Raw genomic sequence first — 111257 nt, 5'->3', positions numbered from 1 at the left:
CGAGCGAGTCCTTCGCCGCGTTGGCGGCTTCGAGCACCGAGGCGTCGGTCTTGCGGCCGCGCACCTCCTTCTCGATGCGCACGATCGCCTTCTCGAGCGTCTGCAGGTCGGCGAGCATGAGCTCGGCGTTGATCGTCTCGAGGTCGTTCTTCGGGTCGATCGCGCCCTCTACGTGCACGACGTCGTCGTCGGCGAAGCCGCGCACGACCTGCGCGATCGCGTCGGCCTCGCGGATGTTCGCGAGGAACTGGTTGCCCAGCCCCTCCCCCTCGCTCGCGCCGCGCACGATGCCCGCGATGTCGACGAATGACACCGTCGCCGGCAGGATCCGCTCGCTGCCGAAGATCTCGGCGAGCGCGTTCAGCCGCGTGTCGGGCAGGTTCACCACGCCGACGTTCGGCTCGATCGTCGCGAACGGGTAGTTCGCCGCGAGCACGTCGTTCTTGGTGAGGGCGTTGAAGAGGGTGGACTTGCCGACGTTGGGCAGTCCTACGATTCCGATGGTGAGAGCCACGGGGTACGAGTCTACCGGGGTGCGCCTCGGCTCAGGATCCGCGGACCGCGCGATAGGCCGCCGTGACGTACGGCATCGACAGCGTCGCGCCCTCGGCGAGGCCGAGCTCGTCGAACAGCTCGTCCATGGCGGCGGCGATCCGCGCCTTCTCCTCGTCGGATGATGTGATGATGAGGCTGCGCGAGCTCGCCATCGCGTGCAACTCGGCGCGCGTCATATCCCGCGTCCACTCCCAGCGCCGCTCCTCCAGCTCCCCGAACGGAGCCGCGACCCGCACGGCGTTCTCGCCGATCATCTCCTCGGCCGCACTGCCGCCCATGATCTCGGTCAGCCGACGCACCCACTCGGTGCGGTCGTCCCGCACGTTCCAGATGAGCCCGAGCACGCCGCCGGGGCGAACGACGCGGCCGATCTCGGCGGAGGCGGCGACGGGATCCACCCAGTGCCAGGCCTGACCGAGGGTGGCGGCGTCGGCGACGGCGTCTGCCAGTGGCAGCGCTTCCGCGGTTCCCGTGACCGCCTCGACCCCTGGCGTCTTCTCGCGCAGGGCGTCGAGCATCTGCGGATCCGGGTCCACGGCCACAACACTCGCGCCGAGGGCGAGCACGGCACGAGTGAGCTTGCCGGTCCCCGCGCCGATGTCCACGACCGTCTTATCGCTGTCCGTCAGCGGTTCCAACAACCAGGCGACCGCATCAGACCGATACTCCGGCCGTCCCTTCTCATAGCTGCCCGTCTCGGATCCGAAGCTCGTCGCACGTTCCACCATGGCCCGAGCCTACGCCCGGATTCGCACAGTCTCGGCGCGCCTGAACGGCTCCGGCGGCTCTGCATCGGAGGGTGGATTCGTGGCCCTGGACTTCACCGCGATCGACTTCGAAACGGCGAACTCCTCCCCCGCCTCCGCATGCGCGGTAGGCCTGGTCCGAGTCAGGGACGGTCTCGTCGTCGCCCAGACCGGCTGGCTGATCCGCCCTCCTGCAGGCCACGATGCGTTCCAGGAGTGGAACGTGCGGATCCACGGCATCCAGCCGCACGAAGTCGCCGACGCCGATGGCTGGAGCGAGCAACTGGACCGGCTCTGCGCCTTCGCCGGTGCCGATGTGCTCGTCGCGCACAACGCCGGCTTCGACCTGAACGTGATCCGTCGCGCCTGCGAGGCCACCGGAGACGAGTGCCCGCCGTACCAGTCGCTCTGCAGCCTGAGCGTCGCGCGAAAGGTCTACGACCTCGACTCCTACAAGCTCCCGGTCGCCGCAGCCGCCGCCGGCTTCGGCTCGTTCCCGCACCATGACGCGCTGGCCGACGCACGCGCCTGCGCGCAGATCGTGATCGACGCGGCCCGGCGTACGGCATCAGCCACCGTGCACCAGCTCGCCGAGGCGATCGGCGTGCGCCTCGGCGACCCCCTGGCCCCTGCAGCGCCCGCGAAGGTGCGCGCCGCCGCCTGACGCGATTGCGGCCGCCCACGGCCCCGCTCTCCTGCGATGTCGGTGGCCCCGCCCATGATGGACGCATGGACGCGCTCGCACTGCTCATCGCCGCACTCACCGCCGTGGCGGGCCTCGCCGTGGGCTGGTTCCTCGGCCGCAGCCGCGGCGCCGCCGACCTTGCCCGCGCCGACGCGGAGCTCGCCGTCGTGCGCGAAGACAGGGACAGGCAGAACGACCTGTACCGCGATGCCGTCGAGCATGCGCGCCGCGAGCAGCACGACGCCGCGGAGCGCGTCCGTCAGGAGAACGCCGTGCTCACCGCTCTCGCCCCGGTGCGAGAGAGCCTGCACCGCATGCAGCAGACCGTGACCGTGCTGGAGCGCGAGCGGCATGCGCAGTTCGGCCAGCTCAGCGAGCAGCTGCGGCGCACCGAGGAGAACGGAGAGGCGCTGCGCTCCACGACCGAGTCGCTGGCCGGCGCCCTGCGCTCCACCTCTGCGCGCGGCGTGTGGGGCGAGACCCAGCTCCGCCGTGTGGTGGAGGCGGCGGGCCTCACCCGACACGTCGACTTCGACCTGCAGACCACGATCCACTCGGATGCGGGCCACGGCCGCCCCGACATGGTGATCCGACTCGCCGGCGGGGCTTCGATCGCGGTGGATGCGAAGGCCCCGCTCGATGCGTTCCTGGCCGCGGGCGCGCTCGGATCCGATGATCCGCAGCGGCGACCTCTCCTGCAGCAGCACGTCAAGGCCGTGCGCGCGCACATCGACGCGCTGGCGAAGAAGGCCTACTGGTCGGGGCTCGAGGTGAGCCCCGAGTTCGTGATCTGCTTCCTGCCCACCGAATCGCTGCTGTCGGCCGCGCTCGACGAGGATCCGGCCCTGCTCGACTACGCCTTCAACAAGCGGGTGGCGCTGGCCACCCCGGTGAATCTGTGGGCCGTACTGAAGACGGTCGCCTACACCTGGAAGCAGCAGGAGCTGTCCACCGAGGCGGCCGTACTTCTCGATCTCGGCACGCAGCTGTACGACCGGCTCGGCGTGCTCGCCGGCCACGCCGACGACCTGCGCCGCGCACTCGAGCGCACCGTCGACAGCTACAACCGCTTCGCCGGATCTCTGGAGAGCCGCGTGCTGGTGACGGCACGTCGCTTCCCCGGTGTGGATGCCGACGCGCTCATTCCGCCCGCGACACTGACCAGCTCGACACGGCGGTTCACCGCAGAAGAACTGACGTCATCTCCGGATGAGGATCACGCGGAGGCGATGCGTGCAGACCTCGGCGAGCTGCGCTCTCGTGTGAGCGATCAGGACGACGCCGCTGCGCGGATCGACCGGGACACCGATCGCACCGAGCACGACGGCCGGGCCGAGCAGGAGGAGGTCACGCGCTCCCGGGAACCGCGCTGAGCAGGAAGACCACGGTGGCGGAGAAGAGCACGAAGGCGCCGATCATCCACCAGGCGCTGATCTCGTGGCCCTCTTCGCGGCGCACACGGAACAGCACATCGGTGCGGCGAGCGGCATCCATCTCGACGATCTTGACGGATCCGGTGTCGGTGACCGTCTCCTGGCGGTAGATGTTCTCCGCAGCCATCGTCCACGCTCCCCTGCTCCGCATTCCGAACTGCGCTGAATGCGCCGTGCACGCCGGTCGGCGCCCCCTCTATTGTGCCAGGTGACACCGAGAAGACGCGGAATGCGATCAGGTCGTTATCGACGGGCCTCTTCAAGACCCGTGCGGCCCGGCCCCTCAGGACGCCGGTGCCGCGAACGCCCCGCTCAGAGCCACTTCGAGACGAGGTGCTCCGAGGCGATACGGCGCAGGGTTCCGGAGGCGCTGCGCAGCACGACGCTCTCCGTGTAGAGGTAGTCGCCGTCGCGGCGGACGCCGGCGACGAGCTGCCCGTCCGTCACTCCGGTGGCGACGAAGATCGTGTTGTTGCCGCTCACCAGATCATCGGCCTCATAGACCTTGTCCATGTCGAGTCCGGCGTCGATGCCGCGCTGACGCTCGTCGTCGTCGCGCGGCCACAGCCGGCCCTGGATGTGTCCGCCGAGCGCCTTGATCGCGCACGCCGTGACGATGCCCTCTGGGCTTCCGCCGACACCGATGCACATATCGGTGCGTGCGCCGTGCCGCGCTGCGTTGATGCCACCGGCGACATCGCCGTCGCTCATCAGACGCGTGCCTGCGCCAGCATCGCGGATCTCCTGGATGAGCTGCTCGTGGCGCGGACGGTTCAGCACCGAGACGACGATCTCGTCGACGGGCTTGCCGAGGGCGCCGGCCAGACGCTTGATGTTCTCCGCGACAGGGAGGCGGATGTCGACCACGCCGACACCGGCGGGGCCCGTGACGAGCTTGTCCATGTAGAAGACGCTGGAGGCGTCGAGCATCGTCCCGCGATCGGACACCGCGATCACCGAAAGCGCGTTCTGGCGACCGGCAGCGGTCAGCGATGTGCCGTCGATCGGGTCCACGGCGATGTCGCACTGCGGGCCCGTGCCGGATCCGCTGCCGACGTGCTCTCCGTTGAAGAGCATCGGGGCGTTGTCCTTCTCGCCCTCGCCGATCACGACGCGACCGTCGAAGTCGACGGTGCCGAGGAAGGCGCGCATCGCATCCACGGCGGCGCCGTCGGCCGCCTCCTTCGCGCCGCGTCCGATGAACGGAACGGCACGGATCGCCGCGGCCTCCGTCGCACGGACGAGCTCCAATGCGAGGTTGCGGTCGGGGCTGAGGGGGCTGAGATTGGCTGAGAGGCTCACCATGCCCCCAGCGTAGGGGCGGGCCGGTTACGGATCCCCAGATTTCCGCGCCGCGAAACCGAAAGATCAGCTCTTCTTTACCAGGCCGAAGATCCGCCATCCCAGGCCCGCCGTCACGCGCTCTGAATCGCCGATCCTGCGGCGCTAGAGTGGCACAGACCCCCGTCGTCCAGCACAGGAGAAGCCATGCCCGTTGCCACCCCGGATCAGTACGCCGAGATGCTCGACCGCGCGAAGGCGGGCGGCTTCGCCTACCCGGCGTTCAACGTCTCCAGCTCGCAGACCATCCACGCCGTGCTGCAGGGTCTGACCGAGGCCGGCTCCGACGGCATCATCCAGGTCACCACCGGCGGCGCCGACTACTTCGCCGGACAGACCGTCAAGGCCCGCGCCACGGGTGCACTCGCCTTCGCGAAGTTCGTCACCGAGGTTGCGAAGTCCTACCCGGTCACCGTCGCACTGCACACCGACCACTGCCCGAAGGACGCCCTCGCCGGCTTCGTCGAGCCGCTCATCGCCGCTTCCGAGGAAGAGGTCAAGGCGGGCCGCAACCCCATCTTCCAGTCGCACATGTGGGACGGCTCGGCCGTGCCGCTCGCGGAGAACATCGAGATCGCCCGCGAACTCCTCCCCCGTATGAAGGCGATCAACGCGATCCTCGAGGTCGAGATCGGCGTCGTCGGCGGCGAGGAGGACGGCGTCGCTCACGAGGGCTCGAACGAGGCGCTCTACACGACCTTCGCCGACGTCGACCAGGCCGTTCAGGCGCTGGGCCTCGGCGAGCAGGGCCGCTACATCGCGGCGCTCACCTTCGGCAACGTGCACGGCGTGTACAAGCCGGGCGGCGTCAAGCTCCGCCCGGAGCTGCTCGGTGAGATCCAGCAGCAGGTCGCCGCGAAGTACGGCACCGGCGCCAAGCCGCTCGACCTCGTCTTCCACGGCGGATCGGGATCCACCGACGCGGAGATCGCCCTCGCGGTCGCGAACGGCGTGGTGAAGATGAACATCGACACCGACACGCAGTACGCGTTCACGCGCTCGATCGCCGGATACATGTTCAGCAACTACGACGGCGTCCTGAAGGTCGACGGCGAGGTCGGCAACAAGAAGGTCTACGACCCGCGCGCCTGGGGCAAGGTCGCCGAGACCGCCATGGCGCAGCGCGTCGTGGAGTCGACCCGTCAGCTCGGCTCGTACGGCCAGTCCAAGAGCTGACGACCGGCACAGCCGCACCGGTTTCCAAGAGCGCCGCGGGGATTCGTCCCCTCGGCGCTCTTGTCGTCCGCGGGGTCAGCCACCGGACTTCACCCCGACGACGAACCGTGGCCGATGTCCTGGCGGAGGAGAACCGTGCCGGCGGCGTTGCGGATCTCCACGGTGCGGATGTCTGACAACGGCTGCGCGGTTCCCGCAGAGAGGGTGGCCGTGCGGCCGGGATCCGCCTTCCACGTTGAGAGATCGGTGCTCCTGCCGTCGTCGCCGACGACCGTGAGCACGTAGGTCCAGTCGGCATCGGGGGCGTCCGCGGAATAGAGGCAGGCCATGTCGATCTTCGTCCCCCAAGCCACCGGGGTCAGCGAGATCGTGGCGCTCAAGGGCACCGCGTCGGCGCCCTTGAGCGCCACCGAGACCGCCGGGCGCGGAGCGAGTGCGACGACGGTGACGGGCACGGCGATGGCGAGCGCGGCCGCGATGCCGACACCGGCCCACAGCGCGCGGCGCCGTCCGCGCCGGCGCGCACGGGCGATCGAGAGCAGCTTCGGCCCCGCGGGGTCGACGTCCTCGGCGCCGATCCGCGCCGCGTCGTCCGCGTGCACACGCGACAACAGACCCACGGCGGGGACGAGGTCTGCGAGCGCCGCGCGGCATTCCGCGCAGACCGCGAGGTGCGCCTCGTACCGCGCGCGGTCGGCGGCGGACAGCGCGCCCATCGCATAGGCGGCATCCCAGGTCGCGTACGGATCCGGATCCACGTTCACCGGATCACCCCTCTCTCCTGCAGCGCGAGCCTCAGGGCCCGCAGTCCGTAGTGCATCCTGGATTTCACCGTGCCGCCCGGGATCCCCAGCTCGGTCGCGATCTCATCGACGCTGCGACCTCCGTAGTAGCCCGCGACGATCACGGCGCGATGCTCGGGACTGAGGTCTGCCAGCRCATCCTCGATGAGGATCGCGTCGAACAGCCGGTCCGTGTGGTCGCCCGAGACCCGCTCTGGGACCTCCGGCACCGGATGCTCATGGCGTCGCCGGGCGCTGCGCGCCTCATCGATGACGAGGTGCCGCGCGACCGTGAACATCCACGCGCGGGTCGTGCTCGCCTCCTGCTCCAGGATGCGCGGCGTGCGCCAGGCGCGCAGCAGCGTCTCCTGCACCACGTCATCCGCGGAGGCGTTGCTCCCGGTGAGATGCACGACGTAGCGGCGGATCGGTCCCGCGTGCACGTCGTAGAGCGCGGTGAGCCGTTCATCGTCGTCATCCACAGTCGCCTCCTCACTGGGAAACGAGGCCCGTGCCCCGAAAGTTCACCGGTGCGGGGTCTTCACCGTGCAACGAACTACTTCTGCAGCATCCCGTTCAGGTACGAGACGACCGCCGGATCCGTGAAGAAGGCCACCATCATGCAGACCATCGAAAGGGTGACGAACACGACGCCGCCCGCCACCGGCAGCCACCAGGTGAGCTTGCCGCGCCGCAACCGGAGCACCGACCATGCGGCGGTCGCGATCCAGCCGACGATGAGGACAACGCCGGCGACCATGCCCCAGGTCCGCGCCTGTCCGTAGCTCGAGAACGTGCCGGAGATCCCCGCCGCCTGCATCATCGTCGCCATGAGCGAGGACGGGTTCAGGAACGTGAAGATCGAAGTGATCACATTCCACAGCCCGTAGGCGAGCAACGCGATCGACGCCATCCGGTCGACCGGGTGCGCCGGGCGTTCCGCGGCGGCTTCGGCGGGAGCCGTGGGCTGGGCGGGAGCCGTGGGCTGGGCGACGGGAAGCGCCGTCGGCGGAGCCTGCACGACGGGCGGCGTCAGCGGCCGTCCCGCCCGTCTGCTCTGCTCCTCGGGGGTCGCGTACTCGCCGAAGGCCGGCCGAAGCGGCCGCTCCACGGAACCGGAGTCGGTCATCGGCTGCGCCCGCCCAGCGCCCGCTCGTCACGCTGGCCGGAGACGTCCTGGCGCAGCTCCTTCGGCAGCGAGAACATGAGGTCCTCCTCCGCCGTGCGCACCTCCGCGACGTCGCCGTAGCCGGCCTCGGCGAGCGCCTGCAGGACCTCCTCGACGAGCACCTCCGGCACGGAGGCGCCGCTCGTCACACCGACCGTCGTGACGCCGTCGAGCCACTCCTGTCGCACCTCGTCGGCGTAGTCCACGCGATACGCGGCCTTCGCCCCGTACTCGAGCGCCACCTCGACCAGGCGCACGCTGTTGGAGGAGTTGGCGGATCCGACCACGATCACCAGCTCCGCATCGGCGGCGACCTTCTTGATCGCGACCTGGCGGTTCTGGGTGGCGTAGCAGATGTCGTCGGACGGCGGATCCTGCAGTTCCGGGAAGCGCGTGCGCAGCCGGTTCACGGTCTCCATGGTCTCGTCGACCGAGAGCGTGGTCTGCGAGAGCCACACGACCTTGGACGGGTCGCGCACCTCGACGGTGTCGGCCTCGGCCGGCGAGTTCACCACAGTCACGTGGTCGGGGGCCTCGCCCGCGGTGCCCTCGACCTCTTCGTGGCCGTCGTGACCGATGAGCAGGATCTCGAAGTCGTCACGGGCGAAGCGCACCGCCTCGCGGTGCACCTTGGTCACGAGCGGGCAGGTCGCGTCGATCGCGTGCAGATGACGATCCTCGGCTGCGGAGACGACCATCGGCGAGACGCCGTGAGCGCTGAAGACCACATGCGAGCCCTCGGGGATCTCGTCCACCTCATCGACGAAGATCGCGCCCTGCTCCTCGAGCTCGGTGACCACGTGGATGTTGTGCACGATCTGCTTACGCACATACACGGGAGCGCCGTAGCGCTGCAGGGCCTTCTCGACCGCGACCACGGCGCGGTCGACGCCGGCGCAGTAGCCTCGCGGAGCAGCGAGCAGCACCCGCTTGGGTCCGTCGACGGGGCGGTCCTGGAGCGGCTCGCGCACGGCCGTGGGGCGGCGACGAGGGATCTGCGGCACGGGCAGCGCGACGGGTGAACTCACGCCCCGATTCTACCGGCGGCGTCCTGACAGCCGGCCGGGATCCGCCAGATACCCATTGCTACGCTGGGGAGGCGATGACCGTCTTCGAAGCAGCCTCCGTCCCCGGTGAGGCCCCGCCCGCCGACTCCGTCGCGCCACGCGAGTCCTCCGCGGACGCCCCGACCTCGATCGCGAGGCTGAACGCCACGATCCGCGACTTCGTGGCGCAGTGGGGCACGGTGTGGGTCGAGGGCGAGATCACGAGCTGGAACGTGCGCGCGGGCAACGTATTCGCGCGGCTCAAGGACACGCGCTCCGACGCGCAGATCTCGATCCGGGTGTGGTCGAGCGTGCGGGCCCGGATCCCCGCCGATCTCGCGGTCGGCGATCACGTGGTCGCCGCGGTCAAGGCCGACTATTTCGTCAAGGCCGGTGACTTCAGCTTCACGGTGTCCGCGATGAAGCACGTCGGCCTCGGTGACCAGCTCGAACGCCTCGAGCGGCTGCGCGCGCAGCTGCGCCAGGAGGGGCTCTTCGACTCGTCCCGCAAGAAGCCCCTCCCCTTCCTCCCCCACGTGATCGGGCTGATCACGGGTGAGAACTCCGACGCCGAGAAGGACGTGCACCGCAACGCCGAGCTGCGCTGGCCGCAGGTGCGCTTCCGCACCGTGCACGCCGCGGTGCAGGGCGATCGCTGCGTGCCGGAGACCCTCGCAGCGCTCAAAGTGCTCGACGCGGATCCCGACGTCGATGTCATCGTCATCGCGCGAGGCGGCGGGGATCCGCAGACCCTTCTCGGCTTCAGCGACGAGCGCCTGGTGCGCGCGGTCGCCGCGGCGGGGACGCCCGTGGTCAGCGCGATCGGCCACGAGAACGACCATCCCCTGGTGGACGACGTGGCCGACCTGCGCGCCTCGACCCCGACCGACGCCGCCAAGCGGGTGGTGCCGGACGTCGGTGAGCAGCGCGCGCTCGTCGCCCAGCTGCGGGCTCGCGCGACGACCAGGGTGTCGCAGCGCATCGCGCACGACATCGCGCAGCTCGAGCAGCTGCGGTCGAGACCCGTGCTGCGGGATCCGGAGCCGCTCATCGAGCGCCGTGCACAGGAGGTGTGGCTGCTCGCCGCCCGCACCCGCGACACGTTGGGACGCGCGATCGACGCCGCGGGGAGACGCACGGCAGAGCTGCGTGCCTCGCTGCGCGCACTGTCGCCCGCCGCCACTCTCGCCCGCGGATACGCGATCGCGCACCGCGACGACGGCGTGATCGTGCGCGACGCCGCCGACGCCCCCGCCGGCACCGCGCTCACCCTCACCGTCGACCGCGGCTCGCTGCGAGCCGTGTCGGAGGGCGAGATCGCCGAATCCCGCGACCCCGAAGCCCCTGAGGCGGGCTCCGCCGCACCGGCCGAGCGCTCCGACGTGCGCCGGTAGGATGGAGGGGTGACTGTGTCGAACGAGCCGTCCGCCTCCGCAGGGAGCTCTGCGCCGACCGTCGCCGATCCCGCCGCCCTCAGCTTCGAGCAGGCGAGGGACGAGCTGGTCCGCGTGGTCGCCGAACTCGAACAGGGGGCCCCGACGCTCGAGCAGTCGCTCACCCTGTGGGAGCGCGGCGAAGCGCTCGCCGCGCGTTGTGAGGAATGGCTGCTCGGCGCGAAGCGCCGCCTGGACGCGACCCGTCCCTCCGAGGGAGACGCGCGATGAGCCGCACCCCGAAACACGCACCCGTCGTCGCCGAGCTCGGCCGGCCGGAGACCGCGCAGGAGACCGCCGACCGCAAGGCTGCTTCCTCCGCCGCCTATCGCTCCAGCCAGACGTTCCGCGGCCTCATCGCCGCGCTCATCGCGACCGTCGGCGTCGTCCTGCTGATCGTGCTCATCGTGCCGCGCGGCAACTTCACGGGATCCAACGCCGTCGACCTCCCCGCCGCCGCCAAGAACGCCCAGAGCACCCTGAACCGCCCGGTCCTGCTGCCGACCCCGCCCAACAACTGGCGGGTCAACAAGGCCGTCTTGATCGACGGCAAGCCGGTCGTCTGGGACATCACGGTCGCGCCCCAGGCCGACGACGCCCGTGGCTACGCGCACGTCGCGCAGGCGTTCGACGCCGACGCCGACTGGGCCGCCACACCGCTTCGCGGCACGTCCTCGAAGGGCACCGTGAAGATCGGCGGGCGCGCGTGGGACGAGTACGTGATCCCGAACCCCGACTCTGCGGCGAACATCAACTACGCGCTCGGCACCCAGGTGGGCAAGGACTACGTCCTCGTCTACGGCGCTCTGGGCAAGGCGGGCACGGCGGAGCTGGTCGCCAAGATCAGCCCGCAGATCGATCAACTCGAAAGCGGACGATGACCGACATCACCACGCTGACCCCTGACGAGGCCTGGCAGCTCATGAGCGAGGGCAACCGGCGCTTCGTCGCCGGCGATCCCGAGCACCCCAATCAGGACGTCGGGAAGCGCCACGAGCTCGTGGACGGGCAGGCGCCGCTCGCGACCCTGTTCGGCTGCTCCGACTCGCGCCTCGCCGCCGAGATCATCTTCGACAAGGGCCTCGGCGACCTGTTCGTGGTGCGCAACGCAGGGCAGGTCCTCGGCGAGTCGATCGTCGCGAGCCTGGAGTACGCCGTGGCGATCCTCGGCGTACCGCTCATCGTGGTGCTCGCCCACGACAGCTGTGGCGCCGTGCGCGCCGCGATCGACGGCACCGCGATCGACGCCGCCCCGCTCCCCCCGCACATCTGGCGGCTGGTCGCGCCGATCGTGCCGGCCGCGCGCAAGGTGCTCGCCGAGCACGGCGGATCCACCGTGGCCGAGATCGACGCCGAGCTCGTGGGGCAGGAGCACCTGCGCAACACCGTGCGCGACCTCCTGCAGTCCTCGGAGCTGATCTCCCAGGCCGTCGCCGACGGGACGCTGGGCATCGTCGGCGCCAACTACCGACTGAACGAGGGCACGGCCGTGCCCGTCGTCACCGTGGGCCTCAGCGACGCCCACGCCTGAACATCCCCCTCATCACCCTGTCACATCTGGAGGAACAGCAGTGACCGATATCGAGTACCGCGTCGAACACGACACCATGGGCGAAGTGCGCGTGCCCGTGAACGCTCTGTACGGGGCGCAGACGCAGCGCGCCGTGGAGAACTTCCCGATCTCCGGCAAGGGCCTCGAGTCGACGCAGATCGCGTCCCTCGCCCGGATCAAGAAGGCCGCCGCGCTCGCCAACAAGGAGCTCGGCACCCTCGACGGCGCCATCGCCGACGCGATCGCCCAGGCGGCGGACGAGGTCGCGGCGGGCAAGCACGACGGCGAGTTCCCGGTCGACACGTACCAGACCGGATCCGGCACGTCCTCGAACATGAACATGAACGAGGTGCTCGCCACTCTCGCGACGCGGATCCTGGGTGCGACCGTGCACCCGAACGACCACGTGAACGCGTCGCAGTCGTCGAACGACGTCTTCCCGACCTCGGTGCACATCGCCGTCACCCAGGCGCTCATCGATACCCTCATCCCCTCGCTCGACCACCTCGCGGTCGCCCTCGAGGCGAAGGCGGAGCTGTGGAAGGGTGCGGTCAAGTCCGGCCGCACTCACCTCATGGACGCCACGCCGGTCACCCTCGGGCAGGAGTTCGGCGGCTACGCCCGCCAGGTCCGCCTCGGCATCGAGCGCGTGCAGGCTGCTCTCCCCCGCGTCGCCGAGGTCCCCCTGGGCGGCACCGCGGTGGGCACGGGCATCAACACCCCGCTCGGCTTCCCGCAGAAGGTCATCGCGCTGCTCGCGGCCGAGACCGAGCTGCCGATCACCGAGGCCAAGGACCACTTCGAAGCCCAGGCCAACCGCGACGGCCTGGTCGAGGCGTCGGGTGCGCTGCGCACGATCGCGGTCTCGCTGACCAAGATCAACAACGACCTGCGCTGGATGGGCTCGGGCCCGAACACCGGTCTCGGCGAACTGCACATCCCCGACCTGCAGCCGGGTTCCTCGATCATGCCGGGCAAGGTCAACCCCGTCATCCCCGAGGCCGTGCTGATGGTGTGCGCCCGCGTGATCGGCAACGACGCGACCGTCGCCTGGGCCGGCGCCTCCGGTTCGTTCGAGCTGAACGTCGCGATCCCCGTCATGGGCACCGCGCTGCTCGAGTCGATCCGCCTTCTCGCCAATGCCGTGCGCGTGCTCGCCGACAAGACAGTCGACGGCCTGCAGGCCAACGTCGAGCGCGCGGCCGCATTCGCCGGCATGAGCCCGTCCATCGTGACGCCCCTGAACAAGCTCATCGGCTACGAGGCCGCGGCCAAGATCGCCAAGCACGCCGTCGCCAAGGGCATCACGGTCCGCGACGCCGTGCTCGACCTCGGCTACGTCGAGCGCGGCGAGCTCACGCTCGAGCAGCTCGACGCCAAGCTCGACCTGCTGTCGATGACGCACGCCGGCTGAACCGGATCCGTCGAGACGCACAGAAGCCGCGGTCCCCACGGGGGCCGCGGCTTCTGTCGTTCCTGGGGCCGTTGGCTTGTGCCTGCCTGTCTGCTGCTTGCCTGCCTGCCGTGCGACGCGTGCACGAGGTTGCGACGCCTGCACGATCCGAAAGCCGGATCCATCGTGCAGGCGTCGCGCGGTCGTACAGGCGTCGCCGACACGGTCGTCCTCCACAAGCGACCGGCCCTGCCGTTACAGCACGGATTCCGTGAACGGCCAGCACACGCGGCGCGGTTCAGGACAGAGTGAGCGGCATGCTGGATCCCGCCACCACCCTCACCCGCCTCGGCGGCATCGCCCGCGGCGAGCAGCTGCACCGCTTCGGCTTGACCCGCAGTGCGCTGGCCCGCGCCGTGTCGAGCCGGACGATCCTCAGGGTCCGGCCAGGAGTGTTCGCCGCGCCGGGAGCGAGGAGACAGCTCGTGGATGCCGCCGCGCACGGAGGCGCACTGACCTGCGGCTCCGCACTGCGACTGCACAGGGTGTGGGTGCTCGACAAGGATGCTCCCCCGCACGTGTGGGTGGGACGGAACGGCCGGGTGCATCCGCATCCGGCGTGCGCATGCGTCAGCCACTACTTCAACGGTGAGGCGACCTTCGGCGTCGTTGGTGCGGAAACCGCTCTGGTCCACCTGTACCGGTGCGGCGGCGACGAGGCGTTCTTCGCCTCCTTCGAGTCCGCGTGGAGGAAGGGGCTGCTCTCCCGAGCCGCGCGCATCAGGATCCGCRACGCCCTCCCGAGCACGGCGCGCTGGCTCGTCGATTTCGCCCGCCGTGATGCGGACAGCGGTCTCGAGTCCTTGCTGAGGCTGCGAATGCACGTCCTCGGCGTTCAACTCGAGTGCCAAGTCCGTATCGCCGGAGTCGGGAAGGTCGATTTCGTGGTCGCCGGCAGGCTCATCATCGAAGTGGACGGCAAGGAGAACCACGACGGATCCCCCCAGCGCCACAAGGATCTGCGTCGGGATGCGATCGCCTCAGGTCTGGGGTTCGAGACCCTGCGCTTCGACTACGCCCAGGTGCTGCACAACTGGCCGACCGTTCAGGCAGCGATCCTCGCCGCGCTCGCCCGGGTTCTCGTCTGAGGGCTTGCGCCCGGTCGCCTGCGATGCCCGGCGCGCCCGGTCGCCTGTGACGCATGCGACGCCTGCGACGCCTGCGACGCCTGCGACGCCTGCACGACGTTGCGACGCCTGCACGATCCGAACGCCGGATCCGTCGTGCAGGCGTCGCGTGGTCGTGCATTCGTCGCGAAGATGGGCACGGCCGGAACCGGAACCGGCACCGGCACCGGAACCGGAACCGGCGGATCAGAGCGGTTCGAAGCGGAACCGCACCAGCACGGCGAGCGTGTCGCCTTCCACCTGGAAGGACGGATCCCCCGCCCATTCCCGGAAGTCTGCACCGTGCCAGAAGCGCTCGTGTCCCGCCCGCCACTCCGTGACCGTCGTGAAACCCTCTCCTTCGGCGATCGCATGCGCGAGATCGGCGTCATCCAGGCGAAGGATCCGCACGTCGATGATCTCCTCGATCCCGACCGGATCTCCTGCGGAGTCGATCACGACCGCCCTGTCGCCGACGACGGGCACGGGCTCGCCCTCACGCTCGTATTCGAAGAGAAGGCTGGTCGTGGAGGTCTTGACCCCGGCTCGGATCGCCGCGACGAGGCGATTCCGCAATGGCCCGGGGAACGCATACTCCGAGACCGGCAGGCCTTCGATCGAGCTCATCAGCTCAGCCTAGGCCGCACGCATGCGCGCGCAGCACGACCGACGCACCCGCACCAACTCGCCTGCGATGCCCCGGTGCGCCCGGTTCCCTGCGACGCTCGCACGACAGTGCGACGCCTGCACGATCCGAACCGCGGATCCGTCGTGCATCCGTCGTCCGGTCGTGCAGGCGTCGCGAAGAACCGTGCCGCCGAGGTCAGCTGAGCTCGCCGCCCTCCAGGAGCTCCGTGACGAGCGCCGCGATCGCCGAGCGCTCGGAACGCTGCAGGGTGACGTGGCCGAAGAGGCTGTGGCCCTTCAGGGTCTCGATCACGCTCGCGACGCCGTCGTKACGTCCCACCCGCAGGTTGTCGCGCTGGCCCACGTCATGGGTGAGTACGACGCGGGAGTTCTGACCCATGCGGCTCAGCACGGTGAGCAGCACGTTGCGCTCGAGCGACTGCGCCTCGTCGACGATCACGAAGGCGTCGTGCAGCGAGCGCCCGCGGATGTGAGTGAGCGGGAGCACCTCGAGCATGCCGCGCTCGACGACCTCATCCACGACGTTGCCCGAGACGACGGAGCCGAGTGTGTCGAAGACCGCCTGACCCCAGGGGCTCATCTTCTCGTCCTTGTCGCCCGGCAGATAGCCGAGCTCCTGGCCGCCGACCGCGAACAGCGGACGGAACACGATGATCTTCTTCTGCTGCTGCCGCTCGAGCACTGCTTCAAGGCCCGCGCACAGCGCGAGGGCCGACTTGCCGGTGCCGGCGCGGCCGCCGAGCGAGACGATGCCGACGTCGGGGTCGGACAGCAGGTCGATCGCGATGCGCTGCTCGGCCGAGCGCCCGTGCAGGCCGAACACCTCGCGGTCGCCGCGGACCAGCGCGTACTCGCCGTCTCCCGTGACCCGCCCGAGGGCGGAGCCGCGCTCCGAGTGGATGATGAGGCCGGTGTTCACCGGGAGACCGATCGCCTCCTCGCTCGTGCCGACCTCGCTCTCGTAGAGGTCGCTCATCTCGTCGCCCGAGAGCGAGATCGAGCTGATACCGGTCCAGCCCGAGTCCACCGCCTGTTCGGCGAGGTACTCTTCGGCGTTGATGCCGAGCGAGGCCGCCTTGACGCGCATCGGCAGATCCTTCGAGACGACCGTGACATCCTGCCCGTCCTGGGAGAGATGCATCGCGACGGCGAGGATCCGGCTGTCGTTGTCGCCGAGGCGGATGCCGCTGGGCAGCACGGTCTGGTCGGAGTTGTTCAGCTCGACACGCAGCGTGCCGCCCTCGCCGATCGGGATCGGGAAGTCGAGCCTGCCGTGCTCGACGCGCAGCTCGTCGAGGTGGCGGAGCGCGCGTCGGGCGAAGTACCCGAGCTCGGGGTCGTGGCGCTTGCCCTCCAGCTCGCCGATCACGGCGACCGGCAGGACGATGGAGTGCTCGGCGAAGCGGAAGAACGCCTGCGGATCCGACAGCAGCACGGACGTGTCGAGCACGTAGGTCTTCAGATCCTGATCGAGCGTTGCACCCCCTTCGCTCACGGCGGTGGTGCGGGTGGTGCTCTTCAGTGCGGTACGTGCGGCCACAACGCTCTCCCGACCCGGGGATTCCCGGTACTAGGCGAGTCGACCAGGGCCACGAGTCGCGATCCTTGAGGCCAACTCGATCGGACGCCGTGTCCGATGCCATGAACGTACGACTCCCCACCGACATCGCGCAGGAGGACACGCCTTCTGACCGGTTAAGGGCGGATGAACTCTCGGGCGTCGGCGAGAGCGGCGTCGAACCGGCCCAGCGTGTCCTCGCTCGTGCCTGCATGCGGCGCCACCCGCACGGCCCGCGCGTGCAGGGTGACGTGGATGCCCGCGGCGGAAAGCACCTCGCCGACGCTCTGCGGATCCGAGGTGGCGAGCACCACGATGCCGGCGCGCTCCGACGGCTCGCGCGACGAAACCACCTCGACCCCGTGCCGATCGGCGATGTCGAGCAGCGCGTCGACGTTGCGGGACAGGCGCTCCGCGACGGCGCCGACCCCTGCGGCCTGGATCTCGGAGACGCCGGCGGCGAGACGTCCCGCCGCGAGCGGATCCGGTGCGCTGACGGCGTAGGCCTGTGCGGACGGGGCCGGATCCGGCAGCGCGTCGGTGGGAAGGCCCGCCGCGGCGGTCGCGATCCGGCCGCTGAGCACCGGGCGGATCCGCTCGCGGGCGCGATCCGTGAACCGCGCGAATCCCGTGCCGCGTCCTGCTCGCAGCCACTTGTAGCCATGGCCGACCACGACGTCGGCGACCGCCCAGTCCTCGTCCACGACGCCGAAGGACTGCACCGCGTCGACGATGAGCAGCCGGTCCTCGCCGAGCGCCTCGCGGAGGGCGGCGAGATCCGCGCGATACCCCGAGCGGAAGTCGACATGGCTCACGACGAGCGCCGTCACAGCGGGGTCCAGCGCGTCGGCCAGGGCCGCGGCCGTCACACGGGTGCCGGCCGGCGTGATCCAGCGCGGTGCGAGCCGTCCGCCTGAGGCGGCCGCCGCGCGGTCGAGGGTGATCGTGACGCTCGGGAACTCTGCGGAGGAGGCGATCACTGCCCCCTCGAGCCCGGCGAGCGCCTGCTGCAGGGCGTGCGTCGAGGAGGGATGCACCGTGACCTCGTCGGCGGCGGATCCGAGCAGCCCCGCCACCGCCGCCTGCGCCTCAGCCGTCCGCCCCGCCGTCGTGGCGATGCCCTCGGCGCGCCCCGTCGAGAGCAGGTCGGCGTCGGAGACCAGTGCCGCCCGTGCGGCCGGGGACAGCGGCCCGAACGCGGCCCAGTTCAGGTATCCCGGATCCTCGTCGAACGTCGCGGTGTAGTCGTCGATCGCGCGCATCCCGCCAGTCTGGCATGCGGCACAGGCGCTCCCGACGCCGCCCGCCGCTCAGCGGCCGAAGCGGCGGTCGCGGTCGGCGTAGTCGCGGATGGCGCGGAGGAAATCGACCTGACGGAGGTCCGGGCCGAGTGCTTCGACGAAGTAGAACTCGCTGTGCGCGCTCTGCCAGAGCAGGAAGTCGCTGAGCCTCTGCTCGCCGCTCGTGCGGATGACGAGATCCGGATCCGGCTGACCGCCGGTGTACAGGTGCTCCCCGATCATCTCCGGGGTGAGGTTGGCCGCGAGGTCCTCCAGCGTGCCGCCGGACGCGTCGTGCTGCGCGAGGATCGACCGCACGGCGTCGACGATCTCGTTGCGCCCGCCGTAGCCCACCGCGAGGTTCACGTGCAGTCCCGTGTGATCGCGCGTGCGCTCCTCGGCCTCGGCCAGAACCCGCGCGAGCTCTGCGGGCAGGATGTCCGCACGCCCCACATGCTTGACCCGCCAGTTGCCCTCGCGGGAGAGGCTGTCGGCGAGTTCGCCGATGATCTCGATGAGGTCGGCGAGTTCCGCCGAATCGCGCTTGCCCAGATTGTCCGCGGAGAGCAGGTAGAGGGACACCACCCGGATGCCGAGTTCGTCGCACCAGCCCAGGAACTCGCGCATCTTCGCGGCTCCCGCCCTGTGCCCGTGCGCGGGGGTCGCGTAACCGAGCTGCCGGGCCCAGCGGCGGTTGCCGTCGATCATCATCGCGATGTGGTGCGGCATCGTCGCCGGATCCAGCCGTCGCCGCAGGCGTCGGGAGTACAGCCGATAGAGGGGGCCATTCCCTGGCTGCTCGGACCGTGCGCTCACTCCCCTACGCTACCGCGCAGACGAGATCGGGCCGTCATGTCATCCAGTGCATATGTACGGGTTTCGGCATGGCAGGACCTTTAGAGTTCAACCATGCGCAGAGCGACCCGATCCGCTGCACCCGATGTACCCCAGCTGCCCCTCCTGGAGGAGKCGGAGCTCGACGCGCAGGTCGAGATCAAACCCACCTGGYGCGGCTGGATCCACGCCGGCACCTTCCCGGTGGCGATCGCGGCAGGCATCGTGCTCATCGTGCTCGCCCAGGGCTCGGTCGCGATGTGGGCCGCCACCGTGTTCATGATCACCTCGATGCTGCTGTTCGGCAACTCTGCGCTGTATCACCGCTTCGACTGGAAGCCGAAGACCAAGTCGATCCTGAAACGCATCGATCACGCCAACATCCTGCTGCTGATCGCCGGGACTTACACGCCGCTCGCGACGCTCGCGCTCACGCCGGACAAGGGCGCGCTGCTGCTGATCTTGGTGTGGTCGGGGGCGATCCTCGGGATCCTGTTCCGGGTCTTCTGGATCAACGCCCCGCGCTGGCTGTACGTCGCGCTGTACCTGCTGCTCGGCTGGGCGGCGATGATGTACATCGTCGACCTGCTGCACGCCAACGTCGCGATGATGGTGCTGGTCTGCGTGGGCGGGCTGCTCTACACCGGCGGCGCCATCGTGTACGCGCTGAAGAAGCCCAACCCGTGGCCCGGGAAGTTCGGCTTCCACGAGATCTTCCACGTGTGCACCGTGCTGGCGTTCCTCTGCCACTGGACGGCGTGCCTGCTCATCTCGCTGGCGCCGCTGCGCCCGTCACTGGGACTGCCGGGCTGAGCCGCCCGACTCCTCGCGCTCGTCAGGCCTTCGGCGCGCCCGCGTCGCCCTCGCCGTCGGCGGCATCGCTCTGGGCCGCCTCTTCGGCATCGAGTTCGGCCCGCACCTCTTCGCGGTAGCGCACGCGACGGATCCGCCGCTGCATGTCCCAGATCAGAAGAGCCGCGAAGACGACGACCACCGCGACGATCACGAAGCCCACAGGGCCCGGGGTGACCAGGTTCGGGTCGACCGTCGGGGTCGGAGTGGGGGTCGCCGCGGCAGCGGTAAGGATCGCCTCGATCATCTCTCAGCCTTTCTGGGGACGGCCCGTTCGGGCCCCGGGCCTCCCGCGGGATAACCTGGAACCTCAAGCCTAACGATCGGAAGCACCCCGCCGTGACGACCCCCGCCCAGCTCGACGAGCGCTACGGCCGCGGACCCCGCCGCCGTCTGCCGATGATCCTCGCGATCGCGGCGGCCGCGATCGTCGTCGGCGTCTTCGGCTGGTGGACCTGGCAGGGCTCCGCCGACACCGTCGACGTCACCGGAACCGGTTTCACGCTCGTGGATGACCACACCGTCACGGTGAAGTTCCAGATCACTGCCCCGACGAACCGGCCCGTGCACTGCATCGTCGAGGCGCAGGACGAGGAGTTCGGAATCGTCGGCTGGCGCCTCGTCTCCTACCCCGCCTCGCAGGAGCATTCCAGGGCGTTCTCGGAGCATGTCCCGATCGTCTCGGCCGCGACCACGGGTTTGGTGAACTCCTGCTGGGTGTCCTAGGCTCGTCGTGTTGATCGACGCCCCGGCAGGAGCCGGGGCGTCTTGGCATATCCGGGACGTTCCGTTCTCGGATCCGATTCGCAAGGAGTTCGCCGTGTCGAACGACGCACAGGTCCCCTTCCTCACGCAGGAGGCGTACGACCGGCTGGTCGCGGAGCTTGAGAACCTCTCCACGGTCGGCCGCGAGGAGATCGCCAAGCGCATCGAGCTGGCGCGCGAAGAAGGCGACCTCAAGGAGAACGGCGGCTATCACGCCGCCAAGGACGAGCAGGGCAAGATGGAGGCGCGCATCCGCACGCTCGAGCTCCTGCTGAAGTCGGCAAAGGTCGGCGAAGCCCCGGCCAGCCGCGGCATCGTCGAGCCCGGCACGGTCGTGACCGCGACCGTCGCAGGCGGCGAGGAGGTCTTCCTTCTCGGCAGCCGCGAGATCGCCGGCGGCACGGACCTCGACGTGTACAGCGAGGCGAGCCCTCTCGGATCCGCGATCCAGGGCCTCAAGGTCGGCGAGAAGACCTCCTACGAGGCGCCCAACGGTCGCTCGATCGAGGTCGAGATCCTGAAGGTCGAGACCTTCGCGGGCTGACCGCACACCGCAGACGACGAACCCGCCGCGCCATCGAGGGCCGGCGGGTTCGTCGTATCCGGATCGTGCTGATCGACCGTCAGTCCTGCACGACGATCGGCTCGAAGCCGGCCGCACGCAGCGTGTCGAGGGTGAGCTCGGAGTGCTCGGGGCCGCGCGTCTCGACGCTGAGCTCGAGGATGACGTCGTTGATCTGCAGTCCATGGCCGTGGCGGGTGTGCATGGCCTCGATCACGTTGGCACCGGCGTGCGCGATGAGCTCCGACACCCGGGCGAGTTGGCCCGGGCGGTCGGGCAGCGGGATGCGCAGCGTGAGGTAGCGGCCCGAGGCCGCGAGACCGTGCGACACGACACGCTGCAGCAGCAGCGGGTCGATGTTGCCGCCGGAGAGGACGGCCAGCGTGGTGCCGCTCGCGTGCACCTTGCCCGCCAGGATCGCCGCGACCCCGACCGCGCCCGCGGGCTCCACCACGACCTTGGCCTGCTCCAGGAGCAGCAGCAGGGCGCGGGCGATGTCATCGTCGCTGACGGTCACGACCTCGTCGACGAGCTCCGCGATCATCTCGAACGGCACATCGCCGGGGCGCGCCACGAGGATGCCGTCTGCGATCGTCGGCAGCGTGACGATCTCGACGGGGTGGCCTGCGGCGAGCGACGGGCCCATCGCGGCGGCGTTCTCCGCCTGCACGCCGATCACCCGCACCGTGCGTCCCTGCTCGGCCGCACGTGCCTTCACGGCCGCGGCGACGCCCGCGATCAGGCCGCCGCCGCCGATCCCGACGAGGATCGTGTCGACGTCCGGCACGTCCTCGACGAGCTCGAGGCCGAGCGTGGCCTGCCCCGTCACGATGTCGCGGTGGTCGAACGGCGGGATCAGTACCGCTCCGGTGCGCTCGGCGAACTCGGCCGCGAGACGCAGCGACGTGGCCACGGTCTCGCCTTCGAGCACGACCTCCGCGCCGTACCCGCGAGTGGCGAGAAGCTTGGGCACCGGCACGCCCATGGGCATGAAGATCGTGGCCGGGATCCCCAGCGCCTGGGCCGCCAGGGCGACGCCCTGGGCGTGGTTGCCGGCGGAGGCCGCCACGACGCCGCGGCTGCGCTCCTCGGCGGTGAGACGGGAGAGCCGGTGCACCGCGCCGCGGATCTTGAACGATCCCGTGCGCTGCAGGTTCTCCATCTTCAGCAGCACGGGCGAGCCCAGCACCTTCGTGAGCGCGACCGAGGGCAGCGTCGGGGTGCGCACGATCACGCCGTCCAGGCCGTCCGCAGCCTGCTGGATCTCGGCGAGGGTGGGGATCGTGTCGTTCGTCATCGCTTGCTCCTTCTCCGCACCCGGGGCACGGTCTGCCAGATGTAGTCGCCATCCGGGGCGGCGCCGGTGCGCCACGCACCGGAGTTGATGGTCACGGCGGCCACGTTCACGAACGCGGCGAGCGGCACCGCGAACAGGGCACCGGGGATTCCGGCGATCAGGGCGCCGCCGGCCACCACGAGCACCACGGCGAGCGGGTGCACCTTGACCGCGGAACCCATCAGGATCGGCTGCAGGAGGTGGCCCTCGATCTGCTGCACCGCGAGCACCACGATCAGCATCCAGAGCGCGATCCAGGGCCCGTTGTAGACGAGGGCCAAGAACACCGCGAGCACCCCGGTGACGACCGCGCCGACGATCGGGATGAAGGAGCCCAGGAACACCAGCACCGCGACCGGGACGGCCAGCGGCACGCCCAGCAGGAACGCGCCGAGGCCGATTCCGACGGCGTCGATGAAGGCGACCAGCATCTGCGTGCGTGCGTAGTTGATCACGGTGGCCCAGCCGTTGCGGGCCGCCGCGTCGACGGCGGTGCGCGACGCCCGGGGGAACAGCTTCAGGGTCCATCTCCAGATGCCGCCGCCGTCCGCGAGCAGGCAGAGCAGGATGAAAAGCGTCAGCACGGCGCCGGTCGCGACGTGGCCGAAGGTGGTGCCGACCGCGATCGCTCCGCTCTTCAGCAGCTCGCCCTGCTCGCTGAGGAAGGTCACGGCCTGGTCGAGCAGATCCTGGATCTGCTTCGCCGTCAGGTGCAGCGGACCATCGAGGAGGAACTGCTGGAGCTGTGCCCAGGCGGCGACCGTGCGCGTCTGCACCCCGTGCCACTGCTGGGTGATCTGCCAGATCGCGAGCCACAGCAGGCCACCCACGATCGCCAGAGTGCCGATGAGCGCCACCACGATCGCGACCCAGCGCGGCCAGCGCGCCCGCAGCATGGTGCTGAACGCGGGCCAGAGCAGGGCCATCAGTAGGATCGCGACCATCAGCGGGATGACCAGGATCTTGAACAGCATCACCAGCCAGATCACGACGCCGAGCGCGGCGGCGATGACCAGCAGGCGCCAGGCGTAGGAGGTGGCGATGCGGAGACCTGCCGGAAGAGATCGCTGCACGTCGTCGCGCACATCGACATGGCCGGTGACGGTGCGCTGGCGGATGAGATCGCGCAGCCGGGGCGTGCTGTCCTCGCTCATCGGCCCAGTCTACGGGCGCGGCGCAGGACCCCTCGTCCGTGCGACGGCGCCTCCGTCCGACACCGCCGATGTCGATGGCTGTCGATACGCTGACCGACGTGACCGACTCCCCCGCCACCACCCGCCGAAACCCCGCGCAGCCCGCGGTCGACACGCTGAGCGCCGGCGAGGCCCGGCGGATCGCGCTGGCTGCGCAGGGGTTCTCCCGACGACGACCCGCGGATCCCGGCGTGCGCCACCTGCACACGGCGATGGCGCGCATGGGCGTGCTGCAGATCGACTCGGTGAACGTGTTCGCGCGCTCGCACTACCTGCCGCTGTTCTCGCGTCTGGGGGCGTACGACCCCGCGCTGCTGGAGCGCGCCTTCCTGTCCCGCCCCACCGCCGCACGGTCCGGCCGGTACACCGAGTACCTCGCGCATGAGGCGACCTTCCTGCCCGTCGAGGACTGGCCGCTCTGGGGGTTCCGCCGCGAGGCGTTCCGCGCCAAGCGCGGCGAGTTCTGGGGACGGACCTCGTCCGCGCGCACGCTGGACTGGGTCCGGTCCGAGCTGCACGAGCGTGGCCCCTCACGCCCCGCCGAGATCCGCGGCGACGCCCCGGGCGGCAAGGGCGGCTGGTGGGAGTGGGACGACGTCAAGCACGCGCTGGAATACCTCTGGCGCGTCGGCGAGGTCGCGATCGCGGGGCGCGACGGCTTCGAGCGCCGCTATGCCCTGGCGGAGCACGTGGTTCCGGCCGATCTGCTCGGACGCGACCTGGATCGCGCCACCGCGATCGGCGAGCTCGTGCGACGGGCGGCCAGGGCGCACGGGGTAGCGACCGCGGCGGACATCGCCGACTACTACCGGATCAAGGACCGCGCGCTGGTGCTCGGCGCGATCGACGACCTCGTGGAACAGGGCGAGCTGGAGCCCGTCCGCGTGCGGGGGTGGGAGCGCGGCGGCCGGCCCCTTCCGGCCTGGCGGCACCTCGATGCCGTCCTGCCGCGCCGGATCGACACGACGGCGATCCTCACCCCGTTCGACCCGGTCGTCTGGTTCCGTGATCGCGCACTGCGGGCGTTCGCCCTGGACTACCGGATCGAGATCTACACGCCCGCCGCCAAACGCCGCTACGGCTATTACTCGCTGCCGGTGCTGGTCGGCGACCGAATCGCCGCCAGGGTGGATCTCAAAGCGGACCGCGCCGCGAGCACGCTACGGGTGCAGTCCGCATGGTGGGAGCCGCAGGCGCGCCCGGCGGAAGACATCGAACCCATCGCCGCCGAGCTGCGGGCGGCCGCCGCCTGGCAGGGGCTCGAACATGTCTCGGTGTCGGGCTGGGGCGACGCCTCGGCCGCCCTCGTCGATGTGCTCGACGGGCACCCGGCGCGGGTGCTCCGGCACGATGTGGGGCGGACGGATCAGGTGCCGCTCGCTCAGCCGTGACATGGAAAAGGGCCCAACGCCGCTGTGCGGCATTGAGCCCTTCGGGTCAGAACTGCACGCGCGGGGGCTCCGCGATGGCGGCGCCGTCGGCCACCTCGAAGAACTCGCGCTCGGTGAATCCGAGGTTGCGGGCGAACAGGTTGTTCGGGAACACCTTGATCTTGGTGTTCAGCTCGCGCACACCACCGTTGTAGAACCGGCGGGAGGCCTGGATCTTGTCCTCCGTGTCGACCAGCGCCGCCTGCAGCTGAAGGAAGTTCTGGCTGGCCTGCAGCTGCGGATACGCCTCGGCGACCGCGAAGAGGCTCTTCAGCGCCTGCTGCAGATGGCCCTCGGCGGCTCCGGCCTCACCGGGGCTGGAAGCCGACAGCGTCTCGGCGCGAGCGCGCGTGACGTTCTCGAACACCGCCTTCTCATGCGCCGCATAGCCCTTCACCGTGTCGATGAGGTTGGGGATCAGGTCGGCGCGACGTTTGAGCTGCACGGTGATGTCGCTCCACGCCTCGTCGACGCGGACCCCGAGTTGCACGAGCGAGTTGTACGTGGCCCACAGATAGATGCCGACGGCGACGATCAGAACAACGATCACACCGATGACGACGAGCACTGGCACGAGAACATCCACGGACGACAACCCCCTAGCAGACGCGGTTTCGGCTCATCCTATCCCGGCATCCTCCGTGTTCGCCGGGCTGCCAGCGAACGGTCAGGCACCGAGCACGCGCTCCAGATAGCGGTTGCCGAACCGGCGCTCCGGATCCAGCCGGTCGCGCAGGGCCAGGAAGTCGTCGAAGCGCGGGTAGCGCTCCCGCAGCTGATCGGCGCCCAGCATGTGCAGCTTGCCCCAGTGCGGCCGTCCGCCGTGGGCGAGGCAGATCTGCTCGACCGCGTCGAAGTACTCGCGAGGATCATGGCGCCAGTACCGGTGCACCGCGAGGTAGGCCGAGGCGCGGTCGTGCGCTGTGGACAGCCAGCGATCGTCGGCCGCGGCGAAGCGCACCTCGATCGGGAACTCGATGCGCCAGCCGCGCTTCGCGATGAGCGCCTGGACGGCGCGGAACACCGGCACGATCTGGTCCTGCGGGAGCGCGTACTCCATTTCGCGGAAGCGCACTGTACGGCTCTGCGTGAGCACGCGATGGGAGAGATCGGTGTACTCGCGGTCCCCCGTGAGCTTCACCGCGAGCCTGCTGAACGGCGGTGTGATCGCCGGCACAACGACGCCGCCCGCGCAGACGGCCCGGTACACGCCGTTCGAGAGCAGCGTCTCGTCGATCCACCTGCCGACCGTCGGCAGCGGACGACGCACCGTCGACTCCGGAAGCCGCTCCGTGGTCTTCGTGAGCGCCACGTCGGTGTGCGGGAACCAGTAGAACTCGTAGTGGTCCGCCGCGGCCACGCGTTCGTGCACGCCCTCCAGCACCTCGTCCAGCGGAGCCGGCGCATCGATCGCGTGCATCACGAACGCGGGCACGCACTGCAGCGTGACGTCGACGAGGATCCCGAGCGCCCCGAGCCCCAGGGCGACGGCGGGCAGCAGCTCGGCGTTCAGGCTCTCGTCGACACGGAGGAACTCGCCCGTCCCGGTGATCAGCGTGGCGCCGACCACCTGTGCGGCGATCCCGCGGAAGCCCGCACCGGTGCCGTGGGTTCCCGTGGAGATGGCCCCTGAGATCGACTGCCGATCGATGTCGCCGAGGTTCTCCATGGCGAGCCCATAGGGCGCCAGCAGCGCAGGGATGCGGTGCAGACGGGTCCCCGCGAGCAGCGTCACGCGTCCTCGGGCCTCATCCGCCGAGACCAGTCCCTGCAGATCGTCGAGTTCCAGCAGCACGTCGGGCGCGACCGCCACCCCCGTGAAGCTGTGGCCGGCGCCGACCGCCTTCACGCGCAGGTTCTGGGTCGCGGCGGCGATCACCGCGCGCTGCACGCCCTCCGGAGTGCGCGGACGCTCCACCCGGATCGGTCGGACCGACGCCGAACGACCCCAGTTCTGCCAGGTTCCCCCGGGTCGTGTCATAGGAACGCCTTCCCCTCACCGCGATAGGTGGGCAGCTCTGCGACGACACGATCGCCGTCCACGAGGTGGTAGCTCAGGATCCGCTCGGCCGGCTCGCCGCTCTTCGCATRCCGCAGCCAGACACGATCCCCGATCCGGAGCGTGCGGGCGGCCTCGCCGCGCAGCGGCGTCTGCACCTCGCCCGCGGCTTCCCGCGGCGCCGTCCGCAGCCCCTGCGGCCACACGGGCGCAGGCTGGCGCGAGGCGACCGGCGGCCCGGAGGCGATCCATCCGCCGCCGAGGATCGTCGCGATGTCGGGAGCGGGCCGGCGTACGACATCGAAGGCGATCGCGCTGGCGGGCGCCGGTGCGAAGGCGCGGTAGCCGTCGAACAGGTGCCCGGCGAGCAGCCCGCTTCCCGCCGTGATCTCGGTGAGGGCGGGATCGGATCCGGTGTACTCGAGGGACCCGGTCCCTCCTCCGGTAACGAATTCGAGGGGCACGAGCGCCCGCACGACCTCCACGATGCGTGCGCGCCGCTCGCGCAGCTCCTGGCGCGACTGCGCCTGCACCGTTCTGATCAGCGTGTCCCCGCTGCCCGTGTCGTCGCCCTGGCCGGCGATCTGCGCCTCGTACATCTGCAGCCCGACCAGACGGAACCCGTCTCGCTCGGCGGCCCGGCGGGCGAACCGCGCGACCTCGTCCGGGGTGTGCAGCGGCGAGCGGAAGACGCCGATGTGCCCGAGGGCGGGGGCGCGCCACGAGGCGTCGGYGTCGATCGCGATGCGCACCGGGGGGCGCGCGGCTGGTGCGACGACCGCGTCGATGAAGTCGAGCTGGGACTCGTCGTCGACCATGAGGGTGATCCGCGCGGCGGCCCGCTCATCGGCGAGCAGTCGTTCGAGGCTCGGGCGGTCGGCGGTCGGGTAGGCGAGCACGATGTCGTCGTGGTCCTCGGCGAGCCAGAGCGCCTCGGCCAGTGTGAACGCGAGCAGTCCGCGGTACCCCGGCACCCTGAGCGCGGCGTCGATGACCTCGCGCACACGCACCGACTTCGTGGCGATCCGGATCGGCAGCCCGCCGGTGCGCACCACCATGTCCATCGTGTTGTAGCGCAGCGCCTCGAGATCGATGACGGCGACGGGCGCAGGCAGGTGGGCTGTGGCCGCGGTCAGCCGCGGCCACCATCGGGCCGGATCCTCCCAGGCGTGCGCAGCGGGGCGGGGGGTCGCGTGGCCCTGATCGGCGATGAGCTCGAGCACTCCCCCACCCTATTGGCTCCGAGTCAACATCGCTCACGGTGCTGCGCTCGCTAGGCTCAATGGGCGGCCCCCGTAGCCCAACGGCAGAGGCAGGCGACTTAAAATCGCTTCAGTGTCGGTTCGAGTCCGACCGGGGGTACTGCTAAATACCTGCTGATCAGGTATTCTCCTGGGACAATGGGACGATTCCAGTCGAACCAAATCGGAAATCCGTCGATTACTCGTCGTTTTCAATCCAAGACGACAGAGCGGAGGTCGCATCCGGGCCAACATGGAGAGGCTGAATGTAGTGCTTGCGGGTGACCACCGACGAGGAGTGTCCGAGCTGATCCTTCGCGACCTCGACCCCCATCGAGTCCCGCAGTAGCGTGGCGACGGCCTTCCGYAGAGACCGAGGCGAGAGTCCGGCATAGGGGGTGCCTTCGAGGGCCTCACGCCAGTTGCGGCCGAGGTTGTGTGGCCACCTCAGTGTGCCCACCGCTGACGGAAAAACCCACTCGCAGTACGAGTCGACACGACGCCTCGTGAGCATGTCAGCTGCGAACGCTGGCAGCTTGAGCCGCCGACGCGACGATTCGGACTTCGGGTGCTCCTGAACCATCACCCTGCCATCCGCGCCGATGATGACCGTCCCATGAATGCTCACCGTTGCTGGCGTGGCGTCGAGGTTCACATCCGACCATCGCAGTGCGAGGATCTCAGCGGTTCGCGCCCCGGTCGCGATGAACAGCTCGAACAGGTCGCCGAGCTCGGACGCTCGGGACGCGCCACGCTTGTCTGGGGTGACATCGTAGGACCACATGATCCACCGCATCGCCCGCACATCTGCGACAGATGGGGCAGTTACAGGCGTGCGTGGCTGGACGATGCGGCCGGCATCCCGAACCGGGTTCGACTTGATGGCCCCGTGGCGCACAGCAAGCCCGAAGATGTGCTGCAGAAGCGTACGAGTGGTCTTGGCCGAGCCTGGGCCGTTCTCCTGGGTGACGCGCTTCAGGAACCGGTCTACGCGCGGAACGGTGGCCTCGACAAGCCTCACGTCACCGAACCCCTTTCCGATGATGGTGTCGAGCACGCGCCGGTATCGGATGCGCGTTGCGGTCGCCAAGTCGTCGCGTTCGGGCTCAGCGAACCACTTCGTTGCGGCGCTGTTCACGGTGCTGTTTGCGGTGAGGTCTTCGCCCGATGGGGCGAGGCGCGTCTTCAGAGACTTGATCAGGTTCCGCTCCGCCTCAGCGTGCGTCTTCCCCTGCCGTTGCATCTTCCGTGTCACGCCGTCGGTGTCCCGGTAGCGGCACACGGCGGTCGCCTGTCCATCGATCGTCGTGCGCCGGATGCGGCCCCACGTTTCAAGCTCGAGCGGTGGCCTTGCCATCAACTCATCTCCTCACGCTGCGCCTTGCCTTCTGGGTTGCGTCAGCTGCGCGGGCTGCGCGCAGCCTTCTCAAGCGCGATTCGGCTGTTGTTGTCGAGCCACGTTGCGGCGTTGGGGATGTACTTCTCGACTCGCTCTTCATGGCGAGCCTGTCTGAGGGCGCTGGTGACTGCTGCGCGGATGATGAAGTAGGTGATCATCAGCGATACCACGAGCGCGATAATGACGACGATCAGTCCAGTGGTGTCCATGAGGTTACTTTCATTGTCGGGGGTGGGTGGTTACGGGAGCATTGGGGCAAGCACGATCTTGTCGTCCCACTGGCCCGTGCCCATTCGGGGCGTCAGGTAGACCAGGCCGCCCGCACGAAAGAGGACCCTTTGGAACGCGTCGATTACATCAACGATGACTTCGAGGTGCTGAGCCATGAGGATTCGGTTGCTGTCGAAGATCGCCTCCGCCTCGCGATATGCGTCGTGCGAGATCAATCGGAGTGCGGCCCATTCATCGGCACGCCGTTCCTGCTTCGCGTGAACGGGGCCGAAAGGGGACTTGGCGTCCCCGAAAACCGCGTGAGCCAGCTCGTGAGCCAGCGTGGAACGCAGTAGCCGGTACGACATGTTCTCTTGCAGTCGGATTGTGTTCGTCTTCAGGTCGTAGTCGCCGTCCCGCTCAAGGTGCGACAGGTCCTCGTACTTGATCGTGCAGCCCAAGGCGTCGGCCATGTCGAACAGTTCTTGGGTCACTCCAAGTCCTCCCCCCGGTCCTTGGAGCGCTTCTTCGCAACCAAGTCGTAGTCATCTTGAGTATCCGCGGAGTCGGGGACATTGCCGCTGATGTTGTTGAAGTCTTCGGCGACCTGTTGGATCAGCGTCAAGCGCATCGGGTCGTTCTCAAGTGATCGGGTAGCCCAGTCGGACGGGTAGACGTTGCGTTGACGTGCGCGATTGGTGAGCTCGTGAAGCAGGTCGATGTCCGTGAACATGCTGAGCAGCCGCCGCTTCCTCTGCTCCMCTCCGTACCCTCGCTCGCTTAGCGACTGCGTCCTGAGCGCATCTCTCTCGGCGGCGTCGATCGTGCTCGCATGCCCATCACGTGCAGCCTTTGCCTCAGCCATCTGAGTAAGGACTTCAGCCGGAATGTCAAGGCCCTGGGCCTCGTGCACGCCCAGCCTCATGCGGGTGATCGTTCCCCCGAGTGCGCTCATGATCTTCTGCTCGGCGCGATCCGCAAGGGGCCCTGATCCTCCTTCCCAGTTCGTCACGGTGCGGAGGGAGACGCCCAGCCGCGTGGCAAGTTCCGCCTGGGTGAGATCGGCTCGGTGGCGCGCATCACGAAGCTCCTGAGAGGTGATCATGCCGCAAGCATAGGCAACTGTAGGCAACGAATGCAAGCAGATAGGCGCAGAACTCCGGGAGTCTCGAAAGTTTCTGTTGCCTATTCTTGCGTAGTGCGCGAAAGTGCGCGTACCGTTGCCTACATGCCCGAAACCCCCTACATCAAGCGCCGCGTCAACGGAGCCGCAGTCCGCGCCCTACGTGAGGCCCTTGGAATCCGCCACATGGACCTCGCAGCCCGCGCGGAGATCACCAAGGGAACTCTCACCCACATTGAGAGTGGAACCCGGCAGGTCTCACCTACCACGCTGCGCAAACTTGCGTGCGGCCTTGGCGTCAGCCTGGAGGCAATCAGCTATCCGGTGGCGGTGGCAGCATGAACGCGCTTGGACAGTCGAGCTCCGACGCGGTCGTTCCCTTCGCGTACGGAAGGTATGAGGTGCGCACTGTGCTGGTCGACGGCGAGCCATGGTTCGTAGCCGGCGACCTCGCAGTGATCCTCGGGTACTCATCCACCGCCGCGATGACGCGCACTCTCGACGAAGACGAGAAGGGGGTGCACAGTCTGCATACCCTTGGCGGCGAGCAGCGGGTAACGATCATCAACGAGCCAGGCATGTACAGCGCCGTCCTCCGAAGTCGCGTCGAAGGAGCCAAGCAGTTCCGTTGGTGGCTCACCCACGACGTGCTCCCCACGCTACGCAAGACCGGTCGCTACGGATCGGACGTCGACATGCTCGCCGCGCTGCCGTCAGCGAAGCTCCTGCGCCTTGCCGCCGACGCGGCCGAGCGCGCTGAAGCGCTTGAGGCGAAGATCAAGGTCGACGCCCCAAAGGTGCTGTTCGCGGACGCAGTGGCATCCTCATCCGACTCGATCCTGGTTCGACAGATGGCGAACATCCTGAAGCAGAACGGACTGGACATCGGTCAGAACCGACTGTATGAGCGGATGCGGGACGACGGCTACCTATGCCGCACTGGCGAGTCGTGGAACCGTCCAACTCAGCGCGCTATGGACCTCGGGCTTTTCGAGGTGATCGAGCGGACCGTACAGGGTGCAGACGGTACGCCCACAGTGACCCTCACCACCAAGGTGACTGGGAGGGGCCAGGCGTACTTCATCAATCGCTACGCACCGGAGGTCGGGCGATGAGTGCCGTGATGGGGAAGGCTCAACACCTTCTGGTCGGCCCGTTCCTGACCACGAAGCAAGCCGCCGACTATTGCGGCATGCCCGTCGAGTCGCTCTACAACCGCCTGTCGAAGGGCACCGGACCGAAGGTGTACAAGCACGGATCCCGGAACAAGTTCCTCTTCAACGACCTCGACGAATGGATGACCACCGAACTCGAGGTGACGTCATGATCCCTGAACAGATCTTCTGGTGGGCCCTCGCCCTCATCGCTGTCGTGGCGGCCGTGTGGATCGTGACGGTCACCGTGTTCGCCGCGGTGGCCCTGTTCAAGCCGCGCGGCAAGGTCGCGAAGGCACTCGAGGTCAAGTCATGACCATCGATGCCGCCCTCGCCTACACGGCGGTCTGGCCCTGCCTCATCGGAGGCGTGCTCGCGTTCATCGGATTCGGTATCAGTTTCATCAACGACAGCCCCCGCATTGGTTTGCCGATGGGTCTCGTCGGGGCCGGACTCGTGCTGGTGGCTGTCGTGATGTGGATCGTCTCGCTGTGGATGCAGGTGACGACATGAGCACCGTGTTCCAGGTCATCCAGTTCGCGATGGTCCTCACCCTTCTAGCCGGTTGTGTCCGTCTGGCGTATTTCGTCCATGACCTTCCGGAGCGCCGCTCGGGGCGCTGATACCGAGCCGCCGTGTAGGGCCGTCGTGACCTACCGGTACTTGTCGATCCTTCGGGACGACCCAACTGCATAGAACTCGCAGGAGTAACAGCCAGGAACCCCGGTCTCGGGAAGCCTGGACAGCCCTGGGTACGCGCCCCGGCTATGAGGACTGCGAGCGGTAGCACCACCGGATACCTGCCCTTGTGGCTGACCACGGTGATGCTTCCACCCCGTAAGCGCCCCGTTGGGTTTGCTGGCTGGGCGTCGTTGCAGGAGCGGGCGGCGCAGGGCTTGGGCGTGGAGTTCAAGAAACAAATGCTGGCGGTACGACTAGCGCGGATGATCCCAAGGCACTTCGGTGTCCGCCGCGCGGTCAGGTGCACGTCTCGATGATGACGCGATGGGAAGTCGAGTCGAGATAGGTGAGACCAGCAGCCCCCGCGTCCGTGAGGTCAGGGAGCGCGCGCTTGCAAGTAGCGCCGGGGGCACGTCGGTTACCTGGGGGTGACCGTACAAGGGGTGTCTGGGGACGCCCTATCTGAGGGGTCGGGTTGTTGTGGGGAGCACCCCGACCCCTCCCTATTTGTCGAACCCAACGAAGGGGAGAAAGCCATGAGCAATCCAATCATCACGCGCCGCGCTGGCGGGGAGTACAGCACCGTTGTTCTGCCGGACGGGTGGATCGAAACGTGCTGGTTCCCGGATGACCCTGCAGAGCCGTCGCGCGTCATCGGCCGGACGGCACCTCAGTCTGTTCGGGATATCGCCGCCGCACACATTGTCGAACATGAGGCCACGCGATGACGTGGGGGGATGACGGCAGAGAGTGGCCGATCGAGGATGACGTGTTCGCTCCGGGTAAGCGTGCCCGTGAGGATGCGATGACACCAACCGGGTTCGAGGGGATGACCGCGGCGGACCTGCTCACGGCGGTTCCGAACGTGTGGCCTGACCGTCCGAACGTGAGACCCACCGACCCCGCGACAAGCCACCTCGCCGGAGATCGGGCGGTGAAGAAGATCCCGACAGCCCTCGCCGTCGAACGAGCCCTGGAAGTCGCCGGCCACCCTGTCACCTCCGATGAGGTGTACCGGATCGCCCGACACTCCCTCGGATTCGCGTGCACCCCACAGAGGGTGCGAACGGTCCTGTCGGAAGAAGAAGGCGGCCCGTGGGTGCGCCTTGACGAATGCGGGGTCTCCGAGTTCGGGAACCCCGCTCACCTCTGGACATTGAAGGAAGCAGCATGACCATGTTCAGCAGCCGCCCACAGTTCAAGAAGGTTGGAGAAACCACGGTCCTCTACTCAGCAGGTGACCGTGACTACCGAGGCTCATTCGCCCAGACCAACCCGACGAACCCGATCCTGGTGTCACAGCGAGAGAAGCCAAGCAGCCCCGCTGCGACGCTCTGGTTCATCGACACGATCCTGGATGGCGCTAAGCCCGACGCGGAGACCGACCACGCCCGCCGCGTCCTCAACCGCCTCGCCAACTTCACAAAGGAGGAATCAGCATGACCGTCCTGAACCTGACGAAGACAGCGGAGCGCCTGCGGGCCGCTGAGGACGCCTACGACGCCGCATTGCAGGGCGGCAACCCGGACAAGATCGCGGCCGCTCAGGGCCGTGTCATGCGCGCTGAACGTGCCCACACGATCGCGTTCCACGCCGACGAGTACGGTAACTGCCGGTGCGGCACATGCACGGGGAGATCGTCATGGGACGACTGAACGTAGAACGTGACCACGGCACCCACCGTTGGGTGGTCCGTAAGGGCGGTGATTGGGTGCATGACTGGCCCGAGTTCTGCTGGCCCCTCGCATTCGCTGAAGCCTGGCGAATCGCCGCTTTGGACGGACTCAGCATCGAGGAGGTGCACCTGTGACTTACGAACTCGTTCTGGTGACGCCGGACACTCCCGAATGGGAGCAGGAGCGCCGCAACAGCATCGGGGCATCCGAGATGCCCGGAGTCCTCAACATGTCGCCCTACTCGACACCACTGGACGTGTGGAAGCACAAGAACGGCATCGACAGGGAGTTCGACCCGCTGCTGTCGTTCATCGGCCACGAATCGGAAGCGATCATCGAGAAATGGGTGCACCGGTTCTCCGCTGCCCGCGCGCGCCTCGCGCCGGGGTTCATGGCCCGATCGGATGAGCACCCGTTCATCCACGCATCGTTCGACCGCGTGTCGTACGAGCCGTTCATCACCTGGCAGTTCAAGACAGCCCACCACTACACGGGGCATCACTGGGATGAAGGGATCCCCACAGACATCCGTGTGCAGGTGCAGACGGAGATGCTCGTCGCGGGCACCCAACGTGCGGTTGTCGTCGTGTGGATCGGTGGACGTGAGTTCCGCCTGTTCTGGGAAGACCGTGACGAACGATTCATCCGCGAACACCTCATCCCGGCCGCGGCCGACCTGTGGGATCGCGTGGAACGGCATGACCCGCCCCCCGTTTCGACGATCGCGGAGGTCAACGCGATCACCACCGAAGACCGGCCCACGGAGTTGAGCGAGGCAGCGTTCGAGACGTTGGAGCGCATCACCGTCCTCAACAGCGACATCAAGGCACAGGAGCAGGAACGCGACGCGTTGAAGGTGGTCCTCGCACAGTACGTCGGTGCCGCGGACACTCTCACCCGTGACGGCCGGAAGGTCGCCACGTGGAAGCAGCAGAAGGGCCGTGTCGGGTTCGACAAAGAAGGATTCGGGCTCGACTACCCGCACCTGCTCGCCAAGTACACCCGCATGGGGCAGCCGTTCAGGGTTCTCCGCGCAACCAAGACGAAGGAGACGAAGTGATGGCCGAATACAAGGTGGCTGTGATTGAGAGATACCCGGATGGAACTAAGTGGGTCCACTACTTCCAGACCGATCRCACCGCCCGTGAGGCAATGAAGCTGGGCCAGGAAGCGCACCCAGCGCGGACATACGAGATCCGGGAAGTGGCATGAACGGGAGCGATCTGTCTACCGTCGCTGCGGCGGCGAAGACCAACCCGACGATGAAGGATCTCGTCGAAGCCCAGTTGCCGGCAATCGAACGGCAACTGGGTGGGGCGATGAACTCGGGCGCGTTCGTCCGGGCCGTGCTCTCCGAGATCACGAAATCCCCCGGCCTGATGAACGCTGACCCGAAGACCCTCCTCGGCGGGGTTATGCTCGCCGCCCAATTGAAGTTGGAGATCGGGTCTGGGCTGGGGGAGTTCTACCTCACCCCACGCAAGGACCACGGGCGGGACATCTGCCTACCGATCATCGGCTACCAGGGGATGGTGAAGCTCGCCCTCCGGTCAGAGTTCGTCACGAACGTGCAAGCGTTCCTCGTCCGCCAGGGTGACGACTTCACCTACGGCGGCAACTCGGAACGGGGCATGTTCTACGACTGGACACCCGCCGACTTCGAAGAGACCCGCGACTGGATCGGTGTCGTCGCTTCCGCCCGGATGAAAACGGGCGGCACCACATGGGTGTACCTCACCCAAACCCAGGTCATGGACCGTCGCCCCACCTACTGGGATCGGGGTCCGTGGAAGTCGCATGAGGAGGAGATGGTCAAGAAGACCGCCGTCCGCGCCCTCGCGAAATTCCTGCCGAAGTCCACCGACCTGGGCCGCGCACTCGAAGCCGACGAGCAGAAGGTGCAGCACCTCAAGGGCATCGACGAAGTGCAAGTGACGCGCCTCGATGATGAACCCGAAAACATCATCATCACCGAGACCGGAAGTGAGCAGCAATGAGCGAAGACAGGCGGACGAAAGCGCAGCTGATCGCGGCGCTTGAACAGCAAGCTAACGAGTTCAACCGGCTCATAGAGCGGAACTCGGAACTTCACTCGCAGGTGGCCGCGCAGGCTGTGCCTGACGTTGCCGAGGCATCCGCGCTTGCCGGATGCATCCGGGCACTCGACCCGATCGCAAAGACTCGACGCGACGGCTACGGGTTCTCCCAGCAGCAGAGCTCTCGTGAGGTTGAGCATGTCGTCCGACACCTCGTCGGCCGCTACGGGCTCGATCTCGTCGAACGGACGATGATCCCGTGCGACCGGAGGCATCTCGACGAGGCTAACGACGCCGAACTCATCGAGCGGCTGCGCGGCTACAAGACATTCGTCGCCTAGCCACCCCAGCCATTCGCTGAAGGGCATGTCCTCCGGGACGTGCCCTTCCTGCATACCCAGGAGGACCGATGACGGTCATTCGAGTAGACGGGATCCCGGCACCGCAGGGATCGAAGATCAGAACCCGGTACGGGATGTTCGAGGCCAGCAAACGGGTGAAGCCGTGGCGTGAAGCCGTCGCCGCAGCTGTGGGGAACCGTGAACCGATCCCAGCCCCGTACAGCGTGACCGTGCATTTCTTCATCCCCCGGCCCGCATCCACGAAAGCAGCGCACCCGGTCGCACCGACCGTGGGCGATATCGACAAGCTCCTCCGCTCCACCTACGACGGTCTCAAACAGGGCGGCCTCATCATTGACGACCGGTTCATCATCGCCGGTTTACAAACGAAAGCCTGGGCTGGATCTGACGGGCCTGGGGCAGTCATCGAAGTGCGGCAGGCGTCGGAATGAAGTCTGGCGAGTTGTTCGCCGGCGTGGGCGGTCTCGGCATGGCAGTGACGGATGTGTTCGGTGCTGAGCCTGCGTGGTTCGCGGAGTTCGATCCAGCCCCGTCCAAGGTGCTCGCCCACCACTACCCGGGCATCCCGAACCACGGTGATGTGACCAAGCTCACCGCACCTGAACCTGTTCAGGTGCTCGCGGGTGGCTTCCCCTGCCAAGACGTGAGCCTGGCGGGAAGACGCCGCGGCCTGAAAGACGGCACCCGCTCGGGCCTCTGGTCTGAGTACGCGCGCATCATCGACCAGATTCGACCCGACTGGGTCGTGATCGAGAACGTAAGGGGACTTCTCAGTGCCGATGCCAACAGTGATATGGAACCCTGCCCGCTCTGTGTGGGAGACAACCCAGGGCATGTTCTGCGGGCACTTGGAGCCGTTCTTGGAGACCTGGCCGATCTCGGGTTCGATGCGGAATGGACAGGTATCCGAGCCGCTGATGTCGGGGCCCCTCATGGGCGGTTCCGGGTCTTCACCCTCGCCTGGCCCCGAGAGCGTACTGCTCCCTACCCCGAGGGCGTCGGATGGTCCCGACGCCTCGTCGCACGGAAGGACGTGGAGCAAGACGGACAGGTCGCTACACACCCTGGTCCATCTGGGGGAACTCCGCTGACCTTGCTGCTGCCGACGCCGCGAACCACGGATATGAACGGTCCTGGCGCTCACGGCGACGGCGGGATGGATCTCCGCACAGCCGCCACGCTGTTGCCAACTCCAACGTCCGGTGATCACGATCGCGGCAAGAGCGCGACGCGTGCTGGCGGCCCGATGCTGACTGATGTCACCGACTGGGGCCCATACGCGCACGCGATCCGTCGATGGGAGCAGATCATCGGCCGCCCCGCACCAGCACCGGTTCGGTTCGACGGGAAGGGCGGGAAGCCTCGCCTGAACCCGGAACTGACCGAGTGGATGATGGGCTGGCCCGCCGGATGGGTCACGGATCCCAGCATCGGACTATCGAGAGCCGAGCAGCTCAAAGCCTGCGGAAACGGCGTCGTCACATTGCAGGCAGTCGCCGCACTCAACGAACTTCTGGCGCGCCCAGGCGTGCCCCCTATCCACGAAGGACACGCATGAACGTTCTCACGGCTTTGGGTATTGGTGGCCTCGCCACCCCAACCACCCACCCACACGACTACCCGCTGACATGTAAGAGAGGTTGCTGCTGGACACCCTACAGGTCCGTGTGCGCCCGCAACTGGGCCTGCACCTGCCACCAGGGGATCCAATGAGCAACCCCGATCTGTTCTGGGACAAGGTTCAGCCGACCGGTTTCTGTTGGGAGTGGACTGCATACAGGGACCGAAAGGGGTACGGGCGCTCTCATCTTGACGGCAAGAGCATGGCAGCGCACCGGGTGGCCTACACGCTGCTCGTTGGGCCGATCCCGGCTGGCTTGACTCTCGACCACCTGTGCAGGAACAAGGGCTGTGTCAACCCCGATCATCTCGAACCGGTCACGGTCGGCGAGAACTCGATCCGGTCGCATGAGCTCACTTCATCCGAAGTCTGCCGCAATGGACATGTCTATGCAGACGAGGGCAACGAGCTGTTCGTCAAGATGGGCGCGAAGTTGGCGCATCGACGATGCCGTCAGTGCATTCTCGTCCGAAGTCATGAGGCGCGTGGGCTCTCATGCGCGTATGACGCATTCTGCGATCACCCTTCTCACGGGAGCAGGCGAAAGGCACGAACACGCGATGGGGTGTGCCGGTATGGGCACAGCATGCATGACGCGTATGCGCGTGGCAACGGACTTGGCCTGATGTGCAAGACCTGCCGCACCGAGGCTTACCAGCGAAAGAAGGTGTCGGCATGAACCCGATGGCTTCCCTGCTCGACATGGTCATCATCCCCGAAGCCTGGGTCAAGGATGCCCTGTGTGCGCAGGTCGGTGGCAACGACCACTTCCCCGAGAGGGCAGATGTTGACGCGGTCCGACGTGCACTGAAGGTGTGCGCCCGGTGTGATGTCGCCGCCCAGTGCCTCGAGTACGCGCTCCGGAACAACGAAACCCGAGGCGTGTGGGGCGGCAAGACCGTGCTCATGCGCCGGCGGATGAGGAGAGAGACATGATCACTCCGAAGATCCCGAAGCTGACACCAGCACAGGAGAAACGCGCGTACGCCGACGTGACGGAACGCGACAAGGGTCGGTGTGTGCGGTGCGGTCATCCTGGCCCCACGGAACGTGACCACCGGCAGAACCGTGACCCGTTCAACACGACCCCCGCGAACCTGCAACTCCTCGGAGGGGCGTTCGGATGCGGGTGCCATAGGTGGAAGACCGAGAGCCCGCGCCTCGCGATTCTCGAAGGCTTCGCAGTGCCGCGGTATGCACGCCCCGAGCTCTGGCCCGGATGGCGGATCGACGACGGGTGGGTGCTCTACTACGACACCCCTGTCGACGGCGAGTGGTGGCAACCGATCAGTGAGTCGATGGCGGAGTTCGTCATGAGCAACGGAGGGAGACCCTAGTGGCTACCGGATTGAACTGGTTTCGCCTCGATTCGGACATCGCCCAGAACCCGAAAATCGTCGACCTGATCACCGAAAACGGGCAGCGCGGGACCGCCGCGGCGTTTGTTTTCGTCGCGTCGATCGGATATTGCGCAGCCCACAACACGGATGGGGAGATCCGAAAGTCGGTTCTCCCGTTCATTCACGGCACCACAGCGACCGCGAGATTGCTCGTCGATGTCGGTCTGTGGGAGGCCGATGGGACGGGCTGGTGGGTGTCCAAGTATGCGGAGCACCAACCAACAAAGGCCACGCGGGACGCCATTTCTGCCGCGAAGTCCGAGGCAGGCAAGAGGGGCGCAGAAGCGAGGTGGGGCAAATGACCGAAGATGGCACTCTGCCATATGGCGCGAATGGCACCAGCCATCATGGCAGGCATGCGATGGCTGAATGCAACGCAACGCAACGCAACGAGACGGAACGCAAGAGCCACCAAGACCGGGCAGAAAATCCTTCTGTTCCTGATCTCCCGCAGCCTGTGGATAACGGGCATTCGCATCGGTCAATGAGGTTCGACGAGGACGTGTTCCTGTGGTGCGAACGGGCCGGGATGTCGGCACGGGAGATCGCGGAACGGTTTGGGGTTGCGGAACGGTCGGTTGTTCGGTGGCGGAAGCAGATGAACCTCAGCCACACGCCAGCCGCCGAACCTCACAGCAGCGAGGATCGGGCACTTGCACGCCGGCTCCTCGAAGACGGCTGCTCATTCCACGAAACGGCACAAACGGTCGGGGCCAGCGACACCACCGTCCGTCGCTGGTTCCCCGACATTCCCGCATGGACCAAACAACATGCCAGTGAGCATGCGGTGTTCGTTCGCCGCATGAACCGAACCCTTGAAAGGAAAGCAGCATGACCGCTACGACAACCGTGATCGGCAACACGACCTCAGACATCGAGATCCGTTACACGCAGGCTGGGAAGGCGGTCGGGAACGTAACGGTGGCCGTGTCGGACCGGAAGTTCGACCGACAGACCAACCAGTGGGTAGACGGCGATGTCTGGTTCGCCCGCTGCACGATGTGGGGTGAGCTCGCAGAGCACGCAGCAGGGTCCATCCCGAAGGGGACGCGGGTGATCGGGTCCGGCCGGATCGTTCAGCGCGACTGGGAGGACAAGGACGGGCAGAAGCGATCGAGTGTTGAGGTCACCCTCGACGAGATCGGGGCTTCGCTCCGCTATGCCACGGCCCAGGTTGCCCGCGCTGCGTCCACAAGCCCGTCTGCGGGCCGAACGGACGCCCCGGCGGGTGATGAGCCGTGGAGCACTCCCGGAGGCGCACAGGCGGACGTGTGGGCTCCTTCCGAAGTTCCGTTCTGATGTCCTGGCGTATCAAACCAGACGACGCCGACCCGACCGCGGTCGACGAGGTGGTCATGCATGACGCGTACGTGCATCTCGAAGACCTCGGAGATGACTACATGCTGATCGTCGAGAACGCGGATCAGCACATTCGCGTGACCATCCCGCACCCGCGGAACAAACTCGCGCGGGTGATCGAGCAGTACGAACCGGAGGCTTCATGACTCTCTCAAGTGAGCAGATCACCGACCTGATCGCAGACCTTCGGGCCCGAGCCCGATCAGCGATTTCCGAGAGTGCGACGGATGCTCTCAATGCCGCCGCCGACGCACTTGAAGCGGAGCACCAGCGGGCCGAGGAAGCCGAGAAGAACCGAGACGAGTTTCGTAACGCCTGGAACGGATACGGGTTCGAGATCATCCGCCTTGAGGCCGAGCGTGACGCCCTCCGCGCCGCTTGCCATGAAGCCGAGTTCCGGCGCGATGAGCTTCGCGAGGCGATCGACCAGGTTCGGGCGCTGCACTACGAGACGGACAACACTTTGCACACGATCCCGGCGAAAGTGTGCACGCACCGATATTGCGTGGACGCCGCAGGGGATCAGGTCGCGTGGCCGTGCCCTACGGGTCGCATCCTGTCCCGCGCCATCGACACGAAGGAGAAGCCATGACCGAAGAGAAGCGCTGTGAGTTCGTCTCACCCCGGGCGCACATCCGATGCCAACTCGACGCAGGTCACGAGGGCCGCCACCGCGCATGGAGCGACGAGGGTATTCCGACGCTAGCGATGGGGAGTGAGGAGTCATGAACCGCAAGCAGTTGATCGAGAATGCCGCGAAGGCGATCTTCGAGGTTGGCATCCAGCCATGGATGACGCCATGGGGGGGATGCCGGAAGCCTGTATGTAGCCATGTACCGCAAGCGCGCCGAAGCAGCCCTCGCCGTGTTCGAGGGGGCGCACACCCTGGCAAATGTCAACGAACCGGGTGTTTCTGACATTTCGTCCGAGCAAATGTCAGTTTTGGGTGCACACCGACGACGAGCGGGAAGCGCTGACGTACGCCATCCGGAAGGGGTCAGGGGCGAGTCGGTATCAGGCCGAGCTACTTGCCGACCAGATGATTCCGCATCTCCGCCGCACCGTGCAGGGCGAGCCGGGTTCAAGTGAATCACCCAATTACTTGAAGTCTGGCGGTGAAGTTCAAGGGAACTTGCAGGGCGAGCCGTCCGACGCGCAGGTGGACGCCGCACGCGGCGCACTCCCGCAGTTCACACCCATCACGCGGGACCACATGCGCGCCGCTCTGYGTGCTGCTGCCGAGGCGGGAGGAGAACGATGAACGATCCTATGCCCTGGCGGCATGTCGACGGTGAGCGCGTTGCAGACATCTATGCGAGCGCTTCTCCAGAGGGCGGATACACCTTCGATCCTCGACCTGGCTTTGAGGACTATCCCGATCGGTACATAAGCACAGATAAAGCACCTGGGGGAGGAGAGTAATGAACGACTACACCCCGACGCCGGTCGATGCACTTGGGAGCGAGATCGCGCGAGTGCGTCACGGCCAGGACATCACGGCGAGTGATCTCGCCCAGCGCCTCGCGCCGTGGCTTGCCGCTCATGATGCTGAGGTGCGCGCATCCGTCCTGGCCGAGCAGGGCGAACCCGGATGGGAGGGGAAACCATGAAGTATGGATCCGAGATCCCGACGCTGAGTGAAACCGACATCGAACGCTTCTGGGCATCCGTCGAGAAGGGCGAGTGTTGGATTTGGACCGGGCAGACCCGCCGCGGTTACGGGCGCTTCACCATCGATGGGAAGCAGTTCGCCGCGCACCGCGTCGCGTGGGTCCTAGCTAGTGGTGCTGAGCCTAAGAGCGAGGTACTCGACCACCTCTGCCGGGAACCAAGTTGCGTCAATCCGAGCCACCTCGACGATGTGACCCAATCGACGAACTCGCAGCGCGGGGCAAATGGATATGGCAGTCGTGAGATCTGTCGAGCTGGACTGCACGACATCAGCGATACCGCGAACGTCGTCGTCGGGAAGAACGGGCGACAGTGTCGTGAGTGTGTTCGCGAGGCTCAGCGACAGTATGACGCGAAGAAGCGCGAAGACCCTGCGTACCGAGCGGCAGAGGCGAAACGCCTGCGGGAGTGGCGACAACGGCGTTCTGGCCGGCTCTCTGTTGAGGAGTCCAAGCCCGACACGATGACCGCCTGCTGCACGACAGCCGAGCCGTGCGAGAAGCATCGAGACGCCCGGCATCAGGAAGCGCCCTCGGTTGAGGAGAACGGGACCGGATCATGAGCGACGACGACTACACGCCGACGACCGAGGAAGTACGCACGGCCGCGCACAACGGCGCGTTCTTCCCGCTGTTCCGCACCCGAGAGGAGTTGGACCGCTGGCTGGAGGCGCGTCTAGCCGAGGAACGCGAACGCTGCGCCAAGGTCGCGGACAGATACGCCACAGCGCCCGCACGACCCGTGATGGATGCAATCACTGCGAAGGACATCGCCGCCCGGATCCGGGCACTGGGGAACACGGAAGGGAGTGAACGATGAGCGCCGTAACCCTGCCCGGATGGGCGTATCCGACACGCGAGGCGAAGCTGCTGCACTACTTCCCCGCCGAGGGTCAGCCGTCGCTGTGCCGGCGCTACTTCGCGGGCATGGTGTCGCTCATGGAGCCGCTGTCGAGTCAGCACGATCTGACCGAGAGCCGGTGCTGCGCCGCCTGTTGGCGAAAGGCACCAGATCGCACGACCTGTACCTGCGCATCGGCCTACGGCGAGTTCATCGGGTGCCAGCTTCACGGCATCGAGGCCGACGACACGAACCGGAGTGAGGAGACACGATGAAGCACCCGCACATTGCCACCGGGAAACACATGACCGGGCGCGACGCTCGCTTCCGGATCAACACGGCCCCCGGGATCATGGAGCCCAAGTACGGCGTCAACGAGGCGCATGGTTCGTTCCTGCAACGCGCACAGGTGATCGAGCTGCGAGACGAGCTGAACGAGTGGCTGGCGGCAAATCCGACCGTTGAGGAGCAGGTAATCCACATCGTCGGCGACTCGCTCGATCCATCGTCGCTCTCGCAGCTGCTCCGCCTCGTGGTGAAAGCGAGCGAGGCAGATCGCACGATTGGCGCGAGCGAGCACCCGGCGCACGACTGCGCTGAGACGGACTGTGACGGGGCCTGTGCAGGGTGCCCGTTCGCGGTCGCGGATCGCACGATCCGGAGTGAGGAGACACGATGAGCGATGACTACGAAGAGGCACGCGTTCCCCCGCCGCCCCGACTGTTTGTGGATGCGCTCGGGTACGTGTGGCAGGACGGTGCGGCACCCGGCTTCCTGAGCATGGCCCGCACGACAGATCGCAACCTGCCGTCACCCGGGCTGATCGAGTACCGCCCTGTCACGGACGTGAGCAAGTGATGGGCGAGTCATACGAACCCGGCGGTGACGACTGGTCCTGGATCGACGACACCGACGAATTCGAGCCCGAGGAGGAGAGCAATGACTGAGCAGGAGGTCTGCTGGGGACGTCAGCAGATCGCGAGGTTCCACCCCGAGTCCGTGCCTATGTCCGTCCTCGGCGATATCCAGGGTGCGGACATCCCGCTCTGCGGAATCTGCTGGGCGCGGTGGGTGCACCGCTGGGTGAACTCTGACGAGGACCCAGGCTGTCGGTCGCATCTGATCGAGATCCCGGTTCGCACAGACGGCGTCCACGAGGGGATCAAGCATGTCTGATCATGAGAGCGTCGGCTATCTGACGTGGGAGCAGTTCGACCGGTTCCGCAAGGCGGTGCATCAGGCTCAGGTCGTGATCCCGTGGTTCCGCGTCGCCGGGTACATCCGGGGGCAGACGGAGGAGGTGCGGGCCCCGTCATCGAACCATCCGCTCGGGCTACCGCCCACATGGTTGGCGGCGGAAGAGATCACCCGCTTGTCGTACGAGCTCCGGTACTGGGCGGATCTCGAGGACGTAGCGAACGACCTGTACGGGCAGAACATCGCCCTGCAGTTCACCCGTGAAGTCGAAACCGCCATGCACCGTTGGCCCATCGAAGACAAACCCCACAAGGTACGTCACGTCCGATGCCAGACATGTATCGGGGAGACGATCACATACACGCCACCGCAGTTCGGAGGTGACAAGACGCACATCGTGTGCACCGAATGTGGACGCGAGTACGACGACGACGAGCTGAAGGTGCTGGTCGAATTGGTGACGCACGAGATGAAACGGACGGAGAACGCCTTTGGGAGCGCTCGACGATTGGGTGCAGCTTGACGAGGCCGTACGCATCAGCGGCAGATCCAAACCGACGCTGTACAGATGGGCGTCAGAGGGGAGGGTGCGGACGCTGAAGCCAGGCCAGGTCATGTGGTTCAACATTGAGGATGTTCGAGCCGCGCGCGACACGCGAAGAGGAAGACCGAAAACTAATTCGATAGCGTGATACAGTGAGCCACGAGGCTCAAGAACTGTGTTCACAAGCCGACTAAGCCGCTACCACCAGGTAAGCGGCTTTTCTGTTCCCTCCCGCCACTCGTTGGCCGGTAGAGACGCGCTATGGCGCACACGGCAGGCGTGACGCCGCCAACAACTGAATCATGCTGTGCGGGTGTGCTGGTCGTCACACACCCACGCCCGCACAGCACCAGGCACCGCCGTTAGCTAGAGAGTCAGTGGATCAAGCTGCTGCAACAGCTTCCACCAGATGCCTTCCCTGTTCGTCCAACTGGCAGGACGCCTGATTCTGGATCAGGTAATCGAGGTTCGAATCCTTGGCGGGGAGCAATGCGAGGTCGGACGGGCAGACCCGTTCGTGAAGGTGCACCCCCTCACAGAAGACCTAGGTGTGAGACGACACGCAAATGCCCACCGGGAAAGTCGCGACCCGGCGCTAGAGGCAACCTAGGCAACCTAGGCAACCTTTCACCCCTGACCGCTGGCAAGCACCCGCTTTCGAGCACCGCGACCCATGTCAGGGGGTTCCTTCTTGAACTCCACTCCCGAACGCCAACGGAGGCGGCAATGAACATGTCGGAGCGCCCTGGTGAAGTGCTTCCCTACGTGTGCGACGACTGCACCACCGCGCACAAGTACGCGATCAGTGCTGCCATGTGCTGCTCCCCACTCAAACGACGCTTCTGACCTGGACATGTGATGACCGTCGTCGAGGTCGCCACGGACACGTGCGATCACTGCGGACCCTCCACCAGGGCGTACTTGTACGCACGGATGCCGTCCGGTAGGTCCCTCGCTTACTGCGGGTCCTGCGGCACCCGCTACCTTGCCGGTCTCCTCGAACAGGGCGCCACCATCGTGGACCAACGCCACCTCCTCCACCCATGAGAAGCCGTCGCCCGCCCGTCGAACGCCCCTGGCTGTACACGCAGGTAGGGACACTCACACGGTTCGGCCTGGCCATCCTCGGGTGGATATACGACAGGCAACACCGCAGGAGGGGAAATGACTGAGCCGGTGGGCAACCTCGGATGGTGGGCCATCAGCGGTTCGGAACTGCTAGCAGCACTGCGACGAGTCAGTCAGGGCGAAGACCCAGACATGGCATATGCGGAACTGTATGCGAACACTTCCACAGAGGAGGTCGACGCCGATGAGTAAGCCCGACTACCCGATCGCCCACGCTGTACCCGACGGGGACCTCATCGAACACGACACCGTCAACCTGTGCCCCTGCGGCCCACTACCCCACCTTGTTGAACGGGAAGACGGTTCGAAGATCCTCATCTACGTTCACCCCACACTCGACGGACGCGAAGTACACATCACCTGAGCGGCCCCCGAGCCAAACCCGACCGCGGCCAGGTGCCGCACGATCGAGGTGGACCATGGCCGCGAGCGGAACGTTCGACCACAAACGCGCACAGGCGCGCAAGCTGTTCGACGAGGGTCTCTCCTGCCGAGCGATCGCCGGCAAGCTCGGTGTATCGATCTCGACGATCTCACGGTGGGCGAAGGTCGAGGGTTTGTCGTTCACGAGTCGCGCGCAGACCGCGACGGCGACCGCTGTTCGCGAGTTCGACATGGCTGCCGCTCGGGTTCGTCTCGCGCAGAAGATGACGACCAACGCGGATCATGTGCTCGACACTCTCGACGGCCCGTACCTGGTGTACAGCTTCGGCGGCAAGGACAACGACTACAACGAGCACACGCTTGCTGAGGCCCCGATCTCCGCCCGCCGCGAGGCGCAGACGATCGGGGCGATCGCGTTCGACAAGCTGACGAAGGCGATCGAAGGCATAGAGGACGCTGACGGTCTCGCCCCTGTGGAGTCGATGCTTGGTCGCCTGGCTGTGAGGTTCGGTCTCGCTGATGGCTGACGTGCTTGCAGATATCTCCCCGAAGCAGGAGTTGTCGATCCGTGAGGCCACCGTGCAGGTGTGCGTGTGGGAGGGAGCGGTCCGGTCGTCGAAGACGATCGCGCAGATTCTCCGCTTCCTGATCGCTGTGCCTCGTGCCCGTCAGGGCCGGATCGTGATCCTGGGTCGCACCCGAGAGTCGATCTACCGCAACATCATCGAACCGATGATGGACCCGGAACTGTTCGGCGATGTCGCCCCACACGTGAAGTACACGATGGGTGCGCCGACAGCGAAGATCCTCGGCCGGGTCGTGCACATCATCGGCGCGAACGACAAGCAGGCCGAAGACAAGATCCGCGGCATGACCGTCGCCCTCTGCCTTGTGGATGAGATCACTGTCATCCCTGAGGGCGCGTTCAAGATGATGCTGTCCCGCCTCACCGCGCCCGGTGCGATGCTGCTCGGATCCACGAACCCTGATTCGCCGGCGCATTGGCTGAAACGGGACTACCTGGATCGGCTCGAGCAGCTGCCTAACTGGCGTTCCTGGCACTTCATGCTCGACGACAACATAGCGTTGTCCGAGCAGGTGAAAGCGAACCTGAAGGCCAACTACACGGGACTCTGGTATCGCCGGTTCATCCTCGGCGAGTGGGTGGCCGCTGAGGGTGCGATCTTCGACATGTTCGACCCGAAGGTCGGGGAAGGCAACGTCATCGCCTGGGAGACCCTTCCCGAGATGCGTGAGCTCATCTGCGTGGCGCTCGACTACGGCACCACGAACCCGACCGCAGCACTGCTGCTTGGTGTTTCCGCTGAGCATGACCCGTTTGGGAAGCCGACGCCGCGGCTGTTCTTCATCGACGAGTTCCGTCACGACTCGAAAGTCGCAGAGCAGAAGCTCACCGACGCCGAACTAGGCCGCAACCTCGTCCGCTGGCTGAACGAGAACCACCTTCCCGCATCCACACCGGTGCCCCTGATCCCACGGTTCACGATCATCGACCCGTCAGCGGCGTCGTTCGGTGTTGAGCTACAGAAGGCCCACGGAATCACCGCGACGCACGCCGACAACGACGTGCTGTACGGGATCCGCACCATGGCGTCACTGTTCGCGGAGAAGAAGCTGCTCGTCACCGACAGGTGCAAGGGCTTCATCCAGGAAGCACCTGGGTACTCGTGGGATCCGGAGAAGACGCTCAAGGGTGTCGATGCGCCGATCAAGGTAGCGGATCACTCGCTCGACGCGGGCCGGTACGCGCTCACCACGACCGAGAACATCTGGCGTCGCTACATCAAGCTCGCCGCATAGAAGGAGGCCTCATGGCTGACGCCACTGTCTGGCCCCCGCTCCCGTTCAACATCGCATTCGCCCGGTTCGCTGAGCTCGACGCCTGGTACACGGGCGACACGTCCACCCTGAACACGATCTACACCGGCAACAGCGGTGTCACGCATCAGGTCGGCGGCCGCACGTACCGCGGCGGTGTGATGGGCACCCTGTCGAAGTGGTTCTGGGGTCAGCCGGTCGCGCCCGGTGAGGACCGCATGAAGATGCACCTGCCACTCGCGGCGGACCTCTGCACTCTCTCCGCGGATCTGCTGTTCGGTGAGGCCCCGCAGGTGATGTTCCGTGAGCCGAAAGGCTATGTCAGCACCAAGGACGCGGAGGGCAAGGAAGTCCAGTACACGCACCCGGCGCAGGATCGCCTCGACGCGATCGTCGCTTCGGATGAGGCGCACGCGGAGTGGCTGCTCGGTGGCGAGTACGCGTCGGCGCTGGGCGGCACGTACCTGGCTGTCGCGTGGGATCCGACGATCTCGAAGCACGTGTTCCCGAAAGCGTACGCCGCGGACTGTGCGATCCCCATGTTCCGGCATGGTCGCCTCGCGTCGGTGCGCCTGTGGACGGAGTACACCGACGGGTCGACGATCTACCGGCTCATCGAGGAGCACCAGCCTGGGTACATCGAGTATTCGCTGTGGCGGGGCCGCGAAGGATCGCTGGGTGTGCAGATCCCGATCGGGACGCTCCCGGAGACGGCACACTACGAGCAGCTGCGCTCCCCGTCGGACGTGGATGCGCTCCTCAACCTCGGCATGGACCTCCCGCTGACCGTGAGTGTCGGCACCGGGTCGGAGCGTCTCGCCGTCGTGTACATGCCGAACGCGCGCCCTGTGCGCGACTGGCGCAAGATGGGCACCCTCGCGAACCTCGGCCGCTCGGATCTTGACGGCATCCAGGACCTGCTCGACAAGATCGATTTCGCATGGACGTCACTGATGCGCGATATCGACAACGGCCAGGGCCGCCTTGTCGTCGATGAGCAGCTGTTGACGGTGAACGGGCCCGGGCAGGGTGCCACGTTCGACTCGTACCGGCAGGTGTTCACGCCCGTCGGCGCTTCTCTCGGGAAGACAGCGGACAGCAACGGCCTGATGACGATCGTGCAGTTCAACATCCGTGTCGAAGAGCACATCCGCACGATCGAGGCGCTGAAGAAGGAGATCGCATCTGCGGTCGGCTACTCGGAAGCACACCTCGGGATCGACAAGGCCCGCACTGGCGGGTCGAAGACGGCGACCGCAGTGTCTGCGGATCTGTCGGACTCTGAACGTACCCGCGACAAGAAGGCCATGTACGCGAAAGCGGCCCTGTCGAACTGGGCGATGGTCGCCCTGGAGATCGACTACGCCGTGTTCGGTGGCGACACGCTCGGTGATATGTCGGAGCCGCCGGATGTGATGTTCGCGCCGGTGTCGCAGGCGGACCCGGAGAAGACGGCCCGCACGGTGCAGATGCTCGATGCTGCTCGCGCTGCGTCTCGTAAGGAGATCGTCCGCACTGTGCATCCCGATTGGGATGAGCAGCAGATCAAGGACGAGGTTGACGCAATCGGCGACGAGGAGAAGAACGCGGCACTAGCCCCGCCGATCATGCCGCCGTTCACGCCCTCGGGCGGCGACTCGATGAATGGGGAGCCGAACGATGGAGGACCCGCGCCCGTCTGATCGATACATCGACCGAGTGGTCGCAGCATATGCGGCTGCCGAGCAGGCGCTGCTCAACGAGTCGGCGAAGATCCTCCGGCGCGCTGCGGGCACCTTCACCGGGCAGTGGCATGCGCTCTCAGTGCTGCGTGCGCTCATACGGCGCACTGTCCCGCAACTGAGCGCGTTCGATCAGGTCGCACGGGACGGAATCGTCCTGGCCGCGCGTGAAGGCCGCGAGAACGCTTCTGGGCATGGTGGGGGTGGTGCTGGTAAGCCGCCGGCTCCCCCGGCACGTGGCGGTGGAGAGCCGTTCGACCTGTCGATGCCGCACGGTGAACGTGCCGCACAGGCCATCGCGGACGATGTGGTGTCACAGCTGGAGGATGTGCGCCGGCGGATCACCCGTCTCCCGGATGACGTGTACAAGATGATCTCCCCGCAGGCTGCCATGGGTCAGGTCATCGACAACGGCATCCGCGCTGAAGAAGCGCAGGCGGTCGCATGGCGTGTGTTCACCGAGCACGGGATCACCGGGTTCGTTGACAAGTCGGGACGCAACTGGTCCCTGTCCGCGTACATCGACATGTCGGTACGAACCGCGGCGATGCGGGCGTTCAACGACTCACACCTGCAGACCATGCGGGCTCTCGGCGTCCAGTACTTCACCGTCGCTCCGCACAAGAACCCGTGCCCGCTGTGCTTCCCCTGGGTTGGGACGGTGCTCGTAGAAGCCCTCCCTGACCGCCCTGTGATGCACGTGGACGCGACGATCGAGCAGGCCGTGGCCGCCGGGCTGTTTCACCCCAACTGTCGGCATGTGCTGATCCCGGTTTTCCCCGGCGTAACGGTCCTCCCCGACCGCACCCCGTGGACATCAGAGCTTCAAGCCGAGTACGACGCCACGCAGCGGCAACGAGCGCTCGAGCGCGAAGTTCGCAAGGCTAAGCAGGCGGAACGCGACGCCCTGACCGATGCGGCCCGTGCACGCGCACGCAAGGACGTGCGTCGCTGGCAAGCCGCACTCCGTGAGCATGTCGCCGCCCATGACGCAGCCCGCGACTCCCGTCGGGAACAGCTGAACCTCCGACAGGACCGCCACCGGCCCGCACCTACCGCGCCGATGACACGACCCGCTGTCCCTGAGGCGCCGTCGCCGAGGGATCCACGAGTCCGTGAGGCCCGGCTGACGCCTGGTGTTGACCGGCCCGGACGTGTGGATGTCCCAGACGGGCTCCATCTTGAAAATCACGAGCTCGGCACTGCACGACGTCTCGCTGCTGTCGGCATCAATGTCCGATGGAACGAGATCCGCCACGGCGACCACGTGAAGAACCTCGACGTGACGATCGACGGCGTGCCGTGGGAGTTCAAGAGCCCGCAGGGCGCTGGCAAGAGCACGATCTATCACCAGTGGGAGCGGGCCAGGGCGCAGGGTGCTGAACGGCTCGTGCTGGACATGGCTCGCACGCCGATCGCCGACGACGTCGCCCTCGACGAGATCCGGCGTCGAATCGCGCACGGCGGGCAGATCCGCACGGTCTTGTTCATCGCGCACGACGGCTCGGTGACCCGCGTCACCCGGACGTAAGAGAAGCGGCTGGGCTGTGCTCGTGCACTGCCTGCCGCTTCTCGATACCCAGTGTACTCCTCCTCGATCCACACAACCCCGATGCGGCCAGGTGCCGCGCAAGGAGCATCACCATGTCTACCCAGAACACCGATCAGAGCGCTGCTGGCGCTGCCGCGATGGTCGACGCCTCACAGGCGGCCGCAGATGCCGCTGCCGCCCAGCAGCAGAGCACTCCCCCGTGGGGTGACGACCCGACGAAGTTCGACCCCGACAAGGCGTGGAAGCTCATCGAGAACCTGCGCACCGATGCCACCGAACGGCAGACCAAGACCGATGCCGCAATCGCTGCAGCCGTCGAGCAGGCGAAGAAGGACACGCTCACCGAGTTCGGCCGCCTGCTGACCGGTGAGCAGGCTCCGGAGACGGATCCGGCGAAGCTCAACGAAGCGCTCACCGGCCTCAAGGGTCAGATCACCGAGAAGGACACCGCGCTCACCGCGGCGCAGGCCGAAGCGAAGGCCGGGCAGGTCGCACTCCAGGTCGCGATTCTCGGATCCCCTCTCGGTGCGAACATCCCAGCCCTGCTCTCCAATGAGCAGTTCAAGACCGCGATCGGCCAGGTAGAACCGACCGATCAGGCCGCCATCACGGCGGAGATCACGAAGGCGCTCCAGGCGAACGCCGCACTCAAGCAGCCCCCACGCCAGTCAGGCACAGGCGACCACACGGGCCCGACCGTCACCTCCCTGCAGCAGCAGCTCGCTGAAGCAGAGAAGGCGAACGACCTTTCAACCGTCATCAGCCTGAAGCGCCGTATCTCGGCTGCTAAGGCGCCCACTGCCTGAGGAGGCAATCATGGCCGGTATTTCCGGACTGGGGACGACCTACAATCTCCCCAACTACGTGGGTGAGCTCTTCGCGATCTCGCCCTCCAACACCCCGCTGCTGTCCGCCATCGGCGGTCTCACTGGCGGCAAGCAGGCGAACGCCCCGATGTTCACCTGGCAGTCCTACGACCTCCGCAACCCGTCGCAGCCGGCGGTCCTGGAGGGCCAGCCCGCCCCGACTGGTCAGAACCGTGTCCGCGGCGTCGTCGGCAATGTCTGCCAGATCCACCAGGAGAAGGTGACCGTCAGCTACACGAAGCAGGCGGCCGTCGGTGCGATCAACTCGCAGAACGTCGACACGACCCGTGGCAACCCGGTGCAGAACGAGCTCGACTGGCAGGTTGCGCAGGCTCTGAAGACCGTCGGTCGCGACGTGGAGTGGTCTTTCATCAACGGTGTCTACCAGGCCCCGTCGGACAACTCGACCGCTCGCCGCACCCGTGGCCTGCTCGCCGCGATCCAGACGAACGCGATGTCGATCGCTGCGCAGAACGCGGGCACTGGCCTGTCGGCTGCGACGACCGTCATCACGGAGACGGCGACGCCCGTGTCGAACGGCGACAAGGTGATCTTCACCGATGTCGGCGTCTCGACGGGCATCGTCACGGGCCGCACCTATTACGTGGTCGCGAAGGGAACGAATGCGTTCTCCGTGGCCGCGACCCTGGGTGGTTCGGCGATCACGATCGGCACCGCGACCGTGTCCTACTCCCGCCCCGCTGTGGCCGCGACCACCGTGGCCACGTACGAGAACCTATTCCAGCAGGTGTACGACCAGGGCGGCCTGGAGGACTCGGACCTCGCAACGATCATCGTCAACTCGACGCAGAAGCGGAACCTCGCCGCTGCGTACGCGGCGAGCTACGGCAAGTTCATCGAGCAGGACCGCAACCTGTTCGGCGTGAACGTGACCCGGATCGAGTCGAACCTCGGTTCGTTCAACATCATGCTCGACCGCTACATGCCGCAGGACGCGCTGATCGTCACCTCTCTCGACCAGCTGTCTCCGGTGTTCCTCGAGACGCCTGGCAAGGGCCACTTCTTCGAGGAGCCCCTCGCGAAGACCGGTGCGTCGGATGACGTGCAGATCTACGGCGAGATCGGCCTCGAGTACGGCAACGAGCTCGCGCACGGTTCGTACCGTGGCCTGCCGCTGTAACCACAACTGAACATCAAATAGCCGGCGGGCGGACTGCCAACGTGCACCCGCCCGCCGGCCTCAACCTGAGGAGGACGCCGTGACCTTCGTCGTACCCGATGCGCTCGCTTCCTCCGCGGACTACACGACGTGGACGGGGCAGACAGCGCCCGCGAACATCATGTCGATCCTCCGCTCCTGCACCGCCCTCGTGCAGGAAGCAACGAAGATGGACCGCTACGCAGTAGATGCATCGACTGGGCTGCCCACCGATACCGCCACCCTCACCGCGCTGCGCAACGCGACCTGCATCCAGGCTGCCGCGTGGGTTGCCCTGAACATCGACCCGACCACCGGCGGCGTGATCGTATCGTCGAAGGCTGTGAAGGCGAAGAAGCTCGCGACAGGGTCGATCGAGTATTCCGACGCTGAGGTACAGGCTGTTGCGAAGGCACGAGAGGCCGCATACACCGCTCTTGTTCCGGAGGCTGTTCAGCATCTCCGCAACCGGGGTCTCATGAGTTTCGCACCGCGCGCAGCGTGGGGGCCGCGGCTCATCCCGGCACCGTGGGTGCTCTGATGGTCGCGCCTGTGACGCTGACGTTCACGAACGCGACGGTCACACTCTCCCGAGTCGGAGACCTCGTCACCGCCGTCGTTTCGTACACGGCCGCCACGATCTCCGGATTCCAGGCGCTCCCTGTCGCGTTCCAACCTGCGGCCGGAGACCTGACGTTCGTGAGCACGGGCGACTACTCGGCACCGGGAACCGTCACCATGCAGGTGAGCGTGGTCGTCGGCGACGCGGGCATTGGTCTCTCCGGGTACAACAGCCCGCCCACGTCCCCGGGTTCTTTCATCGCACGGTGGCTCGCCGACCCGGCGACCTCCGACACCACCCCCTCTCCTGCTTCGACGCTGACATTCAGTGACGGGTCCACTGTGACGCTGTCTCGGGTCGGGAATGTGGTGACGGCGTCTGCTGTCGCCGGAACGAACCCTGGATCTGTGTTCACCGCGCTCCCCCTCACGGCCATGTACAGCCCGACGGGGAACGTCGCAGCGTACGAGTTCCGTTCCACCGGCCCCTACGGCGAACCGGGGAACTGGTTCATCACCGTCACCGAGACCCCGGCGCTGGGAAGCCCGCTCGGTGTGGGCATCGGCGCAGGCTCAACAGGTCCCTGGCCGCCGTTCACGGTGCAGTGGCTTGCGGATGCTGCCACCGCCCCACCTTCGACGGGTGACGACGAGCTCGACGAGTTCTACGTGCATTCCGTGCTCGTCGAGACCTATCTCGGCACGAACGGGTACGGCGAAGATACCTTCGCTCCCGCTATCGCGGTCGGCGGGTTCCTGGATGACTCTCGCAAGCTCGTGCGAGGCGCGGACGCTGAGCAGGTGATCTCCGAATCGCAGTTCTATACGCGGCCGGAGAACGGTGCCCGCTTCCCTGCGGAGTCACGAGTCACGGTCGATGGTGTGATCTCGCGTGTGATCCGCACGAACACGAACACGTCCGGGAACCTCGACCTCCCCGACCACGCGGTCGTCTCGCTGACGTAGGACGACGGTCAGCAGAAGATCTGCATCGATCCCGGATGACAGAGAACGACGATCTGGTCGCCGGTTTCGATGACGTGCCACCCACTCTGTTGGGCGCGCATGATGATCTCGCTGAGCGCGTCGTACCGCATCACGTCGTCGACGCTGCGACGCACGACGCCTCCCGTGGCGGTCTGCTGCGCGTTGAACATCTGATCCACCCAAGCTGACATGCGCCTCATCCTGTCGGACGCGGCGTGGCCGCCGCAACTCTCTCGGGGAGGCGCATCATGGCTGTCGAATGGGACACGGGTGGGTTCGAGGCGCTGCTCGACAACGTCGCCGCCGCCCTCCAAGACGTTGCACCGTTCGCTGTCGGGCGTGCCGCGGAGCACATCCGAGGCGTATCGACTGAGCTCGCCCCCGTCCTCACCGGCAACCTGCGTGCGTCGGCGGAGGTCAAGGCGACCAGCCACACGCAGGCCCGGGTCTACTACCCGGGCCCGTACGCCCGATACCAGCACTACGGTCTCGACTTCCGGCACCCGCAGGGTGGGCAGGCGCTGTACCTGCAGCAGCCGATGCTCACCGAGGCCGAGAAGTGCTTCCAGATCATGGCGGACACGATCCGAGAGGCGATGCCATGACCGACAGCCTCGACCTCCTCGACGGCGTCTCCGCGTTCATCGCCTCCCGCGTCCCCGGTGTCGCGTTCAACGCGTCGGGAACGTACACCACGGGTCAGACAGGCATCTTCCACATGCTGATGCCCGCAACCCCGGACGAGGTGGTCGTCCTCACATGGGTGCCGCAAGTCGACGACCCGTCGATGCCTCAGGGTGTCGGGCTGTTGCAGGTCCGGTGCCGGGGTGCCGCGAACAAGCCCCGCCGGCCGATCGAACTCCTCGATCAGATCGCGGTCCTGTTCCTCGGGAAGATGACGATCCCCCTCACCGCGACCATGCAGATCATGCAGGTCCGGGACCGTGTTCGTGCCCCTCTCGGCATGGACGAGTCGAAGCGGTGGGACTGGACCGACAACTACACGCTCGACGTGGCATATACGCCTACCGCTGCACGCCCCTCCGGCGGCAACTGGTAACTCACTCTTCCGCTGCCCAGTGCGGGACGCACCAACCGGTGCACTCTCCGCCCCCACGTGGGGGTGACCAACCCCTAACCACATGGAGGCATCATGCCCAGTGCATTCGCACGCCGTTTCAAGGTCGACGTCTCCGTCGACAACATCACCTGGGTCAACCTGAAGGGCATCAACGATCTCACGCCCAGCGAGAACGCGACCCTGCAGCCCGCGGACACGTACGACACGAACGGGTTCAACTCGTTCGAGAAGACGATGACCGGCGGCAAGCTCGTCGCGAAGGTCCTCCGCCCCACCACCGCCGGTATCCCGTCGGACCCCGGGCAGGATCTCGTCGATAACACGCGGTTCCAGTTCGGCACCGCGGCCCGCGTCTACGTCCGCTGGTACGACCGCAACGGTGGCACCGAAGCGTTCACCATGTACGCGCTCGTCGACTGGAACCAGTCGAAGTCCGGTGTTGCGGACCTCGACGAGGTCACGATCACGTTCACTGCTGACGGCGTGGTCTCCGCGATCACGAACCCGTACGCCGCCGCGGCAGTGCCGCTGCTCCTCAGCTTCAGCCCCGCGTCGGGTGCGTCGGTCGGCACGATGCTCACGGTTATCGGCACCGGCTTCACCGGTACGACCGGTGCCGCGAGCGTGAAGGTCGGCGCGACGAATGCAACCAGCTACATCGTCCAGTCGGACAGCCAGATCGTCATGATCGTCCCCGCCGGAACCGCGGGCGCGACGACCGTCACGGTCACGAACCCGATCGGCGCTTCTGCCGCCACCGCGTACACGCGAGGCGCCTGACCCGAGACGCCCCCACCGCCCCGTTACTGGGTCGGGGCGGTGGGGGTCACACAGCAAACCCAGCGAAGGAGAACCCCAGTGTCAGATTTCACCGACTTCAACGAGCTGTACGAACCGCTCGTCCTCCCCATCAACGGGAAGAAATACACGATCCCGCCGGTCTCGTTCGACGCCGGCACGAAGATCAACGGCATCGTCGATGGTGCCGAGAAGCTCTCCGATGAGGTGTTCTTCCGCCTCGTCCTCGGGGACCAGTTCGACGAGATGCACACCGACAACGTGCCCGCCGCAGCGATCACCCGCGCCGCACAGACAGCACTCGCCGACTTCAAGTACGGACGCGCCATGGCCGAGACCATGTGGAAGACCGGTGGCGACCCAAAAGCGATCCAGGAGAACGCTCCGAAGCCGAACAGGGCAGCAAGGCGGTCGAAAGTCACGGCCGCGGCGAGCAAGACCCCGTAACCGGGCTCTACGAGTGGTACGAGGACGTCCCCTCTACCGTCACCGCCCCGTCGAACCCCGTCACCTGGGCGCAGCTGTTCGAGGCGTGGGCGCTCATCGAAGCCGACTTCCAAGAGACGTACGGCATCGACCTTGAGGCGCGGATCCGAACCTGCTCCTGGAGATGGTTCGCTATCCGCTGCCTCGGCCTCCTCTCCTCCCCCGACACCCGCCTGCACCGCCGGTTCGCACCGGAACCCGAACAGTAGGAGGCGGCCTTGTCCACTACGACAGTCGGATCGATCGACGGCAAAGTCGATATCGCGATCGCTAAGGCGCTCGAAGCCCTCGAGACCGTCAAGCAGGCCGCCCGGTCCCTGGGGCAGGAGCACCCGACTGTCGATGTTGATGCGAACACCGGCAAGGCGCAGGCCTCCATGGCTGCAGTCGATGTTGCGGCGAAGGCTATGGGCCAGTCCGCTGCAACAGCCGGCGAACGGGTCAAGCGCTCCGCCAACGACGTGTCTGCCGCGCAGGCGAAGGTCGCTGCCGCCAACCGGGCCGCGGATGTCGCCTATGAGAAGGCCCGCGTCGCGCAGCTGCGACTTTCCGAGGCACAGGAGTCCGGCCGCGCCAAGGCTTCCACGATGGCCGCCGCGGAACTTGCCGCTTCGGAGGCACTGGACCGCCTGGAGAAGGCCAACATCCGGGCTACCGCCGCGGAGGAAGCACTCAAGGAGTCGCAGCAGGAAGCCGCGAACGCTGCCCTGAAGCAGGCTGCCGCGGAAGAGGTTGCTGCGAAGGCCACCGATAACGCCGGGAACGCTGCAGGGCGGGCGAACGCCCGCACCCAGTTGATCATCGCCGCAGTAGTGGGTCTCACCGCTGTCGCTGCCCCACTGACTGGTGCACTGCTCGGCATCGCTGGCGGTCTCGGCGGTCTCGGTGCAGCCGGTGTTCTCGGCATCATCGGTGCTGTCCAGGCGGTGAAGCAGGGCACCCAGGCCGGTGCGGAGTGGTCTGCGGGATTGAAGACTCTCAAGACGGACATGTCTGCCCTCGCGGCGACCGCCTCGTCCGGCCTGCTGTCCTCGTTCCAGCGTTCCGTCGCGCTCATCAACGCGTCGATGCCGCAACTGAACTCTGAGGTTGCGGGGTTCACCCGGATCCTCGGCACCGCTGGGGTTTCTGCGTTGCAGGGTGCGATCACTGCCCTTCACGTTCTCAATCCGTTGTTCGTGCAGGGCGCTGGTGTCGTTCAGGACATGGCGAACGGGTTCGCTTCGTGGGCGTCGAACGGTGGCCTGCAGAAGTTCGCATCGTATGCACAGTCGGTGCTCCCGCAGGTGATCGGCACCATCGGGTCCCTCGTGTCCGCGATCCTCCATATTGCGGAAGCGACCGCGCCGATCGGGACCGTTGTTCTCGGCGTGCTCGACGGGCTCGCGAATGCGATCAACGCGATTCCCGTCCCCGTGCTGACGGTGATTGCCGCTGCCGCGATCTCTGGCTACGCAGCATTCATGTTGTGGAAGTCTGTGCCTGCGGTAATCTCCGGAGTCACCAGTGCGCTGTCAACGGCCAGTGGTGCCGCTACCGGCGTGGCTGGCGCTGTCGGACGTTTCGGTGCCGCCGCCGTTATCGCAACTGCCGCTCTTACCGCACTCTCGATGGCGAATGAGGCGGGTGTTGCGTCCACCGCTGACCTGGCGAACGCGCTGAAGACAGCAACAAATTCCGCAGAGGTGTTCGCGAAGGCCGCTCAAGGTCACGGTGTAGAGAACCTCATCCGCGGCGACGGCATGGATGATCTCAAGAACCTGCCGAAGCTGATGGACGACGCTTCCGTGGCGTGGACCGACCTGAACCTGTCTCTCGGTCAGACTGCGGCGTTGGACCGCATTGGTGACATCGGGAAAGCGATGTCGAACCTGTCGACAATCGACATGTCCCGAACCGTGGAGCAGTTCAACATGCTCGCTAAGGGCATGAACAATGCACAGGCTGGCGAGTTCCTTAAGCGCCTCGGCCCAGAGTTTCACGACGCCCTGGCGCAGACCGCGACAGGGATGGGCATTGCCGCTTCGGATGCGAACCTCCTCGCGATTGCGACCGGCAAGATCGGCCCTGCTGTTGAAGCAGCGCGGGCTGGCATGCAGGCTGCTCGCCCTGCCGCTGATCGCCTGGCAGAGTCTGCCCGTGGTATCGGCACGGCCGCTGAGCATTCGGTGGACGCGCTGAATGCGCTCGCCCAGGCGTCGTTGGGGAACGCCCAGGCTGATCTCCACTACCAGGAGACCCTGACGCAGACGAATGCGACACTGAAGGAAGCCGCGGGGAACTTCAACACCACGACCGAAGCCGGGCAGCGCAATATGGGCGCGTTGTACGACCTCGCTGGTGCGGCTTTGTCAGTAGAGGACGCGCAGCAGAAGGCGGGAGCTTCGACCACTGACATCGCCGCGAAGATGCGGACCGCTCATGACCAGTTCGTGAACGCTGCGATCGGCGCGGGGATGGCGGCGGGGGATGCAGAGAACCTGGCAAACAAGCTTGGTCTCATCCCACCGAACACGACTGCGAACGTGACTGCGAACACGAGCGCGGCGCAGGGCGTGATCGACTCGTTCATCAATCGCAACGATGGCCGGGTCGTCACAATCGTCACGTCGGTGCAGGGCCAGTACGCGCAGGTCGCCGGCCAGTTGGGCAAGTCCACCGCATACGCATATGGCGGGACCGCGAACGTCCCTGGTGCCGCATATGGCATCACTGGCGGCACAGTCCGCGGCAACGGGTCTGCATGGTCCGACACGGCCGGTATGTACCGGCTCGCGAACGGCGAAGAGGTCGTCTCGAACACCGCAGGGCAGGCGGGCCGGTGGCGGTCCATGCTGAAGGCGATCAACCGGAACGACTCCGCAGGGCAGGTCGCGGGTCAGGCGGCACGTATCGCGGGAGTCACGCAGCCTGCGACGGCAGCAGTGTCGGGTGGCGATATCTATGTGACCGTCCAGGTCGCCGGCGTCCAGCAGGAAGACCCTGCGGTTCTCGGACGAATCGTCGGCGGAGATCTGAAGCGAGCTCTCGCGGGGGTGAAGAAGTGACCTCTTCGGTGACGATCGCAGGGATCATCATGTTCGGCGTCAACCAGCACGCCGACAACGTCATCCAGATCGACGGACAGTTCTTTCAGGACTGGTACTCGATCTCCGACTCGAAGTCCGACGTTCGAGAACGACCATCGAACAATGGCGCGTTCGGCATCGATCGCGACTATCGCTCCGCGCTCCCGCTGACCGCGAACGGACGCGTCCGAGGGGCAGGTTGGGCTTCGCAGCTCGCCTTGTTGCGGTCCGCGCTCGGCACTGGGAAGTCGGTCACGGCAACGGTGACTGACGAGCTCGGGGTATCGAACCGGAAGGTTTCAATTCGCCGCTTCACGCCCGTCCCGAACCCGGGCGCGAGCATCCTCGAGTTCGAAGTGATAATGATCGCGACGGACCCCCTGATGTACGGGGCAACCCAGTCGGCTGCCGTTGGCGTCCCCACGGCCGGCACAGGACAGCCCTGGCCCCAGGTCTGGCCTGCCCCGTGGGGCACGCCAGGCAACAGTGGGCGTGTGACCGCTGCGAACGTCGGCAGCCAGGCGACGCCGATGACTCTCACAATTGCCGGTGGTCTCGATGCCGGTGTGGAACTCGTAGAGATCACAACCGGATCACGGCTGGTGCTGAACCGCCTCATCCCGGTCGGCTCCAACGCCGTGTTCGACGCATCGGTCGGACGCGTGTACCTCGATACGCCGACGAATGACATCACCGGGTTCGTGACCCGCCGGGATTGGGACGGGTTTCAGATCCCCGCGTTCGGCCAGTCGATCGTCCAGTTCAACCCCCTCGGTGCGCAGACGGGCACCCCTACGCTCACGGTCACGTGGGCTCCCGCGAACTGAAAGGCACCTCATGACGCTTCGGAACTCGTGGCCCGGGCCTACCGGCGTGACGTCAACTACCGACGCACGTATCGTTCTCGCGGGCCTCGTCGAGGGAAACACTTCCGGTGTGGCCCGCGCCGGCGTTTTCCCGACGAACCTGTCCCCAATCGTGACGGCACGTTCGGATATGAACGTCAACATCGCGGCGTTCCAGGGGCTCGCTGTGCAGTTTGGCGGCCCGATCCTGATCGCGAACGATGGGACCATGCAGCTCCCCGCTGTCCTCATATCGCCAGCGTCGGGGACGAATTACTACGTCGTGTACTCGAAACAGAACGAGCAGACCGCGCCGGGCACCGATGCCAACAACTTGCCTCTGTTGGGTGCCGCACTATCGACCGTGTCGTTTGCCGCGGCTCGCGGGACGCTGCCCACCGGTGCTCTTGAACTTGCCACCGTTCAGGTGCCGGCTGGAGTGGCCGCGACGAACGCGGTCGGTGTCACGATCACCCAGACCGCTCAGTTCACGGTCGCTGAGGGTGGCGTGCTTCCCGTTCGGAACAGCACGGAACTCAGCACCTGGGCCCCCGCGGATGGTTCCCTCGCGGCGCAGATCGACACTGGCGTCCTGTGGGTGCGACAGAGTGGCGCCTGGGTCGCCGCCTCCACGATCACCTCCGGAAACATCACGACGATCGGAACGAATTGGGCGGCAACGGGAACCTCCCCTTCGCCTTACCAGCCGCGGTGCGTTCGGCAGGGCAACATCGTCACGATGTACGGCGGTGTCACCTCTGCAGCCGGGTTCAGCCCAGCCAACATTCTGACTGTGCCTTCGCCCTTCGCCCCACCTACCACAAGTATCCGCCCGATCGGTACGACCGTCGCGAGCAACGGCAGCATCTGGGAGTTGTTCTTGTCGTCCGGAGTCCTCCAAGTCGCCGCGGGATACGGTTCCGGCGCGATGGTCGCGGGCATGGTTCTGCCACTCTCTGGCCTGTCTTGGACTATGGACTGATGCGGTGGTTCATCGCTGACCTGCTCACGGGCCGCGACATTGCCGACGTGCAGGTCATGGATACGTCGTCCTGGGCGCGGTCGATCAACAAGCCGGAGGTGCTGACGGCGAAGCTCGACATGCGCGACCCGGCGACTATCGCTCTGAAGCCTCGCCAGACGATGGCTCCAGGGCGTACCGTGCTCGCTTGCGCCGCCGGCGACACGATCCTCGCCGCGGGTCCGATCTGGACCCACGGATATAACCGTGATGAGAAGACCCTCACGCTGGGTGCCCTGGGAATGTGGTCGTACTTCGATCACCGGTTCGTGCTCCCGCTCGCCGCTGCGACGATCGCCACCGACCAGTTCATCGTCCCAGACATTACCGCCGCCGGGAAGACGAAGCCGAACCCGACTGTCGCTACCTACCTCACGGGCCTTGAGTACGGGACGATCGCGAAGCGATGGGTGCAGCAGGCGCAGGCATGGACCGGCGGGAACGTCCCTGTGCTGTTCGAAGCAGACCGAGTCGGCACCCGCGAACGGAACTTCGAGGGTGCCGATTTCAAGAACCTCGGCACCGTCCTGTCGCAGCTGTCTCAGGTCGAGGGGGGCCCCGATATTCGGTTCTCGCCGCAGTTCACTGCGGACATGCTGGGCATCCAGTGGGTCATGCAGACGGGCACCGACGCGAGCCCGCTTCTCGCATCGCCAACGGTGTTCGAATGGGCACTGGACGTTCCGGATTCTCCGGTCTCGGCATTTCAGGTCGACATCGATGCGACACACCTCTCCTCGACGTCGTGGGCGGCCGCCGGCCGTTCCGCCGACACAGTGCTGGTGTCCCGTGCCACGGACAGCACCCTGACGGATCTCGGCTACGCGATGTTCGAGACACTGGACTCCTCGCACTCGAGCGTGTCCCAGCAGGCGACCCTCGACGGCTACACCGCCGAGGCGACACTCCTCGGGCGTTCCGCGGCTGACCTGTGGTCCTTCGCCGTGGAGGCCAACCGTCAGCCGTTCCTCGGCGCGTACTGGGAAGGAGACTTCTGCACGCTCACGATGGGCGACTACGGGTCCGCGGCGTACACCCCCTGGCAGGACCCGGTAACGAACTGGTGCAAGAACCCCAGCTTCGAGACGGACGTTGCCGGATGGTCGGTCCAGAACGCCGCGGTAGCCACCCGAGCCACCACGCAGGCACACCGAGGTACGGCCTCCATGCAGGTCGTCACCCCTGGATCTGTCGTCGCCGAAGGCGTGTTCGTGACACCTACCGTGGTCCCGGGCATGGCGGTCGGCAACCCCTGGTGCGCGTCCGTGCAGGTGTTCGCACCGGCTGGCGCGACCATGGAGGTCATCGCGAACACCGTCGGCACCGGCGGAGTCAGCCCTACAGTCAGTTTCACCGGCACGGGGGCGTGGCAGCTCATCTCCGTGCCGAACGCCATCGCCGCGAGCACATCACCGTACATGTTGATCCGCACGCGATCCACCCCTCAAGCGGTCACCTTCTACGTGGACGAAGCGCTCATCGAAGTGGGTGTCTCCGCCCCGGGGCCGTACTTCGACGGATCCGGTGGATCATCCGGGCAAACTGACCTGGAGCTGTACAGCTGGACTGGCGCGCCGAACGCATCGCCCTCCACCTATCAGATCCGCACTCGGCAGGAGTACAACGCCGGCGACCCATACCTGTTCGAGGGCTCTCCCAATCAGCGTCGCATCACGGCGATGTCGGGGGATGCGAAGGGGCTCAAAGTGGCAGTTACGACACAGGCGGTGATCTGATGGCCGGTGGATACTTCTCACCGCCGCTAGGCGAGTACGGCGAGGTCGTCGCAGAACTGCAGCGGCTCGCGGAACGTCTCGCCGAGCTGGAGGCCCCAACGGGCACGAGCTTGAACTCTCTCGTGGCGCAGGTGCAGGAGGCGATCGCGAATATCAACACGACGGTGACTGCGGCGATCAGCGCGAACTCGTACACGAAAACGCAGATCGATTCGAAGATCGCGTCCCCCGGCGGGATCTCGCCGACCACCGTGACGGCCTCGAGCGATGTTTCGTCCAGTGGACAGGTGTCCTCGAACGGTTCTCCGTTGAAGTCGCAGCCGTCATACAACTACTCGGTGGTGACAAGCTACAAGGGCGCATGGATCGACGGTGTCACGTTCCAGATCGGCTACTCGGCATCGTCCGAGCGGGTGAAGACCGACCTGCAGCCTCTTGAGGACTCCGGGATCTTCGATCTGACGCCCTATTGGGGGCGGTATGTCTGGGATGACCCAGCATCGGCTCCGAAGGTGTTCCTCCTCGCCCGCGAAGTGCAGCAGGCCGGGTTCGGCCCGGACGTGGCGCCTGTCGTCGAAGGTGAACCGCTCATCATGCGCGGCACCGACGGGGAACCGATCCGCGTCGACGACCAAGAGGTCGTCATCCCGGTGGGTGAGGCGTACACGATCAACTACGGGCAGCTTGTGGTCCCGCTGATCGCCGCGGTGCAGTCGCAACAGCATCTCATCGAGCAGTTGACCGCCCGACTCGACACAGCCGGTCTTTAGGGTGCGAACGGGCGGTCACACTCCGGGTGGTTTGGATCTGGCAGGGTGATCGTGAAGCAGATCACTGGCAGACACGAGGTGTCGTTGCCACTGTCACCGCTGTTTGCCTGGGACCCCGCCGGGCATCGAATTGGCTCGGGCGCCGGCGCAGGTTGCGGCTCGGCGGGCGGGTCTGCTGGCTCCGGCGCGCTCTGCTGGGTATCCGTCGGCGTTGTCGCGTCGTCTGGTGCAGGTGCCGGCTCTGCTGGTGTCGAAGGAAGAACCGGGGCGGGAGCGACCGTCGGTGTCGGGGTGGCTGTCGGTGGCACAGTCGGGGTAGGCGACGGCGTCTCGGTCTCCGTGACCGGAGTCGGTTCTGGCGCGCCCCCTGCGCCCTGCGCCGTCACCCCGAACACGATCAGCCCTGCGATCACGACCGCGGCGCCCACCGTGCTGAGCCCGGTGACGAGCAGCTTCTTGTTCATGGACGCCACCGTACACGATCAATCGTCTAATCACTAGACGCAATTCGGTTGTACAGGGTGATGACCGTCATGCGCGAAAGTCCAGTTGCGTCCACGATCTGATCCCACGTCGCTCCCTGTCTTCGCGCCTCTTGAACCAAGATGGCGCGCTGATCCCACGCGATACGCAGTGCGACCAGCTGAGCGAGAGCATCCATGTTTACAGTCTAATTCCTGTACACAAGAGTGCCCCGACAGCGCGCCGATCACCCTTTGTTGTTGTCTTCTACCCCAACCGGCCCACTCTCGCCCGAGGCGGGCCGGTTGCATCTCCGGAAAGGAGGAGCCGATATGGCTGCTTACGCGAATGGCGAGATCCCACTGTCGGTGCTCATCCGAGTACCGGGGCAGGAGAACGACGACGCCTGGCTGTCGAACGCGACGTGCGCCCGATGGCTGGCGTTGAAGAAGGACGTCTACGACACCTACGGGGTGACGATCTGGATCGTTCCCGGCTACAACGCTTACCGCCCGCTCGCGAACCAGGAGTACGCGAAGCAGCGGGCGATCAACGAGGGGCGCCCACAGGACGCAGCCAACCCGGGGACGTCGTCTCACGGCGGTGTATACATCCAGTGGGGCAGCCCCCGGAACGGGCAGGCGTCCCTCGCGATCGACGCCGGCGGGTACGAGTCGCTCAACCGTGCCGACTGGTACGCGATATGCCGCAAGCACGGCTTCGAGCCGGGGTTTTTCGACTGGGAGCCCTGGCACATCATCGACTGGGATCCGCAGATCGGCGTTCCCGGCAAAGACAGCACCACGAGTCCTGAGGAGGACGAAATGAACTTCATCAACATCCAGGGCAAGTCCGGCGCGCGGCGCGGAGGCTGCTACGCCGTGTTCAACATGGGCGGCGGGAAGTTCGCTGCCGAGTACATCGGCGCGACCAACCTCGTCGCCGGCCCACTTGTCACCGATGAGGGCGCGATCGGGCGTCTGCAGGCGCGCATCAGCGGACTCGCGTGATCGTCGCCCGCAACTGACCTGAGAGGGTGACGCCTGTGACTGAACCTGAGCCCTCCGGGTGGGAGCTGATGCGCGCGATCGAGTCGCTACGAAAGTCCGTCGATTCGGCGGTTGCTGGCATGGTCACGCAGGCGACGTTGGCGATCTATCAGCAGGCCCAGAAGGAGAAGGACGACAGGCAGGACGCCCGAATCCGTGACCTTGAACAGGCACAGGACGAACGTCGCAAAGCACGCGAAACCGAACAGACCGAGCAGCGGACGACCCGCTCAAGACAGAACTTCGGGATCATTCTCGCCCTCCTCACCGGAGTGATCGGTCTCGTTGGCGCGCTGATCTTGAGAGGAATTCCTGTATGACCGACCCGAAACCCACCCGCGATAGCGGGCGAGTATGGCGAATCGCAACGGTCACGGTGATCAGTCTCGTCGCTGTGGCCGCGTTCGCTGGCGCGGTATGGCTGGCCGTGACGACCCAGGAGCTACGCGATCAGCTCGCCGCATCTCAGTCGAACGCGCAGAAGCTGTACGTGCAGCTGCTCGACGAGGGTGTCCACCCGAAGGGACAGCCGCCATCGCAGGTCGCACCGACGCCGGGAGCTAAGGGCGATCAGGGGCCGAAGGGCGACAAGGGAGACCCCGGAGGCCCTGGCCTGTCTATCAAGGGCGACAAGGGCGATCCGGGGGCTCCAGGCGCCCCGGGGGCTCCCGGTCAGGACGGGCAGTCCATCCAGGGCGAACCGGGCCCACAGGGGTCTCCTGGCGCGGACTCAACCGTGCCCGGGCCTGCCGGACCCCAGGGTGCGCCCGGTGCCGCGGGCCCAACTTGCCCCGACGGCTTCACGTCAACTCTCCTCTGGGTCGACGCCGCCGCGACTGAAACCGACAAGCCCACCCATCAGCAGATCATCGCGTGCGTTCCCACACCCGCACCAACCCCTTGAAAGGAGCTCTCATGAGCAACCCCACCCCTGAGCAGCCGCCCCTCGGCCGCGTCATCACCAACCCCACTGCCCGCAAGATCGTCTACGGCGCGTACGCGATCGGCGCGTTCGTCGTCGGCGGTGTCGCCGCGTACTTCCTCGGCACCGGTCACCCCCTGCCGGAGATCGTCGTCGGCGCGCAGGCTGTCGCCGCTTACGCAGGCATCGGTATCGGTGCTCTCGCCGTCGCCAACACCAACAGCTGAACAACGCCCAGAACCCCCGCCCCGGCATCACGCCGGCGGCGGGGGTTTTTCGTCGTTTACAGACACGGCATTGCCCCACACCCAGCACCGGAACGTCTTGTCACGGATCGTGAACGAGATCCCGGCTGCGTTCGTCGTCGTCCGATGAATCCAGCACTCCGTGTGATGCGGGATAGCCCCGAATCGGACCCACGCCTTCGCCCGAACTGGTTTCGGGTAGATCGTCACCGGCGTCACATCCAGATCGAGTTCCTTCTCCGTGAGCGTCTGGAGCGGGTTCTCGCGGGCGATCTTGAGCAGGAAGTGGTCAGCTGCCGCTTCGGCCTCACGCTGACTCGTTCCCATCCCGGAAGTCTAAACCGAATCGAACATGCGTTCTATGTCCGTGGTTGGTGCGAGCATCTCCCCATGACTCCCGCCGAACTCCTCGCCTTCGAAGCCGCCGATCCCGGATGGTCCAGCAACAAGGAGATGCGGATCCGGAACCAGCTCGGGATCACTCCCCCGCGGTATGTGGTGCTGCTCGAGCGGGCCGCGGCGAGCCGTGAAGGGCAGGCGGCGGACCCGGTGACGGCTCACCGTGTGACCGGGTACACGCCAAAGCGGGTCCGGTGGGAAGCGGCTGCGTGAACCAGATCCATCGTTTACTCGTCGAATTGCCCATCTTGTTGGCTCCAACCGGGTCTAACCAAACCCCGGAATCATGCGGATCGTTAGCCCTGATGAGAGCTGGTTAGACAGCGCCCAGTATCGCTTCAGTCTGGGTTCGAATCCCAGCGGGGGCACGATGGGCGCATCGCCGCGCCGATCAGCTGATGAAACGGAATCCGCCCCAGCCGTTGCCGATCTGCTGGCTCGAGGCGACCGTGCCCCACCCGCTCCCACGGTAGAGCCAGAGCGTCTRGTCGGTGCCGTTGCGGCCGACGATGTCGGCGTTGCCGTCCCCGTCGTAGTCACCGCCGCCGGTGAGCGTCGAGAACATGTTCCAGCCCCAGCCGATCTTCTGCGGGGCGGCGAATCCGTAGGACGTACCGAAGTAGCCCCACAGCACGCCGGTCGTATCCCGGGCGATCAAATCTCCGCGTCCGTCGCCGTCGAAGTCGCCGGCGATCAGCGCCGTCATCCCGCCCCAGCCGACACCGATCTTCACGGGAGAGCCGAACCTGCCGTTGCCCAGACCGGGATAGGCGTAGAGCGCGGCATCGGGCCCTCGGGTGACGAGATCGGGGTCTCCGTCACCGGTGAAGTCCACTCCCCCGGTGAGAAGACTGTAGGAGGAAGTCCATCCGGATCCGACCTGGGTCCCCGAGTAATGGCTCGAGGCGTCGCCCCCGTAGAAGTACAGGCTTCCGTTCGTGCGGGTCTGAAGGAGATCTCCGGCACCGTCGCCGTTGAAGTCGCCGTGCACGATCGCGGTGGTCGTATCCCAGCCGCTGCCCAGGGTGTTGCTCGTCAATCCCGTAGTGCCGTTCGGACCGTAGCTCAGGTACTCGACGAGGTAGCCGTCGTTGCGCACACCGAGCAGATCCGACCTCATGTCGCCATTGAGGTCGAACGGGCCGTTCGGCGTCTGCGAGCCGCCGCGGTACTCGAAGTGATTGTGATCGCAGGAGTCGTCGAACATCGTCCACTGCGGAGGGACGGTCGTGCGGGGACGGCACTGGTACTGGCCGAGACCGGCGGGCGCCGGAAGCGCCGTGAACATCGAATTGATCAGCGCGAGATCCTGCGGGGTGTTGCCGGTCGACCACACGCCGTTGACGCGAGAGATGTCGACGGCGTGCCCGCCGCCGGTGCGCCAGTGATAGCTGCTGGTGCCGATCGCACTGAGCTCGCCGGTGCAGAACCTGTTCAGGGAGGCGACGTGCAGAGTGAACTTGCGGTCGACGATGACGGTCTTGAGCGCCTGGAGGATCACGGGATCGACGCTGCAATCGCGCGTCTGGCCGCCGATCACATGCGAGAGCATCGCACCGTTCGCGTAGCCGCGAATCTGCGCCATCGGCTCGGGATTGCCCGTGAGCCTTCCGCTGCCGAGGATCTGCTGCGCGAGCGTCTGCGACGCGGTCGGCGGGACGGTCGCCGATGCGGCGTTCCACGGCAGGACGATGCCTCCCCCCGCGAGGAGCGCGACGGCGAGCGCCGTCAGGATCGGTCGCCGTGTCGATTTCCGCTGCTTCAKTTGCTGCACACTTTTCAATATATTGCGACGGAGGGGCGATCCATGCTCTCCGGCAGGGTTCCGGGGCGATCGAGGCTCCTGGATCGCACGCGATACCTTGGCAGCATGGGATTCCCTGCGTTCGAGACCTATGCGGCCGTCCGGCGGATACCTGTTGCGGTGACTCCGGCCGCGCAGAACAGCGACTACGAGTCGGGGGTCGCTCGAATCGGCGACGAGACATGGCACATCCGGACCGCACGGAACACTCCGACCAAGCCGGGCGCCTTCGTCGCCTTCTGGCAGCGGGATGCCGGCGGAACCACCGCGCCCTTCGCTGATGACGACCTCACCGCAGGGCTCTGCGTCTTCGTGGAGCAGCAGGGCCGCCGCGGTGTGTTCCGGTTCACGAGCGCGCACCTCGCAGAGCTCGGCATCACTTCGGTCAAGCGCCTTGGCAAGCGCGGATTCCGGGTGTACCCGAGCTGGTGCGAAGGGCTGAACGCTCAGGCCGGTGCCGCGCAGCGCGCTCAGGGATCCGCGTTCCAGGAGTATTGAGATCAGGCCGAGTCGCCGGTCAGCCGGTCCAGGGCGCGTCGCGCTGCCTCCGCCGCCTTCTCGGTCGTCGCGACATCCTCGGCGGCCTGCGCCTGGCGAGACTCTGCGGTCGTCACCTCATCGCGCACGGCACTGACGGCCGTCCGGGCCGCGGACAGCTCGGCTTCGAGTCGGGCGATCCGGGCTTCCGCCTGTGCGGAGCGATTCGCAGCGTCCCGCACATCGCGGTCCGCCGCAGCGAGGTCCCGGCCGGCGCGCGCGTGCGCCTGCTCGGCGTCATGGAGCGCGCTCTGAGCCTTCCTCAGCTCGCGCCGCGCCCTCACCTCGTCCACGGGCGCAGATGGCGCCTCGGGCGAGTGCGGCGCGCCGCCTCCGACGACCGAGTCTAGGTCGAGGGGGAACTCGGCGGCCGGTTCGAGCTCGTGCACGAGTCGGCCGGATGCGACGGCCGCGGCTGCGCTCGCGTCGAAGAACGCGGCCGTGATCGTCTGCTGGACGGCTTCGAGGGTCGCGGCGGTGACCCTCTCCCCGCGTGCCGTCGCCAGCGCGGCGGCGTCGGCCGCGAGCCGATTCGTGAGGGCGCGGCGTTCGCGGGTGAGGCGCGCGAGCGTCACCGCATCGACGTCGGCCTGCGCCTCCCTGAGCTCGTCCGCCAGACGCAGCGCTTCGCCGAGCTGCTGCGCGCGCTCACGGGCGAACACGTTCACGACCCAGGCGGAGACGCTCGGCTTGCGCAGCGCCCTGATGCGCGCGGCGAGATCGGCGTCCTCCGATTCTTTCGCGCGCGCGTTCCGGGAAGACACGAAGTCTCCGTGCGGCCCGGCGTACAAGTCCGCCGCGATCGTCTCGAGGTCGGTCACGGTTCCTCCGATGCACCAGCGTCGGGACCGGGCTCCAGCCAGACGGCGTTCCAGTCCACGATCCGCGGATCCGCGAGTCCCTCGGTCGCGAACGGGTCGGCGGCGATGAAGCGCTCGGCGGCCTCGCGCGACGAGAACACGCCCATGGAGCCGGCAGCGGGGTCCGGCGTCGAGAACGGTCCGAGCGCGATCAGACCGCCGCCCGCTTCATGGAAGGCTCGGTAGTACGCCTGGTGACGCGGGAAGACCTCGAGGAGCCGGGCGCGATCGACCCCGTCGCGCAGACGGTACAGGACGACGACGTTCATCGGTTCACCCTCAGTGCCGGAAGCCCGGGCCGGTCGATCGGTCCGGCAGCAGCGACGTCAGCGCGTCCGGATACGCCATGCCCCGGTCCGGGATCCGGTACTTGTCGACGAAGAGCCCCGATCCGGCCCGGCGGTGCAGCGGGTCGACGTGGATGCGTTCCTGCGACATGGGTGCCTCCGGTTCCGAGCGCGGCGTTCGCGCGCCACCATAGCACCGGCGTCGATTCGAGCCGTGAACCGCGAACGCCCCCGGATCCTCGCTCTGGGCGGGGATCCGGGGGCGTTCTGGGAGGTCTTCGTTACTTGGCGGCGCCGACCGGCTCCTTGGCTTTCTCGGGAGCGGGCGCCGGCGCGGCGTCCGCAGCGGGACGCGGACGCGCGGCGAACTCCTCGAACACCGCGCGCGGCGACTGCAGAGCCTCGATGCCGACGATGTCGCGGCCGAGCCAGAGGTTGTTCCACCAGCCCCACAGCACGCGCCACTTGCGCTCCCACGACGGCATCGCGAGGCCGTGGTAGCCGCGGTGCGCGATCCACGCCACGAAGCCCTTGAGCGCGAGGTTGCCGGACTGGAACACGCCGYTGTAGAGGCCGAGGCCGGCCACGGCGCCGAGGTTCTTGTGGAAGTAGTCCTTGGGAGTCTCACCGCGCAGCACCGCGACCAGGTTCTTCGCGAGCAGCTTGGCCTGGCGCACGGCGTGCTGAGCGTTCGGCACGCACATGCCGCCGACGCCGCCGCCGGACAGGTCGGGGACGGCCGAGACGTCGCCGGCCGCCCATGCACCCTCGACGAAGGCGTCGGGGGTGCCCACACGCAGGTCGGCGCGGGTCTGGATGCGCCCGCGCTCCTCGACCGGGAGGTCGCCGCCGCGCACGACGGTGGGGTTGGCCATGACGCCGGCGGTCCAGACGATGAGGTCGGACGGGATGACCTCGCCGGTGGACAGCTCGACGTTGCCGTCGACGGCGCCCTTGACCTGAGTGTCCAGGTGCACGTTCGCACCGCGCTTGGCGAGATCCTTCAGCACCCACTCGCTGGTCTTCAGCGAGACCTCGGGCATGATCCGGCCCATCGCCTCGATGAGGTGGAAGTGCGTGTCGTCGAACGACAGCTGCGGGTACTTCGCGATGAGCGACGAGGCGAAGGAGCGGAGCTCGGCGAACGCCTCGATGCCGGCGAAGCCGCCACCGACGACGACGACCGTGAGCAGGCGGTCCCGCTCGGGTCCGGCCGGGATGGAGGCGGCCTTGTCGAAGTTCGACAGCAGCTTGTCACGCACGGCGACAGCCTCTTCGATCGTCTTCAGCCCGATCGCGTTGTCGGCGATTCCGGGGATCGGGAAGGTGCGCGAGACGGCGCCGGCAGTCACGACGATCTGGTCGTACGCGAACTCGTACGGCTCGCCCATGGCCGGCGCGATCGTGGCGACCTTGTTGGCGTGATCGATGCCGGTGATCTTGGCCGTCACCACATTCGTACGCGAAAGGTGGCGGCGGTGCGCGACGACCGCGTGCCGCGGCTCGATCGATCCGGCGGCGACCTCCGGCAGGAAGGGCTGGTAGGTCATGTATGGCAGCGGATCTACCATCGTGACCTCGGCCTCACCCTTGCGGAGGTGCTTCTCGAGCTTCCACGCGGTGTAGAAACCGGCGTAACCACCACCCACGATCAGGATCTTGGGCGCGGCAGTGCTCTTTGCCACGGTGCTCTCAGTCACGGAGGCTAACTCCTCAGTCATCGGGATTTTGGCGTGCAGGTGCGCGCGCCGAACGGATGCGCCGGGCAGCTGCGGTGACGCCAAGCGCTATCAGGATACCAGGCACCGTGAGGGCTGTGAGCGGCAGGGTACCGTACAGCAGCGAATCCGGGCTGGGGATCAGCGGCGAGGTGGCCCGCGTGGGCGCATCCGCGTGCGGAAGCGGCGGGATCGCGACCGGCGTCGACGTCGGCTGCGCGGGCTCGGGAGCCTGCGCCCTGCGGTGCAGCCGGATCCAGTCCGACAGGTCGCCGAGCGGGTTCTTGTCCACCGACGGCAGCGTCGCGGACACCGCTGCGGCCGCGTCGATGAGGCCGTAGCCGTACAGCGGGTCGGGGTGCGCGGTCGCCTGCGGGGCGGGACGCGCGGTCTGGATGATCTGGTTGATCACGTTGTTCGCGTCCATGTCAGGATGGGCGGCGCGCACCAGGGCGACCACGCCGGCCACGATCGGGGCCGCGCCGCTCGTGCCGTTCCAGGTCTCGATCGATCCGTTCGCGTCGACGCCGAGCAGCGACTCGCTGGGCGCCGAGACGGCGATCGAGATGCCCTGCGTGGATGCGGCCCGACTGGCGATGCCGCGCTGATCCACTCCCCCGACCGCGAGCACGCCGGGGATCGTGGCAGGGGCGCCGACCATGGCCGTGCCGCTGCCGCGGTTGCCCGCCGCCACCACGACCACCACGTCGTGCTGGAAGGCGTAGAGGAACGCGTCGTCCCAGCTGGAATCCCATTCCAGGGTGTTGGTGGTGAAGGACAGGTTGATCACGTTCGCGCCGTGGTCGACCGCCCACTTCATCGCCTCCGCCACCTGCTTCGCGAAGGGCACGGGGGCCGTGGTGCCGAAGCCGAGCGAGATCGAGAGCAGCTTCGCGTCGGGCGCGACGCCGATCATGCCCGTGCCGTCGGCGTTGGGCCTGCCCGCAGCGAGCGAGGCGACCCGGGATCCGTGATCGCTGTCGAGCGGACCGAGCGGAGTGCGTCCGTCCTCGGATCCGATGCCGGAGACGTCGGTGCCGTCCGTGACGGCGCCGTCGAACTGCGCGGGGCCCCTGGCGATGCCCGTGTCAATGACCGCGATCGTGACGCCCGCGCCGCGTGTGGTCTTCCACGCCGCGTCGACGTGGGCGCCCTCGAGCCAGTACTCCGCGGCGCGCTGGGGATCCGCGCTCGGGGACGGCGTCGGCGTCGCCCCGATCACGAGCGGCGCCGCGAGCGCGAGCGCGAGCACCGCCACGACGGATCTGATCCGCCGTGCGTTCGGAGGGCGTGTGGTCGGCGAGGTCATCGGACTCGGATCAGCGCGCCCGCGCGGCTCCAGGCTCGACGCACTCGCAGCGCTCGGGCGACCAGCGGGCGCGGCGCAGCGCCTCATCGCCGACGGGGTTGACGCCCTCCCCCGCGGCCAGCGCGTGGCCGGCCAGCGCGTGCAGGCACTTCACGCGTGCGGGCATGCCGCCCGCGGATACCCCGGCGATCTCCGGGACGTCGCCGTACTGCGCGCGGTCGGCCAGATACGCCTGATGCGCCCGCAGGTACGCGGCGGCGATGTCCTCGTCGTCCAGCAGCTCGGCGAGCTCCGGCATCACGTGCTCGGCCTCGAGAGTCGACATCGCGGCCGCAGCGGCCGGGTGCGTGAGGTAGTAGAACGTCGGGAACGGCGACCCGTCGGCCAGCCGCGGCAGCGTCGCGACGACCGTGGGATTGCCGCAGGCGCAGCGCGCGGCGATGCCGACGACTCCCCTGGCCTCACGGCCGAGCTGTGCGGAGACGACCGCGATCTCGGCGTCGGTGGGCGGGGCGAAGGGGGGCGTGGTCACCCCTCCAGGGTACGGGGTCCGCCTGCGCGACGCCTCAGCGCGCGCCCGATCCCGCTGCGGTCTTGGCGAGGCCCGCGCTGGTCACGCTGCGCAGCAGCTGACTCGCCCAGTCCGAGGACTTCTCCTGCACGGTGTCGCTGACGGGCCCCTGCTCGACGGGCTGCGCGGCGGGATCGATGTCGTTGTTGATGAGGTAGACGACCTCGCCCGGCTTGACGTAGAACAGCCGTTCCCGCGCCTGGGCGGTGATGTAGGCCGGATCGTTCCAGCGCTCGCGCTCCGCGGTGAGGGCGTCGATCTGCTTCTGCGTGACCTGCACGGAATGCTCCAGCGCGGCGATCCGCTGCCTCTGGTCGAGGTACGTGCCGAGCGTGGGCACGAGCACCCACGCACCGAGGACCACGAGCGAGAGCATGATCACCATGAACCCGCTGAGCCGGATGCCTCCGACCCAGTCGCGCACATCGACCGCGCGCGCGGAGCGCCCCGCGGCGCCGTTCGACGGCGCCGCGGACGCAGACGACGAAGGAGGAGTCCGACGTGGTGTCATGACTCCTCCTCCGTGTTCGTCAGCGGCCTCGGGCCGATGACCAGACCGGCGATGCGGTCGTGTGCTGCTCAGCCCTTGAAGCGCGGGAAGGCGGAACGCCCGGCGAAGACCGCCGCGTCGCCCAGCTCCTCCTCGATGCGCAGAAGCTGATTGTACTTCGCGACGCGCTCCGACCGAGCGGGCGCGCCGCTCTTGATCTGGCCCGAGTTCACGGCGACGACGAGGTCGGCGATCGTGGTGTCCTCGGTCTCGCCGGAGCGGTGCGAGAGCATCGTGGTGTAGCCCGAGCGGTGCGCGAGGCTGATCGCGTCGAGGGTCTCGGACAGCGTCCCGATCTGGTTCACCTTCACCAGCAGCGAGTTCGCGACGCCCAGGTCGATGCCCTTCTGCAGGCGCTCGGGGTTGGTCACGAACAGGTCGTCGCCGACGAGCTGGATCTGGGATCCGAGCTTCTCGGTGAGGCCCTTCCAGCCGTCCCAGTCGTCCTCGGCGAGGGCGTCCTCGATCGTGACGATCGGGAAGTCCTTGACCAGGCCCACGTAGTAGTCGGTGAGCGACGCGGCGTCCCAGTCCTTGTCGTCGAGGCGGTACACGCCCTCGTTGAAGAACTCGGTGGCCGCGGCGTCGAGACCCAGCGCGATGTCGGTGCCCGGCGTGAAGCCGGCCTTCTCGATCGCCTTGACCAGGAACTCCAGGCCCTCGCGGTTGCTGGGCAGGTCGGGGGCGAAGCCGCCCTCGTCGCCGAGACCGGTCGCGAAGCCGGCCGCCTTCAGCTCGCCCTTGAGCACGTGGTAGACCTCGGTGCCCCAGCGCAGCGCCTCGGAGAAGCTGTCGGCGCCGATCGGGGCGAGGAAGAACTCCTGCATGTCGATGCCGTTGTCGGCGTGCGAGCCGCCGTTGATGACGTTGAAGAGCGGAACGGGCAGCAGGTGCGCGTTCGGGCCGCCCAGGTAACGGAACAGCGGCAGGTCGGACGAGTCCGCGGCGGCCTTGGCGACCGCGAGGCTCACGCCCAGGATCGCGTTCGCACCCACGCGGCTCTTGTTCTCCGTGCCGTCGACCTCGATGAGGATCTCGTCGATCACGCGCTGCTCGCTCGCCTCGACGCCCTCGATGGCGGGGCCCARCTCGTCGATGACGGCCTCGACGGCCTTCAGGACGCCCTTGCCGCCGTAACGGCTCTTGTCGCCGTCGCGCAGCTCGTACGCCTCGAACGCGCCGGTGGATGCACCGGAGGGGACGGCGGCGCGCTGCACGATGCCGTCGTCGAGGAGCACCTCCACCTCGACGGTCGGGTTGCCACGGGAGTCGAGAATCTCGCGTGCGCCTACAGCCTCGATCAGTGCCCCCTCCCTGAAGTCCTTGCTTACTTGTAGGACTTCACGACGTCGAGCAGGGTCGGGACGTTGGCGTACGCCTCGGCGGCGTTGTCCTTGGTCACGATGACCGGCGCGAGCAGGAACGACGGAACGACCTTGACGCCGTTGTTGTACGACTTGGTGTCGTTGACGTCGACCTTGTCGCCCTTCTGCAGCTCCTGGGCCATCTTGATCGCCTGGGCGACGAGCAGCGTGGTGTCCTTGTTGATCGTGGAGTACTGCACGCCCTCCATGATCGACTTGACGGACTCGACCTCGGAGTCCTGACCGGTGACGACGGGGACGGTCTTGCCGGCCTGCTGCACCGAGGTGATGATGGCGCGGGCGAGGGTGTCGTTCGGGCTCAGCACGCCGTCGAGCGTGGCCGAGCTGTAGCTGGAGGTGAGCAGCGAGTCCATACGGCGCTGCGCGTTCTCCGCCTTCCAGCCGTCGGTCGCCGTCTGGGTGATCTCGGTCTGACCCGAGACGACCTTGAGCGTGCCGTCCTTGATCTTCGGCTCCAGCACGTCCATCGCGCCCTTGAAGAAGACCGCCGAGTTCGCGTCGTCCGCGGACCCGGAGAACAGCTCGATGTTGTACGGCGCCGGGTGGCCCGCACGCTTGGCGAGGCCGTCGAGCAGCGCCTGGCCCTGCAGCTGGCCGACCTTGAAGTTGTCGAACGCGACGTAGTAGTCCACCGCGTCCGTGTTCTCGATCAGACGGTCGTAGGCGATCACGGTCGCGCCGGCGTCGTGCGCGGCCTTGACCTGGGTGGACAGCTGCTTGCCGTCCTTCGCGCCGATGATGATGACCTTCGCACCGCCGGTGACCATGGCCTGGATCTGGTTCTGCTGCTCGGCGACCGTGTTGCTGGCCGGCGCGTACTGCACGTCGGGCTTGAAGCCCGCCTTGGTCAGACCGTCGGTGAACAGCTTGCCCGCGAGCACCCAGTTCTCACTGGTCTTGTCCGGCAGGGCGACACCGATCTTGGCGTCGGCGGCGAAGCCCTTCGCGGCCGCGCCGCTCGAGGCGGGGGTTCCGCCGCGCTCGGACGAGCAGCCGGTGAGGGCGAAGGCACCCGCGACGACGATCGCTGTTGCCGAAAGGAGGATCTTCTTCATTGGGATCTCTTTCTCTCTTGATGTGTGCATCTCAGGTGAATGCAGGATCGTGCCGCGAGCGGCGCGGACCTCTTTTACTTGCCGCTCGCGGTGCCGGGAGCGGTGGTGGCGAAGGGTTCCTCCGCGCGGGAGAAACGACGGGTGATGAAGCCGGTGAGCGAGGGCCGGCCCTGCTGTTTGTTCCAGACGTCGACCGCGACGGCGAGCAGCAGCACGAGGCCCTTGACCATCGAGACCACGTCGGCGCCGAAGCCGAGGAGGGCCATGCCGTTGTTGAGGAAGGCCATCACCAGACCACCGATGATGGATCCGATCACGGTGCCGATGCCGCCGGAGACCGCCGCACCGCCGATGAACACCGCGGCGATCGCGTCGAGCTCCCAGCCGTTGCCGTCCTGAGGACCCGAGGCGGTGGCGCGGGCGACGTAGATCATCGCAGCGACCGAGGCGAGCACCGACATGTTCATCATCACGAAGAAGTCGGTCCAGCGGTCCTTCACACCGCTCAGGCGGGCGGCCTGGCGGTTGCCGCCGACCGCGTACAGGTGACGACCGAACACGGTGTTGCGGGTGACGAACGTGTAGACGATGACGAGCACCAGCAGGATCACGCCGGAGACCGGGAAGCTCGTGCCAGGACGACCGGTGGCGAACAGCCAGCCCGCCACCAGGATCAGGGCGGACAGGATGACGACCTTCACAGCACTCACCCATACCGGCGCGACGTCGGTGCCGGCCTTGCGCTGCGAGCGCCGCAGGAAGCCCTCGAACACGACGACCCACACCACGGCCAGGACCGCGAGCAGCATGGTGAGGAAGTTGAACGGAACCGGGATCGGCAGCTCAGGCAGGTAGCCGGCGCCGATGTACTGGAAGTCAGCGGGGACCGCGACAGAGGTGGACTGGCCGACCCACTGGTTCGCGCCGCGGAAGAACAGCATGCCGGCCAGGGTCACGATGAACGCGGGCACCCCGACGAAGGCGACCCAGAAGCCCTGCCATGCGCCGACGAGCACGCCGAGCCCGAGACCCAGCAGGATTGCCGCCCACCAGGGGAAATGCCAGTCGGCCATCGACTTGGCGACGACGATGCCGACGAAAGCGGCGACCGAGCCGACCGACAGGTCGATGTGACCCATGATGATGACCATCACCATGCCGATCGCGAGGATCAGGATGTAGGAGTACTGGTTGACGACGTTGATCAGGTTGCCGGGCGACAGCGTCAGCCCGCCGGTCCAGACCTGGAAGATGATGATGATCACGACCAGGGATCCGAGGATGCCGAACTGGCGGAGCGTGGATTGACCGCCGCCCATCATCTTGGAGATGTCGCGGAAGCGGAAGCCCTCCTCCGGAGCCGGCGTCGTCGTCGGAGGGGTCGGGGTGGTCGTGGTGCTCATGCGGAGGCTTTCTGGGTAAGGGAGGTCATGCTGCGCATGAGCGCCTCCGGGGTTGCTTCGGATGCCGGGAGGCAGTCGGTGACCCGCCCCTCGAACACGGTGTAGATGCGGTCGGACATGCCGAGCAGCTCCGGCAGCTCGCTGGAGATGACGATGACGCCTTTGCCCTGCGCGGCGAGTTCGTTGATGATGCCGTAGATCTCGTACTTGGCGCCGACGTCGATGCCGCGCGTGGGCTCGTCCAGGATCAGCAGATCCGGATCCGTGAACATCCACTTCGCCAGCACGACCTTCTGCTGGTTGCCGCCGGAGAGCGTGCCGACGCCCTGGTCGACGGTCGGGGTCTTGATCCGCAGGGACTTGCGGTAGCGCTCCGCGACCTTCGCCTCCTCGATGTCGTTGACGACGCCGTTGCGGGCGATCTTGGAGAGCTTGGCCGAGACGATCGAGCGCTTGATCGTGTCGAGCAGGTTGAGGCCCAGCACCTTGCGGTCCTCGCTGACGTAGGCGAGACCGTGCCGGATCGCGCTTCTGACGTCGGGAAGGGTGATCTCGCGACCGTCCTTGACGATGGTGCCGGAGAGGTACTGGCCGTAGGAGCGCCCGAAGATGCTCATCGCGAACTCGGTGCGGCCGGCGCCCATGAGCCCCGCGATGCCGACGACCTCACCGCGGCGCACCTGGATGCTGGAGCCCTTGACGACCATGCGCTCGGCCACCGAGGGGTGCCGCACCCACCAGTCCTTGACCTCGAAGAACACATCGCCGATCTCCGGGGTGCGGTCGGGGTAGCGACTCTCGAGCGAACGGCCGACCATTCCGCGGATGATGCGGTCCTCGTTGATCTCGCCGCGTCCGACGTCGAGGGTCTCGACCGTGCGTCCGTCGCGGATGATCGTGATCTCATCGGCGATCTGCTCGATCTCGTTGAGCTTGTGGCTGATGATGATCGAGGTGATCCCCTTGGCCTTCAGCCCCAGGATCAGATCGAGCAGGTGCTGCGAGTCGTTCTCGTTCAGCGCCGCCGTCGGCTCGTCGAGGATGAGCAGCTTGACGTCCTTGTTGAGCGCCTTGGCGATCTCGATGAGCTGCTGCTTGCCGACGCCGAGGTGCTTGACGGCGACGTCGGGGTCCTCGCGGAGACCGACGCGGGCGAGGAGCTCGACCGTGCGCTGCTTCTGCGCGGTCCAGTCGATGCGCGGGCCGCGACGGATCTCGTTGCCGAGGAAGATGTTCTCGGCGATCGAGAGCTCGGGGATCAGCGCGAGCTCCTGGTGGATGATCACGATTCCGGCATGCTCGCTCGCCGCGATGTCCTTGAACCGCTGCTCCTGCCCGTAGAGCAAGATCTCGCCGTCGTAGCTGCCGTACGGGTACACCCCGGACAGCACCTTCATGAGGGTGGACTTGCCGGCGCCGTTCTCGCCGCAGATGGCGTGCACCTCGCCGGTGCGAACGGTGATCGACACTTCCGAGAGGGCCTTCACGCCCGGGAACTCCTTCGTGATGCTGCGCATCTCGAGGATCGGTCCCGCCACAGTGGGCAACGCCGTCGTCTCGCTCACGGATCTCCTTCGATACCAGGTCCGATGATGTTACCGTCAATGTTACCGTTCACATCGGGATACATCGTGCCTCCCGCGCTTCGGCAGTGTCAAGTGCCGCAGCCGAATTCGTGTCCTTACCGTGACGCCGCGGATTCGCGTCCGCACAGCACCGGGACGACGGGCCCGAAGGCCGGCACCGTCTCACCGCGCAGCTGCGCCAGCAGGATCCGCACGGCGCGGCGGCCGAGCTCGGCGAAGTCCTGATGCACGGTCGTCAGCGGCGGAGCGACATGTGCCGCGACCGGAATGTCATCGAAGCCGACGACGCTCACATCGATCGGCACCCGGAGCCCTGCGTCCCGGAAGCCGTGCATGAGGCCGATCGCCATGAGGTCGTTCGCCGCGAACACGGCCGTGAAGTCCCGCCGGCGGGCCAGCTCCTGACCCGCGAAGTAGCCGAAGTCGGCGGTCCAGTCGCCGCGGATCGGGGGGATCGTGGGCAGGTCGGCATCGCGCATCGCGTCCAGGTAACCGCGCATGCGCGACTCGGCCTCGATCCAGTCCTGGGGTCCCGCGAGGTGCAGGATGTCGCTGTGCCCGAGGCGGATCAGGTACTCGGTGATCATGCGCGCGCCGGCGAGCTGATCCTCGGAGTGGCTGAAGCCGTCGGATCCCGAGGCGGTCTGCAAGCTGACGAACGGCACCGACACGGCCATCCCCCGCAGCACGTTGAACACCCGTACCTGCGGGGCGAGCACGACGATGCCGTCGACCGCCTCCCGCACCAGCTGTCGCACCGCCGCACCGATCGCCTCGGGCGTGGTGTCCGGCAGGTTCAGCGTGCTGACCGCGTAGCGCTCGGCGCGCGCCGCATCCTCGATCGCGGCGATCGAGGAGGTCGGACCGAACTCGCCCGTGGTCGCGGCCAGGATCCCGAGCGTGTTGGAGCGGCTGGTCGCGAGCGCCCGCGCCGCGATGTTGGGCCGGTAGTCCAGGACGCGGATGGCGTCGAGCACCCGTTCCTTGGTCTCGGGCCGGATGCTGGCGTGGTCGTTCAGCACGCGGGAGACCGTCTGATGGGAGACCCCGGCGAGCCGGGCGACGTCACGGATACTGGGCATCCGGGCACGTTCGGAGGAGGTCGACATGCAGAGCCTCCTCGATGTGCACGGTCACATGGATGAGTCCATTATGGGGTCGGAGCCTTCCGCCGCGCATCCGCTTCGCCGACGCCCGGCGCATGATCTTGTCCTGGCGCACCGGAATGCGCGGGATCTTCGTCCGCACGCATGGCACCCCCGCGCGTGGGTGCTGGCACCGTAGTGGCGTGGACACTCTGCTGCGCGGCGGGCGCGTCATCGACCCGAAGACCGGTTCCGACGGTATTTCCGACCTCCTGATCACCGACGGCAGGATCGCCGCGATCGGATCCGGGATCGCCGCACCGGAGGCGGCGACCGTGATCGACGTGGACGGTCTCATCGTCGGGCCGGGCTTCGTCGATCTGCACAGCCACGTGCACTCGATCGCCGGACATCGCCTGCAGGCCATGGACGGCGTCACCACGGCGCTCGATCTGGAGGCGGGCCTCATGCCCGTCGCCGAGGCGATCGCCAGGGCCGGCCGCGAGGGACGTCCGCTGAACTACGGATTCTCGGCGTCCTGGTCCCAGGCTCGCGCCTACGCGCACCTCGAGCGCGTCCCTGTCGCCGACTTCACCGCGTCGATGGACCTCCTCGGCAACCCCGCGTGGCAGCGCTCCTCGAGCCCCGCCGAGCGCCGGCGCTGGCTCGGGCTGCTGGAGAACGAGCTCGCTGCCGGAGCGCTCGGCATCGGCGTGCTGATGGGTTACGCCCCGCGCTCCGACCCCGACGAGTACCTCGAGCTCGCCCGGCTCGCCGCCGCGGCCCACGCGCCGACGTTCACGCACGTGCGCGAGCTGATCGAAGCGGATCCGGCCACCCCGATCGACGGCTCGGAGGAGCTCGTGCGCGCGGCAGCGGAGACCGGCGCCGCGATGCACCACTGCCATGTGAACAGCACGTCGTTGCGCCACATCGACCGCGTGCTCGCGCTGCTGGACCGCAGTCGCGCGGCCGGGTCCAGGGTCACCGTCGAGGCTTACCCGTACGGCGCCGGCAGCACCGCGATCGGCGCGTTCTTCCTCGCGCCGGAGAAGCTCGCGGGCCTGGGCATCGGCCCGACCGCGCTGGTGCTCGTGGACACCGGAGAGCGCATCGCCGACGAAGCCCGGCTGCGCGAGGTGCGCGCCTCGGATCCGGGGGCCGCCTGCATCGTCACGTTCCTGGACGAGGCGGATCCCCTCGATCGCGCCCACCTGCATCGGGCGCTCGCCTATCCCGACGCGATCGTCGCGAGCGATGCGATGCCGATCTCGTGGCCGGGATCCGGCGGCGCGCCGACCGTGTACGAGCAGCGCGACTGGCCCCTGCCGGAGGGCGGTCAGACGCACCCGCGCACGGCGGGAACCTTCGCGAAGTCTCTGCGTCTGATGGTCCGCGAGTCTGGTGCCTGGAGCTGGATCGAGGCGTTCCGCCGCTGCTCCTACCTACCCGCGCGCGTGCTGGACGAGGCCTCCCCCGCGATGCGCGCCAAGGGGCACCTCACCGTCGGCGCCGACGCCGACATCGTGGTGCTCGATCCCGGCGCGATCACCGACCGGGCGACCTACGCCGATTCCACGCGCCCCTCACAGGGCGTGCGAGAGCTCTATGTGCACGGCACGGCGGTCGTGCACGCCGGCGATATCGTGGCCGACGCCCATCCCGGGCGCGCCGTACGAGGCGCTGCGTGATGGCGACGGCCCTGCGCGCCATCCGCCTCCGCTGACCGGCAGGCGCCTTGTCCCGGGGCACCAAGGTCTCGGGAAGCCTCGTCGGCCCGCACCAACGAGACGCCGATCCGCGCGAATAGTCTCGGCCCCATCGCCGTCACCCTGATCGACGGCGCACTCGACGAAGAGGAGCGCACATGTCCGACCTGAACGAAATCGGCACCTGGGTGCGGGAGAACCTCCCCGCACTGATCGCCGACGCGCACGTCCCCGCCGCATCCGTGGGAATCCTCGCCGGCGGCGAGGTCTTCACCGCAGCGGCCGGCATCCTGAACAAGAACACCGGGGTGGAGGCCGATGAGGACTCGGTGTTCCAGATAGGCTCCATCACGAAGACCTGGACCGCGACGCTCATCATGCAGCTCGTCGACGAGGGGCTCCTCGACCTCGATGCCCCCGTGCGCGACACCGTCCCCGAGTTCGCGATCGGCGACGACGCCGCCGCCTCCGCGATCACCGCCCGCCAGCTGCTCAGCCACGTGAGCGGCTTCGAGGGCGACCTCTTCAACGACACCGGCGTCGGCGACGACGCGGTCGAGAAGTACCTGGCGACGATCGCCGACGCCCCGCAGCTCTTCGCCCCCGGCGAGCGCTTCTCGTACAACAACGCGGCGTTCGTCGTCCTCGGCCGCATCGTCGAAGTGCTGCGCGGCCAGACGTACGACCRGGCGCTGCACGCGCATCTCGCCCGCCCGCTGGGGCTCACGCACGTGGCGACGGATGCCTCGCAGGCGATCATGTTCCGCGCGGCGCTCGGCCACGTCCCCGCCGAAGACGGTGGCGAGCCCGTTGCCGCCCCGGTCTGGAGCCTGGTGCGCTCCAACGCTCCTGCCGGATCGATGCTCGCGATGACCCCGCGGGACCTCCTCGGCTTCGCGGGCATGCACATGGCGGGCGGCGTCGCCCCCGACGGAACCCGGATCCTCTCCGCGCAGAGCGTCGCCGCGATGCAGGAGCGCCACGTGGACCTTCCCGACCTCGGCGTCCTCGGCGACGCCTGGGGCCTGGGCTGGGAGATCTTCGACTGGGCAGGCGGCCCGGTCTACGGCCACGACGGCGGCACGATCGGGCAGAACGCGTTCCTGCGCTTCGTGCCGTCCGCAGGCGTCGCCGTGGTGCTGCTCACGAACGGCGGCGACACGGTCGGCCTCTACTACCGCCTGTTCTCGACGATCCTCTCGGCCCTCGCCGGTGTCGGCATGACCCCGCTCCCCGTGCTCCCCGAGTCACCGGTCGAGGTCGACCTGGACCGCATCCTCGGCACCTACTCGTCCTCCGTCTCGGACTCCACGGTGAGCGTCGACGACGACGGCCGGATCTGGCTGACCCGCACGATGAAGGGGATCTTCGCCGACCTCGGGCCGGCGCCCGCTCCCGTCGAGCTCGTCGGCTGGTCCGGCGACAGCCTCATCCCGCGGGAACAGGATCACGGTATGCGGATGCCGCACGCGTTCGTCGGGGACGACGGCAGCGGCCGCGCCCTGTACCTGCACACCGGACGCGCAGACCGCCGGGTCGACGCATGAGCGCCCCCACCGCGACCTCGACCTCGACCTCGACCTCGACCTCGACCTCGACCTCGATCGCGGAGATCTTCGCGGACGCCGACGCGGAGGGCTTCCTGCACGCCCGCGAGATCGGAGCGGACGACGGGCCGGAGGTGGACTCCGGCGCCGATGAGCCCGTCGTGCTCGCCTCCGTCTTCAAGATCCTCGTACTCACCGCCTACGTGCGCGCCGTCGCCGCCGGCGCCCTGGATCCGGCCGGGAGGACGACCGTCACCGCGCGCTACCGCATCGGCGGCATCGGCACGGCCGGCTTCTCGGACGACGTACAGGTGAGCTGGCGCGACCTCGCCCAGAACATGATGACGATGAGCGACAACGCCGCCACCGATGTCCTGTACCACCGGCTGGGCGGCGACGCCGTGGATCGCGTGATCGCCGACCTGGGCCTGCACGACACCCGGCTGATCGGGTGCTGCGAGGATCTGTTCGCGTCCGTGGTGGCTGATCTCGGCGGATCCGTCGACGACGATCTGGAAGAGCTGCTGGCCGGCACGGACCCCGAGCGGCTGCTCGGGATCTCGGCCCTCGACCCCGCGCGCACCTCGGCATCCACCCCCCGCGACGTCACCACGCTGCTGAACGCCCTGTGGACCGACACCGCCGCGCCCGCCGAGGCCTGCGCGCAGGCCAGGGCGATCATGGCGCAGCAGATCTGGCCGCACCGCCTGACCTCCGGGTTCCCGAACGGGGTGACGCTCGCGGCGAAGACCGGGACCCTGCCCCGCTGGCGCAATGAGGCGGGTGTCGTCACCTATCCCGACGGCCGCCAGTACGCCGTCGCCGTGTTCACCCGCGCGCGCACGCTCGACGAGCGGCTCCCGCGCGTCGACGCCTCGATCGGTCGCGCCGGATTCGCCGCCGTCGAGCAGCTGCGCGCCGAGCGGTCCTGAGGTCCGGGCCGATCCGTTCAGGGTCGGCCCGGGCTCTCCTCACCTCGTTCCTTCTTCCCCCTCTCCTCCCCTTCCCCATCCCGCACCATCCCCTTCCCCACCTCGCACCATCCCCATCCCCATCCCGCACCACCCCGAAACTGCTGGAGGCTTCTGATGCGACACCGCACCCCGCTCATCGCGATCCTCGGCGCGACCGCCCTCGTCCTGACGTCCTGCGCCGGTGGCGGCGCGGCCGGAGCCGGCAAGGACGCCGCGCTCGCGAACGGAAAGACGTTCACGCAGGCCATCGCGACCGACCCTGGTTCGCTCGATCCGTTCATCACGGCGCTTTCCGTGGCGCGCGGCGTCGACCGGTTCCTGTACGCACGCCTCGTCGAGACCAAGGACGACGGCAGCATCACATCCGGCCTCGCCGAGAAGTGGACCGGCGACACCACGACCGCGACATTCACCCTGCGCGACAAACTGAGCTGCGACGACGGCAGCCCGCTGACCGCGACCGACGTCGCCGCGAACATCAACCATGTCGCGGATCCCGCGACGGGCTCGCCCCTCGTGGGACTCCAGGTGCAGCCGGGCACGACCGCCGTCGGCGACGACGCCACGCGCACGGTGACGGTCACCAGTGGCCGCCCCGACTCCTTCCTCCTGGAGAACCTCGGCAGCATCTCGATCGTGTGCGGAACCGTGCTGAAGGATCCCAAGGCGCTCGCCGCCGGCAAGGGCTCGACGGGTATGTTCACGATGAGCGAGGTCACGCCGAACAGCCAGTACACCCTGACCCGCCGCAAGGACTTCTCCTGGGGCCCCGGCGACTGGGATCCGACGCAGAAGGGCCTGCCGGACAAGGTCGTCTTCCGGATCATCCCGAATGAGACCACCGCAGCCAACCTGGTCGTCTCCGGCGAGGTCAACGCCGCCGGAGTGGTCGGGCCGGATCAGCAGCGGATGGAGAGCGCGAAGCTCTTCAGCACGCAGATCCTCGTCCCGGCCGGCCAGCTGATCTACAACCAGGCCAGCGGCCGGGCCACGTCGGATCCCGCCGTGCGCAAGGCGCTCACCCAGGCGGTGGACCTGGCGCAGGCCCGGCAGGTGTTCGCGGGCGAGGTCCCGACCGGCTTCGTCACCGTCGCCCCCAATCCATGCCGTGCCGACTCGGTCAAGGGAAACATCCCTGGATTCGACGCGAAGGCAGCCGGTGCCGCGCTCGACGCGGCCGGGTGGAAGCTCGGATCCGACGGCATCCGGGCCAAGGACGGCAAGCCGCTCACCCTCAAGATGATCTACGCCACGGCCCTGGGCGACACCGGCACGGCCGCTGTCGAGCTCCTGCAGTCGATGTGGAAGAAGGCGGGCGTGGACGTGACCGTGAAGGCCCTCGACGGCCCCTCCCTCAGCGAGACCCTGCTCTCGACCGGCGACTGGGACATCTCGGGCGCCGGCGTCACAGTGGGACTGCCCACCTCTCTGCTGCCGTTCTTCTCCGGCCCGACGCCGCCGAACGGCTCGAACTTCGCCTCGGTCGACGACCCGGCCTACGTCGCCGCGGTGACCGCCGCGTCCGCCAAGGCGGGCACAGAGGGATGCGATGACTGGGCCGCCGCCGAGAAGTCGTTGCTGACGACGTCGTCCGTGGTGCTCTACGCGAACGTCGCGCGGCACACCTTCGCGAACAAGGCCACCTTCGAAGAGGGCGATGGCATCGTTCCGACCTCGATCCGCATGTACGAGTGAGGGACCGCGCCATGTTGGATGAAATTCAGGAGCTGCTGGACAGCGGCGCCCGCGAGATGAACGTGCCGGGGATCGCGGTCGGCATCGTGGACGGCGGCACGGAGCACGTGCTCACGACGGGCGTCGCCTCCACCGCGACGGGGGCTCCCGTGACCGCCGACACCCTGTTCGCGATCGGATCCACCTCGAAGACCGTGACGGCCACGGCGGCCATGCGTCTCATCGAACAGGGTGCCTTCGATCTGGACACCCGGGTCGCCGAGCTGCTGCCCGACCTCCGGCTCGGCGATGCCGGCGCCCTGGAACAGCTCCAGGTGCGGCATCTGCTCACGCACTCCGGCGGCTTCCTCGGCGACATCGACGACGACGCCGAGGACTGGGGACCCGACGCGCTGCGGAAGAGCATCGCCGGTTTCGGCGAGCTTCCGCAGCTCTTCCCACCCGGATCGATCGCGTCGTACAGCAACAGCGGCCTGCGCCTGCTCGGCCACCTCTGCGCTGTGGTGGCCGGTCGCGGGTTCGAAGAGCTCATCACCGAGTCCGTCCTTGCGCCCCTCGGCATGACCGACAGCGTGTACTTCCCGTGGGAGGCGATCACCCGGCCCGTCGTGACCGGCCACGTGGTCGTCGACGGCGTCGCCACGCCGGCCCCGGTATGGGGACTCGCCCGCGACCTGGCGCCGGAGGGCGGCCTGCTCTCCTCGGTCCGCGACCAGCTGCGCTACGCCCGATTCCATCTGCGCGGCGAGGCCGAGGGATCCGCCCCGATCGGCGACGAGACGCGGCGGGTGATGCAGCGCGCGCACATCGAGGTGGGCCCGCCACTGGAGGGCATCGGCCTCCCCTGGCTGCTCACGCATGTCGGCGATGCGCGCGTGGTGCGGCACGGCGGGAACATCAGCAACCTGCAGCTCAGCGAGATGGTGCTGCTGCCCGACCACGACCTCGCCGTGACGGTGCTCACCAACGGTGCGAGCACGCTCGGTCCGCAGGTGGTGTCCTGGTGCCTGGAGACGCTGCGCGGGATCCGTCCTGCGCCGGCGGACGACGTGGCGCCCCACCCGTCGCCCGACGACGTCCTCGGGCGCTACGACGTCAATCTCTGGCAGAACGTGGTGACGCGCGAGCACGACGAGATCGTGATCACACCCGAACTGCGCCAGGACCTCATCGACCTCGGTCTGCCCCCTCTGCCGACCGTGCGCGCCCGGCTCGGTGCGGATCTGCTGCTGCGCGACGCCGAAGGACGCTCTCTCGGCCGCTTCCTCACCGCCGTGGACGGCACGGAGTTCCTGCACATGGGGCTGCGCGCGGCGCCGCGGATCTGATCGGACGACCGAGGCGAGGCCGACGTTGTCATCACGCACAACTTCGCCCCTCCTTCTCGTGGCGGTCGACAATCCGGCGTCGCTACCCGGTCAATAGCCTCGGTCCCACCGGACCCGCCTCGTTCCGTTCCCCAGCCGTGAGGACCCAGCCGTGACCAGCACCACCGCCACACAGGCGATACTCATCCGATCCGCACGGTCGGGCAGCCCCTGGCTGTCCTTCCTGGTCCGTCGCGGAGGTCTCTTCGTCCTGTCGGTCTGGGTGCTGGTCACGGCTGCTTTTCTGATGATCCACCTGGTGCCGGGCGACCCCGTGCGCGCCGCCCTGGGCCTGAACGCCCCTGTCGCCCTGGTCGAGGCGCGCCGGGCGACGCTCGGGCTGGATCAGCCGCTGATCGTGCAGTACCTGCACTACCTCGGCAACMTCTTCACCGGTGACATGGGCGTCTCCATGCTCACCAACCAGCCCGTCTCGGAGATCATCGCCACCCGCCTCCCTGCGACGCTGCAGCTCGCGCTCCTCTCCGTACTGGTCGTGCTGCTGGCCTCCGTCCCGATCGGCGTCACGATGGCGGTGGCCACGCGTGGCGGCCGCCGGCGAGGACTCGAGCTGGGCTTCGCGGTCGTCACCGTCGTGCTCGCGGCGATCCCCGAGTTCCTCCTCGCGGTCGGACTCGTCTATGTCTTCGCCGTCTCGCTCGGCTGGCTCCCGATCGCCGGCGCCTCCGGACCCCTCTCCTTCGTGCTCCCCGTGACCGCGCTCGCCGTCGGTCCGATCGCGGTGTTCTCCCGCCTGATCCGCGTCGAGGTGCTGAGCGTGCTGGGGCAGGACTACATCCGCACGGCGCGCGCCAAGCGGCTGCGTCCGCGTCGTATCTACACGCGCCATGCGCTCCCCAACGCGATGACGTCGACGCTGACGCTCACGGGGCTCCTGCTGGCGGGCATGGTCACCGGAACCGTGCTCGCGGAGAACGTCTTCGCCTGGCCGGGCCTGGGCACCATGATCGTGCAGTCGATCCTGACCAAGGACTACCCCGTGGTGCAGGCGATCGTGCTGGTCTACGGGATGGGCGTGCTGCTGGTGAACCTGGTGATCGACATCGCCCTCGCGGCCCTCGATCCGCGCTCCACGATCAAGGAGGCCTGATGTCCGCCGCATCCATGATGAAGAAGGTCGTCCGCACCCCGCTCGGCTCGGTCTCCCTGGCCCTCGTGCTCCTGCTGGTGCTCGTGGCCCTGCTCGGCCCGCTGGTCTGGGGTGCACAGGCCGAGCAGATCGCCCCCGCCGCCGCCTACCGAGCCCCGAGCGCGGCGCACTTGCTCGGCACCGACGCGCTCGGCCGTGACGTGCTCGCACGCGTCATGGTCGCCACACGCCTCTCCCTCGGCCTCGCGATGGCCGCGGTGCTGATCGGGGTCGTCACCGGGACCGTGCTCGGCACCGCGCCGGCCGTCCTGCCCCGGTGGGTGGGCCGCATCCTCTCGACATTCGTCAACATCGCCGTCGCCTTCCCCGGGCTGCTGCTGGCGCTGTTCCTCGCCGTGATCTTCGGCGTGGGCACCGTCGGATCGGTCCTCGCGATCGGCTTCGCGATGGCCCCGGGCTTCGCGCGCCTCACCCAGACGCTGTCCGCGGCGATCGCCGGGCGCGACTTCATCGCGGCGGCGCGCGTGGCCGGCGTCTCGCGCTTCCGTGTGCTGATCCGGCACATCCTGCCCAACATCGGCGAGCCGCTCATCGTCAACGCGACGATCAGCGCGGGCGGTGCGCTCCTCGCGTTTGCGGGCCTGTCGTTCCTCGGGCTCGGCGTGCAGGTGCCGGCATACGACTGGGGCCGGCTCCTCGGCGAGGGTCTGAACCGCATCTATCTGAACCCCGCCGCCGCCCTCGGCCCCGCCGTCGCCGTGGTGATCGCCGGGCTCGCCTTCAACCTCCTMGGCGAGACCGCCGCCGCGGCCCTCGGCGGCCGCGGCGCGCGGCACCCGCGCCGCCTCCCCCTGACCGCCCCCTCGGGCCCCCCCCGGCACGCGCAGGTCGTGAACGATGACATGGTTCTCCTCGTCGACGATCTGCGCGTGTCCTTCCCCGCAGCGAACGGCTGGGTCACCCCGGTCCGCGGCGTGAGCTTCTCGATCTCCCGCGGCGAGGCGATCGGCGTCGTCGGCGAATCCGGATCCGGCAAGAGCCTGACCGCCCTGGCCGCCGCGCAGCTCATCGAGCGGCCGGGACACGTGGACGCGGCGCGGCTCGAGTTCTGCGGCACGCCGCTGCTCGACACCCCAGAGCGGACGCTACGCCCCCTGCTCGGCACCTCGCTCGCGATGGTGTTCCAGGATCCGATGACCTCGTTCAACCCCACCCGCCGGATCGGCTCGCAGCTCGCCGAGGCCGCCGCGGAGCATCAGGGACTCAACCGCACGGCGGCGATGGAACGAGCGATCGAGCGCCTCAAGGCGGTGCGCGTGCCCGCAGCCGAGCGCCGGGCACGCCAGTTCCCGCACGAGTTCTCCGGCGGCATGCGGCAGCGCGCGATGATCGCGATGGGCCTGATGAACCACCCGCGGCTCATCATCGCCGACGAGCCCACCACCGCCCTCGACGTCACGGTGCAGCGGCAGGTGCTGCAGCTGCTCGCGAGCGTGCGCCGCGACACCGAGGCCGCGATCCTGCTGATCAGCCACGACATCGCCGTCGTCGCGCAGACCTGCGATCGCGTGCTCGTGATGTACGCGGGACGCATCGTCGAGGACCTCCCCGCGAGCCGTCTGAACGAGAGCGCCAGACATCCCTACACGCGCGCGCTGCTCGACGTCGTGCCAGAGCTCGACACCGACCGGAACGTGCCGCTGCGCATGATCCCCGGCCGTCCGCCGGCCCCCGGGGCCTTCCCGGCGGGCTGCGCGTTCGCGGACCGCTGCCCGCTCGCCTCCGCCCTGTGCCGGGAGCAGGACCCCGCGCTGACCGATGCCGGAGACGGACACAGAGTCGCCTGCTGGCATCCGGTCGACGGCGCGATGCCGGTCGCCGCGGTGCCCGCGATCACCGCGGCGGTCCCGATGCCCGACTTCGAACCCGAGGAGGTCGTCCGATGAGCGAGCTGCGCTTCGATCGGGTGAGCGTCCGCTACGGCACCCACCGATCCGGCCTCACCGCCGTCGACGACGTGAGCCTCGTCGTCCCGTCCGGCTCGGTCGTGGGCCTCGTCGGCGAGTCCGGATCCGGCAAGTCGACGCTCGCCCGCGCCGCGATCGGCCTGTCGCCGATCAGCGGAGGGGCGATCACCCTCGACGGCGTCGATGTGCGCTCTCACCGTCGTCGCAGGCCCATCCAAATGGTGTTCCAGGATCCTTTCTCCTCGCTCGATCCCCGGATGAGCATCGGCGAATCGATCGCCGAGGCGCTGCCCCGCAACCTGCGCGGCGGCGTGGCCAGGCGTGCCAGAGTGGCTCAGCTGCTCGAGATGGTCAGCCTGGACGCCGAGCGGGCCGGATCCCTCCCGGCGGCGCTCTCCGGCGGTCAGCGCCAGCGGATCGCCCTGGCCCGCGCGCTCGCCGCCGATCCCGAGGTCGTGATCGCCGACGAGATCACCTCGGCGCTCGACGTCTCCGTGCAGGGCTCCGTGCTGAACCTCGTCCGCGAGCTGCGGCGGGAGCTCTCGCTCACGATGCTGTTCATCTCGCACAACCTCGCCGTGGTCCGCTACCTCAGCGATCATCTCGCCGTGATGTACCTCGGMCGGATCGTCGAGTTCGGCCCGACCGAGCAGGTCCTCGCCGACCCGCAGCACCCGTACACGCGGGAGCTGCTGGCCTCCGCGCCGACCAGGAACGGCGACCTGCTGCGCACCGGCGACACCGCGGCGCTCGATGCCGAACCGCCGGACCCGCACTCCCCGCCGAGCGGGTGCCGCTTCCATCCGCGGTGCCCGATCGGGCCCCTCGCGCATCCGGATCGGGCGATCTGTCGCACCGTGATCCCTGTCCTGCCCACCGGCGTCCGCGGCGCCTCGTGCCACTTCGCGGGGCTCGGGTCCGACCTCTCGGTCCGACCTGTGCTCGGCGCCCAAGAGGGCGCCGGCCTTTCGGCGGGCACGACAACATCCTCCGTCTCCGTGCGGACACAGTGAGTACCGACCACCGATTGGAGTCCGCATGAACCGCCCCGCGACCGTCGACGACATCCTCGCCATCGCCTCCCCCGAGCAGCCGGCCCTCTCCCCCGACGGCACGCGCGTCGTGTACGCATTGCGCACGACGGACCGCGACGCCGACCGCGATCGCCGATCGCTCTGGCAGGTCTCCACCAAGGGCGGCGAGCCCGAGCGGCTCACCCGAGGGGACGCCGACAGCACGCCCGCGTGGAGCCCGGACGGATCCGCACTCGCCTTCCTGCGTGCCGAGGAGGGCCCCGCGCAGCTCTGGGTGCTGCCCGCGTCCGGAGGAGAGGCCCGCGCGCTCACCGCGCTGCCTCTCGGCGCCGGCACCCCGCAATGGAGCCCCGACGGCGCACGCATCGCGTTCGCCGCGCCCGTGGACAGCGCGGCTCTGCCCGGCGAGGGCGCCGAGACGATCCTCGCCCGCCGCTCCGCCCCGACCGTGGCCGACCGCCTCGGGTACAAGATCGACGGAGCGGGCCGGCTCGGCACACTCGTGCAGCAGCTGCACGTCGTCGATGTCGCCACCGGAACGGTCACGACGCTCACCCGCGGCCGCGCGCACGCCTCCGACCCGTTCTGGTCCCCCGATGGATCCCTGCTCGCCTACTCCTCGGCGCCGGACGACGACGCCGACCTCACCCTCCGCGTCCAGGTGTTCGTCACCTCGTCGACGGACGCGAACAGCGCCCCGGTGCGGATCAGCGCCGCCGATGTGCAGGCGAGCCCCGTCGGCTGGAGCGCGGACGGACGGCACCTGCTCGCGGTCGGCCGCACCGATACCGAGGTCGGCAACGCCGATCTGCTGCTCTTCCCGCTCGCGGGCGGCGCTCCGATCGACCTCACCTCCGCGCTCGACCGCAACGTGATGCCCGGCGGTCCGGGGTACCCCGGCGGCATGCCGCAGCACGCCGCCGACGGCACGCTCGTCTTCTGCCTGCGCGAGAACGGATCCTCCCACCTCTGGCGCATCGCCGAGGACGGTTCGGCCGCCCGCGCGCTCGTGGACGGGACGGCGAACATCTCCGGGCTGTCGGTCGCGGGCTCGGCCGCCGCGATCGTGCGGTCCACCCCTGACTCGTTCGGCGAGGTGGTCCTGATCGACCTGGCCGACGGCACCGCCACGGCGCTCACCACGTCGCCCGCTCCCGGGTTCGCCCTCGTCGCCGCCGAGGAGCGCCGGTTCACGATCTCCGACGGCACCGTCGTGACCGGATGGCTGCGCCGGGACCCGGACGCCTCCGGCCCGCTGCCGCTGCTGCTCGACGTGCACGGAGGCCCCCACAACGCGTGGAACGGCGCCGCCGACCTCACCCACCCGTACCACCAGGTTCTCGCGAGCCGCGGCTGGGCGATCCTCACCCTCAACCCGCGCGGCAGCGACGGCTACGGCAACGCGTTCTTCCGCGCCGTCGCCGGTGGCTGGGGCGTGAACGACGCGAACGACTTCCTCGAGCCGATCGACGCGCTCGTCGCCGAGGGCATCGCGGATCCGGCCCGCCTCGCGGTCACCGGCTACAGCTACGGCGGGTTCATGACCTGCTACCTCACCTCGCGCGACGACCGATTCGCGGCCGCCGTCGCGGGCGGCGTCGTGACCGACCTGTTCTCGATGGGCGGCACGTCCGACGTGGGGCACTATCTCTCCGCGAAGGAGAACGGCGGCCTGCCGTGGCGCGACGAGGCCCTCATCTCGGCGCAATCGCCGTTCACGCACGTGGACCGGGTCACCACGCCGACTCTGATCCTGCACGGCGCCGAGGACGACCGCTGCCCGGTCGGGCAGGCCGAGCAGTGGTTCGCCGCCCTCCGCGAGCGCGACGTGCCGTCCCGCCTGGTGCTGTACCCCGGCGGCTCGCACCTGTTCCCCCTCTCCGGTCCCCCCTCGCACCGCGCCGACTTCTCCCAGCGCGTGATCGATTGGGTCCAGCAGTACGCCCCCGCCGCCGGCCGGCCGGTGCGCGCACCGCTGGACGCACGGCACTGGCAACAGCGGCTGAGCGCCCTCGCGACCGCGCACAGAGTACCGGGCGCGACGCTCGGGATCCTCCGTCTCGGCGAGGATCCCGTCTTCGCCCGCCACGGCATCCTGAACGTGCGCACCGGGGTCGCCGTGACCGATGACTCGCTGTTCCAGATCGGATCCATGACCAAGGTCTGGACGACCACCGCGATCATGCGACTCGTGGACGACGGCGTGCTCGATCTCGATCGCCCTGTCGTGGAGTACCTGCCCGAGTTCCGCTCGTCCGAGGACGAGACCACGGGCACCGTGACGCTCCGGCATCTGCTCAACCACACGAGCGGCATCGACGGCGATGTGTTCACCGACACCGGCCGCGGGGACGACGCGCTCGAGAAGTACGTCGGGATCCTCGACGGCGTCGCGCAGAACCACCCCATCGGGGCGACCATGTCCTACTGCAACTCCGGGTTCGTGCTGGCCGGACGGGTGATCGAGAAGGTCACCGGCACCACCTGGGATCAGGCCCTTCGCGACCTGATGATGACGCCCCTCGGCCTCGAGCACTCGGCGACGCTGCCCGAGGAGGTGCTCCTGTACAGCGCCGCCGCGGGCCACACCGAGATCCTCGACGACGGCCCGAAGCTCGCCCCGGCCTGGATGCTGCCCCGCGCGATGGGGCCCGCAGGGCTGGTCTGCTCCACGACCGCGGACGTGCTCGCCTTCGCACGCATGCACCTCACCGGCGGCCTCGCCGCGGACGGCACGCGTGTGCTCTCCGAGCGCAGCGTCGCGCGCATGCAGCAGCGCGAGGTCGACATGCCGAACCCTTACACGCTCGGCGATGCCTGGGGCGTCGGCTGGATCCTCTTCGACTGGAACGGGCGGCGGCTGTACGGCCACGACGGCAACACGATCGGACAGTCCGCGTTCCTGCGGGTGCTGCCCGACGAGGGCGTCGCGGTCACCCTGCTGACCAACGGTGGGGGCGCGCACGACCTCTACCTCGAGCTGTTCGAGGAGATCTTCTCAGAGATCGCCGACGTGCACCTCCCCGAGGAGCTCGCTCCGCCCGAGGATCCCTTCGACGCCGACTTCTCCGACCTGCTCGGCACCTACGACCGCGCGGGAGTGCGGGCAGAGGTGCTCGATTCGGATGCCGGGCTGAAGCTGCGCACCACCGTGACGGGCCCCCTCGCGAAGCTGCTTCCGGATCCGGTGGAGGAGCACGCGCTGATCCCGGTGCGGGAGAACGAGTTCGTCATCCGTCCCGAGGGCACGCAGGCGTGGAACGCCGTGGTCTTCTACCGTCTCGCCACCGGCGAGCAGTACCTGCACTACGGCGTGCGTGCGGCGCCGAAGGTCTCGTGATGGCCGGGCAGGCCCGCACCGCAGAAGTTCCCGCGGTGGCCCTCGACGCGATCGTCGCGGACATCGGCACGCTGGTGCGCTGCGAATCGCCCTCGCGCGACCGGGAGGCCCTGCTCCGCAGCGCCGTCGTCACCGCCGCCCTCGGCGAGCGCGTGCTCGGCACAGCGCCGGAGCGCATCGTCATCGACGGCACGCCCCACCTGCGCTGGCGGTTCGGCACGCCCAGGGTGCTGCTGCTCGGTCACCACGACACCGTGTGGCCGAGCGGATCCCTGGAGCGTCTCCCATTCGGCGTCGAGGACGGCGTCCTGCGCGGACCAGGCTGCTTCGACATGAAGACCGGTGTGGTGATGGCGATGCACGCCGTCGCCGCACTCGACGACCGCGATGGCGTGAGCATCCTCATCACAGGAGACGAGGAGCTCGGATCGCCGTCGTCGCGCACCCTCATCGAGACCGAGGCGCGCGGCTGCGCGGCCGCTCTCGTGCTCGAGGCCTCCGCCGACGGCGGAGCGGTGAAGGTCGCGCGCAAGGGCGTCTCGCTCTACCGCGTGCTCGTGACGGGACGGGCCGCGCACGCGGGCCTCGAGCCCGAACGCGGCGTGAACGCCTCGGTCGAGGCCGCGCACCTCATCCTCGCGATCGCGGCGCTCGGCGATCGCGAGGCAGGCACGACCGTGACCCCGACCCTGCTGCGGGCGGGCACCGCGAGCAACACGGTGCCCGCGGAGGCCGAGTTCTCGGTCGACGTGCGTGCGGTCACCCGCGCGGAGCAGGAGCGCGTCGACGCCGCGCTGCATGCGCTCGCCACGACGCTTCCCGGCGCCGGGGCCTCCGTCGAGGACGGCCCGCGGAGCATGCCGATGGAACGCAACGCCTCCGCCGGCCTGTTCGCCCGGGCTCGAGCGATCGCCGCCGGTCTCGGGCTCGCGCCCCTCCACGGCGTCGCGGTGGGCGGCGGCTCGGACGGCAACCACACGGCCGGCATCGGCGTGCCGACGCTCGACGGCCTCGGCGCGGTCGGCGGCGGCGCGCATGCCGACGACGAGCACGTCGTCGTCGGCATGATCCCTGAACGCATCGCACTGGTGCGAGAACTCATCGCGGACGTCCTGACAGGAGGCGGAAGATGACCATCATGGGAACCTCCCTGCAGGAGACCGCGGCCGCCGCGGATGCCGCCGGCGCCGCCGCGGCGGAGGCCGGGATCGAGATCCGGATCCTCTCCCGGGTCGAGGAGTTCGCGCAGGTGACCGCACTGTTCCGCGGCATCTGGACCGCTGAGGGCGACCGCGCGCCGGTCAACGTGGAGACGCTGCGCGCGCTCTCGAAGGCCGGCAGCTACGTCGGAGGAGCCTTCGAGGGCGATGAGCTCGTCGGCGCGTGCTTCGGCTTCTTCGCGGCGCCGGAGCGCCGGGCGCTGCACAGCCACATCGCGGGCGTCTCGGCGCGCATGCGCGGGCGGAACGTGGGCTTCGCACTCAAGGTGCACCAGCGGTCCTGGGCTCTCGAGCACGGCCTCGACGAGATCTCCTGGACCTTCGACCCGCTGATCAGCCGCAATGCGTACTTCAATCTCGTGAAGCTCGCCGCCACCCCGACCGGATACCTCCGCAACTTCTACGGTCAGATGAGCGATGCGCTGAACGGCGCGGACGACACCGACCGGATGCTCGTCACCTGGTATCTGCATGATCCGGCGGTCTCGTCGGCCTGCCGCGGCTCCGCCCCCGACGCGCCGAAAGCTCCGGCCGAATCGCTGCTCGGCCGCGAGGACGACACGGTGCCGGTGGCGTGCGAGACCTCGGCACGGCTGGTCCGCGTCTCGCTCCCCCGCGACATCGAATCCCTCCGCCGCACGGATCCGGAGCTCGCCACGCGCTGGCGCCTCGCCGTGCGCGCGACCCTCGGCGACCTCATGGACGAAGGCGCGCGCGTGCTCTCCTTCGACCGCTCGGGCGCCTACACCATCGACAGAGGAGAAGTGCAATGAAGCTCAGCGGGATCGAACTCCGCGTCATCGAGATGCCCCTGGTGTCTCCCTTCCGCACGTCCTTCGGCGTCGCGACCGCGCGCGAAGCACTGCTCGTGCGCGCGGTGACGGATGAGGCCGAGGGCTGGGGCGAGGGCGTCGCGATGAGCGACCCGCTGTACTCCTCCGAGTACGTCGAGGCCAGCGTCGACGTGATCACCCGCTTCCTGCTGCCCGCTCTCGCGTCGGTGCCCGACCTCGACGCCACGAAGGTGGCACCGGCCCTGGCGAAGTTCAAGGGCCACCGGATGTCGAAGGCGGCCATCGAACTCGCGATCCTCGATGCCGAGCTCCGAGCCAGGGGCGTGCCGCTCTCGCGCGAACTGGGCGCGGTACGCTCCCAGGTCGACTGCGGCGTGTCCGTGGGCATCATGGACACGATCCCCGAGCTCCTCGACGCCGTGGGCGGCTATCTGGACGAGGGCTACGTCCGCATCAAGCTGAAGATCGAGCCGGGGTGGGACGTGGAGCCCGTGCGCGCCGTGCGGGAGCGCTTCGGCGACGACGTGCTGCTGCAGGTGGACGCGAACACCGCCTACCACCGCGGCGACGCCGCCCACCTGGCGCGCCTCGACCCGTTCGACCTGCTGCTCATCGAGCAGCCGCTGGACGAGGAGGACCTGCTCGGCCACGCCCAGCTGGCGAAGGCCGTGCGGACGCCGATCTGCCTGGACGAGTCGATCGTGTCCGCCCGCGCCGCGGCCGACGCGATCGCCCTCGGCGCCTGCTCGATCGTGAACATCAAACCGGGCCGGGTCGGCGGCTATCTGGAAGCCCGGCGGATCCATGACGTCTGCGCCGCCAACGACATCCCCGTCTGGTGCGGCGGCATGCTCGAGACGGGGATCGGCCGGGCGGCCAACGTCGCGCTCGCCGCCCTTCCCGGCTTCACCCTCCCCGGCGACACGTCCGGCTCGAATCGCTACTACACGCACGACATCACCGATCCGTTCGTGATCGAGAACGGCACCCTCACCGTGCCCACCGGCCCCGGGATCGGCGTGACCCCGACGGCGGAGGCGCTCGAGGAGGTCACGGTCCGCACCGAGTGGATCACCTTCTGAGCCCGCAGCCCGTCACGGCGCCTCAAAAAGGGCGGCCCCGCATCAGCGGAGCCGCCCTTCCTCGTCAGCGGGTGGTCATTGCCGGGATCCGATCTCCTCGATCGGTCGCGCGCGCATCGCTCCCACGGTCGCGACCCACAGAGTGACCAGCGCGACGGCGCCCATCGTCGCGATGAGCCCCACCACAGCGAGCACCGGCAGAGCCGGTAGGAGCCGTCCGGAGATCCCGATGCTCATGCCGATGAGCGGCGGGATCGCGACGATGACGCCGAACGCCGTCGAGATGACCGCGACCATCACCGCCTCGGTCCGCATCATCGCCCGCACCTGGCGCCGCGACGATCCGATCAGCTGCAGCAGCGCGAACTCCCTGGAGCGTTCGCCGGTCGCCATCACGAGCGTGTTGATGACCGCGATCGCGATGTAGCCGAGGATCACGATCAGCGCCACGAGGTTCACCCAGCCCTGCTGCGACTGCGCATCGGCGCCCGCGGCCTTCTGCCCGCTCCCGGGGACCACGTGCAGCCCCTGTGCGGTCGCGGCGGACTGCACCGCGTCCGCCTGCCCGGCGTCGACGGCCACGAGCGCGAAGGCGTTCAGCCCGGTGGTGGTGCGCGCGCGCACCGCCTCCGCGTCCATCGTGAGATCGCCGAATCCGAGGCCGCGCTCGTAGACCGCCACGACGGTCGCGTGCAGCGGCGTGCCGTCGCCGAACCAGCCGTCGACCGCGTCACCCACTCCCACGCCCCAGGTCTGCGCCGCATCGCTGCTCACGGCCACGGTCTCAGCGCCGCCGAGTCCGGTCAGCGCGCCTGACCGCACCTCGAGGTCCATCGTCTTCTCGACCGCTCGCGGGTCGATGCCCTGCAGCACGGGCTCGGCGTCCCTCGGCGTGCCATCGAACTCCTTGTACCCGATGACGGCGCCGCTCAACGCGATGGGGGCGACCACGGCGACGCCGGGGATCTCCGCGAGCCCTGCCACGGCGCCCGACGACAGGCCCGCAGGGGCGCTGACCCGCAGGGCCGCGGTCACGCCCGCGTCCGCCTGCGCGGCGGACTCGTGCGCGACGATCGACGGAGCGCCGAGCTGCACGAGCCCCAGACCCACGCCGAGGGCGATCGGGAGGATCGCGCCGGCCAGACGCCTGCTGCCCGCGATGCCGTTGGCGGAGGCCAGGAAGCCGGCCGCCGACATGCGGCTCAGGAAGGGCGCTGCGGCACGCATCACGAGGGCGACGAGCCAGGGTCCCAGAAGCGCCAGAGCGACGATGAGCATCAGGGCTGCGGCGGCCGAGGCTCCGGCCGCGGCCACACCACGCGCGAACAGAGGGACGGCCGACACCGCGAGCCCGATCACGACGAGTATTCCGCCGCTCACGAATCGCGCCCGCCCCATGCGGGCCGGGCCGCTCGAGGACTCCCGGAGAGCCTCGATCGGATCCAGTCCGGCCGGACGGCGCGCGGCGATCCTCGCGGCCGCCCACGCGGCGCCCAGCACGAGCAGGAGGGCGCCGACCGCGGGCGACGGGCCCACCGCGAGCGCGAAATCCCCCGGGATCACGCCGCCGGAGACGAACGCCCGCTGCAGCGCGCCAGACAGGAGGTACCCCGGGACGATCCCGAGGAGTCCCCCGACGATCGCGATCGACATCACCTCGCGCGACACCAGCGCGTGCACCTGTCTCGGCGTCGCTCCCATGGCCCGCAGGAGTGCGAAGTCGCGACGACGGGACTGCACCGACAGCGACAGCGTGCCGGAGACGATGAACAGCGCCACCAGGACGCACGTGCCCACGAAGGCGCTGCCGATCGCGACCAGCGTCGAACGCGCCGCCCCGGAATCGAGGAACTCGATGTCGCCGCGCCCCGGGCCGGTCTGCACCGCGAGGTCGGGCGCCGCACGACGGATCGCCTCCGCGATGTCCGTCGCGCCCACGCCCTGGGCGGGGAAGACGCCGAGGGTCTGCGCCGCGCCCCCGTGAGGATCCAGCTCCGCGATGCGCTCGCCGCTGAGGTACACCTGCCGGGCGCGCTCGGAGCCGACGGCATCGACGACGCCGACGACCCGGTACTCGGCGCGCGTCCCGCCATGCGCGAGCAGGATCCGGTCGCCGAGCCCTTCCACGCGCCCCTCGGTCACGACGACCTCGTCCGCGGCCGTGGGTTCGGCGCCCTGCCGCAGCGCCGCGCCGGACAGGCCGACCGCGCCCCAGGGGTGCGCCTCCGTGAGGCGCCCGCCCGCGTCCGTCAGGGGCACGGTGACGTCGGCGACGACGCGGTCGACGCCGGCCACGGCGGCGACCTGCGCCGCCGCATCCTGCGGAAGGGGCGCGCGTTCGTGCAGCGGGACAGGGAGGTCATTCGGCACCGCCACCTGCTGCGGGGCTCCGACGACGACGGGTGCGGCCGTGTAACGGACCGGCGCCAGCCCGCCGCGGACACCGGATTCCACCAGGACCCCCAGTCCGGTGACGAGCGCACTCGCCACGAAGACCGCGACGGCCACACCGACGAATCCGCCCTTGTTCTGCCGGAGGTCCGCCAGGACGAGCCGGCCGAACCCCAGTCGTGCGCCGGCCATCACCACTCTCCGAGGGAGCTCATGCGGTCGGTGATCTCCGCAGGTGTGGCACCGTCGAGGTGCCCCGCGAACACGCCGTCCGCGAGGAAGATGACGCGGTCCGCGTGCGAGGCCACGACGGGATCGTGCGTCACCATCACGACCGTCTGTGCGAGTGCCTTCGTGGTGTGCGCCAGCAGATCCAGCACCTGCTTGCCCGATCGGGAGTCGAGCGCACCCGTGGGCTCGTCGCCGAAGACCACGTAGGGCCGCGTGATCAGCGCGCGGGCGATCGCCACGCGCTGCTGCTGCCCGCCGGAGAGCTCGGCGGGCCGCCGCCGGCGCCGGTCGGCCAGTCCGACCGACTCGAGGAGGAAGTCGAGCCATTCCCGGTCGAGCCTGCGACGCGCGAGCCGCAGCGGGAGTGTGATGTTCTCCTCGACGTTCAGGGCGGGCAGCAGGTTGTACGCCTGGAACACGAAGCCGACGTGATCCCGCCGGAACTCCGTGAGCCGCCGGGCGCTCAGGGCGGAGACCTCGGTGTCGCCGAGGACGACCCGACCGCTCGTCGGCCTATCGAGTCCCGCGGCACTGTGCAGCAGCGTGCTCTTGCCCGAGCCCGACGGACCCATGATCGCGGTGAAGGTGCCCTGTGCCAGGGCGAGGTCGACGCCGCGCAGCGCGGGGACGGCGTTCGCTCCGGAGCCGTAGGTCTTCACGATGTTCTCGAGCCGGAGCGCGTCCCCTGCCTGCGTGGGTCGGGACGGTGCGGATGAAATGGTCATGCTTTCGACGCTAGGGACGAGGACCGGCGGCGCCCATCCAGCGGGATACCGTTCGGATGGTGCAGCTGGCTGTACCGCGCGGGGTGTCCCGCTCCGGCAGACTTGTCGGGATGACTCAGAGACGGATGCGGCGCTGGCTGCGGGATTGGCGCTTCGTGGCCGTCGAGGCCTTGACGTCCGCCGTCTCGGCGCTGTTCTTCTGCATCGGCCTCGTGCTGGTGCCGTTGATGATCATCCCCGGCGGAGTCCTCCTGCTGCCGGGCGCGGTCAGGATCCTGCACGGCTGGGCGGACCGTGCTCGCCGCCGCGTCGGTTCGTACCGCGAGGAGAGCATCCGAAGTCCTGCACCGGTCCCGCAGGACTTGCGGACGATCGACGAGCGCATCCAGCTCGCGCTCTCCCCCGCGACGATGCGCGACGCGCTCTGGCTGGCGGTCGACGCGATCCCGCTGTTCACGATCGCGATCGTGACGATCGTGATCCCGCTGGGCTCCCTGAGCTCCCTGGCCGTGCCGTTCTACTGGCAGTACGCGCCAGCCGGTGATCCGGTGTCCGCGCCGTACCCCGTCACGTCCTGGCCGATCGCCGCGACCATGCCGCTGATGGCACTCGTCTACGTGCTGATCTCGTGGGCGCTCATCCCGGCGGTCGCCCGGCTCCTGGCCCTGATCTCCTCCCGCCTGCTCGCCGCCCCTGCACGATCGAGGCTGGCCGAGCGCGTCGATGCCCTGACGCTCAGCCGCGCCGCGGCCCTGGACGCCCACGCCGCCGAGCTGCGCCGCATCGAACGCGACCTGCACGACGGCGCGCAGAACCGGCTCGTCACGGTGGTCATGATGCTCGGCATCGCCGAGCGCTCCATGCAGAGCGGATCCGCGCAGACGGTGGAGCAGCTGCATCGCGCACAGGATGCCGCGACCGAGGCGCTGTCGGCCCTGCGCCGCACGGTCCACGACATCTACCCGCCGATCCTCGACGAACTCGGCCTCGAGGGCGCCCTGGCCTCGCTCGCCGGCCGCAGCGCCGTGCCGTGCGCGCTGGAGACGGGCGGCGTAGGCAGAGTGCCCGCCGCCGTCGAATCCGCGACGTACTTCATCGTCGCCGAAGCGCTCAGCAACGTGAGCAAGCACAGCGCGGCGACCCGTGCCGCCGTGCGGGTGYGACGCCGTCACGACGTTCTGGAGGTCTCTGTGGAGGACGACGGCATCGGCGGGGCCGTGGAGCGTCCCGGCGGAGGCTACGCGGGGATCCGCAAGCGCCTCGAGGCGTTCGAGGGCGCGATGAYGCTCACCAGCCCGCAGGGCGGGCCGACAGTATTGAGGACGGAACTGCCATGCGGATCGTGATCGCCGAGGACGACACCCTGCTGCGGGAGGGGCTCGCGCTGCTGCTCCGCAGCGAGGGGTTCGATGTGATCGCCGCGGTCGACAACGGCGAGGACTTCCTGGACCGCCTGGACGAGGCCGACGCCGCGGTGCTCGATGTGAGGATGCCCCCGACGTTCACGAGCGAGGGGCTCAAGGCCGCCGCCGAGGCGCGACGTCGTCGCCCCGGCTTCCCCATCCTGGTGCTCTCCGCCTACGTCGAGGACAGATATGCCGGAGAGCTCCTCGCGGACGGCGCCGGCGCGCTCGGCTACCTCCTGAAGGAGCGGGTCGGGAAGGTCGCGTCGTTCGTGGACGCGCTGCACCGGGTGTCGGCGGGTGGGACCGTGATGGACCCCGAGGTCATCTCGCAGCTGATGAGCCGCCGCCGCGCCGACGACCCCGTGCGCGCGCTCACACCGCGCGAGCGCGAGGTCCTCGGCCTGATGGCGGAGGGGCTCGACAACGCCTCGATCGCCGGGCGCCTCTTCGTCAGCGAGACCGCGGTGAGCAAGCACATCGGGAACATCTTCGCGAAGCTCGGACTCGCCGCCAGCGACAGCGGCCATCGTCGGGTGCTCGCCGTCCTCGCCTATCTGCGCAGTTGAGCGCCGACGTCCGCATGAACCCCCCGTCGCGCGTCACCCCGTCGTCGGATCCGACGAACTCCACCCTCGATTCGGGCGCATCGCACCATCGCGACGTCGACGCCCACCGCCTACCCTGGGGGCTGTGCTCATGTCAGTGACGACGCGTCCACGTGCCAGCCTCGGGCGCGTGGTGGAGGACCTCGGCAACACGCTCCTCGAGGTGGTGTGCGGCGCGGCCGATGGCGACGCCGAGATCGAGACCGTGGTCATCCATGACGTGCTCGACGACGCGATGCCGATGCGCGGGGCCCTGGTGCTGGGCGTCGGGCTGAGCGATCCGGCCGAGATCGCGGAACTGCTCGCCGCGCTCGCCGCGCAGCAGGCCACCGCGCTCGTCCTCCGCGCGCCCGTGCGCGCGGAGGAGCAGGTGCTCGCGGCCTCCGAAGCCGCGGGCATCCCGGTGCTCGCCCTCACTCGCGGCGCGTCCTGGGCGCAGCTGGCCGCCATGCTCCGCGCCCTGATCGCCGAGGGCGACGTCGGCGATCAAGGCGCGCAGACGCTCGGCGGCATGCCCTCGGGCGACCTGTTCGCCCTCGCCAACGCGATCGCCACCCTGCTGAATGCGCCGGTGACCATCGAGGACCGCAACTCGCGCGTCGTGGCGTTCTCCGGGCGTCAGGACGAGGCCGACCCCGCCCGCGTGGAGACGGTCCTGGGCCGACAGGTCCCCGAGCGCTTCGCCCGCCAGCTCGAGGAACGCGGCGTCTTCCGGGACCTGTACCGCAGCGAGGATCCGATCGACATCGATCCTGTCGACGCCGACGGGGTCCCCTCATTCCCGCGCGTCGCGCTCGCCGTGCGCGCGGGAGACGAGATCCTCGGCTCGATCTGGGCCGCCGTGCACGAGCCGCTCACCGCGGATCGGGTGCGCGCGCTGAAGGACTCCGCCGGGCTCGTCGCGCTGCACATGCTCCGCCAGCGCGCGGGCGCCGATGTCGAGAGACGGCTCCGCGCCGACCTGCTCGCCACCGTCCTGGAGGGCGGAGGGGGCGCCGCGGATGCCGCGTCCCGGCTCCGGCTCGACGGGCACCGCTGCGTCGTGCTCGCCCTCGCCGCAGCGGATCGCTCGCGGGACGAGTCCTCCGCGGATGCCAGGGCGATCGCCGAGCGGCAGCACATCGCGGATGCGTTCGCGATGCATCTCGGCGCGGTCTACCTGCGCTCGGCGGTCGCGCCGATCGGAGACGTCGTCTACGCCGTCGTCGGGATCCGCGCCGATCACGGCGACGCCGACCTGCGCGCATCGCGGGTCGCCTCGGACTTCCTCGGTCGCCTCGGCAGCACACGGGAGGTGCGCGTCGGGATCGGAACGGTGGCCGGGGACGTGAAGAGCATCCCCGCCTCCCGCGTGAACGCCGACCGTGCGCTGCGCGTGCTCCAGCACTCACCGCACCGCGACCCCGTGGCGCTGTTCACCACGGTGCAGGTGGACGCCCTGCTCGTCGAACTCGGCGATCTCGCCCGCGCGCGCGGCGATCAGCCGACCGGTCCGGTCCGGCTGCTGATCGATCACGACCGTGAGAAGGGCACCCAGCTCGTCGAGACGCTGCGGGCGTGGCTGGATGCGTTCGGCGACGTCAGCATCGCGGCGGCCCGCATCTACACGCACCCGAACACGTTCCGCTACCGGCTGCGCCGGCTCGCAGAGATCAGCGGGCTCGACCTCGCCGACCCCGAATCGAGGTTCTCCGCGATGATGCAGCTGCGCCTGCTCACCGCCGAAGAGCGCTGAGCACCGGACGGCTCCGTCATCGACCTCAGTCGTCCGCGGAGACGACGTGCGCGCCGCGCACCGGGCCGTGCGCCCGCAACGTCGTGCGCCCCCATCCGCGCAGCCGCTCGGCGGTGCTGTCCGCGCCCGCGGCCGTCTCGCAGAGGAATGCGAGCGTCGGGCCCGACCCCGAGACGATGCCGCCGACGACCGGCCCCCCGCCMTCGCCGACCACCGCGTCGATGGTCTCCTCGAGCTGCGGGCGCAGCCGGAAGGATCCGGCTTCCAGCTGATTGCGCAGGCTCTGCCCGAGTTCGAACGCCTCGCCGGAGAGCAGCGACTCGAAGAACGACGCAGGCACCTGCACGGGGTCGAGGCGGCGCCGCTGCGCATGCCGCTCCGGGTCGCTCTTCAGGTCCTCCGCCCTCACCATGTCGAACGCGCGGTATACGGCGGGCGTGGACAGGCCCTCGTCATCGAGGAGCAGCACCCACTCGTACCGGCCGCGGGACAGCGCAGGCGTCAGCACATCGCCGCGCCCGGACCCGACCGCGGTGCCGCCCATGAGCGAGAAGGGCACGTCGGCCCCGAGCCGGGCGGCGAGGTCGTGCAGACGTCCGTGGTCCAGGCCCGTGCGCCACAGCTCGTTGCAGGCCACGAGCGCGGCCGCGGCGTCGGCGGATCCTCCCCCCATCCCGCCGGCGACGGGCACGCTCTTGCGCACGTCCAGGTGCACGCCGCCCTCGTAGCCGGTGGCCGCGGCGAGCACCTTGGCGGCGCGCATCGCGAGGTTTCGGTCGTCGAGCGGGACGGCGGACGGATCCGCCGCGMCGGACACGGAGAGCGTGAAGTCGTCCGCCGGGGTCGCGATCACGTCCTCGTAGAGCGACACCGCCTGGAAGACCGTGGAGAGCTCGTGGTAGCCGTCGTCGTCGAGATCCCCGACACCGAGGAACAGGTTGACTTTGCCCGGCGCGCGCACGTGCACGCGCTTCACCGGCTGCTCGTCCGCCTGTTCCTCCGCGATGCTCATCGGCTCACAGTTCCGACGAGACCGACCACAGGTTCACGTCGAGACCCGCGCCCGCGATGCCGTCGATGCGGGCGATCTCCGCGGCGGTGAGCTCGGGCGCGTCGAGGGCGGCGAGGTTCTCATCGAGCTGCGCCGGACGCGAGGCGCCGATGAGCGCCGAGGCCACGACGCCGTCGCGGAGCACCCACTGCAGCGCCAGCTGGGCGAGGCTCTGCCCGCGTTCGCGGGCGAGTTCGTTGAGCGCCCGCAGGATCGCGAGACCCTCGTCGCTGAGCGGCTTGTCGGGCAGCGATCCGCGCTTCTGCGCACGTGCGGCCGTGCCGTCGCCGAGGTACTTGTCGGTGAGCAGTCCCTGTGCGAGCGGGGTGAACGCGATCGCGCCCATGCCCTCCTCGCGAAGGGTCTCGGTGAGCCCGCCCTCGACCCAGCGGTTCAGGATCGAGTACGACGGCTGGTGGATGACCAGCGGCGTGCCGAGCTCGCGGGCGACGTCCATCGCGGCCTCGGTGCGCTCTGCGCTGTAGGAGGAGATGCCGACGTACAGGGCCTTGCCCTGGCGGACCAGGGTGTCGAGCGCGCCGATCGTCTCCTCGACGGGCGTGACGGGGTCCACGCGGTGCGAGTAGAAGATGTCGACGTAGTCCAGTCCCATCCGGGTCAGCGACTGCTCAGCGCTCGCCAGGATGTACTTGCGGCTGCCGAGGTCGCCGTAGGGCCCCGGCCACATGTCCCAGCCCGCCTTCGACGAGATGATCAGCTCGTCGCGGTAGGGACGGAAGTCCTCTGCGAAGATGCGCCCGAAGTTCTTCTCGGCGGATCCGTAGGGCGGTCCGTAGTTGTTCGCGAGGTCGAAGTGCGTGATGCCCCGGTCGAAGGCGTGCCGCAGCAGGGCGCGCTGGTCGTCCAGCGGGATGTTGTCCCCGAAGTTCCACCACAACCCGAGCGAGATCGCCGGCAGATACAGCCCGGAGGATCCGACCTGACGGAAATGCGCCCCCTCGTACCGGTCCGCCGCAGCGGAGTAGGGGCGGTGGATATCGAGGACGTCTGGGCGGAAGCGCGGCTCGGTCACCGTCCCAGGTTAGCGTCGCCCGCCCTGTTCGGCGCCTGTGCGGTGCGCGGGGCCCACAGGAGGCGACGCCTCAGGGGCCGCGGCGCTGCTCGCCGTGTCATCTCAGGCTCGCTAAGATGATCCGCCAACCGCGGACCGAGCCCGATCCGCGTCCGATCACGCTCGCCCGAGTGCGGATCCATACCCGGCCAATGCACCCGCCCGAGCGTGCGGCGACAGGATCGTCATGCGCTGGCACCGACGCGTACCGTTCGTCCTCACGGCGGCAGGCGTGCTCTGCGCGAGCATCCCCGCCGCTGCTGTGACGACCCCCGACCCGCTCTGGTGGCTGTCCTGCTTCAGCCGGCTGGGTGCGACGGACGATGCGTCCAGCATCTTCTTCAACGGCGGCATGGTCCTGGCCGGGGCGGCGATCGGCCTCTCCGCCGTGCCCGTGATGCGCGGCCTCCGCGGCGCTTCTGCCGCGGGATTCCGGGGCACGAGTGCCGCCGCCGCACTCGTGCCGCTGCTCATCGCGACCCTCGGACTCAGCCTCATCCTCGTCGGGTTGATGCCGCTCTCGTTCAACGTCTTCGCTCACGAGCGCGCGGCCAACGGAGCGCTCGCGTCGTCGGCGGGGCTGCTGCTCCTGCACCGCCGATATCTGCGCGGCCTGTCCCGGAATCTGGATCGCATCGCGATGGGGGCGGTCGTCGTCCTGGTGCTCGGCATGGCCGGCCTGATCATCGGCGTGCTCACCCTCACCGTGTTCGAGGGGCTCGCGTTCGGTTCGGTCATCACCTGGCTGCACGCCCTCGAAGTGCGCGCCAAGCGCTTCCCGACCGGACATTCGACCCCATTCATGGCAAACTCTCAGCATTTGTTTTTGTCCCCCATTTGGGGGACAAGGCGATCCGGTGTTACTGTCTAGATCTCAGCTGAAGAAGTCGACCGGGACTGGGGACTCGGTCGACGCGAAGGTACCTCCAGTCGAAGTGAATGTGCCCTCTCGGGAACCCGATCCCGAGAGGGCACAACTTCGTCTGGGAACCCCAGGGCGGTCAGGCGCCGGGGCGGCGCACGCCTCGAAGTCTGCGCCTGCGTCGTGCGAGCACGATCCGCCGAAGAATCCAGCGGCCGCGCCTCTTCGCCGTCCATACGACGGCGAGCGCGAGCAGGACGAGCGGTACCAGCTCCGGCGCGATGAGCATCGCACCGAGCAGCGCCTCCAGCCCCTCGAATCCGAGGAGCGCACCCGCCGCGAGGTAGACCCACACCTCCATGCGGACGGCATGACGAAGCGCGGCCTCCGCGCACCAGTGCCGGAACCACAGGCAGTGGTAGCGGATCAGCCGGAGAAGGCGCGGGCGGACACGAGGCGGGGGCAGGACGGGCATGACGGACTCCGGTTCGAGGGGCAGGGGGTATGCGCCCGCACCCGTGCATCCGGCGGTGGTCGATGACCGATCGGTCGAGGGCGTCGATGACGCCCCGAGGTCCCGAGAGATCGCTCAGCCGTGCAGCGGAGAGCGCAGCGGCCTTCTCCCCGGTGACCGCGCGCCCCGCGCACCGGCGGGTCGGAACT

The 111257-nt window shown here is 68.2% G+C and carries 125 protein-coding genes and 2 tRNA genes (2 of these 127 running past the window's edge); 83 read left to right on the top strand and 44 right to left on the bottom strand.

Annotated features, from left to right (window positions below; all coding sequences use genetic code 11):
- Together ychF and AC1DG4_RS08935 are read right to left on the bottom strand one after the other, a co-directional pair.
- Positions 1–514, bottom strand: the 5' portion of a protein-coding gene (gene ychF / locus AC1DG4_RS08940; protein WP_477377038.1) for a redox-regulated ATPase YchF. The gene continues 560 nt to the left of window position 1, outside the view; 514 of the gene's 1074 nt are visible here — the first part of the coding sequence; it begins with the start codon at positions 512–514; its stop codon lies beyond the left edge, outside the window.
- 31 nt (positions 515–545) lie between these two features.
- Positions 546–1283 carry a class I SAM-dependent methyltransferase gene (locus AC1DG4_RS08935; RefSeq protein WP_477377036.1) on the bottom strand — a complete coding sequence of 246 codons (738 nt, stop codon included), beginning with the start codon at positions 1281–1283 and terminating at the stop codon, positions 546–548.
- 79 nt (positions 1284–1362) lie between these two features.
- Here AC1DG4_RS08935 and AC1DG4_RS08930 point away from each other — a divergent pair, with 79 nt between their 5' ends.
- A complete protein-coding gene (locus tag AC1DG4_RS08930) occupies positions 1363–1965 on the top strand; it encodes a 3'-5' exonuclease (RefSeq protein WP_477377035.1) in 603 nt (200 codons plus the stop codon).
- Between the two features lie 65 nt (positions 1966–2030).
- Positions 2031–3359 carry a DNA recombination protein RmuC gene (locus AC1DG4_RS08925; protein ID WP_477377033.1) on the top strand — a complete coding sequence of 443 codons (1329 nt, stop codon included), beginning with the start codon at positions 2031–2033 and terminating at the stop codon, positions 3357–3359.
- Here AC1DG4_RS08925 and AC1DG4_RS08920 read toward each other — a convergent pair.
- Positions 3334–3546, bottom strand: a complete 213-nt coding sequence (locus AC1DG4_RS08920) for a UDP-N-acetylmuramyl pentapeptide phosphotransferase (RefSeq protein ID WP_477377031.1) — start codon at positions 3544–3546, stop codon at positions 3334–3336. The two genes, AC1DG4_RS08925 and AC1DG4_RS08920, sit on opposite strands and share 26 nt — an antisense overlap.
- A 185-nt stretch (positions 3547–3731) precedes the next feature.
- Positions 3732–4724 carry a class II fructose-bisphosphatase gene (gene glpX / locus AC1DG4_RS08915; RefSeq protein ID WP_477377029.1) on the bottom strand — a complete coding sequence of 331 codons (993 nt, stop codon included), beginning with the start codon at positions 4722–4724 and terminating at the stop codon, positions 3732–3734.
- A 183-nt stretch (positions 4725–4907) separates the two neighbouring features.
- Between glpX and fbaA the strand changes: the two genes are divergently transcribed.
- Complete coding sequence (gene fbaA / locus AC1DG4_RS08910; RefSeq protein ID WP_477377027.1) at positions 4908–5936, top strand: class II fructose-bisphosphate aldolase; 1029 nt, start codon at positions 4908–4910, stop codon at positions 5934–5936.
- Between the two features lie 89 nt (positions 5937–6025).
- Here the strand turns inward: fbaA and AC1DG4_RS08905 are convergent, their stop codons facing one another.
- From AC1DG4_RS08905 to AC1DG4_RS08890, 4 genes are all read right to left on the bottom strand, one after another.
- Entirely contained in the window at positions 6026–6700 is a 675-nt protein-coding gene (locus AC1DG4_RS08905; RefSeq protein WP_477377026.1) for a zf-HC2 domain-containing protein, read from the bottom strand.
- Entirely contained in the window at positions 6697–7200 is a 504-nt protein-coding gene (locus AC1DG4_RS08900) for a sigma-70 family RNA polymerase sigma factor (RefSeq protein WP_477421187.1), read from the bottom strand. The genes AC1DG4_RS08905 and AC1DG4_RS08900 overlap by 4 nt, the downstream gene beginning before the upstream one ends.
- Before the next feature lie 74 nt (positions 7201–7274).
- The gene (locus AC1DG4_RS08895; RefSeq protein ID WP_477377022.1) at positions 7275–7847 is read right to left on the bottom strand and encodes a DUF6264 family protein; all 573 of its coding nucleotides are present in this window, start codon (positions 7845–7847) and stop codon (positions 7275–7277) included.
- A complete protein-coding gene (locus tag AC1DG4_RS08890; RefSeq protein WP_477377352.1) occupies positions 7844–8857 on the bottom strand; it encodes a 4-hydroxy-3-methylbut-2-enyl diphosphate reductase in 1014 nt (337 codons plus the stop codon). Before AC1DG4_RS08890 ends, AC1DG4_RS08895 begins: the two co-directional genes overlap by 4 nt.
- A gap of 131 nt (positions 8858–8988) precedes the next feature.
- On the opposite strand from AC1DG4_RS08890, the gene xseA reads away from it, so the two are divergent.
- The 6 genes from xseA (at position 8989) to AC1DG4_RS08860 (ending at position 14458) form a co-directional block, all read left to right on the top strand.
- Entirely contained in the window at positions 8989–10326 is a 1338-nt protein-coding gene (xseA, locus tag AC1DG4_RS08885) for an exodeoxyribonuclease VII large subunit (protein WP_477377020.1), read from the top strand.
- Positions 10327–10335: 9 nt separating this feature from the next.
- Positions 10336–10596, top strand: a complete 261-nt coding sequence (locus AC1DG4_RS08880) for an exodeoxyribonuclease VII small subunit (protein ID WP_477377019.1) — start codon at positions 10336–10338, stop codon at positions 10594–10596.
- On the top strand, positions 10593–11246 hold the full coding sequence (locus AC1DG4_RS08875; protein WP_477377017.1) for a DUF4245 family protein: 654 nt from the start codon (positions 10593–10595) through the stop codon (positions 11244–11246). Before AC1DG4_RS08880 ends, AC1DG4_RS08875 begins: the two co-directional genes overlap by 4 nt.
- Positions 11243–11896: a carbonic anhydrase gene (locus AC1DG4_RS08870; protein ID WP_477377015.1), complete on the top strand. Its 654-nt coding sequence runs from the start codon at positions 11243–11245 to the stop codon at positions 11894–11896. Before AC1DG4_RS08875 ends, AC1DG4_RS08870 begins: the two co-directional genes overlap by 4 nt.
- 40 nt (positions 11897–11936) lie before the next feature.
- On the top strand, positions 11937–13331 hold the full coding sequence (locus AC1DG4_RS08865) for a class II fumarate hydratase (RefSeq protein ID WP_477377013.1): 1395 nt from the start codon (positions 11937–11939) through the stop codon (positions 13329–13331).
- 296 nt (positions 13332–13627) lie between these two features.
- Positions 13628–14458 carry a DUF559 domain-containing protein gene (locus tag AC1DG4_RS08860; protein ID WP_477421186.1) on the top strand — a complete coding sequence of 277 codons (831 nt, stop codon included), beginning with the start codon at positions 13628–13630 and terminating at the stop codon, positions 14456–14458.
- 225 nt (positions 14459–14683) lie between these two features.
- Here AC1DG4_RS08860 and AC1DG4_RS08855 read toward each other — a convergent pair whose 3' ends face one another.
- From AC1DG4_RS08855 to AC1DG4_RS08840, 4 genes are all read right to left on the bottom strand, one after another.
- Positions 14684–15103, bottom strand: a complete 420-nt coding sequence (locus AC1DG4_RS08855) for an ASCH domain-containing protein (RefSeq protein WP_477377009.1) — start codon at positions 15101–15103, stop codon at positions 14684–14686.
- A gap of 196 nt (positions 15104–15299) precedes the next feature.
- Entirely contained in the window at positions 15300–16619 is a 1320-nt protein-coding gene (locus tag AC1DG4_RS08850; RefSeq protein WP_477421204.1) for a PhoH family protein, read from the bottom strand.
- Between the two features lie 200 nt (positions 16620–16819).
- Positions 16820–17944 carry an aminotransferase class V-fold PLP-dependent enzyme gene (locus AC1DG4_RS08845; protein ID WP_477377007.1) on the bottom strand — a complete coding sequence of 375 codons (1125 nt, stop codon included), beginning with the start codon at positions 17942–17944 and terminating at the stop codon, positions 16820–16822.
- Positions 17945–17992: 48 nt separating this feature from the next.
- Positions 17993–18778 (bottom strand): isoprenyl transferase, encoded by a 786-nt coding sequence (locus AC1DG4_RS08840; protein ID WP_045272185.1) that lies wholly within the window; start codon positions 18776–18778, stop codon positions 17993–17995.
- Between the two features lie 93 nt (positions 18779–18871).
- On the opposite strand from AC1DG4_RS08840, the gene trhA reads away from it, so the two are divergent.
- Positions 18872–19609: a PAQR family membrane homeostasis protein TrhA gene (gene trhA / locus AC1DG4_RS08835; RefSeq protein ID WP_477421185.1), complete on the top strand. Its 738-nt coding sequence runs from the start codon at positions 18872–18874 to the stop codon at positions 19607–19609.
- 22 nt (positions 19610–19631) lie between these two features.
- On the opposite strand, the gene AC1DG4_RS08830 is transcribed toward trhA, so the two are convergent.
- Positions 19632–19895: a hypothetical protein gene (locus AC1DG4_RS08830; protein WP_477377003.1), complete on the bottom strand. Its 264-nt coding sequence runs from the start codon at positions 19893–19895 to the stop codon at positions 19632–19634.
- Between the two features lie 92 nt (positions 19896–19987).
- Here AC1DG4_RS08830 and AC1DG4_RS08825 point away from each other — a divergent pair, with 92 nt between their 5' ends.
- Both AC1DG4_RS08825 and greA read left to right on the top strand, forming a co-directional pair.
- Positions 19988–20374, top strand: coding sequence for a DUF4307 domain-containing protein (locus tag AC1DG4_RS08825; protein WP_477377001.1), 387 nt, complete (start codon positions 19988–19990; stop codon positions 20372–20374).
- A gap of 94 nt (positions 20375–20468) precedes the next feature.
- Complete coding sequence (gene greA / locus AC1DG4_RS08820; RefSeq protein WP_045272181.1) at positions 20469–20957, top strand: transcription elongation factor GreA; 489 nt, start codon at positions 20469–20471, stop codon at positions 20955–20957.
- Positions 20958–21036: 79 nt separating this feature from the next.
- Here greA and ilvA read toward each other — a convergent pair whose 3' ends face one another.
- Both ilvA and AC1DG4_RS08810 read right to left on the bottom strand, forming a co-directional pair.
- Positions 21037–22272: a threonine ammonia-lyase gene (ilvA, locus tag AC1DG4_RS08815; RefSeq protein WP_477376998.1), complete on the bottom strand. Its 1236-nt coding sequence runs from the start codon at positions 22270–22272 to the stop codon at positions 21037–21039.
- Positions 22269–23465 (bottom strand): AI-2E family transporter, encoded by a 1197-nt coding sequence (locus tag AC1DG4_RS08810; protein WP_477376997.1) that lies wholly within the window; start codon positions 23463–23465, stop codon positions 22269–22271. Before AC1DG4_RS08810 ends, ilvA begins: the two co-directional genes overlap by 4 nt.
- 98 nt (positions 23466–23563) lie before the next feature.
- Here AC1DG4_RS08810 and AC1DG4_RS08805 point away from each other — a divergent pair, with 98 nt between their 5' ends.
- Entirely contained in the window at positions 23564–24895 is a 1332-nt protein-coding gene (locus tag AC1DG4_RS08805) for a winged helix-turn-helix domain-containing protein (RefSeq protein WP_477376995.1), read from the top strand.
- Positions 24896–24941: 46 nt separating this feature from the next.
- On the opposite strand, the gene AC1DG4_RS08800 is transcribed toward AC1DG4_RS08805, so the two are convergent.
- The 3 genes from AC1DG4_RS08800 to AC1DG4_RS08790 form a co-directional block, all read right to left on the bottom strand.
- A complete protein-coding gene (locus AC1DG4_RS08800; RefSeq protein WP_477376993.1) occupies positions 24942–25520 on the bottom strand; it encodes a LemA family protein in 579 nt (192 codons plus the stop codon).
- A gap of 81 nt (positions 25521–25601) precedes the next feature.
- On the bottom strand, positions 25602–26915 hold the full coding sequence (locus AC1DG4_RS08795; protein ID WP_477376991.1) for a D-arabinono-1,4-lactone oxidase: 1314 nt from the start codon (positions 26913–26915) through the stop codon (positions 25602–25604).
- A complete protein-coding gene (locus AC1DG4_RS08790) occupies positions 26912–28156 on the bottom strand; it encodes an alanine racemase (RefSeq protein WP_477421184.1) in 1245 nt (414 codons plus the stop codon). The genes AC1DG4_RS08795 and AC1DG4_RS08790 overlap by 4 nt, the downstream gene beginning before the upstream one ends.
- A 66-nt stretch (positions 28157–28222) precedes the next feature.
- Between AC1DG4_RS08790 and AC1DG4_RS08785 the strand changes: the two genes are divergently transcribed.
- Positions 28223–28295 (top strand) — tRNA-Leu (locus AC1DG4_RS08785).
- A 78-nt stretch (positions 28296–28373) separates the two neighbouring features.
- Here AC1DG4_RS08785 and AC1DG4_RS08780 read toward each other — a convergent pair.
- Genes AC1DG4_RS08780 through AC1DG4_RS08765 form a run of 4 tightly spaced genes read right to left on the bottom strand, consistent with a single transcriptional unit; the run spans position 28374 to position 30888 of the window.
- Complete coding sequence (locus tag AC1DG4_RS08780; protein ID WP_477376987.1) at positions 28374–29531, bottom strand: tyrosine-type recombinase/integrase; 1158 nt, start codon at positions 29529–29531, stop codon at positions 28374–28376.
- A gap of 41 nt (positions 29532–29572) precedes the next feature.
- Positions 29573–29782 carry a hypothetical protein gene (locus tag AC1DG4_RS08775; protein WP_477376985.1) on the bottom strand — a complete coding sequence of 70 codons (210 nt, stop codon included), beginning with the start codon at positions 29780–29782 and terminating at the stop codon, positions 29573–29575.
- Between the two features lie 30 nt (positions 29783–29812).
- Positions 29813–30277 (bottom strand): ImmA/IrrE family metallo-endopeptidase, encoded by a 465-nt coding sequence (locus AC1DG4_RS08770; protein ID WP_477376983.1) that lies wholly within the window; start codon positions 30275–30277, stop codon positions 29813–29815.
- The gene (locus AC1DG4_RS08765) at positions 30274–30888 is read right to left on the bottom strand and encodes a helix-turn-helix domain-containing protein (protein ID WP_477421183.1); all 615 of its coding nucleotides are present in this window, start codon (positions 30886–30888) and stop codon (positions 30274–30276) included. Before AC1DG4_RS08765 ends, AC1DG4_RS08770 begins: the two co-directional genes overlap by 4 nt.
- Before the next feature lie 123 nt (positions 30889–31011).
- Here AC1DG4_RS08765 and AC1DG4_RS08760 point away from each other — a divergent pair, with 123 nt between their 5' ends.
- The 39 genes from AC1DG4_RS08760 to AC1DG4_RS08570 all read left to right on the top strand — a co-directional run bounded on the left by AC1DG4_RS08760 (position 31012) and on the right by AC1DG4_RS08570 (position 55623).
- Complete coding sequence (locus tag AC1DG4_RS08760) at positions 31012–31248, top strand: helix-turn-helix domain-containing protein (RefSeq protein WP_477376979.1); 237 nt, start codon at positions 31012–31014, stop codon at positions 31246–31248.
- Positions 31245–32021: a phage antirepressor KilAC domain-containing protein gene (locus tag AC1DG4_RS08755; protein WP_477376977.1), complete on the top strand. Its 777-nt coding sequence runs from the start codon at positions 31245–31247 to the stop codon at positions 32019–32021. Before AC1DG4_RS08760 ends, AC1DG4_RS08755 begins: the two co-directional genes overlap by 4 nt.
- Positions 32022–32029: 8 nt before the next feature.
- Positions 32030–32233: a helix-turn-helix transcriptional regulator gene (locus tag AC1DG4_RS08750; RefSeq protein WP_477376975.1), complete on the top strand. Its 204-nt coding sequence runs from the start codon at positions 32030–32032 to the stop codon at positions 32231–32233.
- Positions 32230–32376 (top strand): hypothetical protein, encoded by a 147-nt coding sequence (locus AC1DG4_RS08745; protein ID WP_477376973.1) that lies wholly within the window; start codon positions 32230–32232, stop codon positions 32374–32376. Before AC1DG4_RS08750 ends, AC1DG4_RS08745 begins: the two co-directional genes overlap by 4 nt.
- Complete coding sequence (locus AC1DG4_RS08740) at positions 32373–32573, top strand: hypothetical protein (protein WP_477376972.1); 201 nt, start codon at positions 32373–32375, stop codon at positions 32571–32573. The genes AC1DG4_RS08745 and AC1DG4_RS08740 overlap by 4 nt, the downstream gene beginning before the upstream one ends.
- Before the next feature lie 892 nt (positions 32574–33465).
- The gene (locus tag AC1DG4_RS08735) at positions 33466–33915 is read left to right on the top strand and encodes a hypothetical protein (protein ID WP_477376970.1); all 450 of its coding nucleotides are present in this window, start codon (positions 33466–33468) and stop codon (positions 33913–33915) included.
- The gene (locus AC1DG4_RS08730; RefSeq protein WP_477376968.1) at positions 33912–34184 is read left to right on the top strand and encodes a hypothetical protein; all 273 of its coding nucleotides are present in this window, start codon (positions 33912–33914) and stop codon (positions 34182–34184) included. Before AC1DG4_RS08735 ends, AC1DG4_RS08730 begins: the two co-directional genes overlap by 4 nt.
- Positions 34181–34396 carry a hypothetical protein gene (locus AC1DG4_RS08725; protein ID WP_477376966.1) on the top strand — a complete coding sequence of 72 codons (216 nt, stop codon included), beginning with the start codon at positions 34181–34183 and terminating at the stop codon, positions 34394–34396. Before AC1DG4_RS08730 ends, AC1DG4_RS08725 begins: the two co-directional genes overlap by 4 nt.
- Before the next feature lie 151 nt (positions 34397–34547).
- Positions 34548–35477, top strand: a complete 930-nt coding sequence (locus AC1DG4_RS08720; RefSeq protein ID WP_477376964.1) for a lambda-exonuclease family protein — start codon at positions 34548–34550, stop codon at positions 35475–35477.
- A gap of 148 nt (positions 35478–35625) precedes the next feature.
- Positions 35626–36414 carry a recombinase RecT gene (locus AC1DG4_RS08715; protein WP_477376961.1) on the top strand — a complete coding sequence of 263 codons (789 nt, stop codon included), beginning with the start codon at positions 35626–35628 and terminating at the stop codon, positions 36412–36414.
- Positions 36411–36794 (top strand): hypothetical protein, encoded by a 384-nt coding sequence (locus AC1DG4_RS08710; RefSeq protein ID WP_477376959.1) that lies wholly within the window; start codon positions 36411–36413, stop codon positions 36792–36794. Before AC1DG4_RS08715 ends, AC1DG4_RS08710 begins: the two co-directional genes overlap by 4 nt.
- A 68-nt stretch (positions 36795–36862) precedes the next feature.
- Positions 36863–37246 (top strand): RusA family crossover junction endodeoxyribonuclease, encoded by a 384-nt coding sequence (locus AC1DG4_RS08705; protein WP_477376957.1) that lies wholly within the window; start codon positions 36863–36865, stop codon positions 37244–37246.
- Positions 37243–38373: a DNA cytosine methyltransferase gene (locus AC1DG4_RS08700; RefSeq protein ID WP_477376956.1), complete on the top strand. Its 1131-nt coding sequence runs from the start codon at positions 37243–37245 to the stop codon at positions 38371–38373. Before AC1DG4_RS08705 ends, AC1DG4_RS08700 begins: the two co-directional genes overlap by 4 nt.
- 151 nt (positions 38374–38524) lie before the next feature.
- Positions 38525–39115: an HNH endonuclease signature motif containing protein gene (locus AC1DG4_RS08695; RefSeq protein WP_477376954.1), complete on the top strand. Its 591-nt coding sequence runs from the start codon at positions 38525–38527 to the stop codon at positions 39113–39115.
- On the top strand, positions 39112–39372 hold the full coding sequence (locus AC1DG4_RS08690; protein ID WP_477376952.1) for a WhiB family transcriptional regulator: 261 nt from the start codon (positions 39112–39114) through the stop codon (positions 39370–39372). Before AC1DG4_RS08695 ends, AC1DG4_RS08690 begins: the two co-directional genes overlap by 4 nt.
- Positions 39369–39773: an HNH endonuclease gene (locus AC1DG4_RS08685; protein ID WP_477376950.1), complete on the top strand. Its 405-nt coding sequence runs from the start codon at positions 39369–39371 to the stop codon at positions 39771–39773. The genes AC1DG4_RS08690 and AC1DG4_RS08685 overlap by 4 nt, the downstream gene beginning before the upstream one ends.
- The gene (locus tag AC1DG4_RS08680; RefSeq protein ID WP_477376948.1) at positions 39773–40138 is read left to right on the top strand and encodes a hypothetical protein; all 366 of its coding nucleotides are present in this window, start codon (positions 39773–39775) and stop codon (positions 40136–40138) included. The genes AC1DG4_RS08685 and AC1DG4_RS08680 overlap by 1 nt, the downstream gene beginning before the upstream one ends.
- Positions 40135–40671, top strand: coding sequence for a helix-turn-helix domain-containing protein (locus AC1DG4_RS08675; RefSeq protein ID WP_477376946.1), 537 nt, complete (start codon positions 40135–40137; stop codon positions 40669–40671). Before AC1DG4_RS08680 ends, AC1DG4_RS08675 begins: the two co-directional genes overlap by 4 nt.
- Positions 40668–41135, top strand: a complete 468-nt coding sequence (gene ssb, locus AC1DG4_RS08670; protein WP_477376944.1) for a single-stranded DNA-binding protein — start codon at positions 40668–40670, stop codon at positions 41133–41135. Before AC1DG4_RS08675 ends, ssb begins: the two co-directional genes overlap by 4 nt.
- Entirely contained in the window at positions 41135–41341 is a 207-nt protein-coding gene (locus AC1DG4_RS08665) for a hypothetical protein (RefSeq protein ID WP_477376942.1), read from the top strand. Before ssb ends, AC1DG4_RS08665 begins: the two co-directional genes overlap by 1 nt.
- Entirely contained in the window at positions 41338–41787 is a 450-nt protein-coding gene (locus tag AC1DG4_RS08660; protein ID WP_477376939.1) for a hypothetical protein, read from the top strand. The genes AC1DG4_RS08665 and AC1DG4_RS08660 overlap by 4 nt, the downstream gene beginning before the upstream one ends.
- An 829-nt stretch (positions 41788–42616) precedes the next feature.
- A complete protein-coding gene (locus AC1DG4_RS08655) occupies positions 42617–42805 on the top strand; it encodes a hypothetical protein (RefSeq protein ID WP_477376937.1) in 189 nt (62 codons plus the stop codon).
- The gene (locus AC1DG4_RS08650; protein ID WP_477376936.1) at positions 42802–43428 is read left to right on the top strand and encodes an HNH endonuclease signature motif containing protein; all 627 of its coding nucleotides are present in this window, start codon (positions 42802–42804) and stop codon (positions 43426–43428) included. Before AC1DG4_RS08655 ends, AC1DG4_RS08650 begins: the two co-directional genes overlap by 4 nt.
- Positions 43425–43685 (top strand): hypothetical protein, encoded by a 261-nt coding sequence (locus AC1DG4_RS08645; RefSeq protein WP_477376934.1) that lies wholly within the window; start codon positions 43425–43427, stop codon positions 43683–43685. Before AC1DG4_RS08650 ends, AC1DG4_RS08645 begins: the two co-directional genes overlap by 4 nt.
- Positions 43682–43981 (top strand): hypothetical protein, encoded by a 300-nt coding sequence (locus AC1DG4_RS08640; RefSeq protein ID WP_477376932.1) that lies wholly within the window; start codon positions 43682–43684, stop codon positions 43979–43981. The genes AC1DG4_RS08645 and AC1DG4_RS08640 overlap by 4 nt, the downstream gene beginning before the upstream one ends.
- Positions 43978–44385, top strand: coding sequence for a hypothetical protein (locus AC1DG4_RS08635; protein WP_477376930.1), 408 nt, complete (start codon positions 43978–43980; stop codon positions 44383–44385). The genes AC1DG4_RS08640 and AC1DG4_RS08635 overlap by 4 nt, the downstream gene beginning before the upstream one ends.
- On the top strand, positions 44382–44564 hold the full coding sequence (locus AC1DG4_RS08630) for a hypothetical protein (protein ID WP_477376928.1): 183 nt from the start codon (positions 44382–44384) through the stop codon (positions 44562–44564). Before AC1DG4_RS08635 ends, AC1DG4_RS08630 begins: the two co-directional genes overlap by 4 nt.
- Positions 44565–44874: 310 nt before the next feature.
- Entirely contained in the window at positions 44875–45426 is a 552-nt protein-coding gene (locus AC1DG4_RS08625; protein WP_477376926.1) for a hypothetical protein, read from the top strand.
- Positions 45427–45862: 436 nt separating this feature from the next.
- Positions 45863–45934: transfer RNA gene (locus AC1DG4_RS08620), tRNA-Gln, on the top strand.
- 371 nt (positions 45935–46305) lie between these two features.
- On the top strand, positions 46306–46494 hold the full coding sequence (locus tag AC1DG4_RS08615; protein WP_477376924.1) for a DUF7455 domain-containing protein: 189 nt from the start codon (positions 46306–46308) through the stop codon (positions 46492–46494).
- A gap of 265 nt (positions 46495–46759) precedes the next feature.
- Positions 46760–46939: a hypothetical protein gene (locus AC1DG4_RS08610; RefSeq protein WP_477376922.1), complete on the top strand. Its 180-nt coding sequence runs from the start codon at positions 46760–46762 to the stop codon at positions 46937–46939.
- Positions 46940–46994: 55 nt separating this feature from the next.
- Entirely contained in the window at positions 46995–47486 is a 492-nt protein-coding gene (locus tag AC1DG4_RS08605; RefSeq protein ID WP_477376921.1) for a helix-turn-helix domain-containing protein, read from the top strand.
- On the top strand, positions 47479–48780 hold the full coding sequence (locus tag AC1DG4_RS08600; RefSeq protein WP_477376919.1) for a PBSX family phage terminase large subunit: 1302 nt from the start codon (positions 47479–47481) through the stop codon (positions 48778–48780). The genes AC1DG4_RS08605 and AC1DG4_RS08600 overlap by 8 nt, the downstream gene beginning before the upstream one ends.
- An 11-nt stretch (positions 48781–48791) precedes the next feature.
- Positions 48792–50480, top strand: coding sequence for a phage portal protein (locus AC1DG4_RS08595; protein WP_477376917.1), 1689 nt, complete (start codon positions 48792–48794; stop codon positions 50478–50480).
- Entirely contained in the window at positions 50443–52050 is a 1608-nt protein-coding gene (locus AC1DG4_RS08590; protein WP_477376915.1) for a phage minor capsid protein, read from the top strand. The genes AC1DG4_RS08595 and AC1DG4_RS08590 overlap by 38 nt, the downstream gene beginning before the upstream one ends.
- A gap of 113 nt (positions 52051–52163) precedes the next feature.
- Complete coding sequence (locus AC1DG4_RS08585) at positions 52164–52877, top strand: hypothetical protein (protein WP_477376913.1); 714 nt, start codon at positions 52164–52166, stop codon at positions 52875–52877.
- 10 nt (positions 52878–52887) lie between these two features.
- Positions 52888–54078 carry an SU10 major capsid protein gene (locus AC1DG4_RS08580; protein ID WP_477376911.1) on the top strand — a complete coding sequence of 397 codons (1191 nt, stop codon included), beginning with the start codon at positions 52888–52890 and terminating at the stop codon, positions 54076–54078.
- Between the two features lie 79 nt (positions 54079–54157).
- Positions 54158–54637 carry a hypothetical protein gene (locus tag AC1DG4_RS08575; RefSeq protein WP_477376909.1) on the top strand — a complete coding sequence of 160 codons (480 nt, stop codon included), beginning with the start codon at positions 54158–54160 and terminating at the stop codon, positions 54635–54637.
- On the top strand, positions 54637–55623 hold the full coding sequence (locus AC1DG4_RS08570; protein WP_477376907.1) for a hypothetical protein: 987 nt from the start codon (positions 54637–54639) through the stop codon (positions 55621–55623). The genes AC1DG4_RS08575 and AC1DG4_RS08570 overlap by 1 nt, the downstream gene beginning before the upstream one ends.
- Positions 55624–55631: 8 nt before the next feature.
- Here the strand turns inward: AC1DG4_RS08570 and AC1DG4_RS08565 are convergent, their stop codons facing one another.
- Positions 55632–55814, bottom strand: a complete 183-nt coding sequence (locus tag AC1DG4_RS08565) for a hypothetical protein (RefSeq protein ID WP_477376906.1) — start codon at positions 55812–55814, stop codon at positions 55632–55634.
- A 78-nt stretch (positions 55815–55892) separates the two neighbouring features.
- Between AC1DG4_RS08565 and AC1DG4_RS08560 the strand changes: the two genes are divergently transcribed.
- From AC1DG4_RS08560 to AC1DG4_RS08520, 9 genes are all read left to right on the top strand, one after another.
- Complete coding sequence (locus tag AC1DG4_RS08560) at positions 55893–56249, top strand: hypothetical protein (protein ID WP_477376904.1); 357 nt, start codon at positions 55893–55895, stop codon at positions 56247–56249.
- On the top strand, positions 56246–56704 hold the full coding sequence (locus AC1DG4_RS08555; RefSeq protein WP_477376902.1) for a phage tail terminator protein: 459 nt from the start codon (positions 56246–56248) through the stop codon (positions 56702–56704). The genes AC1DG4_RS08560 and AC1DG4_RS08555 overlap by 4 nt, the downstream gene beginning before the upstream one ends.
- A 93-nt stretch (positions 56705–56797) precedes the next feature.
- Positions 56798–57505: a phage tail tube protein gene (locus tag AC1DG4_RS08550; protein ID WP_477376900.1), complete on the top strand. Its 708-nt coding sequence runs from the start codon at positions 56798–56800 to the stop codon at positions 57503–57505.
- Between the two features lie 78 nt (positions 57506–57583).
- Positions 57584–57970 carry a DUF7426 family protein gene (locus AC1DG4_RS08545; protein ID WP_477376899.1) on the top strand — a complete coding sequence of 129 codons (387 nt, stop codon included), beginning with the start codon at positions 57584–57586 and terminating at the stop codon, positions 57968–57970.
- A gap of 257 nt (positions 57971–58227) precedes the next feature.
- The gene (locus AC1DG4_RS08540) at positions 58228–61056 is read left to right on the top strand and encodes a hypothetical protein (RefSeq protein WP_477376897.1); all 2829 of its coding nucleotides are present in this window, start codon (positions 58228–58230) and stop codon (positions 61054–61056) included.
- Entirely contained in the window at positions 61053–61904 is an 852-nt protein-coding gene (locus AC1DG4_RS08535; RefSeq protein WP_477420208.1) for a phage tail family protein, read from the top strand. The genes AC1DG4_RS08540 and AC1DG4_RS08535 overlap by 4 nt, the downstream gene beginning before the upstream one ends.
- A gap of 10 nt (positions 61905–61914) precedes the next feature.
- A complete protein-coding gene (locus AC1DG4_RS08530) occupies positions 61915–62904 on the top strand; it encodes a hypothetical protein (protein WP_477376893.1) in 990 nt (329 codons plus the stop codon).
- Positions 62904–64679, top strand: a complete 1776-nt coding sequence (locus AC1DG4_RS08525; RefSeq protein WP_477376891.1) for a hypothetical protein — start codon at positions 62904–62906, stop codon at positions 64677–64679. Before AC1DG4_RS08530 ends, AC1DG4_RS08525 begins: the two co-directional genes overlap by 1 nt.
- A gap of 122 nt (positions 64680–64801) precedes the next feature.
- Entirely contained in the window at positions 64802–65449 is a 648-nt protein-coding gene (locus AC1DG4_RS08520) for a hypothetical protein (protein WP_477376889.1), read from the top strand.
- A 490-nt stretch (positions 65450–65939) separates the two neighbouring features.
- On the opposite strand, the gene AC1DG4_RS08515 is transcribed toward AC1DG4_RS08520, so the two are convergent.
- The gene (locus AC1DG4_RS08515) at positions 65940–66110 is read right to left on the bottom strand and encodes a hypothetical protein (protein ID WP_477376887.1); all 171 of its coding nucleotides are present in this window, start codon (positions 66108–66110) and stop codon (positions 65940–65942) included.
- Positions 66111–66243: 133 nt separating this feature from the next.
- On the opposite strand from AC1DG4_RS08515, the gene AC1DG4_RS08510 reads away from it, so the two are divergent.
- The 3 genes from AC1DG4_RS08510 (at position 66244) to AC1DG4_RS08500 (ending at position 68109) form a co-directional block, all read left to right on the top strand.
- Entirely contained in the window at positions 66244–66921 is a 678-nt protein-coding gene (locus AC1DG4_RS08510; RefSeq protein WP_477420206.1) for a M15 family metallopeptidase domain-containing protein, read from the top strand.
- A 35-nt stretch (positions 66922–66956) separates the two neighbouring features.
- Positions 66957–67280: a hypothetical protein gene (locus tag AC1DG4_RS08505; protein ID WP_477376883.1), complete on the top strand. Its 324-nt coding sequence runs from the start codon at positions 66957–66959 to the stop codon at positions 67278–67280.
- Positions 67281–67875: 595 nt separating this feature from the next.
- On the top strand, positions 67876–68109 hold the full coding sequence (locus tag AC1DG4_RS08500; protein WP_477376881.1) for a hypothetical protein: 234 nt from the start codon (positions 67876–67878) through the stop codon (positions 68107–68109).
- 27 nt (positions 68110–68136) lie between these two features.
- On the opposite strand, the gene AC1DG4_RS08495 is transcribed toward AC1DG4_RS08500, so the two are convergent.
- Complete coding sequence (locus tag AC1DG4_RS08495) at positions 68137–68454, bottom strand: hypothetical protein (RefSeq protein ID WP_477376879.1); 318 nt, start codon at positions 68452–68454, stop codon at positions 68137–68139.
- 63 nt (positions 68455–68517) lie between these two features.
- On the opposite strand from AC1DG4_RS08495, the gene AC1DG4_RS08490 reads away from it, so the two are divergent.
- Positions 68518–68739: a DUF3263 domain-containing protein gene (locus AC1DG4_RS08490; RefSeq protein WP_477376877.1), complete on the top strand. Its 222-nt coding sequence runs from the start codon at positions 68518–68520 to the stop codon at positions 68737–68739.
- Between the two features lie 178 nt (positions 68740–68917).
- On the opposite strand, the gene AC1DG4_RS08485 is transcribed toward AC1DG4_RS08490, so the two are convergent.
- On the bottom strand, positions 68918–70300 hold the full coding sequence (locus AC1DG4_RS08485; RefSeq protein WP_477421182.1) for an FG-GAP repeat domain-containing protein: 1383 nt from the start codon (positions 70298–70300) through the stop codon (positions 68918–68920).
- Positions 70301–70396: 96 nt separating this feature from the next.
- Between AC1DG4_RS08485 and AC1DG4_RS08480 the strand changes: the two genes are divergently transcribed.
- Positions 70397–70828: a MepB family protein gene (locus AC1DG4_RS08480; protein ID WP_477376873.1), complete on the top strand. Its 432-nt coding sequence runs from the start codon at positions 70397–70399 to the stop codon at positions 70826–70828.
- 2 nt (positions 70829–70830) lie between these two features.
- On the opposite strand, the gene AC1DG4_RS08475 is transcribed toward AC1DG4_RS08480, so the two are convergent.
- From AC1DG4_RS08475 to AC1DG4_RS08420, 12 genes are all read right to left on the bottom strand, one after another.
- Positions 70831–71688 carry a transposase gene (locus AC1DG4_RS08475; protein ID WP_477376871.1) on the bottom strand — a complete coding sequence of 286 codons (858 nt, stop codon included), beginning with the start codon at positions 71686–71688 and terminating at the stop codon, positions 70831–70833.
- Positions 71685–71996, bottom strand: coding sequence for a YciI family protein (locus AC1DG4_RS08470; RefSeq protein ID WP_477376869.1), 312 nt, complete (start codon positions 71994–71996; stop codon positions 71685–71687). Before AC1DG4_RS08470 ends, AC1DG4_RS08475 begins: the two co-directional genes overlap by 4 nt.
- A gap of 10 nt (positions 71997–72006) precedes the next feature.
- The gene (locus AC1DG4_RS08465; protein WP_477376867.1) at positions 72007–72165 is read right to left on the bottom strand and encodes a hypothetical protein; all 159 of its coding nucleotides are present in this window, start codon (positions 72163–72165) and stop codon (positions 72007–72009) included.
- A gap of 130 nt (positions 72166–72295) precedes the next feature.
- Entirely contained in the window at positions 72296–73714 is a 1419-nt protein-coding gene (locus tag AC1DG4_RS08460; protein WP_477421181.1) for an NAD(P)/FAD-dependent oxidoreductase, read from the bottom strand.
- A 13-nt stretch (positions 73715–73727) separates the two neighbouring features.
- Entirely contained in the window at positions 73728–75041 is a 1314-nt protein-coding gene (locus AC1DG4_RS08455) for a S8 family serine peptidase (protein ID WP_477376864.1), read from the bottom strand.
- Positions 75042–75051: 10 nt separating this feature from the next.
- Positions 75052–75573, bottom strand: coding sequence for a DUF501 domain-containing protein (locus tag AC1DG4_RS08450; protein ID WP_477376863.1), 522 nt, complete (start codon positions 75571–75573; stop codon positions 75052–75054).
- 34 nt (positions 75574–75607) lie between these two features.
- Positions 75608–76123 carry an FtsB family cell division protein gene (locus AC1DG4_RS08445; protein ID WP_477376861.1) on the bottom strand — a complete coding sequence of 172 codons (516 nt, stop codon included), beginning with the start codon at positions 76121–76123 and terminating at the stop codon, positions 75608–75610.
- 68 nt (positions 76124–76191) lie between these two features.
- Entirely contained in the window at positions 76192–77466 is a 1275-nt protein-coding gene (gene eno, locus AC1DG4_RS08440) for a phosphopyruvate hydratase (protein ID WP_477421203.1), read from the bottom strand.
- Positions 77467–77489: 23 nt separating this feature from the next.
- Positions 77490–78602, bottom strand: coding sequence for a substrate-binding domain-containing protein (locus AC1DG4_RS08435; RefSeq protein ID WP_477376857.1), 1113 nt, complete (start codon positions 78600–78602; stop codon positions 77490–77492).
- Between the two features lie 74 nt (positions 78603–78676).
- Positions 78677–80005: a multiple monosaccharide ABC transporter permease gene (gene mmsB / locus AC1DG4_RS08430; RefSeq protein WP_477376855.1), complete on the bottom strand. Its 1329-nt coding sequence runs from the start codon at positions 80003–80005 to the stop codon at positions 78677–78679.
- Positions 80002–81522, bottom strand: coding sequence for a multiple monosaccharide ABC transporter ATP-binding protein (gene mmsA, locus AC1DG4_RS08425; protein WP_477377348.1), 1521 nt, complete (start codon positions 81520–81522; stop codon positions 80002–80004). Before mmsA ends, mmsB begins: the two co-directional genes overlap by 4 nt.
- 164 nt (positions 81523–81686) lie before the next feature.
- Positions 81687–82700, bottom strand: coding sequence for a LacI family DNA-binding transcriptional regulator (locus AC1DG4_RS08420; RefSeq protein WP_477376853.1), 1014 nt, complete (start codon positions 82698–82700; stop codon positions 81687–81689).
- Between the two features lie 179 nt (positions 82701–82879).
- Between AC1DG4_RS08420 and AC1DG4_RS08415 the strand changes: the two genes are divergently transcribed.
- The 12 genes from AC1DG4_RS08415 (at position 82880) to menC (ending at position 100516) form a co-directional block, all read left to right on the top strand.
- Positions 82880–84367, top strand: a complete 1488-nt coding sequence (locus tag AC1DG4_RS08415; protein ID WP_477376851.1) for an amidohydrolase family protein — start codon at positions 82880–82882, stop codon at positions 84365–84367.
- 176 nt (positions 84368–84543) lie between these two features.
- Positions 84544–85932 (top strand): serine hydrolase domain-containing protein, encoded by a 1389-nt coding sequence (locus AC1DG4_RS08410; protein WP_477421180.1) that lies wholly within the window; start codon positions 84544–84546, stop codon positions 85930–85932.
- Positions 85929–86864: a serine hydrolase gene (locus AC1DG4_RS08405; protein ID WP_477376847.1), complete on the top strand. Its 936-nt coding sequence runs from the start codon at positions 85929–85931 to the stop codon at positions 86862–86864. Before AC1DG4_RS08410 ends, AC1DG4_RS08405 begins: the two co-directional genes overlap by 4 nt.
- Positions 86865–87020: 156 nt before the next feature.
- Positions 87021–88601, top strand: coding sequence for an ABC transporter substrate-binding protein (locus AC1DG4_RS08400; protein ID WP_477376845.1), 1581 nt, complete (start codon positions 87021–87023; stop codon positions 88599–88601).
- Positions 88602–88612: 11 nt separating this feature from the next.
- Positions 88613–89929: a serine hydrolase domain-containing protein gene (locus tag AC1DG4_RS08395; protein WP_477376843.1), complete on the top strand. Its 1317-nt coding sequence runs from the start codon at positions 88613–88615 to the stop codon at positions 89927–89929.
- A 151-nt stretch (positions 89930–90080) separates the two neighbouring features.
- Positions 90081–91079: an ABC transporter permease gene (locus AC1DG4_RS08390; protein ID WP_477421179.1), complete on the top strand. Its 999-nt coding sequence runs from the start codon at positions 90081–90083 to the stop codon at positions 91077–91079.
- On the top strand, positions 91079–93025 hold the full coding sequence (locus tag AC1DG4_RS08385; RefSeq protein WP_477376839.1) for a dipeptide/oligopeptide/nickel ABC transporter permease/ATP-binding protein: 1947 nt from the start codon (positions 91079–91081) through the stop codon (positions 93023–93025). The genes AC1DG4_RS08390 and AC1DG4_RS08385 overlap by 1 nt, the downstream gene beginning before the upstream one ends.
- Positions 93022–94059: an ABC transporter ATP-binding protein gene (locus AC1DG4_RS08380; RefSeq protein ID WP_477376837.1), complete on the top strand. Its 1038-nt coding sequence runs from the start codon at positions 93022–93024 to the stop codon at positions 94057–94059. Before AC1DG4_RS08385 ends, AC1DG4_RS08380 begins: the two co-directional genes overlap by 4 nt.
- Before the next feature lie 25 nt (positions 94060–94084).
- Positions 94085–97420, top strand: coding sequence for a serine hydrolase (locus tag AC1DG4_RS08375; protein ID WP_477376835.1), 3336 nt, complete (start codon positions 94085–94087; stop codon positions 97418–97420).
- Positions 97420–98553: a M20/M25/M40 family metallo-hydrolase gene (locus AC1DG4_RS08370; protein ID WP_477376833.1), complete on the top strand. Its 1134-nt coding sequence runs from the start codon at positions 97420–97422 to the stop codon at positions 98551–98553. Before AC1DG4_RS08375 ends, AC1DG4_RS08370 begins: the two co-directional genes overlap by 1 nt.
- Positions 98550–99413 carry a GNAT family N-acetyltransferase gene (locus AC1DG4_RS08365; RefSeq protein WP_477376831.1) on the top strand — a complete coding sequence of 288 codons (864 nt, stop codon included), beginning with the start codon at positions 98550–98552 and terminating at the stop codon, positions 99411–99413. The genes AC1DG4_RS08370 and AC1DG4_RS08365 overlap by 4 nt, the downstream gene beginning before the upstream one ends.
- A complete protein-coding gene (gene menC / locus AC1DG4_RS08360; RefSeq protein ID WP_477376830.1) occupies positions 99410–100516 on the top strand; it encodes an o-succinylbenzoate synthase in 1107 nt (368 codons plus the stop codon). The genes AC1DG4_RS08365 and menC overlap by 4 nt, the downstream gene beginning before the upstream one ends.
- Before the next feature lie 75 nt (positions 100517–100591).
- Here menC and AC1DG4_RS08355 read toward each other — a convergent pair whose 3' ends face one another.
- Together AC1DG4_RS08355 and AC1DG4_RS08350 are read right to left on the bottom strand one after the other, a co-directional pair.
- Positions 100592–103099 (bottom strand): ABC transporter permease, encoded by a 2508-nt coding sequence (locus tag AC1DG4_RS08355; protein ID WP_477376828.1) that lies wholly within the window; start codon positions 103097–103099, stop codon positions 100592–100594.
- Complete coding sequence (locus AC1DG4_RS08350) at positions 103099–103863, bottom strand: ABC transporter ATP-binding protein (protein WP_477376826.1); 765 nt, start codon at positions 103861–103863, stop codon at positions 103099–103101. The genes AC1DG4_RS08355 and AC1DG4_RS08350 overlap by 1 nt, the downstream gene beginning before the upstream one ends.
- A 110-nt stretch (positions 103864–103973) precedes the next feature.
- On the opposite strand from AC1DG4_RS08350, the gene AC1DG4_RS08345 reads away from it, so the two are divergent.
- The 3 genes from AC1DG4_RS08345 (at position 103974) to AC1DG4_RS08335 (ending at position 107609) form a co-directional block, all read left to right on the top strand.
- The gene (locus AC1DG4_RS08345; RefSeq protein ID WP_477421178.1) at positions 103974–105209 is read left to right on the top strand and encodes a sensor histidine kinase; all 1236 of its coding nucleotides are present in this window, start codon (positions 103974–103976) and stop codon (positions 105207–105209) included.
- Positions 105197–105835 (top strand): response regulator, encoded by a 639-nt coding sequence (locus tag AC1DG4_RS08340; RefSeq protein WP_477376822.1) that lies wholly within the window; start codon positions 105197–105199, stop codon positions 105833–105835. Before AC1DG4_RS08345 ends, AC1DG4_RS08340 begins: the two co-directional genes overlap by 13 nt.
- A gap of 169 nt (positions 105836–106004) precedes the next feature.
- The gene (locus tag AC1DG4_RS08335) at positions 106005–107609 is read left to right on the top strand and encodes a PucR family transcriptional regulator (RefSeq protein WP_477376820.1); all 1605 of its coding nucleotides are present in this window, start codon (positions 106005–106007) and stop codon (positions 107607–107609) included.
- 25 nt (positions 107610–107634) lie between these two features.
- On the opposite strand, the gene AC1DG4_RS08330 is transcribed toward AC1DG4_RS08335, so the two are convergent.
- The gene (locus tag AC1DG4_RS08330) at positions 107635–108621 is read right to left on the bottom strand and encodes a 4-(cytidine 5'-diphospho)-2-C-methyl-D-erythritol kinase (RefSeq protein ID WP_477421177.1); all 987 of its coding nucleotides are present in this window, start codon (positions 108619–108621) and stop codon (positions 107635–107637) included.
- Between the two features lie 4 nt (positions 108622–108625).
- Entirely contained in the window at positions 108626–109693 is a 1068-nt protein-coding gene (mgrA, locus tag AC1DG4_RS08325) for an L-glyceraldehyde 3-phosphate reductase (protein ID WP_477376816.1), read from the bottom strand.
- Positions 109694–109919: 226 nt separating this feature from the next.
- Between mgrA and AC1DG4_RS08320 the strand changes: the two genes are divergently transcribed.
- Positions 109920–110603, top strand: coding sequence for a hypothetical protein (locus AC1DG4_RS08320; protein WP_477376814.1), 684 nt, complete (start codon positions 109920–109922; stop codon positions 110601–110603).
- Between the two features lie 130 nt (positions 110604–110733).
- On the opposite strand, the gene AC1DG4_RS08315 is transcribed toward AC1DG4_RS08320, so the two are convergent.
- Together AC1DG4_RS08315 and AC1DG4_RS08310 are read right to left on the bottom strand one after the other, a co-directional pair.
- A complete protein-coding gene (locus AC1DG4_RS08315) occupies positions 110734–111069 on the bottom strand; it encodes a hypothetical protein (protein WP_477376812.1) in 336 nt (111 codons plus the stop codon).
- A gap of 114 nt (positions 111070–111183) precedes the next feature.
- Positions 111184–111257, bottom strand: the end of a protein-coding gene (locus AC1DG4_RS08310) for a hypothetical protein (protein WP_477376811.1). Its footprint extends 244 nt past the window's final position; only the last 74 of its 318 coding nucleotides appear in the window; its start codon lies beyond the right edge, outside the window; it ends in the stop codon at positions 111184–111186.

Source organism: Microbacterium sp. 05N427 (assembly GCF_056397105.1).
This window is presented reverse-complemented; position numbering and strand designations above follow the sequence as displayed.

Excerpts from the sequence above, each read along its gene's own strand:
- AC1DG4_RS08555 (WP_477376902.1), top strand. The coding sequence starts at position 56,246 with ATGACCGACAGCCTCGACCTCCTCGACGGCGTCTCCGCGTTCATCGCC.
- AC1DG4_RS08740 (WP_477376972.1), top strand. The coding sequence starts at position 32,373 with ATGACCATCGATGCCGCCCTCGCCTACACGGCGGTCTGGCCCTGCCTC.
- AC1DG4_RS08640 (WP_477376932.1), top strand. The coding sequence starts at position 43,682 with ATGAGCGCCGTAACCCTGCCCGGATGGGCGTATCCGACACGCGAGGCG.
- AC1DG4_RS08530 (WP_477376893.1), top strand. The coding sequence starts at position 61,915 with ATGACGCTTCGGAACTCGTGGCCCGGGCCTACCGGCGTGACGTCAACT.
- AC1DG4_RS08695 (WP_477376954.1), top strand. The coding sequence starts at position 38,525 with ATGAGCAACCCCGATCTGTTCTGGGACAAGGTTCAGCCGACCGGTTTC.
- AC1DG4_RS08845 (WP_477377007.1), bottom strand. The coding sequence starts at position 17,944 with ATGCGCGCGATCGACGACTACACCGCGACGTTCGACGAGGATCCGGGA.
- AC1DG4_RS08925 (WP_477377033.1), top strand. The coding sequence starts at position 2,031 with ATGGACGCGCTCGCACTGCTCATCGCCGCACTCACCGCCGTGGCGGGC.
- AC1DG4_RS08635 (WP_477376930.1), top strand. The coding sequence starts at position 43,978 with ATGAAGCACCCGCACATTGCCACCGGGAAACACATGACCGGGCGCGAC.
- glpX (WP_477377029.1), bottom strand. The coding sequence starts at position 4,724 with ATGGTGAGCCTCTCAGCCAATCTCAGCCCCCTCAGCCCCGACCGCAAC.
- AC1DG4_RS08500 (WP_477376881.1), top strand. The coding sequence starts at position 67,876 with ATGAGCAACCCCACCCCTGAGCAGCCGCCCCTCGGCCGCGTCATCACC.
- AC1DG4_RS08580 (WP_477376911.1), top strand. The coding sequence starts at position 52,888 with ATGGCCGGTATTTCCGGACTGGGGACGACCTACAATCTCCCCAACTAC.
- AC1DG4_RS08550 (WP_477376900.1), top strand. The coding sequence starts at position 56,798 with ATGCCCAGTGCATTCGCACGCCGTTTCAAGGTCGACGTCTCCGTCGAC.
- AC1DG4_RS08510 (WP_477420206.1), top strand. The coding sequence starts at position 66,244 with ATGGCTGCTTACGCGAATGGCGAGATCCCACTGTCGGTGCTCATCCGA.
- AC1DG4_RS08480 (WP_477376873.1), top strand. The coding sequence starts at position 70,397 with ATGGGATTCCCTGCGTTCGAGACCTATGCGGCCGTCCGGCGGATACCT.
- AC1DG4_RS08465 (WP_477376867.1), bottom strand. The coding sequence starts at position 72,165 with ATGTCGCAGGAACGCATCCACGTCGACCCGCTGCACCGCCGGGCCGGA.
- AC1DG4_RS08370 (WP_477376833.1), top strand. The coding sequence starts at position 97,420 with ATGGCCGGGCAGGCCCGCACCGCAGAAGTTCCCGCGGTGGCCCTCGAC.
- AC1DG4_RS08435 (WP_477376857.1), bottom strand. The coding sequence starts at position 78,602 with ATGAAGAAGATCCTCCTTTCGGCAACAGCGATCGTCGTCGCGGGTGCC.
- AC1DG4_RS08730 (WP_477376968.1), top strand. The coding sequence starts at position 33,912 with ATGACCATGTTCAGCAGCCGCCCACAGTTCAAGAAGGTTGGAGAAACC.
- AC1DG4_RS08610 (WP_477376922.1), top strand. The coding sequence starts at position 46,760 with ATGAGTAAGCCCGACTACCCGATCGCCCACGCTGTACCCGACGGGGAC.
- AC1DG4_RS08685 (WP_477376950.1), top strand. The coding sequence starts at position 39,369 with ATGATCACTCCGAAGATCCCGAAGCTGACACCAGCACAGGAGAAACGC.
- AC1DG4_RS08755 (WP_477376977.1), top strand. The coding sequence starts at position 31,245 with ATGAACGCGCTTGGACAGTCGAGCTCCGACGCGGTCGTTCCCTTCGCG.
- AC1DG4_RS08515 (WP_477376887.1), bottom strand. The coding sequence starts at position 66,110 with ATGGATGCTCTCGCTCAGCTGGTCGCACTGCGTATCGCGTGGGATCAG.
- AC1DG4_RS08445 (WP_477376861.1), bottom strand. The coding sequence starts at position 76,123 with ATGACACCACGTCGGACTCCTCCTTCGTCGTCTGCGTCCGCGGCGCCG.
- AC1DG4_RS08615 (WP_477376924.1), top strand. The coding sequence starts at position 46,306 with ATGACCGTCGTCGAGGTCGCCACGGACACGTGCGATCACTGCGGACCC.
- AC1DG4_RS08795 (WP_477376991.1), bottom strand. The coding sequence starts at position 26,915 with ATGACACGACCCGGGGGAACCTGGCAGAACTGGGGTCGTTCGGCGTCG.
- AC1DG4_RS08600 (WP_477376919.1), top strand. The coding sequence starts at position 47,479 with ATGGCTGACGTGCTTGCAGATATCTCCCCGAAGCAGGAGTTGTCGATC.
- AC1DG4_RS08735 (WP_477376970.1), top strand. The coding sequence starts at position 33,466 with ATGACGTGGGGGGATGACGGCAGAGAGTGGCCGATCGAGGATGACGTG.
- AC1DG4_RS08775 (WP_477376985.1), bottom strand. The coding sequence starts at position 29,782 with ATGGACACCACTGGACTGATCGTCGTCATTATCGCGCTCGTGGTATCG.
- AC1DG4_RS08585 (WP_477376913.1), top strand. The coding sequence starts at position 52,164 with ATGTCTACCCAGAACACCGATCAGAGCGCTGCTGGCGCTGCCGCGATG.
- AC1DG4_RS08760 (WP_477376979.1), top strand. The coding sequence starts at position 31,012 with ATGCCCGAAACCCCCTACATCAAGCGCCGCGTCAACGGAGCCGCAGTC.
- AC1DG4_RS08700 (WP_477376956.1), top strand. The coding sequence starts at position 37,243 with ATGAAGTCTGGCGAGTTGTTCGCCGGCGTGGGCGGTCTCGGCATGGCA.
- AC1DG4_RS08870 (WP_477377015.1), top strand. The coding sequence starts at position 11,243 with ATGACCGACATCACCACGCTGACCCCTGACGAGGCCTGGCAGCTCATG.
- AC1DG4_RS08675 (WP_477376946.1), top strand. The coding sequence starts at position 40,135 with ATGACCGAAGATGGCACTCTGCCATATGGCGCGAATGGCACCAGCCAT.
- AC1DG4_RS08395 (WP_477376843.1), top strand. The coding sequence starts at position 88,613 with ATGTTGGATGAAATTCAGGAGCTGCTGGACAGCGGCGCCCGCGAGATG.
- xseA (WP_477377020.1), top strand. The coding sequence starts at position 8,989 with ATGACCGTCTTCGAAGCAGCCTCCGTCCCCGGTGAGGCCCCGCCCGCC.
- AC1DG4_RS08665 (WP_477376942.1), top strand. The coding sequence starts at position 41,135 with ATGTCCTGGCGTATCAAACCAGACGACGCCGACCCGACCGCGGTCGAC.
- AC1DG4_RS08715 (WP_477376961.1), top strand. The coding sequence starts at position 35,626 with ATGAACGGGAGCGATCTGTCTACCGTCGCTGCGGCGGCGAAGACCAAC.
- AC1DG4_RS08375 (WP_477376835.1), top strand. The coding sequence starts at position 94,085 with ATGAACCGCCCCGCGACCGTCGACGACATCCTCGCCATCGCCTCCCCC.
- AC1DG4_RS08495 (WP_477376879.1), bottom strand. The coding sequence starts at position 68,454 with ATGGGAACGAGTCAGCGTGAGGCCGAAGCGGCAGCTGACCACTTCCTG.
- AC1DG4_RS08400 (WP_477376845.1), top strand. The coding sequence starts at position 87,021 with ATGCGACACCGCACCCCGCTCATCGCGATCCTCGGCGCGACCGCCCTC.
- AC1DG4_RS08745 (WP_477376973.1), top strand. The coding sequence starts at position 32,230 with ATGATCCCTGAACAGATCTTCTGGTGGGCCCTCGCCCTCATCGCTGTC.
- ilvA (WP_477376998.1), bottom strand. The coding sequence starts at position 22,272 with ATGACGAACGACACGATCCCCACCCTCGCCGAGATCCAGCAGGCTGCG.
- AC1DG4_RS08565 (WP_477376906.1), bottom strand. The coding sequence starts at position 55,814 with ATGTTCAACGCGCAGCAGACCGCCACGGGAGGCGTCGTGCGTCGCAGC.
- AC1DG4_RS08705 (WP_477376957.1), top strand. The coding sequence starts at position 36,863 with ATGACGGTCATTCGAGTAGACGGGATCCCGGCACCGCAGGGATCGAAG.
- AC1DG4_RS08525 (WP_477376891.1), top strand. The coding sequence starts at position 62,904 with ATGCGGTGGTTCATCGCTGACCTGCTCACGGGCCGCGACATTGCCGAC.
- AC1DG4_RS08420 (WP_477376853.1), bottom strand. The coding sequence starts at position 82,700 with ATGTCGACCTCCTCCGAACGTGCCCGGATGCCCAGTATCCGTGACGTC.
- AC1DG4_RS08750 (WP_477376975.1), top strand. The coding sequence starts at position 32,030 with ATGGGGAAGGCTCAACACCTTCTGGTCGGCCCGTTCCTGACCACGAAG.
- AC1DG4_RS08560 (WP_477376904.1), top strand. The coding sequence starts at position 55,893 with ATGGCTGTCGAATGGGACACGGGTGGGTTCGAGGCGCTGCTCGACAAC.
- AC1DG4_RS08810 (WP_477376997.1), bottom strand. The coding sequence starts at position 23,465 with ATGAGCGAGGACAGCACGCCCCGGCTGCGCGATCTCATCCGCCAGCGC.
- AC1DG4_RS08725 (WP_477376966.1), top strand. The coding sequence starts at position 34,181 with ATGACCGTCCTGAACCTGACGAAGACAGCGGAGCGCCTGCGGGCCGCT.
- AC1DG4_RS08935 (WP_477377036.1), bottom strand. The coding sequence starts at position 1,283 with ATGGTGGAACGTGCGACGAGCTTCGGATCCGAGACGGGCAGCTATGAG.
- AC1DG4_RS08320 (WP_477376814.1), top strand. The coding sequence starts at position 109,920 with ATGCGCTGGCACCGACGCGTACCGTTCGTCCTCACGGCGGCAGGCGTG.
- AC1DG4_RS08830 (WP_477377003.1), bottom strand. The coding sequence starts at position 19,895 with ATGATCGAGGCGATCCTTACCGCTGCCGCGGCGACCCCCACTCCGACC.
- AC1DG4_RS08590 (WP_477376915.1), top strand. The coding sequence starts at position 50,443 with ATGGGGAGCCGAACGATGGAGGACCCGCGCCCGTCTGATCGATACATC.
- AC1DG4_RS08625 (WP_477376926.1), top strand. The coding sequence starts at position 44,875 with ATGTCTGATCATGAGAGCGTCGGCTATCTGACGTGGGAGCAGTTCGAC.
- AC1DG4_RS08595 (WP_477376917.1), top strand. The coding sequence starts at position 48,792 with ATGGCTGACGCCACTGTCTGGCCCCCGCTCCCGTTCAACATCGCATTC.
- AC1DG4_RS08350 (WP_477376826.1), bottom strand. The coding sequence starts at position 103,863 with ATGACCATTTCATCCGCACCGTCCCGACCCACGCAGGCAGGGGACGCG.
- AC1DG4_RS08315 (WP_477376812.1), bottom strand. The coding sequence starts at position 111,069 with ATGCCCGTCCTGCCCCCGCCTCGTGTCCGCCCGCGCCTTCTCCGGCTG.
- AC1DG4_RS08855 (WP_477377009.1), bottom strand. The coding sequence starts at position 15,103 with ATGAGCTCGATCGAAGGCCTGCCGGTCTCGGAGTATGCGTTCCCCGGG.
- fbaA (WP_477377027.1), top strand. The coding sequence starts at position 4,908 with ATGCCCGTTGCCACCCCGGATCAGTACGCCGAGATGCTCGACCGCGCG.
- AC1DG4_RS08490 (WP_477376877.1), top strand. The coding sequence starts at position 68,518 with ATGACTCCCGCCGAACTCCTCGCCTTCGAAGCCGCCGATCCCGGATGG.
- mmsB (WP_477376855.1), bottom strand. The coding sequence starts at position 80,005 with ATGAGCACCACGACCACCCCGACCCCTCCGACGACGACGCCGGCTCCG.
- AC1DG4_RS08405 (WP_477376847.1), top strand. The coding sequence starts at position 85,929 with ATGAGCGCCCCCACCGCGACCTCGACCTCGACCTCGACCTCGACCTCG.
- AC1DG4_RS08570 (WP_477376907.1), top strand. The coding sequence starts at position 54,637 with ATGGTCGCGCCTGTGACGCTGACGTTCACGAACGCGACGGTCACACTC.
- AC1DG4_RS08660 (WP_477376939.1), top strand. The coding sequence starts at position 41,338 with ATGACTCTCTCAAGTGAGCAGATCACCGACCTGATCGCAGACCTTCGG.
- AC1DG4_RS08920 (WP_477377031.1), bottom strand. The coding sequence starts at position 3,546 with ATGGCTGCGGAGAACATCTACCGCCAGGAGACGGTCACCGACACCGGA.
- AC1DG4_RS08875 (WP_477377017.1), top strand. The coding sequence starts at position 10,593 with ATGAGCCGCACCCCGAAACACGCACCCGTCGTCGCCGAGCTCGGCCGG.
- AC1DG4_RS08650 (WP_477376936.1), top strand. The coding sequence starts at position 42,802 with ATGAAGTATGGATCCGAGATCCCGACGCTGAGTGAAACCGACATCGAA.
- AC1DG4_RS08710 (WP_477376959.1), top strand. The coding sequence starts at position 36,411 with ATGAGCGAAGACAGGCGGACGAAAGCGCAGCTGATCGCGGCGCTTGAA.
- AC1DG4_RS08340 (WP_477376822.1), top strand. The coding sequence starts at position 105,197 with ATGCGGATCGTGATCGCCGAGGACGACACCCTGCTGCGGGAGGGGCTC.
- AC1DG4_RS08605 (WP_477376921.1), top strand. The coding sequence starts at position 46,995 with ATGGCCGCGAGCGGAACGTTCGACCACAAACGCGCACAGGCGCGCAAG.
- AC1DG4_RS08690 (WP_477376952.1), top strand. The coding sequence starts at position 39,112 with ATGAACCCGATGGCTTCCCTGCTCGACATGGTCATCATCCCCGAAGCC.
- AC1DG4_RS08455 (WP_477376864.1), bottom strand. The coding sequence starts at position 75,041 with ATGACCTCGCCGACCACACGCCCTCCGAACGCACGGCGGATCAGATCC.
- ssb (WP_477376944.1), top strand. The coding sequence starts at position 40,668 with ATGACCGCTACGACAACCGTGATCGGCAACACGACCTCAGACATCGAG.
- AC1DG4_RS08630 (WP_477376928.1), top strand. The coding sequence starts at position 44,382 with ATGAGCGATGACTACGAAGAGGCACGCGTTCCCCCGCCGCCCCGACTG.
- mmsA (WP_477377348.1), bottom strand. The coding sequence starts at position 81,522 with ATGCGCAGCATCACGAAGGAGTTCCCGGGCGTGAAGGCCCTCTCGGAA.
- AC1DG4_RS08655 (WP_477376937.1), top strand. The coding sequence starts at position 42,617 with ATGAACGACTACACCCCGACGCCGGTCGATGCACTTGGGAGCGAGATC.
- menC (WP_477376830.1), top strand. The coding sequence starts at position 99,410 with ATGAAGCTCAGCGGGATCGAACTCCGCGTCATCGAGATGCCCCTGGTG.
- AC1DG4_RS08365 (WP_477376831.1), top strand. The coding sequence starts at position 98,550 with ATGACCATCATGGGAACCTCCCTGCAGGAGACCGCGGCCGCCGCGGAT.
- AC1DG4_RS08355 (WP_477376828.1), bottom strand. The coding sequence starts at position 103,099 with ATGGCCGGCGCACGACTGGGGTTCGGCCGGCTCGTCCTGGCGGACCTC.
- AC1DG4_RS08645 (WP_477376934.1), top strand. The coding sequence starts at position 43,425 with ATGAGCGACGACGACTACACGCCGACGACCGAGGAAGTACGCACGGCC.
- AC1DG4_RS08895 (WP_477377022.1), bottom strand. The coding sequence starts at position 7,847 with ATGACCGACTCCGGTTCCGTGGAGCGGCCGCTTCGGCCGGCCTTCGGC.
- AC1DG4_RS08470 (WP_477376869.1), bottom strand. The coding sequence starts at position 71,996 with ATGAACGTCGTCGTCCTGTACCGTCTGCGCGACGGGGTCGATCGCGCC.